Source organism: Aureitalea sp. L0-47, from assembly GCF_026126405.1.
Classification (GTDB): Bacteria; Bacteroidota; Bacteroidia; order Flavobacteriales; family Flavobacteriaceae; genus Pukyongia.
Genome location: NZ_JAFMTQ010000011.1, coordinates 1 through 115,343 on the forward strand (window position 1 = coordinate 1; position 115,343 = coordinate 115,343).

A 115,343-nucleotide genomic window follows, 5' to 3' on the forward strand; every position below is an offset into this window, starting at 1 on the left:
CTACTTAGTTTAGTCATTTCGATATAGAATCAAGACGTTTCCGTCCCAATCCCATATACGCTGTCAATTTCAATATCTCAATGAACGTACCCCTTGCGAGGCGTCTTTTCTTAACTCAAAAAAACAGCCAACATTCAAATCAGCCGTTTTTAGCGGGTGCAAATATACAATCCCTTTTTTCATTTCACCAAAACAAAATGAAACTTTTTCGCTTCTTTTTTATTAACAATATTTAAATGCCTGAAAGCGATCTAATTAATCACATCATAAACTATTCAAAATGTGTTAGCGATAGGAGCGGCATCCTCTATAGTAAAGTAACTCACTATAGAGATACAGCGTATAGCGCGGTCCTGTCGTGAGATCCTCTACTACAGGAAACACCCTAACAATAATAAAAGAGCGAACTACTAAGATACATTAATTGCAGAAACTGGGCAAGTATTAAAACTGATTACTTATTAACAGACTTGTCGTGCCAGTGAGAGGAAAGATCAAGGTAGTTTATTTCGAAGGCTGGCTCCTGTCGTTTTAAAACATTGGCCTGGAAAGAGCGCTCCAGAATATCCTCTATCAGGTAATCTTCTTTTACTTCAAATGGCTGGTATTCTTCCTTGAGTGAGATGTCGAACATACTGGCCGTTGTATTATACCAGAAGGCCCTCCAGCCTGTTCGTAGTTCCTTTACCAGGGCAAAAGCGGTTCGACCCGTTTGCCGGTGAATGAGCTTTACCAGTATCTGCCCCTCGGTTCGTGTAAGCTTCTTAAGCTTATCGGAGAACTCCCCTTCTATGTATTTCTGAACTCGCCTGGTATATCGCTTACGGTCCCTTTTGCGCTCCAGGGTTTTCATCCTGGCATTCATAACCTGTAAGCGTTCGGACGCCAGTTTTGCAAAAGGATATACCTTGCGGGTCTTTCGCCTAAGTATCAGGTATCGCCTGCGGTCTTCTTTGGAATTGAATTCAAGCTTGTTGAGCAGTACTACTTCATCCAGATCGATATATTCCTTCGGAATGGTATCTCCTTCAATTATATAATAGAAAGTTTCTACACTATCCTTGTCAACCTGACTGATCTCTTTCAAGGTTTGAGAAAATAGTGCCTGGGAAATCAGGAGAATTCCTATGCCTAAAATTTGTCTTATTTTCATTCTTGCAAGCATGCGAATACTTCTACGCGAAAACCATTCCAAAATTACATAAATTGAAACGTCTCGCTATCTAATAAATTGCTAATTTTGGTTTTTCTGAAAATTACATTCTATGGCACGATCTATATTGAATAAAAAATCACTCGACTTCCTTGAAAAATATCTAAACAATGCCGCTCCCACCGGTTACGAATGGGACGGTCAAAAATTGTGGATGGATTACCTAAAGCCCTATGTGGACGAATTTATCACCGATACCTACGGAACAGCTGTGGGGGTTATTAATCCCAAAGCGAAATACAAGGTCGTTATAGAAGGGCATGCCGATGAGATTTCATGGTACGTTAATTATATAAGTGACAACGGACTCCTTTACGTGATCCGAAACGGGGGAAGTGATCACCAGATCGCCCCTTCCAAAGTGGTAAATATCCATACGGAAAAAGGAATCATCAAGGGGGTATTTGGCTGGCCAGCTATTCATACCCGTAGCCGGGCTAAAGAAGAACCGCCAAAACCTGAGAACATCTTTATAGACATAGGAGCAAAAGATAAAAAAGAAGTTGAAAAGATGGGTGTGCACGTGGGTTGTGTGATTACCTACCCGGACGAATTCCATACTCTGAACAAAGACAAGTTTGTATGTCGTGCCCTCGACAACCGAATGGGCGGATTTATGATCGCCGAAGTGGCTCGCCTGCTTCATCAGAACAAGAAGAAGCTCCCTTTCGGGTTGTACATCACTAACTCGGTGCAGGAAGAGATAGGGCTTCGTGGCGCACAGATGATAGCAGAGCGTATTCAACCGGATGCGGCTATCGTTACCGATGTAACGCACGACACTACTACCCCAATGATCGATAAGAAAAAACAAGGCTATGCGAAAATAGGTTCCGGACCGGTTATTGCCTACGCACCCGCTGTTCAGCAAAAATTAAGAGATCTTATTATCAAAGCAGCAGAGACCAATGATATACCATTTCAAAGAGCTGCTCTTTCCAGGGCAACGGGAACAGATACCGATGCTTTCGCTTACAGTAATATGGGTGTGGCCAGTGCATTGATCTCGCTTCCACTGCGCTATATGCATACTACCGTTGAAATGGTTCACAAAAGTGATGTGGAGAATGTAATCAAACTTATCTATGAGTCTTTACTCCAGCTAAAAAATGGGGAAACATTTAGCTATTTCGAGTAGATATTTAGCTATGATATAATTTGAAAGGCTACCCTAATGGTAGCCTTTTTTTATCTTAGCCGGCAAATAGTCCTCGTTTGTTATTCAATTCTCTTGATTTTGGAGTTTTCCTGGTCATTGTATTTACGATGTACTGGGCTATTGGCAATAAACGGCGCGTGGCTCAAAACGTACTGATCCTTATAGCGAGTTATATCTTCTACGGACTTTGGGACTGGCGTTTTCTGTCGCTTATCATAGGTAGCTCTCTGGTAGATTATATGGCCGCCCTTTACCTGCATCGATCCGATAAGAAAGGTATACGAAGATTTTGGATGGGGTTCAGCCTGTTCTGGAACCTGGGTGTGTTGTTCGTGTTCAAATACATGAACTTTTTCCTGGATAATTTTTATAGTCTATTCAACCTGGAAGTCATTCCCGGCGAATACACCATCTGGAATATCATTATACCAGTTGGACTGAGTTTCTACACTTTTCAGACACTGGGGTATACCATCGATGTATACAGAAAGAAACTGGAGCCCACCACAAACCTTTTGAATTTCCTCTGTTTCGTTAGTTTTTTCCCCCAGTTGGTAGCAGGTCCCATTGAGCGCGCAAATTTCCTGTTACCTCAGTTTATGAAACAGCGAAATTTCGATTATACCAAAGCAAAAGATGGATTGCGACAGATCCTTTGGGGGCTATTCAAAAAAATACTCGTAGCTGACAAACTGGGAATTGCAGTGTCAATGGTTTTTAATGAGCCGGAAAATTACGGGACCTCAATGATGTGGTACGCATCATTATTGTTCTTTTTCCAGCTGTATTGTGATTTTTCCGGGTATACGGATATTGCTATAGGAACGGCAAAATTATTCGGATTTAAACTAAATATCAATTTCAAGACTCCATTTCTGAGCTTTAGTGTTCGCGATTTCTGGAGGCGATGGCATATCACACTTACCAATTGGTTTATCGACTATGTATACAAACCTATTGTCTCTCGAGGAACAGAATCCAACAAACTACTTCCTGCCGTTGGTATTCTCTTCACCATGGTGTTGGTTGGTGCCTGGCACGGCGCGAACTGGACGTTCATCGTTTTCGGGCTAATTAATGGGTTGATCGTCATTGGCGAGCAGATCCCGTTATTCAAAGGAAAAATAACACTTCATAAGAAATTGAAGTCATTACCCAAACCTGTTTCACTGCTGTATTTCTATTTTATCGCCACGGTAATGTGCATGTTCTTCCGATCCGAAGATATAAGTCAGTCCTTTCTTATATTGAAACGAATGTTCACCTGGGTGCCAGGAGATTTCTCACTTTTAATTGGAGTGAAGATCATTTTCTTACTAATCATGTTAATTGCTGAAACAGCTATGCGCCATTTGGATTTTCCTTTACAAAATTTGGAACTTAAGCTTCCGAGACCTGTTCGCTGGGCAGTGTATTATTTGCTAGTATTTGGTATTATTCGATTTTATGAACCGCTTCAGGCGTTTATTTATTTTCAGTTTTAAGTATGCTTAGAAAGTTCGCAAAACATACCATCCTTTTCTTTATTCCGGTTATCATAGGCTGCGTGATATTGGAGGTTACCACTCGCAAGCTTCCCATGCGGTATACTTTTATTGCTGAACACCTTCAATCCAACAAAGATTCGATACAGGTGCTGGCATTAGGTTCTTCCCAGATGAAAGATGCACTGAATCCCGAATGGCTAGATTTCCCAACGATTAATCTAGCCTCCACCAATCAGCATCTCAATACCGACTTCAAACTGTATAAGGGTCTTAAAGACAAGCTCCCTGCTCTCACAACAGTGGTGATGGAAGTTACTTACTCTCATTTGGAGTTAAATCAGAATGACAAAGAATTCTGGAAAAACAATATATTCTTTGAATATTACAATGTAAACTGTTTTGAACGACCTACATGGTTTAAGGACCGTCTCATCTTTTTCTCCAATCCGCCTTTCTACTCCGATGCTTTATATGATGAATACCTTACAGAAAAGAACGATGCTAGTTTTAATTCCTATGGGTATAACTTAAATAATTACCAGGGGGGCTTTAAAAGCAACAATTATGATATAGAAAGAATAGAGAACCTATCGTTTAAGATTACTACAAAAGAGAATCTGAGGGTTTTCGAGTTGAACAGTAATTATTTAATAAAAATGCTAGAAGAATTTGAGAAGGACGACCTGAACGTTGTAATAGTCTCTACTCCATTTCACCCTATCTATCTCGAAAAAATGAACAAAATCATTCTCAAGCGTCGCGACAGTGTACTCAGATTTGCCAAAACAAGATTCCCTAATGTTTCCCTACTGAATTTGGAAGCAGATACAACTACCTTCAAAACCAGGGACTATATCAACCACAACCACCTTAATACGGATGGATCCAGAAAATTTACTGCTATCCTGAATGATTTTCTTCGGAAATGACCTACCCTTTTTTAAGTGTGTCGAAATAACGTTTAGCTTCCTTAATTACCTTGGGCGCCAGGATGATCGTTGCTATCATAGTAGGCAGTGCCATGATGGCGAAAAAGGTATCGATTAACTGAATCATCATATCAAGAGTAGTTGTGGCACCCAGGATAATACTGGCAATATAGATGTATTTGTAATAGGACGAATTCTTTACTCCGAAGAGGAACGACATACATTTAGTTCCGTAGTAAGAATAGGAGAAAAGCGATGAAATACTGAAAACCGCAATGCAAATTAACAGCAGATACTTCCCTATTCCCGGCATCGTCTGAGTGAATGCCGAAGCAGTTAAAGAAACCCCATTATTACTTGTTGTTTCCCATACACCAGTTACCAAAATAGCAAGTGCTGTAAGCGTACAGATCACAAGTGTATCGATAGCCGGACCCAACATAGCAACTAATCCTTCCCGAATAGGTTCATTAGTTTTGGCAGCTCCGTGCGCCATGGGAGCAGTTCCTATCCCCGCTTCATTGGAGAAGGCACCGCGCTTTATTCCTAATAATAATAATCCGCCAACCATGCCACCCAGGAATGCCTCTCCTTCGTAGAATGAGGCCGAAAAAGCATCTGTAAAAATGAGCCCAAGGTATTTAGGAACTACTTCATAGTTCATACCCAGGATCACCAGGACCATAATGAAATACAAGGCCACCATACTAGGTACTAATTTGGATGCCGTATTACTAATTCGGCTCAAACCACCCAATATTACCAATGAAGTGATTAAAACAAGCAGGATTCCCAAAGTTAAATTACTGTTCAAACCTGTATAAAATCCGGTAGGTTTCAGCACCAGGTCGTTGATAGCCTGGGTTAGTTGATTCACATTAAACACAGGCAAAGCGCCCACTAATCCTGCAACACTGAAGATGACAGCAAGAAACTTCCATTTCCTGCCTAATCCTTCCACTATAAAATACATTGGACCGCCCTGAAGTTTGCCGGCACTATCTTTTCCTCGGAACATAACCGCCAGTGAGGCCGTGAAGAACTTAGTGGACATACCGATAACGGCACTCACCCACATCCAGAAAACTGCTCCGGGTCCGCCAATGGCAATCGCAACGGCCACACCGGAAATATTTCCCATGCCAACGGTGGCCGACAAAGCTGTTGTTAACGCCTGGAAATGACTTATCTCTCCCGCGTCATTCTCATTGTCATATTTTCCTCGCAGTACTGCGATGGCATGTCCGAAATATCGAAATGGCAGAAACTTGATCCGGATGATCATGTATAAACCACCACCAATGAGTAAAATGAGCAAAGGAAGTCCCCATGCTATGGACTGCGCCTGTGAAGTCAGGCTCTCCAAATAAGCAATGATCTCGTCAAACATGCTGTGCTAATGTAAATTAAATTTTAAAATTCAATTCAAATGATTTTATTTGTAATGGAATGAACCGACTACTAACCGCATTCTTCATATTTCTAAGTTTCCAGTTGTACTGCCAGGAATTTCCTGAGGAGAAACGATCGAATTTTATATTCACGCCTGAATTTATGATTGGCTATACAACAGAGTCTAATGGATTATTCCCTGATAGAACCCTTCAGACGCAGTTACAGTTTAATTTTGGTTGGGATCATAGTTACAACCCACAGGAGTGGGCCAGAAGACTTAAGGGACCGAAGACCGGGATTTCAGTAGGATATACCGACTTCGGAAATAAGGATAGCCTGGGAGGCGCTTTTACCCTGATGCCCTTCATTGAATTCGACATATTCCGAAGTAAACGTTTACGATCACTTGTTGGAATGGGGGGCTCCTATTTCACGAAGATCTACGACGAAATTGAGAATCCACGCAATCAGGCAGTTTCTACGGATGTAGCCTGGTCGTTCAGGGCGTTTATGCATTACGACCTGTTTCAGGGGGAAAAGATCGACTGGCGTGCTGGAATTGGATACTTTCATCATTCCAACGGGCACACTCGTTTACCGAATCAGGGCTATAATTCCTTCTTAGTAAGTGTTTCCGCAGATGTTAAATCGAATGAACTCAAGGAGATTCCCCAGCTGAAAGATCCTTCTGATTTCCCAAGACGCGTAAACGATTATGTTAGCTTTTATGGGAGTTACGGGCTAAATGTATTATCACTGGCCTACAACGATAAACGAGCAGTTTATACGGTTTCAGGTGAATATGGGAAAGTACTGAACGGTATGTTCAGGGTGGGGATTGGTTTCTATTATCGTTACTACGAGCATTATTTCGATTACATCAATGACGAGGAATTCCTGGTTCGTGACGGCGAAGAGTTCGAGGAGTTTACGGATAACCCATGGTGGTATGCCTCGAATTTAGGGATTCACGCCAATGGAGAATTCACACTGAATCATATTGGTTTCAACGTACAGTTGGGGGTTAATATCCATAAACCGGCCTACGATATCGATTGGAGGATCAACCAGGGTTGGGACAATACTCCTCGTGAAATCCCACCTAATTTCATGCTGGGCGAATTTGATAGCAAGTATCGATTGAAAAAGACTCTGGCTTCGCGTATGGGCTTGAAGTACTATGTTTTCGACACCAGTAAGGAACCTGTCAACAATATTTACTTCGGATTACATATCAATGCAAATGGTGGCCAGGCCGATTTTACCGATCTAAGTATTGGGTATGTTTACAACTTCAATTACCGCGAAAGATAAAGGCCTCCCATTTCTGAAAGACCTTCGAATAAATTGCAATTATGTTTATTCAACAATCATCCTCTTAGTGTCTATTTTCTTGCCATCTACAAATAGAGAATAGAAATAAACTCCGGATGGTAAGGTACCACTACCAAAGTCGATACTGCCTTCCCCTTTGACTTCCAGCGGCAAGTTATTCAACAACTGACCCCTTGTATTACTAATTACAAGATTTGCTTTCGAATAGTTAATAGGCACATAATAACTAATCGTTGTTGTGCTGTCGAAAGGATTCGGAATATTTTGAAATAACATCGGCCTATTTGGATCGGCGATATTCTCCGGAACTCTCAACATACAAGCACAATCTTCAAGTACCTCTAGCCTTGCTATAAGATCATCTATCTGAGCTTGCTGGGCTGCATTTTCATCTATCAGAGGCTGAAGAATTGGAGACAGATCAATCTGCACGACATTACCATTTGTGATTAGTAGTGTAAGTTCATTACCATTCAAGGCAAAACCAAGAAACTGCTCATCCGTATTATCGAGGTAACCGGAAAGATCTACGGTACCTCCGTCTTCCAGAGTAAGCGTATTACCCGCCAGGGATAATTGCTGATCATCCGTTCCGGAATTATCCAGAGAAGAGAGATCTACGGCTTCAGAAGCGCCTCCTGTGATCCCAATCGTTAGAATATTGGCGGCTAGATTAGAGCCCGATATATCCTGGTTATCCGTATTATCGAGGTAGCCCGAAAGATCTACGGTAGTGGCATCATTGGTAAGGCTCAAGGTATTTCCAACCAGTGTAAGATCCTGATTATCGGTATTGTCTAGGTAGCCTGTAAGATCCACGGTATTTACACCCACACCATCACTTTCAAGAGACAATTCTAATGAGTTTCCATTCAATTGGAAGGTATCGACAAGCTGATCGTCTGTATTATCAAGATAACCGGAGAGATCCACAGTATTTACGGGAACACCATCATCTTCCAGGGAAAGTTCCAGGTCATTTCCATTTAGCTGGAATGTATCTACTGTTTGGTCATCGGTATCCACTCCAATGGCTACCCACTGCGTGCCGTCCCATGAGTACGCGAGTAAATCTTCGGTATCATAGACTATCGCACCTGCTTCAGCCACGGTTAAAGAAGCTCCAAGACTTGTTCTATCCGCATTGTTCATACGATTGAGCAACAAAGCGCGATCAGAGGCACTTAGATCGATAGATATGTTGGGATTTGATGCAGTTCCATTTATTGCGACGGTTCCGTCAGACCCTATGTCGATAGAGCTAGTGAGTGCTCCCGGACGAATTCTGAATGGAAGTCGGCCGCTCGTAGTAACATCACGGATGAAGAAATTGGTTTCATTTCCCGCAACATCCCAACGGTAGGTTCCAAATCCACCTACCTGATCGAGTCTCATAGTAGGTGTATCCTGATTGAAAACATGTAATTTTACGGCCGGGTTGGAAATTCCGATTCCAACATTACCGCCGGATTCTATGCGAAAGGCGTTAGATCCAGCACCGGCATCAACTCTGAATGCCTGATAATTTGCGTCCACGTCGTCCAGGCTAAAATAGTTAGCACCACCATTGGAAGAATCATTGAAGGTAAATCGCCAGTCATTTGAAGGAAAGCTAGCGCTGTTACTTGTATCATTAAAGTACATTCTCAGATTGTTCTCGCGTAAAATGACAGTGTCGAATCCATAGCCCTGGTTCGCTGGGGTATCAAGCCCAACTCCCAATGAGCCAACGACTTCGAGATCATCAATAATCACCTGTCTGGTTTGGTTGTCCTGATCTATCACGGGACTTTGCGCCGTTACAACACAAGATAACAGTAAAGCACCCAGTAAGGTGCATAGTAGAAGATTTTTCATAATTGGTGAATTTTGGTTATATCTTAAAGTTAGAACAATAAGACCTACCTCATCCAATAATTCGACAAAGCACCGAATACTCCGACGTAACTATGATAAATTAAAGCGTGGTATTATTTATAGAGCAGCGAGGTAGTTGAGTACATTCCTTTCGATTCGTTGCTGAATCTCAGAGACATCGGCCTTTAGAAAGGTCTCGCCGGTAATATTCTCATAGAGCTCTATATATCTTTCTGAAACCGTCTCGATATACTCATCACTCATAAACGGAACCTCCTGTCCTTCCAGTCCCTGAAAGCCATTAGAGATGAGCCACTGCCGAACAAACTCTTTGGAAAGTTGCTTTTGGGGTTCTCCTTTTTCTTGTCTTTCTGAATAGCCTTCAGCATAGAAATAACGGGAGGAATCTGGGGTATGGATCTCATCGATAAGAACGACCTTACCATCCTTCGTCTTTCCGAATTCATATTTTGTATCGACCAGGATCAGGCCTCTTTCGGCGGCGATCTCCGTACCTCGTTGGAATAGTTTTCGGGTGTAATCCTCCAACTGAACATAGTCTTCTTCAGATACAATACCTCTTGAGAGTATCTCCTCTCTTGAAATATCCTCATCGTGATCTCCTTTTTCAGCCTTGGTAGCAGGAGTTATAATAGGTGCCGGAAATTTATCATTCTCGATCATTCCTTCAGGCATAGGAACACCACATAACAAACGCTTACCGGCTTTATATTCCCTTGCGGCATGGCCACTCATGTATCCACGGATTACCATTTCCACCTTGAAAGGTTCACAGGCTACTCCTACCGCAACGTTGGGATCGGGTGTTGCCAGTAACCAGTTTGGAACCAGGTCTTCAGTATCCTTCATCATTTTAGTGGCGATTTGATTAAGGATCTGTCCTTTATAGGGTATCCCTTTGGGCATCACCACATCGAACGCACTCAATCGATCCGTAGCGATCATTACTAGAAGATCGTTCTCAAGTCGGTAAACCTCTCTTACCTTTCCTTTGTATACACTTTGCTGTCCCGGAAATTCGAAATTCGTATCCGTTATCGTATTGCTCATGAATTCCTGTTTTCTATTTCTCTGTAGGCGGAAATTATCTTTTTCACCAAACGGTGACGTATCACATCTTTGTCGTCTAGATAGACCATCCCTACTCCTTCGGTATCCTTCAGAATCAATAATGCTTCCTTCAATCCGGAAATTACCCTTCGCGGCAGATCGATCTGTCCTGGATCTCCTGTGATCATGAACTTGGCATTCTTCCCCATGCGGGTAAGAAACATTTTCATTTGTGCATGCGTTGTATTCTGCGCTTCGTCGAGAATTACAAATGCATTGTCCAGTGTTCTTCCCCTCATAAAGGCCAACGGGGCGATCTGGATAACTCCTTTTTCAATATGTGAATCGAGTTTTTCGTGAGGGATCATATCTCGCAGCGCATCGTATAATGGCTGCATGTAGGGATCAAGCTTCTCCTTAAGGTCGCCGGGAAGAAATCCCAGGTTTTCTCCGGCTTCAACTGCTGGCCTGGTTAGGATGATCCTTCTAACTTGCTTTTCTTTCAGGGCTTTCACGGCAAGAGCTACCCCCGTATAGGTTTTTCCTGTTCCCGCTGGGCCAATAGCAAACACCAGGTCATTCTTCCTGGTAAGATCAACCAGTTTCCTTTGATTGGCTGTCTGTGCCTTGATCAACTTCCCACTTACTCCATGAACGATCACATCGCCACTTCCTTCCGGAGAGGCATAATCCTCCTTGCTTTCACTTTGTAAGACGCGCTCAATAGCGTTTTCATCCAGCTTATTATACTTGCCAAAATGGTCGAGTAACATCATTAGACGGGTGTCGAACTCTTCCAGGATCTCTTCATCACCATACGCTTTAATCTTGCTACCCCTGGCCACAATCTTTAGTTTAGGAAAATATCTCTTCAGGAGGTCGATGTTAGCGTTTTGCAGTCCGAAAAAATCCCTGGGGCTAACATCGGTTAATTCGATAATAAGTTCGTTCAAAAGCGGTTTTGTTTATTAGTTTTGTACTTCGTGTAAATATAGTTTTTCTAGTCGCAAAAGTACCCTATTTTTGCGGTAGTTGTTTTAACAAAATATCAACAATTAATTACATGCCTTTAATAACCCTCACAACGGATTTCGGAGAGAAAGATCACTTTGTTGGTGGGGTAAAAGGAGCTATCTACAACGAATTGGAAGATGTGCGAATTGTTGATATAACGCATTCCATCTCTCCTTTCCATCTCACAGAGGCGGCCTATATCATACAGAATGCCTACAAAAGTTTTTCCAAGGGTAGTATTCATATTATTGGCATCGATTCGGGGCTAACGCCAGATAACAAGCATGTTGCAGTGCTTTTGGACGGACACTACTTCATTTGTGCCAACAATGGGATTATCTCTATGTTAGCTTCGGAAATTAAACCGGAGAAGATCGTTGAGATCAATATTCACGACAGGATAGAAAGTAATTTCCCCGTTCTTGATGTCTTTGTGAAAGTGGCTTGTCATATTGCACGCGGAGGAACCCTTGAGGTAATTGGCAAGAACATTTCAGAAATAAAAGAACTTACCGGTATAAAACCAGTGGTTAATCCTGAAGGGAATCTCATTATAGGAAACGTTATTTATATCGACAACTACGGAAATGTGGTGAGTAACATTACCCGAAGCCTGTTCGAAAAGATAGGAAAAGGAAGGCCTTTTAAGATACAGGCTCGGACAGCCAATTTCTCTGAAGTCTTTAATAATTATAGCGACGCTATTAATTTCGACCTGCCCCCGGAGAAACGCGAGGAGGACGGAAAGAAACTCGCCTTGTGGAATTCTGGTCAATACCTTGAACTGGCCATTTATAAGAGTAATCCTTCCACGGTGGGGAGTGCTTCTTCCCTTTTCGGACTCGAATACCGGGATACCATTACCGTTAATTTTCTTTAAAACACTTCGTAAGTATGTTCACAAGAATTGTAAAAATGGAATTCAGAAGCGACCAAGTGCCTGCATTTCTTGCTAATTTTGACCGAATAAAGAAGATGATCCGTGGTTTTGAAGGTTGTGAATTCCTCGAATTGTACAGAGACAAGCGAGATCCGGACATATTCTTTACCTACAGCAGGTGGAATGATGAAACAGATCTGGAAAAGTACCGAAAGAGTGAACTTTTCGAAGAAGTCTGGGCAACAACAAAAGCCATGTTTCGTTCTAAACCACAAGCCTGGAGCGTTGACACATTGCATAGTCTGAATTAATGATCGCCATAGTAAAGAAAGAAATACAATCTTTTTTCGGTAGCCCGGTTGGCTACCTGGTAATAGGCCTGTTCCTGGTAGTAAATGGCCTCTTCCTTTGGGTATTTCCGGGCAATTATAACATTTTTGACTCCGGTTTTGCCGACCTCGCCCCTTATTTCGAACTGGCGCCCTGGATATTGCTGTTCCTTATACCGGCCCTAACCATGCGCTCATTCAGCGATGAAAAGAAACTGGGTACCATGGAGCTGTTACTTACTAAACCACTCTCAATTCGCAGCATAGTGGTTGGAAAGTACCTGGGAACAATACTTCTCATTTGTATTGCACTATTACCAACTTTATTTTACATTTTTACTATATCCGATTTAGGCAATCCCCAGGGAAACTGGGATGTTGGGAGTACGATCGGTTCTTTTATCGGTTTGCTATTCCTTGCGGCATCATACACGGCGATAGGGATTTTCTGTTCGTCCTTAACATCTAATCAAGTAGTGGCATTCCTTAGTGGGGTGTTTCTGTGTTTTGCTTTATACTATGGATTTGAAGGTCTTGCCGAAATGAGTAACTCCTTGTTCCTTGAAAAACTGGGTATGAAATCACACTTCAACAGTGTGGCCAGAGGTGTTCTGGATACTCGTGACCTGGTCTATTTCTTTAGCATTACCGCCTTATTCCTGGGTCTAACCGTATTTAACTTCAGAAAGAACTAATGAAGTCAGGTACAAAACATACAAGGAATCTACTACTATTGCTAGCAGCCCTGGTGGTGCTAAACGTTGGAAGTTCATATGTCTACAAGCGCTTCGACCTCACGCAAGACAAGCGTTATACCCTATCGGAAGCCGCGAAGCAAACCATTGCAGAGGTGGATTCTCCATTGGTGATCGACGTTCTGCTCGAGGGTAATTTTCCTCCTGAATTCAAACGGCTTCAGCAGGAAGTAAGACAATTACTGGAAGAATTTACTGCCTATAATTCAAACCTGAAGTTCAACTTCATCGATCCTCTTGAAGATTCTGAGGATCGCCAGGCCATGCAGGCTCAAATGAAAGAATTCGGTTTGACCGCAGCCCAGGTAGAAGTTCAGGAAAGTGGTAAAGTAAGTACGGAATTGGTTTACCCCTGGGCCCTTGCGTTTTACAATGAACAAACGGTAAAGATCCCGCTACTAAAAAATCAACTTGGGAGTACTTCAGAAGAACGGATCAATAATTCCATACAGAACCTGGAATATGCCTTCGCAGATGGTTTCAGTAAACTAACAAAACCGAAAAGCAGGAAGGTGGCCGTGTTAAAAGGAAACGGAGAGCTGGATGATAGATTTATCGCAGATTTCTTCGGTACGCTGCGGGAGTATTACTTTATTGCTCCATTTACCCTGGATTCCGCAGCTGTGACTCCAAAACGCACCCTGGAACAACTCCAGGGATTCGATCTGGTAGTGGCCGCCGCTCCTACCGAGGCCTTTTCAGACAGTGAAAAATACATACTGGATCAGTATACAATGAATGGCGGAGCTTCATTATGGCTGGTGGATGCCACGGAAAACAGGGTGGACACAATTAGCGGTAATACATTTGCCTTCGGAAAAGATCTCAACCTGAACGATTTCTTCTTTAAATACGGTGTAAGGATCAACCCGAATCTGGTAAAGGATATTTACGCCGCACCCATTGTGTTGGCCAGTGGCAGCGAACGTGAGTCGCAATACAATCGTTACCCATGGTTTTACAATCCGTTGAGCAGTTCGGCGAACAACCATCCCGTAGTTACAAACATTGAGGCCGTTAAATTCGAATATGCGAGCGCCATAGACACACTGCCCAACGGTATCGACAAAACCATCTTACTTAGCACCTCCCCCATTTCGAGGATAGTTGGATTGCCTTCAGAAATAAACATCGACAAGGAAATTCCGGAAAACCTGAAAGTAATCAATGAAGGTCCTGACCCTGCCACATTTAATGCCGGAGAAGTTCCGTTGGCGGTTTTATTAGAAGGGGAATTTCCATCGGTTTTTACCAACAGGGTGAAACCATTCTCCTATTCTGAAGACAAAACCATTTCGTCACCAACGAAGATGGTTGTGATAAGCGATGGTGATGTGATCAGGAATCAGTTAGACCGTGGAAGACCTTTGGAACTTGGCTTCGACAAATGGACGCAATCGTTCTACGGAAACAAGGAATTCCTCCTGAATACGGTAAATTACCTCTTGGATGATAGCGGACTTATAAACATTCGGACCAAGGAAATTGCCATTCCATTCATGGATCCCCAGAAAACCGCCGATACCAGAACCAAATGGCAGGTTATGAATCTACTGCTACCCTTAGCATTGTTAGGCGTTTTCGGACTTTTATTCAATTATATGCGCAGGCGAAAATACGGTAGAAAAGCGTAGGGCCATTCCGCCTAAAATGTTAATAAGTTTGTTTTACCGAAAAGCGCATTTAAAATATATTTGTAGATAGGCGAAAAGCAGCCATTTACCTTTATAATTCAACCTAGAGAGACAAAATGAAATTTATTGTATCGAGTTCTTATTTATTGAAGCAACTGCAGGTTTTAGGCGGTATTATCAATAGCAACAACACCCTTCCTATATTGGATAATTTCTTATTCGATCTGGACGGTAACACTCTGAATGTTTCGGCTTCGGACCTGGAAACTACGATTTCCTCAAAACTCGATGTAGAAAGCAGTGAGAAAGGTAGTGTTTGTATCCCGGCTCGTCTGTTACTCGATACATTGAAAACCTTTCCGGAACAACCTCTTACTTTCACGGTTGAGGATAATAACACGGTTGAGATCAGCAGTAATCATGGTAAATATGCACTGGCTTACGCCAGTGGTGAAGAGTTTCCAAACCCTGTTGAGTTGAAAGACCCTTTCAGTACTACAATTCAGGGGGATATACTTGCTACTGCCATCAGTAAAACGATCTTTGCCAGTGGGAATGATGACCTGCGCCCGGTAATGAGTGGAGTGTTCTTCCAGTTCTCTACTGAAAGTCTCACTTTTGTAGCTACGGATGCTCACAAATTGGTGAAGTATTCTCGTGCCGATGTTACCGCGAATCAGACTGCGGAATTCATTATGCCTAAAAAGCCATTGAATCTTCTAAAAGGGATCCTGGCGGCCAGTGAAGAGGATGTGATTATCGAATACAACGAGAGTAACGCTAAATTCAGTTTCGATAACACAGAAATGGTCTGTCGTCTGATTGATGGTAAATACCCGAACTACGAGGCGGTTATTCCGAAGGAAAATCCCAACAGACTCACTATAGACAGAACACAATTCCTGAACTCTGTTCGACGGGTGAGTATTTTCAGTAATAAAACCACACACCAGATCCGCTTGAAATGCGCCGGTGCGGAATTAAACATCTCTGCTGAAGATATCGATTACAGCAACAAGGCGGAAGAGCGCTTAACCTGCGACTACCAGGGTGATGATATGCAGATAGGTTTTAACTCCCGTTTCCTCACGGAAATGCTGAATAACCTTACCAGTGATGATGTTTCCCTGGAAATGTCCTTACCAAACAGGGCAGGAATATTAACTCCTGTTGACGGTCTTGATGAAGGTGAAGAGATCACTATGCTGGTAATGCCGGTGATGCTGAACAACTAAAACGGATCATTCACCCGCTGTAACACCTGAGTCCAGAATGTATTGAACGAACCCTTAGGTTCACTGCACAAGTATACTTTTGTTCCAAATTCGCGGGCATTGATGTTCGAGATACTACCAATTTCTTCAATTCGAGAGAAAATTTGAGGAATGTCCTCCCCAAGTTCATCGTTGATATAGACAAAGTATTCTATGTCCGGGTTGAATTTCTCAGGAGTCCAGTAATAGAAGCTTTCATGAAAACTAACCGGTTCCGGTAGCCCGTATTTTTTACCGATGACGGCGATGGCACCGGCCTGTCCATAGTTCTCGGCATAAATTAGCGCCTTGTCCTTTTCGGGGATCCTATCATAGGCCTCGTAGGTGATCGCAGTAAGCTCTTCCCAGCCCAACATGTCGGCATAATCCTGCGGAAGGGAATGAATGGTACCATCCTCAAACCTTCTGCCTATTTCCATACCGTAGTCCTCTTCCAGGTCTTTAAAATAAGCCACCAAGCCGGCCTCGTTGTACACCGGTAGCCCCATTGGAAGCAACGGATACGTGAGGACCACTATCAGTAAGGGTACGGCTGCCCTGAGGATGGGTTTTCGAGTTATCTTTTCCATCCCCGTACAGCCGGCAGCGATCAACATAGGAAATATGCCTGCCGTGTAATAGCTCTTACCCTTCAAAAGAAATAAAATGAGTACCACCAACAAAGAACTCACTGCCAGGTAGCGATATTTAGGGTCTCTGTACAAGCGGACCATTCCAATAACGACCAGGTAAAAAACAGAGAATGTCATTAGCATTTGATCCATCAGGAACCCGGTACGGTCTACATAAACCAATTGATTGTTATTTAAAGCGGCCATATGGCCTATCACCGGGAAATTATTGGCGTATTGCCATATAAGATTGGGCAATACGATAAGCAGTGCCAGGAGCATGCCGAAATACAATGGCCTTTTCCCCAGAACATTTCGATGGGGTGAGACCAGCAGTGAAATAAGTAATGTGAAGATGAGGATGGCCACAAGATACTTGTTCATGAGCGCTATTCCGGTAACTACTCCAAGGATCAACAAGTATTTTTCTTGCTTGGTATTGACATAACGAAGGGTGAAGAAAAACAGGAGCGTCCATAAAAATATATCAATTGGGACCGGTTGGAACAAATGAAACGCCCTTAATCCTACGGGCATTATGGCAATAGCAATAGCGGTTAGAACCTGAGAATACATCCCACCCTTCAATTCACGAGCAATATTTGCCGATACTAGAACAGTTGCCCCACCAATGATAGCCGGAAATAACTTCACTGCGAACAAGGTGTTTCCCAATAAGGTTTGCATGGCTGTAGCGATCCATCCGATTAGCGGAGGGACGGTTGCATAACCGAAGTCCGGGTGATTTCCGAGAGAAAAATACAACAGTTCATCTCTGTGGTATTCCAGGTTGTTATAAACAAACAAGTGGAGTGCTATGCTAAACAGGGCAATCAGGTAAACAACGATCGTATACTGTTTTCTCATACCTAGCTGGTAATTACGATGGCTTATTTGTCAAAGTTGCTGATTTTTTTTTTTAATTCTTGATTATTGATGAATTCTTTGGTTCTTGAATCCGGTACTACGGTCCCAACAACAAAACCCCATCGGTCCAGATGGGGTTATTAATTAAACTGCAAGTAATTATGGAAACTTAATTACTTATCATCCAAAGATCGCCAGTTGTCCTTCTTAAAGACACCGCCGATAACGAGCGTGCAGAAAACCACTGCCACGCTTAATATTGCCCACCAGACCATTTACGAAAGGAATCTGATCGTTCCGAAATAGGTTGGAGGTTCACCATTTCCTGCCTTAACAGCGTTCACTATTGGGATTATAAACCCTGCAAATCCTACATAGATAAGCCCTAGAATTCCTAGTCCAAGTAATAGAATACCCGGAATACTTATGAAGGTAATGAGGATCAGTGTAAGCTGCAAATTCACGATTGCCTTACCGTGTTCATCCATGCCTACTACTTTGTCTTTTTGGGTTAACCAAAGTATTAGCGGAACAACGAGGCCACCGAAACCAGTGATATAATATAGTAGTTGCGTAAGGTGAGTAACAACCAGAAGATTGTTGTCTACACGTTTCGCGTTATGATTGATAACTTCCATTTTGATTGATTTTGATGTTGCATTTAATAAGACAGTATTTTGATTGAAACGTTACAACTATTAACTAATTCGTATTTTTGCAGCCCATGACGAATAACGATACCATAGTAGCATTAGCAACTCCTGCCGGAGCTGGGGCAATTGCCGTTATCAGGATATCCGGCCCTGAGGCGTTGACCATTGGATCATCAATGTTTCAGTCTGTTTCGGGAAAGGTACTCGGTGAGCAACCCTCACACACCGTACACCTTGGCCATGTTAAAGAAGACCAGCGCATTATTGACGAAGTGCTTGCCACAGTATTCAAGGATCCTCATAGCTACACAGGTGAAGATGTAATTGAGTTCTCCTGTCATGGAAGTAGTTACATTCAACAGGAGATCATCCAATATGCCCTCAGGAAGGGCTGTAGGATGGCACAACCTGGCGAATTTACGTTACGGGCCTTCCTGCATGGTAAAATGGATCTTAGTCAGGCAGAAGCCGTGGCAGATCTTATTTCCAGTGACAGTGAAGCTTCCCATCAATTGGCGATTCAACAGATGCGTGGTGGGTTTTCTTCGGAAATAAAACAATTACGTGAGCAGTTACTGAACTTTGCTTCGCTTATTGAGTTAGAACTGGACTTTGCCGAAGAAGACGTGGAATTTGCCAACCGGGATGACTTTCAGAAGCTGATAAGCAGAATACGAAACGTGCTGAAGCGATTGATCGATTCCTTTGCAACCGGTAATGTGCTGAAGAACGGCATCCCGGTGGCTATTGTGGGTGAACCTAATGTTGGGAAATCAACGCTGCTTAATGCCCTGCTCAACGAGGAACGAGCTATTGTAAGTGATATCGCCGGCACAACACGCGACACCATCGAAGACGAGATCACCATTGGTGGGATTGGATTCAGGTTTATCGACACTGCCGGAATACGCGATACAAGTGATGTGATCGAAGGACTGGGTATTCAGAAGACCTATGAAAAGATGGAGCAAGCTCAGGTAGTTGTATTCCTTTTGGAAGCCTCGAATTTTATCAACCAGGAAGATGCGTTGAAGGTCGAGATAAGAAAAATTCATGAAAAATATCCTCAAAAAGCTATCCTGGTCATTGCTAATAAAGCCGATCTGATCTCAGAAGGAGAAAAAGTCAAAATTCAAAACGAGCTCAATGTAATTTCGGGCGAAAGTGAGAAATCCCGGGCCCTGCTCCTTACTGCCAAGACGGGAGAAGGTGTTGAGGAATTGAAAAATTCATTACTGGACTTTGTAAACACCGGCGCACTGCGAAATAACGAGACCATCGTTACCAATTCACGACACTACGACGCGCTTATAAAGGCCCTGGAGGAAATTGACAAGGTACAACAGGGAATTGATAATAAACTAAGTGGCGATCTGTTGGCCATCGACATCCGACAAGCCCTGTATCACTTCGGGGAGATCACAGGTGAGATTTCTAATGATGAGCTGTTGGGGAATATCTTTGCTAATTTTTGTATCGGGAAGTAATGAAGCTCAATTCACTTAATACTCTTATCCTGGTTATTGCAGCTGCGATTACGATCTTTGGACTAGTAACAGGGAAATTCCTGTTCCTGTTTATCTGGCTCCCCCTCGGATTCCTATTCAGAAAAAAGAAAAGTGAGAAATAAGGTATTAACCGATACCGTTCATGGTAAGGGCAGTCGTTCCCCAGATGATTGCGGAAGAGAAGAAGATACCGATGGCGTTAGCTGTAAAGGCCTTCTTTTTTTCTATTCCGAAGAGATAAGTAGCAATACTCCCGGCATACACTCCAGTACCCGGTAGAGGAATCATCACAAAAAACAACAACCCCCAAAAGCCGTACTTCCGAATCTTGTTTCCGGAGCCATTTTTTGCCCTTCGCGCCACCCAAATAGCGGATTTTTTATACCAGGTCCATCGCAGAAAGTAATGGTTTATATTGTCCAGAAAAATCATCATGATGGGGAAAACCAATAGATTAGCCATAAAACAAGCAAAAAACACCAGGTAGATGTTCGCCCCTTGCATCATACCATAGGGAATACCGACTTTGGCTTCCCCAAGAGGGGAAACACTCCATAACATCGCTATCATTATATCTCTGAACACAGGGGCTTATTGAAGACGTGCAAATATAACGCGCATTTAGGTTAGTATGTATATATGATTTCATAAAATATTTACAAAATCAGCTATTGATATTACCGAGGAGCGAAAGTAGATCCCCTTTCTTTCGCTTGGAAACAGGTAGTGTGGTGTTAGTATCCATGATCACATATCCGCCGTCCTTGTTGATATAGCTTTCAAGGTGATTCAAATTGATGATATGAGAATGGTGTATTCGGCAAAAACCGGAAGTTTCCAGCAATTCTTCAAATTCGCGAAGAGTTTTTGCTACAGTCACCTTTTTCCCATCATTGAGATAGATGTTGGTGTAATTCCCCTCGGATTGCAGGCGGATGATACTTTCGAGTTCGTAGAGATAGATCCCTTTGGAGGTGGTATATGGTTCAGATCAACAGCGAAGCCGCTACAACTGTCAAGCGATTGATCAAAGAGTAATTTTAATTCATAATTAAACTTAATTGATCGAAAAACCCCTTCCGGATTATTGGAAGGGGTTTATTTATTTAAGTGAATATCTCCTAGAATTTGTACAAATACTGAAGCCCTGCACCGAAGGTGTCTTCGGCGAGATTACTAGTATCTGCTCCAGTGAGCAGTGTTATAACCCCGTAGGCTTCGGCATCGTAGCTCAATGAGATTACATTATACCAATAATTCAGTTTCTCCGGGAAAGGTTGGCGTAAGGTTCCAAAATTACTTGAGAAAGAAGATTTTACCATCCAGGCAAACTTTCCGAAGTAACCATTAGCCGCAAAATGATGTAATTGAACCACATCATTAATAATAGGCGTTGTTTCTTCATCTATGGTACGGTTTGCATCAAATGTAAAAAAAGGAAAACCTATTATTGTTTGCTCATAGGCCCAACCGGTTCGATATAATTTATTACTGAAATAACGATCAAACCCTGTTCCTGTGCCGCTCCCACTTTGATCTTTTGTAGTGATGAATTCATATAAAATCCTGGAAAAAATCTTCTTGTCATTAGGAGAATAACTTAAGCCCCACACACCATCAGGGAAATTCGCCAGTCGGGTTCCCGAACCATCTTCGAAGGGATGTTCGTGATAGATTGTAAAATCACCATACGTCTGGTTAAGATTGTACTCGAATAAGTAGCTGCCTATGTGGTTTCCCACCGCATTAATCTGATCACCAGGCGTATCGCCTTCATCCCCTCGCTTTGCAAAAAACACATCGATATATGTACCGAAATCGGAAGGGACTTCCCCAAAAAACTGAGAAGTTCCACCCCATTGAGCCACATGTTGAAGTTTAAACTTCAAGGTGTTATTAGTATTAATGTCCCACTTCACTGCCAGATCTTTGAAATGAACTAATACATTATCTACATAGCGATCATCGTTTAACACAAAATGAGCAATACTCCAGTCCAGGTATAATCCGTCCGCGACTCTCATCCATCCTGGTGCTTCAAGCTTCACACCGGGTAAGGGACGAGCATTTCCGGACCACAAGAAGTTTTGATTTGTAGCCGACAGACCATCCAGTTTTAATTCTTCTTTCTTCGCCCCAAGAGTTGCTTCTATCCATCGGTTGCTATAGCTGACATATAAGTTTATTCTCTGAAACTCATCCGCAACTCCATTTCGGTACACTCCACTGAGCCCTGCTCCTATCCTGTGGTTATCATTGATATTGTAGAACGACTCAACGGACGCATTGAACTGATAGTCCGACGTTGCACCAAATTGATTGTGTTGATTCGTATAGAACCAAAACGGTAAGTTCTCTTCCGAAGCAACAAAAGCACTTGCACTAACTTCACCATGGGTAACAAAACCTTGATCCTGTGCGAAAAGGGAGAGGGACAGGAAGCAGCAAAAAAGAGTAAGACGCATAAATGAACTAATTGAAAATACGTTTATGCCAGGGTTTCTTTTCCTGCCCATACACGTATCCATATTTATTTCCGTAACCGAAATTATTCTCGCTAACCCCGTTCAAGACAACTCCGATGTTCTTGAGTTTGTTTTCTCTTGACGCTTCAGTAACAAAACCAACCAGTCGTTTTTCGGTATAATCCGCTCGAACTACGTATAAGGTCATATCTGCTATAGAACTGATCAACAATGTATCAGTAACCACCATGGATGGAGCTGTGTCCACAATTACATAGTCGAATTTCGATTTGAGCTCGTTGAAGAATTGAACTGCCCGTTCCCTCATCAGTAATTCAGCTGGGTTCGGTGGTATTGCACCGGAGAGAATTATATTCAGGGAATCCAGGTTATCGCTTTTAGCTATGATCGAATCCAGGGTAACGGATTCATCGGCTATATATTCAGTAAGACCTTGGAAGGATTTATCCCTATCTGCAAGGTAGCGGTGCAATTGAGGATTCCTAATATCCGCACCCACCAGAACTACCTTTTTTCCTGTCAGTGCCAGGGTTGTGGCCAGGTTGTATGCCACAAATGTCTTTCCTTCGTTGGTAATAGATGATGTTACAAACATGGTGAAGCCCTGGTCCGTTTTCACTCCTGTATTACGTCTGTAATACTGTATGTTGGTTCGAAGTATTCTGAAGGACTCAGCAAGAATACTTCGGTCGTTAGGCCCTACGAAGTCTTGGGTGTTTTTTGAAATCTTCGGAATCTCTCCTAGTATACCTATGGATCCTAATAGTTTCTCCAGTTCTTCGCGGTTTGGAATCTTATTGTTAAAGATTGAAGTTAGGTAGATGATCGTAAATGGCAATAATAGACCCAGTACCAAAGTAATAAAATAGATCATCAGTCTGTTTGGAGATACCGGTTCCTGGCTGCTGTAACCACTGTCCACTATCTTTGCCTTAGTGGCATTCGCGGCCAACGAGATTAAGGATTCCTCACGTTGCTGTAGAAGGAAGAGGAATAATTGCTCCTTTATCGATTGCTGTCTTTCTATATCCCGGTAAATTCGTTCTTTCGCGGGAACTTCCTGAATTTTTCTGTTGAGTCTGGATTCGCCATAATTTAAATCTTTAAGTGACACCCGATAACCATTCCTACTATTCTTCAGGGATTGTAGAATTGATGCACGAAGCTGATCAATTTGGTTGTTAAGCGTTACAATTACCGGGTTCTTAGTGGTTGAAGATTTTAACAAGCGGTTTCGTTCCAACAGCAGTTGATTGTAATCGTTAACATTCACAACCACATCTTCGCTCTGTAATCCTATATTTGAAGGTAATAGTTCATTTTCATTTTCCGTTTCCATATAGTCGATCATGGTATTGATCAATTCCAGTTGAGTAGTAACACTTAGTTGCTGTTTCTCAAACTCACTGGCACTCTCTAGTATGATACCGGCTTCGGTTTGAATATCTGTAAGGCGATTGGTGCTCTTAAATTCCTCCTTGTCAAGCTCTACGGAATCGAGCTCTTTTGTAATTATATCGAGTCTCGAATCAACAAACTTAAGTGTTCTCCGAGTGATTTGATTTCGGTCATTTACCGCATCATTATTATACTCATCTATAAGTTCATTTATAAAATCTTTCCCTTTTTCGGGAATAGGTGTTGAATAGGACAGTTCAATCACATGGCTATTGAGAACTTCATTCAGTAAAGTGAGATTGTTCTGATAATGTAAAGCTAACGACTCCTCATCGGTGTATGTAACCGTTACGGTCTCCTGCTTGTATTTATTGAATATCTCAACATCTTCAAGATTGGGAAGGACAATGATACTTGCAAAGTCAAATTGAATACGATCCCCGAATTTATGTGTAGCCCGTTCTGAATCATCAGTAGAAATAACGAAAGTTTCTTCGTCCTGAATTTCGATGTTGAGCACTGGCATCGGCTTTCCTTTAAGTTCTTTTCCTGAATCAAGGAATTGAACGGTAAATGGCAGATTTCCATATAGTTCCGAAGTTTTAACATTCCCAACAGCGCGATACACTGTATTCAGTTTCAACTCTTTTATCACATTAGTTATCAAACGCTTGGATGTGAATATGGCGATCTCATCCTCTATCTTACTATTTCCATATCGAGACATGAAATTGCCGATCTCTGGAATTGCCGACAACTCAAGGAATCCACTGCTGTTCCTTTCGTCTTTGATGATCACTTTGGCCTTCACCTCATATACAGGAGTAGCGTAACGCAGGAACAGATAGCCACCGGTAAGAGTAATAAGGCAGCCTATCACGAACCAGTACCAAAGGCGTATATATACTTTTAACCCATCCTGCAGCGGATGTTCAACCGTTGTTTGATGATCGTTTGAATTCATATTAACGAGTAATGATTATCACAGCACTTAGAACAACAGTAACGAGTGATAGTAGTGCGGGTATGTCCGGGATGAATCCGGATTTCTTGACCCCTCTCAATGAGGGTTCTACATAAATCACATCATTTTGTTTCAAAAAGAAGAAAGGACTTCCGAAGAATTCCGTTCCGGTAATATCTATTTTACTTACCACTCTTTTTCCGTCTTCTTCTCGAATTACAGTAATGTTATTCCGATCACCGTCCGCAGTGAGATCACCGGCCAGTCCAAGGGCTTCAGGCAATGTTATTCTTTCGTTCTGAATGGTGTAAACACCAGGTTTACTCACTTCACCTAAAACCGTGACCTTGAAATTGAGAATACGCACATCGACAACCACATCTGTAACGTATTCGGATAATTTCGATTTCAATAATTGCTCGATCTCCGACCTGGATTTTCCTCCAACAGGAATCGATCCTAGCACTGGAAAATTTATGGTTCCTTCAGAACTCACAAGATATCCCTGGAGAGATAGGCTCTGTGAATTAACCGCATTTTCAGCTATCCTTTCTTTATTAAAGGGTGCTACGAGCAATTCATCGAACGATGATAACGAAATATGCAGAATATCATTTGGTTCGATCAAGGGTTCAAACGCTTTTTGAATTTCGCTTTGATCAAGTGCTTCAGAATCCTGAAAATAAATGATCTCTTTCTTGGTAGCGCAGGATAATAAACTACCGATCAACAGTACTAAAAACGCCCTTCTCATGTATTGGTTTAGGTTGTGTTGCATTATAAATCTTATTGACTGCACCCCTACTAATTAGCAGCTCTATGTCTTACTTTCATTTCCACTACACCTTCTTCTTTTTTACCATCCAATGCGGAAAATTCGGAATTCTCACTGATAAACTCCGGAACCAGATCTTTCAGTAGCTGGACTACCTCGTCATCTTTTCCACGTGTGGCTAGTTTGATAATATCTTTAACCCTTTTTTTCAGATCTTCAAAGCTCTCGATGGGGGTTTTCGATATCATGATCTTCGGATGATGTGTGGGCAGCGAGGTTGATGAATCATTAAGTAATTCCTCATACAACTTCTCCCCTGGCCTCAATCCGGTTATTTCGATATCGATGTCTTCATAAGGTTCCAGCCCGGATAGACGAATCATCTTTTCCGCAAGATCCAGAATTTTTACCGGTTTACCCATATCGAATACATAGATCTCTCCACCATTCCCCATAGTGCCTGCCTGAAGTACAAGCAAACAAGCTTCAGGAATGGTCATGAAATACCGTATAATATCCTTGTGCGTTACGGTTACCGGTCCCCCTTGTGAAATTTGCTTTCTAAAATGAGGAATTACCGAGCCATTGGAGCCTAGTACATTTCCGAAACGAGTTGTAATAAACTTTGTTTTAACTCCTTCCTCGTGTTGTAGCGACTGAACGTACATTTCGGCTACACGCTTCGAGGCTCCCATAACGTTGGTTGGATTAACAGCCTTATCTGTAGAAACCATAACAAATTTGTTAATCTCGTAACTGGCTGATAAAATGGCGAGATTTACAGTACCAAGTATGTTCACATAGATTGCCTCATGCGGGTTACGCTCAATAAGCGGAACGTGCTTGTATGCGGCAGCATGGTAGATCATTTCGAATTTATACTTATTGAAAAGTAAACCCATGCGGTACATATTACTAATATCCGCGAGTTCCGTAATAAAATTCAATTTCGGATAATTCTCCCTTAGATAAAGCTCTAATTCGTGCAGGGCAGATTCAGCCTGATCAAGAATAACAACCTGTTTTGGCTCGAATTCAGCCACTTGCTTAACGATCTCACTACCAATGGAACCCGCACCCCCGGTGACAAGTATAATCCTGTCATTAAGGTCATTTTTAATAAGATTGTCGTCGATTTTTATGGGACTCCTTTCCAGGAGATCCTCAATATCAAGTGGTTTTATCTGGTTCTGAATGTCCTCTTTTTTGTTCCAGGTCTCCATGTCCGGAACATTGAATATCTGGATGCTATTGTCGATGCAGTCGTTTATAATCTGGTTCTTTCGTTTACCACTCATTCCTTCACTGATAAGAAGAATTCCGTCCAGGTCCAATCCGGATATGGTCTCAGAGAAATTTCCTTTAAGTGGGATGACCGGTTTACCGAATATCTTTAGGCGCTTTGATTCTATAGATTCAGTAAGGAAACCTACTAGTATAAAAGACTTGTCCGACTCGGTTGTAAGTGCTTTCCCTAATGAAATCGTTCTGTCGTCCAATCCAACGATGGCAACGCGCTTCTTCATTTCCCCTCTGGCACTATTTCGGAGAAATTGATAACTTTCTTTAACCGCTATTCGGAACAGCAACATCACGGTAAACGATACCAGCATATACAACAATATGGAGGTGGTAAGGAAAATCCGTTCCCCCTGGATCATATCAAAAAAGAAATTAAAACCAAGTAATGTGAGACCTGTAAACAGGGCAGAAAATGCCAACTTCAGAATATCGGTGAAGGTGGAATGACGAATAATCCCTGAATAATTTTTGAACACAAAGAAGAATACAATTTGTACGGCTAAGATTATAGCCGCTTCGCCCGGTAAACTTATATAACCCTTGAAATTAATTGGTGTACCAAGGATGATCAGGTATACAAGCACCATTGAAAAGATCGCCAGAAAAATATCGATGAGCAATACGATCCAGCGAGGAAGATAACGCTGGTCAAGTATTTTCAACCCGTTATCACCACGATATAGGTTGTTTAAGATGCGATTGGGGGTCAGCACTTCATAGATTTTGAACAAATATAACTAATATCTACAGGAATTGGGACAATGCGGTCATAATCCTTTCTTTTTCAACACTATCTAGGTTCGATCCGGATGGTAGACACAACCCTCTTTGAAACAGATCTTTGGCTATATTCCCACCATAGTACGGAGCACTTTCAAACACCGGTTGCAAATGCATTGGCTTCCACAAAGGCCGTGATTCTATCTGTTTTTCATTTAGAGCCAAGCGTATTTCTTCTGAAGTGAATCCTGTAATTCCCGGATCCACAGTGATACAAGTAAGCCAGTGATTGGAAAAATGATCCCTGGAAGGTTCCGAAAATACCTTAATACCGTTCTTGTCTTGAAATAATTCAGAATAAAATGCATGCATGGATCTCCGAAGTTTGACCCGTTCATTCAACACCTCCATTTGTCCTCGACCTATTCCAGCACAAATATTACTCAAACGATAATTATAACCAATCTCCGAATGCTGATAATGAGGCGCTTCATCTCTGGCCTGAGTAGCCAGGAAGATGGCTCGATCTATGTGTTCCGGATCTTTAGATACTAACGCACCACCCCCCGAAGTTGTTATGATCTTATTTCCATTGAATGATAGTATCGCGAGATTCCCAAAGGATCCACAATTCTGTCCCTTATAGGTGCTTCCAAGTGCCTCGGCGGCGTCTTCAATGATTGGAATATCATAGGCCTTCGAGATACTTCTCAATTCGTCAACCATATAAGGCATCCCATACAGGTGAACCGCTATTATCGCTTTAGGTTTCTTTCCCTTCGCAATTCGATCTTTTATAGCAACTTCCAAATGTTCGGGGCTCATATTCCAGCTTTCTGGTTCACTGTCTATAAAAACGGGAGTGGCACCCTGGTACACGATGGGATTGGCAGATGCAGAAAAGGTCATACTTTGGCAAATCACTTCATCACCCTGTTCTACTCCTAGTAAGATTAACGCCAGGTGTAAAGCCGCTGTACCGGAGCTTAAGGCGGCTACGAGGCATCCCTCACCCAGGTAGGTTTCCAAATCACTCTCGAAACCCGTTACGTTAGGTCCCAGCGGTGCCACCCAGTTCGTGTCGAAGGCCTCCTGAACATATAATTTTTCCTTACCTCCCATATGTGGTGAGGATAGGTATATTTGTTTTAAACTCATCTGTTTAAGGGTTTTGCCGGCATACCGACGGCAGTTGTATTGGCAGGAATGGATTTAGTCACTACAGCTCCAGCTCCCAATATTACATTCTCACCAATACTAAGGTTATTGATAATTTTCACCCCGGTTCCGGCGTAGACACATTCTTCAATTTCCACCTGCCCACTTATATTCACTGCAGGCATAAAGGAACAGAAATTCTTGATAGTGACATCATGGCCAATTGTACAAGCCAAATTCAGAGTAACAAACTCTCCTAGAACTATATCACAAGTTAAGATCGTCGCATTTGAAAGTATACAACCTTTCCCCACTGAGATATTGGCCCCATTTAATGATACGTTCGGATGTTTCAATACAGGAAAATCAAATTCCCTGAGTTTATTCACCACACGTTTTTTAGTTCCAGGGTCTCCAATGGCGAGAGCAAGGGCTGCGTTGGTATAGCCTTTCCGCAACACATCAACGCCTCCCAGAACTGGACTTCCGTTTATTATGGTACCTTTCTCAACACCATCGTCTACAAATCCAATTATTCGATATATTGATTCTTCTCTGTTTATATCGTTAATAAGCTCCTTAACTTCTCTTCCAAAACCTCCGGCTCCAATAATAATAATATCCTTCATATCAATTTCCCTTAAATCTAGTCGTTGTGGCCTGCCCTTCGCTTGTTATTCCCTCTCGTTTAAAAATTTTCTTTATCGTGAGTAACAGAATCTTAAGATCTAGAAGTAACGATTGGTTTTTTACATATTCAACATCCAATGTCAATTTCTCGGCCCAGGAAATAGCATTTCTACCGCTAACCTGTGCCAGCCCTGTGATTCCGGGCCTCACAAGATGACGCTGTTTTTGCTCGTCATTGTATAAATCAAGATATTCCGGAAGTAGCGGCCTTGGCCCAACAAAACTCATATCTCCTTTTATTACATTCAACAACTGCGGTATCTCATCCAGTGATGTTGTCCGTATAAACTTACCTATACTCGTTAGCCGGTCTTTATCACTCAATAATTCCCCCTTGTCATCTGTTTTGTTATTCATTGTTCTGAACTTAACAATGGTAAATAACTTTTCCTTCTTGCCTGGTCGTATCTGAAGAAAAAAGGGACTGCCTCCCTGAAAAATGAACAATAAGATTGCAATAATTAGAAAAATGGGGGTCATGCCGCAAAACAAGAGTGTGGCGATTGTTAAATCGAAAACTGGCTTAATCAGTTTAGCGTACATGATCCAAAATTACTAAAGATTTGCTTGTTGTCGTTCATATTCAGCCAGGATAGTATTCCACATTTTCAGACGATCATACCTTTCCACGATGCGCATTCTGGCATTGTTTTTTAATTCTTCTGAAAGTTTTTTATCCTGAAGTAGTTGCTGCATACTGCGATAGATAGATTCAGCATCCTTCACAGGGACGAGTAATCCATTTACCCCGTTCTCGATTATTTCATTACAACCATTGATATTCGAAGCGATCACGGGCAATTCCATAGCTCCAGCCTGCATCACAACATTAGGAAAACCTTCCCGATAACTTGGAAATACCATGAAATCACTAAGAGCCAGATAAATACGAACATCAGCTTGATATCCAGTACACATTATAGAAGAATGCTCATTAACTGTTCTCTGAGTATTAGCCGAAACAGGATCGAGATCATTCTCAAAAGGTCCTACGAGCAGCAATTTGCAATTATCCATTTCCTTAGCAAGTAGCTCGAACGCCCTTACCAATTCATCAATCCCCTTATCCTTCACAATTCTACCAATAAAAACGAATACAGAATCATCGCTTGAGATTCCCAATTCCTCCCGCTTTGCCCAAATTTGCTCTTTGGTAAAATGCTGTGGAGAAAAATAGTCACAGTCTATACCATTACTACTTCCTTCACCCAATACTTCAAGTTTGGAAGCTGAGCAAAATCCTTCTTCGACTATAATTTCTTTTAGACCTCTAGAATTAGGCAAGACTTTGGTAGAATAAGAATAGGTTTTCTTCTCTACAACATTCAATATTTTGCGTTTGAAGCCGCTGGCCTCCATAAGCGGGAGTCCAGCTACTGTATGCAGCCTTATTGGAACTCTAGCCAATCGCGCCGCCATCATACCTACTATTCCAGCCTTGGGTGTATGAGTATGAACTATTACGGGTTTTTCCTTCTTTAGAAACCGATAGAGCCTGTATACACAATAAAGATCCTTTAATGGTGTTATTTTCCTGGTCATTGGCAAATGATAGGTTCGAACTCCCTCTTTATTTCCATATGCATTCAATTGCTGTTTACAAGACGAAACGGCAATAACATCAAAATAGTTAGACATAAATGCAAGTTGTCCTTCCAGAAGTTTCTCCAGAGAGATGGGCACCGTTGTGATTCGCACCAATTTCCGTTTCATACTTCAGAAGTTTCTTGATTTATTTTCAACGCCGAGCTTTCCACTGTTTCGGGATTACTTTGAAGTTGTTTTGTACAATAATAGAAAAACAGCAGCAACAGCCAGACTGGTAATCTTCTCATAATATCCCCTCCCATAGCGTAGGTAAGAATTGGGATACTCCCTGCCACAAGGGCCATGGTTCCAACCAGGCTTCTTGCAATATCATATCCTAATTTAAGAATTAAGAAAAGTCCAACAATGCCGCTTTGGAGGAATACCGTAAGTAGCGTTTGATGCGAATCCCAGAATTGTCCGTTTTGATAAATATGTGCTCCCGGCCCCAGGCCAATTATCGGCGACTTAAGGCTCACCTCAATGCCTTTCTGGTACAAAGAAGATCTACCCTCCTGCAGGTCTTCAGCCCTAAACAATCCCCATAACATATCATTGATGAACTCAAGATTTAAAAGTGCTATAATAATAAGTGACACAAAGATCAATACACTTACAGGCTTTCGATAAGAGGGTTTTAAACGCTTTACGGCCATTACTCCAAAGTATAGCGCCATTCCTAACAACAAGCCTGCAATAGCCTTGAATGAACCTGTCTGAAAGGTCAGAAACGAAAAAAGCAGAATTAATAAAAATGTTAGCAGCCTTATTCCGCGTCTTTTTTCGTTTTCCAATACCAGTAGTCCCACAAAAGTCATTGGTGCCAGAAACATAGCGACATGGTGTAAGTTATTTGCAAGAGGCGAGAACCGACCGTAATAATTCAGTGGCAATCCGGCGATGGAATCTGTGACTCGGTTTAGCAAAAACAGTATAAAAAAAAGTATACCGGAAAACAGGTAGACATGCTTGAGCAGGTTATAGAAGTTTAGCTTACCACTCTGATAAAGATTCTCGATAGTAACAGATGTTAGAAAAATAAAGAGGTAGGCGGTTAGATCGAAGAATATAACCTCGTTAGGTGGTGTTTTTGAAATAGGAAACAAAAAATTGTACGTCAATCCCAGGAAGGAAACGATAATAAAAATAAACCAGAATCTGGAGAACCTAAGCCCTACAGAAAGGTTACTAATATATCCCGAGGACAGACCAACTAAAAACAGCAGCATCACACCTAACTCTCCAACGCCCAAAACCCCAAGACGTAACATCGTAAATGGCGTTAGCAGTACCGAAATCAGTAATCCAATTTCAAATGTATTTAGGCTCCAGCTACGCATTAATTTGATCGCTTACACTTTTTCGGTATAATCTGGCATTTCGTCTTGCTGAAAGAATCATTCGTATCGATTTAAAATTCAGACGTTTAATGTACCAATTGATATCTCTCTTTTTTCGCCTTTCAGTTAAATAGGTTTCAAGTAGCGAAGATCGCTTTGAGATATAAGAGTGTTTATCTTCTCGTAATGCTTCTGAATACACCCGTATCTTTTCCATGATCTCTGGCGCATTGAGTTCCATTTCTTCCTCACCAGCAAATATGGGAATTACTGAATGTCTTATTAATTTATGATCATCTATCTCCAATTCAAGGATAAAAGACTCCTTATTATTCCGAGTTTGTTTTACCAGCGGTAGTTTGGACTTACTTGTGTAGACATCATCGAAACAAAAGTTTCCAAGACTATAAGCTATTAGGCTATCGTTTACCAATTCTATACCCTGTGCCACATGTGGGTGATGCCCATAAAAAATAAAAGGACTGATACCAGAGAGTTTCCTGGCAAATTCAATATGATCGTAGTTTGGGAAATTTACATGCTCCTGGCCACAGTGAACACTAAATATTGACACATACCCCCTTCTATTGTTCTCTTCTAAGAATTCAGCTGCTCGTGAATATTCTAATTCATTTATTCCGCTCTGTGATGCAGATGCAATGCCAAGTGGATTCGTTGAATAGCAACAGAAACCACCGAGTGCAATTCTCACACCAGCTTCATCAAGTACTACTTGCTTATTATCTATACCGAAAAATCGGATATTATGCTGATCGAGTAATTGCTTAGTATATTCGTAGGATTCCTCACCGTAGTCGAAAATGTGGTTGTTTGCGAGGTTTACTGCATCCACGTTGAGGTATTTCAGCAATTCTATATTCGCGGGATCCGAGCCTATATAAGCAGATTTATATCCAAATGTTTTATGGTCCTCGGTAATAAAAGGCGTCTCGAAATTCCCAATAACGAGGTCGTAGGACTTCAGTTTTTCAGAAACCTTCTCAAAATAATCGTATAGGGACGGATTGTTCGGTAAGGAAAACCTTCCGAAAAAAGCAATATCACCTAACAATGCTACCTTCATACCTTAGCTCTACAATAGTTCTTTATTAGAGAAAATTTTCCGCTTGACTCCCTTGGAATCGTATCAACTTTTTTAATTTCTATCTTCATAGCTGATCCAAATCTGTAACGCAACTCTTTAATTATCTTTTCCTCATCCGCTGCTGTGTAGATTGCAGAGTCCACTTCTAATAGTACCTCGATGTGCATTAGATCGTGTTGAATGAACTGCATCTTGATAACGCTATTCGGGTTACCTTTTATAACATCTGCCAGGTGACTGAGACTCACTTTGAAACCGGAGTCGTTATACAAGAAATCCACTTTCCTGCCATCTATTCTGGCTACCAGAGGATGTGAGTTTCCACAAGAGCAGCTACCCGAGTCAAATGTAATAATATCTCCTATGTTATACCGAATTAGCGGTGTTCCCCTTGTAAAAAAAGAGGTCACAACCATTTCGCCCTTTTCATTACGCTCAATTACTCCCGTATCCAGATTACAATGTAAGGAACCATTGATGCATTCGGTGATAAAAGGTGCTCCCTCTGCCGAAGCGTACTGATCGTAAACAGGCGAGCTGAACGCTTTCTCTATAGTATCCCGATGGTGCTGAGTAAGACTTTCCGAAGTAGTAAATATGGCTTTTGGTGTGAAGTTAATCGTTGAGCCCGTCCTGATGATATATTCTGCTAGTTCATAAATAGCCGATACGAATCCGTTAATCACATCTGGTTTATACTCATTCAGGTTTTTAATGTATGCAGGAATAGTATCTTGTGAAATATGGAACGTTGAATATAAACGTTGCCGATAAGAGTAATTGTTCCTCCAGTACCTGCCCGATTTTTTGCCGTGAATTAACGATCTACCACTAAAAGTTGCTTTCCGGGATTTGAAAGGATTTACACCAAGTCTGAATTTAAATGCGTCCAAATAGGCCATTCGGGTTTGCATATCCTCTTTAGTGAATAAAACTTTCAATGATTTACCCGTCGTTCCTCCGGTGAATGAAACCACAGCATCCTTTTCTTTTATAGTATAGATCTTGTCAAGGTTAGCACGAACCATCTCCTTATCTATCACAGGCAATTTCTTCAGATCTGAAATAGAATTTATAGTACTTAGATCAACATCCTTGTACAACTCCCCGAAAAAAGGGCTGTGGGTTACGGCATAGTCAAGGAAATCGCGCAAGGCTTCTATCTGCAGTTCTCTTTCTGTTTCTATTGAGGTATAGTCTTTGTTCAGAAAATATTCCAGTTTTTTCCTGTATACAGTCCCATATCTCTGCCGGTATATCAGATATCCATAGGTTGAGATCACAAGATCCTGTGCCCAGACTGGTAATATTTTATAGATCCTTTTAATCATCTATTATTGACTAATTCTAATCATTTACGTAGTACACCCATATTTTTCCGGTAAAAGTAAAATGTCAATATCGCCATAAGCAATGATGTACCCAGCATGATACTGATCGCACCGTAAATATCAAACAATGGAACTATGGCCAATGCTATAAGGAAAAACAGTATGCAGCTATACAGTACTATGTTCTTATAAACCACTTCCTTGCCGATCAGCATAAGGAAATTCGGTCCGTACGTAAAACGAATAAAGATAAACATTACCATCGGCGCAAGCCACATGAAATATTCCGAGATTACCATCTTATCGGACCCGTACATGAATTCGATGATGATATCTGCAAAGAAAAACGCACCTAGTGTAAGAATAGCACCCGACGCTAGCATAATTTTACTGAAGCCACCATGTTTACTGATCTTCCTTGATAAGTAGGGCAAAAAGGTGTTAGAGATCAGAAGGCCAAGAGAATTCAGGGCGTCGATCAATTTCGTTGCGGAAGTGTAGATCCCTAAGACATAATTCGAAGTGGTTATACCGAGAAGGAAGGTGGTCGTGGTCGTGTAAAGCGTAGGTGAGAATAAAGAAATGAAAGCATGGCGCCCTACTACAATGACACCTTTCATTTCAGAAATGCTGGATCGAACTAATTTTACCTTGAAAACCGAATGAATCAACCAGAAGGAGATCAGAGTACTCAACGTCATTGCGAACGCATTGAGAAGAGGAACTAACAGGTAATCTTCAGGATTTTTCACAAGAAGTAATAAGGATATCAGGAACATTACTCTTGTGGAAAGATTGATGAAGGCTATATATCTCATTTTTTCCATTCCCTGGAAGAACCAAGACGGAAATAGTGATTGCATGGCGACAAAATAAAAGGTGTATACGTGAAGCAACCAATCCTCTCTCAGACCTGGAACCAGCAATAAAATGATTACCAGCATTACCGAGCTAAGCAGGAGAAGAACCATAGCCACCGAAAAGTATTTACTGTATACCCGGGAAAGGGTATTTGCGTTTGTGCGAGATCTGGCTATGTCCCTGACAGCAGTTATGGAATAACCATAGTGGATCAAGGCTCCAAAGTACATAACAAAAGCAAGAGAAAACTGAGTAAGTCCAAAGACATCGATACCCAACGTACGTACCAAATAAGGGAGAATGAATAGAGGAATCAGTAGGTCGAATCCCTTAACAGAAACAAGTGAGATAAAGTTGGAAATCAAACGTCTGTTATCATCCTTCCTCAATTGTCCCAAAAACTTTCTAATCATTTTGCGGTTTCCTTAGTGCGCTTTGCATGGGAGTATTATCTCCCGAAAGTGATACAGAAATATAATGCTACCACGAATACCGTCCTAAATTATCATCCCCGCCGCAACTGTTTCGTGAGTAGCATCGTCGATTAGAACAAAACTACCCGTAATACGGTTATCGCGATACTCATCTATCATAAGCGGCCTTGTGGTCCTGATCTTAACCCTACATATATCGTTCATGTGTAATTCCTTATCCTCCGTCTCACGGTTATAAGTGTTGATATCGATCTTGTAAGTAACTGCCTTGATCATGGCTTTCTGTTCGTTCGAGGTATGCATGATGGTATACTTCGCCCTCGGTTTTGCCGAGTCGTTATGCAACCAACAGAGCATAGCATCGAATTCCTGCAAGGCCTCGGGTTTATTATTCGTGCGAACGATCATATCACCCCGACTCACGTCAATATCATCCTGAAGACTTATGGAAACCGACATAGGTGCATACGCTTCTTCCAGCGATCCTTCTATGGTGTCTATCGACTTAATTACCGAAGTAAACCCGGAAGGCATCACGGTAATTTTGTCACCAGGTCTGAAAATTCCGCTCGCTACTCGTCCGGCATAACCGCGATAATCGATAAATCCTTCTCGTTGCGGACGCAAAACCGTCTGAACTGGGAAACGGGCGTCTATTTTGTTAAGGTCACTACTAATGTGCATATGCTCTAAGGTGTGCAGTAACGGCGCCCCTTTATACCAATCCATTTTCTCGGATCGATTAACTACGTTATCCCCATTCAAAGCGCTGATAGGCAAAAACTGGATATCCTTGACATAGAGTTTAGAAGAAAACTCCTCGAATTGCTGTATGATGTTCTCGTACACATCTTCTTTGTATTCTACAAGATCCATCTTGTTGATACAAACAATAATATGAGGAATCTGCAATAGTGAAGCGATAAAAGCGTGACGCTTGGTTTGCTCGATTACTCCATTTCTGGCATCTACTAAAATAATGGCCGCATTTGCCGTTGAGGCCCCTGTTACCATGTTACGGGTATACTGGATATGCCCGGGAGTATCAGCAATAATAAATTTTCGTTTCGGGGTGGTAAAGTATCTGTAGGCAACGTCTATGGTGATCCCCTGCTCGCGTTCGTCTCTTAGACCATCCGTAAACAAAGCAAGATCCACGCCTTCATGTCCTTTACGTTTACTTGTGGTCTCCACGGCCTCAAGCTGATCTTCAAATATCGCCTTACTGTCGTAGAGCAATCTCCCGATTAAGGTACTTTTACCATCATCTACGCTTCCCGCGGTCGTAAATCGCAGTAATTGATTGTTATCGATCTGGGTTGATGCATTCATTATTTTATGCTGAATTTAATTCTACCGTTTGTTTGTTTTATCGCTTCGGACTAAAAATACCCTTGTCGTTTTCTGTCCTCCATGGCGGTCTCACTTCGCTTGTCGTCACTTCGATTACCGCGCTCGGTCTGCTTCATTGCTGAAACTTCTGCTACGATCTTCTCTAATGAGTCTGCATCACTTTCAATTCCACCGGTAATCGTTATATCCCCCAGGGTTCTGAAACGTATCTTTTTAGTTTCTATGGTTTCGGTCTCTTCCAATTTCAAATGTTCCGAAACCGGGATCCACGACTGCTGTCGCCAAACTACCTTTCGCTCGTGAGCGTAGTACAGGGAAGGGATACTTATGTTTTCTCTAAGGATATAATTCCACACATCCATTTCGGTCCAGTTACTTATTGGGAAGGCCCTGAAATGTTCTCCTTCAAAATGTTTCCCATTCAGGATGTTCCAAAGTTCGGGTCGTTGATTCTTCGGGTCCCATTGTCCGAAATCATCTCTATGCGAAAAGAATCGCTCTTTAGCTCTCGCCTTTTCCTCGTCTCTGCGTCCTCCACCTATGGCGCAATCTACCTTGTGTTCTTCAATTGCGTCTAGCAAGGTGGTTATCTGAAGTGCGTTCCTGGTAGCGTTTTTTCCTTTCTCCTCAGCTACACGCCCTGTATCGATGGATTTCTGAACGGATCCAACGATCAACTGCACTCCATGACTTTCGATAAGATCATCCCTGAATTTGATGGTCTCCGGGAAATTATGCCCTGTATCCACGTGCATCAATGGAAAAGGGATACGCGATGGATAAAAAGCCTTCTTCGCCAGGTGGGTAACCACAATGGAATCCTTACCTCCCGAAAACAGGATAACAGGATTTTGAAATTGCGCCCAAACCTCTCTTAAAATATAGATGGCTTCCGACTCCAATTCGTCCAGGTAATTCAAATAATACTTACTCATGCTACTTAACCAATTTGGTTTTAATATGTTTTACTATTTCTGAAACGGCCTCTTCAACCGTATATTGGGTGGTATCGATCTCGATATCCGGATGCTCAGGAGCCTCATATGGTGCGTTGATTCCTGTAAAATTCAGAATCTCCCCTGCCCTTGCCTTGGCGTATAATCCTTTCACATCCCTGCGTTCACATTCCTCCAACGGCGTATTTACAAAGATCTCAACAAAACTCTCCGCACCTACAATATTTCTTATGTTCTCTCTGTCGACTTTGTATGGTGACACAAAAGCTGCCAATACAACTAGTCCGGCGTCTACCATCAGGTTAGCAACTTCAGCGATCCGTCTGATATTTTCAGTTCGGTCTTCGGGGGAAAAGGTAAGATTATTATTGAGTCCTTTTCTCACATTATCACCATCCAGGGTATAGGTGTGTATTCCTTGATCTACCAGGTATTTCTCTACAGCGTTTGCGATCGTTGATTTTCCAGATCCCGACAAACCAGTGAACCAAAGTAAAAACGACCGATGACCCTTAAGAGCCGTGCGGTCTTCTTTGTTAATACTGAATTGATGTGGAATGATATTCTCCTGCATTATCGTTTCAATCGTTTAAGAAAATAATTACGAATACGCCCCAATGGCAGTCGCAACCATAAACGCTCGTGTAAATAATAAAGTACAAATTTAGTAAATAGCTCCGTTAGAGCTATAAAAAGAGCAATTTCATCGAATTTTTCCAGTATGGCCCCGGAAATAACAAAGGTCATGGAAGTAGCCACTACGCGCCATGAGATCGATTTATAAACCGTACTCAACTTGGTTACTACTGCTCCATCGCGGAATCGTTGCCATATTCTCTCGTGTACATAGTACACCAACAATTTCAGTAGAAACTCAACAGCTCCAATTTTAAGTGCATTCTCTAAACTGCATTGTCCGAATAAACAGGTGATAAGCAAGGCAACAAGAACGGTATCCGTGGTCGCGATAAAGCGCCAGGAAATACCTTTCAAAATGCTTCGCAAATGCGATTCCTGTTTGTACTTAACCATAGTTAGATAGTAACCAGAAAATAGGGATTCAAAAGGTTTTCCTTGTTATATCGCACAGGTTCTCCGGTAGCTTCCTGCAAAACCTTTACTCCAGCAGCTTCACAAATTGCTTGACCGGCAGCTGTATCCCATTCCATAGTAGGCGCATAACGCGGGTAAATATGAGCATTCCCTTCGGCGACAAGACAGAACTTCAACGAGCTTCCGCGAGATACTATCTCTACCGATTTGTTCTCTTCGATCTTCTCTATAAAAGAACGAGTGTCGTCATTAAGATGAGACCGACTCCCCACAACCTTCACAGGAGGGTCCATTGATTGAGCTGGCGCTAAGACCTCTGAAGCATCGATAATGGTATCAATTGCTTCTGAAGGATCTTCTATGTGTACCTTTCTGGCAGAACCTTCAAAAGAAAAATATAACATCTGTTCAACTGGTACATAAATGACTCCCAGAATAGGACTTCCATTTTCAACCAGGGCGATATTTACAGTAAACTCTCCATTCCTCTTTACAAACTCCTTGGTCCCATCCAGAGGATCGACGATCCAACATTGGGTCCAGTCTTTTCGCTCTTCAAATGAAAGTTGTTTGTTTTCTTCGCTTATAATTGGAATTCCTGTTTCAACGAGATAGTTGTTGATGACCTCATTTGCATTTTTATCCGCCACCGTTAAAGGAGAATTATCCCCTTTGATCTCGACGTCAAAATCGGTCGCATACACCTTCATTATTTCTATGCCTCCATCAATGGCTGCACGAAGGGCAGTGTGAAGATTGGTTTTCATGATTAGGGCCGTTTTTCAAGTGGACAAAGCTACAACAAATAGGGTAATATTTATCATATTTCCCTACATATTATACCTTCACAAATTCGCATTATCTTTGACTTCGTGCTATGACTAATCTCGATAAAATATACAAGTTTGTTTTACTTTCTTTGATTTCGGTAAGTGTGACCAACTGCCAGAATTCAGGAAAAATGAAAACTATTCATTCATTGCCTGGAATCATGAAAGAAATTAGTGGTTTCGAATCTGCTGAAGGAGAAACAATATTGTGGAGTATAAACGATTCCGGAAACGACCCCAAAGTATACGGCTACAATCCAACTACTAATAAGATCGACAAAACCATCCGGGTTGTTAATGCCAAGAACGAGGACTGGGAAGATTTGGCGATAGACACGGAAGGAAGTATCTACATTGGCGATTTCGGGAACAATAGTAATAAAAGAAAGAACCTGGCTATTTACAAATTGAGCTCAGAAGCAAAGAAAGGTGGAAAATACAAAGCGGAGAAGATTTCCTTTCGTTATGAGGATCAGAAAAAGTTTCCACCCAAACGATCGAAAAGAAACTACGATGTGGAAGCTTTTATTAGTTTCAACGACAGTCTTTACCTATTCACCAAGAATCGCAGTTCTAAGTTCGACGGCACAACAAAAGTATACAGGCTGCCGGACACACCGGGCGAAGCAATCGCTGAATTAATTGGAAGCTATAAAACCTGTTCAAAGAAATCAACATGTATGATAACCGCAGCTTCAATCAACAGGAGTAGGACTAAAATTGCACTTTTGAGTCATGACAAGGTATGGCTGCTTTCTGAATTCGAGGGAGATGATTTCTTCGGGGGGAAAATTGAACAAATTTCCCTTCAACATGATTCACAGAAAGAAAGCATCTCTTTTAAGAACGATTCCACCCTTTATATTGCAGATGAACGCGTGAGCATCTATGGAGGTAATATCTACGAACTAACCCTTAAATAAAAAAGCCCCTCCAGGGATGGAAGGGCCTAAAACTAACCAATATAATCCCTTTTTATGAAAAAACTTCTTACACCGTTTTAAACACTATATCAGGATTACGGGAGCAAAGTAACAACAGTTTCGAATGGTTTAAAAACTAATTGTGTTTAAGAAAATGGGTTTTCGCTCAACAACAAAATATATGGGATGAAAGTGGTCGTTCATCGATGAAAAGAATACGTTTATCATAGGCTTACTCCAAAAACAAAAGAAAACCGAAGTCCGTCATCGCTATTAAATACTCCGAATTGACCAGAGATCGTATCTATTGCATTAATAATAAATCCTCCACCCGCACTATCGTTCCATGTATTGGAATCCTCGCCGTCGATCCAGACTCGTCCTATATCATACCCCCCGAACACACTAAGTTTTAACGGTAGCAGACCTGTATTGAATTTCACCAATTTATATCGAAGATCTGTACTTAATGCCAGGGCTCTTTCTCCACTAAAACGCTCTGTTCTGAAGCCTCTTAATCCTGTGTTGGCACCTAAAACAGCCGCCTGGTAGAACTCGAATGAATCCCCAATATTGACCTGTCCCTGTGCCTGGGTGCGCAGTACCAGCTTCCTGTTCCTGGTAATCGCGTTGTAAAATTCCAGCGAGGGAATGATATAACCAAAGGTTCGATCGCTATCTTCCAGATTGGTGGTTATCCCCGTTTTCAGTTTGAAGAACATCCCTCTGGTGGGAACTACTTTCACATCGTAACCAGCATAACTATAAGTTACATCAATGGTTCCAAAATATCTGCGATCATCAAAAAACTCATTATCGGAAATTTCCTGGCTTATGAAACGGTCGTCTGTGGGCTCAACTTCAATTGCCTCCATCTGCCCTGTAATTTCAATCCGACTTCCGTAATGTCCTTCCTTAACAGCTCCTAGCCTCGCACTGCGTATGGAGGTTTTTACCCTGTTAAAGTCCATGCCTAATTCATCGTCCGGATTGCCTGTTTCATTACCGAAACCAAAAAAGTTACGAGTAAAATTTTCAGATGTAAACCTACCTCCCAAAAGTACGTTCCATTTATTAAGGATATTGGCAAACTCGCCCGTATACTGAAGGTCAAAACCCTCTGTTGCAAAGAAATACCCGCCTCTCAGACTGTGTTTTACCTGGAAAGGATCGTTCTTGAAGCCCTTTACCGCACTGGTAATGCTCAGTCCAACCAACATACCATCATCCGGATTAAATCCAATAGACGGGATAAAATTGGTCACACCGTCAACGTACTTATCATAGCGGTAGATATTGTAGCGATAATTATCCCGAAGGTTGATATTGGCACCGCCTCGTTGAACAATGGTATTCGGTTTCGATTTGTGATCGTAAACCTTGACTTTTCTCCCGTTCTCGATGGTATATTTATCATTGTTCTGACCACCAATTATTCGAAGTCGGATGGGGTTATTTGGTTTTCCGGTCACAACTATCTCATCGTCATCGTCCAATCCATAGACCCAAATCTCTTTGGTTTCAGCACTATAAATTTTTCTCTTTTTGAATGGCGGCCTTACTTCTCCATCCTTGATACGGGAAACCGCAATCTCCGTGAAATTGTCACCGCGCTCAATATGGATATGGTCATCCTTGTCCGTCGCAGTGATAATTACAAGTTTTGAAAGGTATTCATAGTACGCATCCGCTACTTCTTCTAGCTGTTCCCGCCTTGATTTCAATTTCTTTTTTATGTCTTCTGAAGTCTCATCGATCACTTCAGGAGGTAATTTATTAAAGGCAATATCGATTACTTCATCGTTTAGTTTATTACTGATGAAACGCGCCTGCTCCAACCAAACTTCTCTTCCTGAATTTTGAGTGAAGGTTCTGTCTATTTTCATCCCGGCTAAATTGATCCACCTGTGATCCTTAAAGTCTCCATTAAACTCCTGGAATTGTTTTGTACTGGGAATGATCAGTTTCATAAAGTCCAGCAAGGCCCCGTCATAATTGGAAAAAACCTGATCTCTGTCCCTGGGGATCGGACGGTAAACCCGCTCATCATCCGAAATATCGAAACGCGACCAGCGCCATTGGTCCTGGTGCCTGTCCCAGTCTCCCAGCAACATGTCGAACAGGCGAGCACGGATAAAGGCTTCTTCGTCTATTCTGTATTTTTCGTCATCGCGTAAATTTTCAAGCACATCCGAAGTGCTTTCAATCGAATCTGGTTTGCCAAAGGATTCAACATCCAGGAACCCGTCATCGGGACGTTCCTCAAGTATGTAAAGTTCGTCTCCGAATTCGTCATTGTAATCGCCTAATGCCTTGTGTTTCGGCATATAGAACAGGACGGGATTGGTATGGTAAACACCAATGGCTTCGGAAAGGTCCGGAACCACAAATCCGGCAAACGGATGACTGGAGGTATAGAAGTCTAAAACCGCTTCTTCGGTAAGTGTTTCCCTGAAGTCCTCTTCTACATAAGTATCTTTGAAAACAACGGTCTGCAGGAATTGCACGGCACTTTTCTTCACGGCTCGAAGTGCAAAATTACGGCCCTTTGGATCTACCAGCCTTAATGATCGTGTTTGGTGTCCTCCTCCCTTTCTTTCAACAGTAAAACCACCGTAAAAATCATCCAGGGTTTTAACCGGAACTTCTACTTCCGTACCATAAATATGTCTGTAATGATCCCCCCAAAACCATTCATATCTGCTAGAAACTTCGGTGCTGCTTTTCTCGTATATTGAGGCTTTTATAGTTTCGGGAAATTCATCGGGTAAGCTTGATACATCATAGTGTTTTTCAGGTGGATAGACTTCAGTAGTAAACATATGGGTTGGCTTACCACCTGCCGAATCGTAGAATGAGACCTTTGAGCTTCCGTCTTTAAATATGTCAAGCACGGCAAACCCTTGTTCACCACTTACAAATTTAGCACCATTCCCAAGATTGACAGGGGCTCTCTTGGCTCCCGCTCCTGAAACTATTTGCTTGACACCGTTGGCTTCAATATACTGCAATGTATGCTCGTGTCCCGAAGTAAAAACTACTTTATCGTTACCCGCTGCCATTGTGATTAGTCGCTGCATTAGTTCGTTATACCTGTTGTTATATCGATCCTGTGGCGATACTCCTCCTAGTGATCGCACTAGTGTCACCAGGCTTGCAAGTCCGGGAAGCGGGATTGTGTTACCCTTTGCGAAAATGTGTTTATTGAAGTTGAAATAACCACCATGAAGCCCGTAGGTAATAGCGGGATGATGCATTGCGATCACAACCGTTTTATTGTTGTTATCTTTAAGTTTGTCTTCAATTTCAAGGAAAAAGCCTTTTCGTGTTTTTATATCGCACTCATCGTTGATCGTGGGGTGTTTGTCCCAGTCGGTAATGTACCATTGCGTATCGAGAACAATTAACGCAACCTTGGGTGAGATCTCAAAGTTCTCTACCGGACAGCCGTTCTCGGGTTGGAACACTTCATTGTTCTTCAACTTATCCTCCAGGTATTCTTCCTGTCTTTTTAACCCTCCCAGTCCTTTACTATACCAATCGTGGTTACCGGGAATAAACATTGATGTACCATCGAACTCTTTAGCCAGATCGATCTGCACATCTATACGGTGTTCGGCTTCTTTCCGTTTTTTGTGCTTTTTTTTCGGTAGGCCTTTTTCGTATATGTTGTCCCCTAAAAAGATCAGATGGTCTTCGCTGGTATCGCGGTCGTCAATTAAATTTTCCAGAGCGGCAAGTGCATCGGTGGTTTTATCGGGTTCTGCACCTCCGGCGTCACCAATCAGGTAAATTCGTTTTTCAATATTAGAATCGGATGGTTTTGATGGTGCTGTGGGTTCTTCAGAAAGGTACTTTGCCTTATAGCTTCCACATCCAAAAAGAGCAAGTGTAAGTAGTAAGCTTATAATTCGATTAAATAGGCACATATTACGAATCGCGATGATTATTTTAGTATTTTGTTGAATTAAAGATAAGACCTATGAACGACATTATTCAGGCGACTGATGATTATGTATTGAATTTATTCAAGGATAAGCTTCCAACTTCCTGTCTTTATCATAATTACACTCACACCAAACGTGTATTCAAAAGTATTAATGAGATCATTGAGAACTCTGAAGTAGACGAAAAGGAAGCGCATATATTACAGCTCGCGGCCCTTTTGCACGATTCAGGATATATAACGCATACAGATGGTCACGAAGTAGAAAGTGCCCGAATAGCCCGGGAATTTTTGAAATCTCAGGATGTCGATAAGAATATAATTGAAGAAGTTGAAAAATGCATACTCTCCACAAAATTTGATATTGAGCCTAATAATCACCTTGAGGAAATGATCAGGGATGCAGATGCATCGCACTTCGGTAAAGATTATTTCCAGGAAGCCAGTGAGTTTTTACGCCAGGAATTAATTGCCCAGGATATAAAGAATTACAGTCCGAAAGAATGGCGGAACGAAAATATCAGGGTGCTAATTGAAGATCATCAATTCTACACCGAATACGCCATGAAGAACTGGCAACCCGTTAAGGAGCAAAATCTTGCCAAGCTTATAAAAACTCGAAAAAAAGAGAAAAAAAAGATCCGAAAAGAAAAAATAAAAGCCGAATTAAAAGCGAAATACAAGGATGCCAGCCCTGAAAGAGGAATTCAAACTTTCTACAGGGTTGCCTTGCGAAACCATATAAAACTTAGCGACATTGCCGATACCAAGGCGAATATACTTCTATCGGTAAACGCAATTATCATTTCCCTGGTCCTGGCCAATCTCTTGTCGAAGCTTGACACTAACCCCTTTCTTATTGTTCCATCGGCGATTTTTGTGGTCTCCAGCACTATTAGTATGATATTGGCGGTAATCGCAACTCGCCCAAATGTAACCCGCGGTGAATTCACCGAGGAGGATGTAAAGAATAAAACGGTTAACCTTACTTTCTTCGGAAATTTTCATAAAATGGAACTATCGCAATACCAATGGGCGATAGAAGAATTGCTTAAGGACAGGGATTACGTCTATTCATCACTTACCAAGGACCTCTATTTCCTCGGTAAAGTGCTGGATAGAAAATATCGCATCCTGAGATGGACTTATACGATCTTCGTTATTGGGATTATTGTTTCGATCATCGCGTTTGCAGTATCATTCGGCCTCTCGGAACAACCTGTTTCGGTGGATACCCTGGTGAACTAAGACTTGATTTGTTCCATCAGATCCTCATACGTATAATACTCTTTCTTGCTATCTTTTGTTCGTTTTGAATAAAGGACATTCACACGGATCGCCTTGAGACCAGTTACACCCTGGAGATCTTCCAATTCAAATATCTCAACATCCGAGTCCAGCAATTTCTTGTGCTGAAGGAAACTTATGTATTTTAAGTATTCCTTTTCATCTTCACGTTGAGAGTAGATAATGGTAATTTTTCCCGGTTGAGTTATTCGTTCGTCAGTTCCTTTAATATTGGCTTTATCTACACGTTTTTTAACTACCTCATAGCGGGCATTGTATGTTCCGTCAACATCAAATCGTTTCTCATCCATTCGGAATCTCAGCGATAAAGAGGTATTGAAAACCAGTATCATTGAAGAAACATCCAGTTTTACGGGTAAGTGCTCCTTAAGTTGATAAAAGTTATTCTCCATCTCGCACATTACCTGTAGTTGCCACAATCGAAGGTTGTACAGGTAAATTTTGTTGAAACTGTCCCTCTTAGTGATCGATTCTCCAATATAGAGGTTGTGCTCTACCCCGTCGGTCTTGAATCGCTCGTAATAATGAGGATACATTTTCTGTGCTTCTTTCTGTTTGACATCAAGAACTCGCGCCATATTCTTATTTACGAGCGTCACAGAATCATCGTATTCCTTTCGGTGCTTATAAATAAATCCTTTGGAGTCGTCTACTTCTTCGTAATACTCCTGAATTAACGCCGACAAAGCCTCGTTTTTCTTTGCCAAATGATCGTACAGAGGAACAATCTCATCTTTGAGAAAGCTCAATACACGACGTTCTGTATCAACTTCGAAGTGGGTTTTGATCTCCTCCTCAAATTTTTCAATTCTATAATTCAACTGCTCGTATATAGGCAGCGATTCCAGCTTCCAGATTTTCTTAATTATTTTCTGAACATGCTGTAACTGGAGTATAAGATCATGTTGTGTCGCGTAGTTCCTGGCCAGAGATGATCCCTTAATATCGATTTGCCCGAAAAGAGGGTACACATCATTAAATACGATCTCCCTGAAAGATGAAGGATTATCTTTTTTGTACTTAGACCGGATAACTCTTTCCGCTTCTTTTCGGAACTTCCAATGAACCGAAGGGTGAATCGAGGTACATTCATTTTGAATCAAAAGTTCAATCTCATTGGTCTCGCGTTCTACAGACTGCTTAACGGAATCTACCAGGTAAGGTAAAATATCATGTAGCTTGTTGGCATTGATGGAATTCAATTCCTGGGCGTTTGGCGAAACGATCTCCATTACACCCAATAATTTACCCTGACTCACCAGTGGAGCAATGATTGCGCTGCCTATCTCCTGTTCGTGCAGGGTTCGGTACAAAACATTCTTTGGATAGAGCTTATGAAACTTAGGAACGTCGGAAATCGAATAAATCTCATTCTTCTCAAATAGTTTCTCATAAGAATTCGAACAGAGTGACTCCTTACATCGCTCGCTTACCTTCCCGTTGAGAATATAGCTCATTGCATTTTCATGCATCGACGGACTTTGAAAAACAGCTTCATCCTGGTTATACATGGCGTAACCGAGTTCGAGGGACGGTAACCCAAAGATCGAACGAACGATATTCCTGAAATCAGCCTTTAGGCTATCATCCTCCTTTGAATCGATGCCAATTAGATTCTCTTTAAAACTAGACAAAGAAACGTCCATGGTAGCATCGAACATATTGGCTATTACAAAACCTTTGAACACCCAGCTATTTGGTGGGAACTTCTCCTTCCATAGCTCAATATTTTCAAAATTATCTATGAGTTCGGCTACATCTTCAGGTGTAATGTCGATAGCCTTGTCAGTTTTCTCAATATCAATATAATCGCCGTTATACAAAACCTTATAGTGACGCATCACGCCATTCGTGTCCGGGATATCGTAATAGAATGGCCTTCGGAAATCAACTTTATAACCGTAGTAGGCATTTAAAATAATGGAACATCCCATAATGTAGGCCTCGTTTTCATCGAAATTGTTCAGTTGGACTTCGAAGTCGTCACCTGCATGAGCCATGATATTCTTGAATCGCTCCGATGATCTGAAGATCACAAAACGATAAGGGATGGAAGCAATTTTTATTTCGTTGGATCCCAGTATATCTGCAAAGAAATCTTCCAAAACCATATCCACTTGCTTTTGGTACTTCGTAAGTGCCTCTTCAGAATCAAAACCTTCCGATAAGACCGGAAAATCTTTTGCTAGTTTGAGAATGTCCTCTGCCCTTGCCCGCTGAAGGGTACTCATAGAATCCAGTCTGCTTCGATACGATTCAAAGAGCTTTCGAAAACTTACTTCAATCTTGAGTGGAAATTGAGGTGTGGTAGTTTTATCTTTCATTATCAGTTAATTACAGTTCAAAGTTAAACAAATTCAATTTTGTCTCGCCTTTCAGTACAACAATTAACAATTATTTGAGTACTCAATTTTTGTAGCGAAAAAAATACGGCTATTTTTGTAGCCAAACTTTCATATATGAGACGATTATTTGCCCTAATCATTACAGTTTTATTTGTTTCCTGTGCTACAGACTCCGATTCTTATAAAATTGATGGCACTGCGGAAGGTATGGCCGATGGTACTCAGATCTTTGTGTACAACCTTGAAGATAACAATCAACCGGTGGCCGTAGATACTCTTACCATACAACAAGGAAAATTTAGTGCTGAATATCCGAAGACGGACAAATTGATGCTCGGATACCTTTCTTTTCAAAATCCGCAAGGATCTGTGGTCTTCTTTCCCGAGAATGAGGACTTAAAAGTAACAGTATACAAAGACAGTATACAAGCTAGCTATGTGAGCGGAAGTCGGCAAAACGACATGTACCGCCAGTATGGAGCCAAAATAAGGGAGATCAATGGGCAAAAGAGATCGCTCGGACAACAATTTCAGCAGGCCCGAAGGGAACAGGATAATTTACTTGCCGTACAGATCCAGCAACAGAATGCCCAGCTTGTGCAGCAAGAAACTGATTTCAAGCTGAATTTCATTCAGGAGAATTCCAATTCTATCTTCTCATTGATGGTAGCAACTGAAATGCTTAAAAGAAAGGAAATATCTTCGGCCCAGGCATCTGATTTCGCCGATGCACTTCCACCAAAGACAGCAACCTCTAAGCTTGCTGCTGAACTGAAAGCTACGATAGAAAACATGAAAAAGGCGGACATCGGTGGAACCGCTCCGGATTTCTCTGCTCCTGATCCTTCAGGAGAAATGCTTTCGCTGAAAGAAACCTTGGGTAAATACACGATTATCGACTTCTGGGCATCATGGTGCAAGCCATGTCGTATCGAAAACCCTAATGTAGTGCGTGTATATGAAAAGTACCATGATAAAGGACTTAACATAATTAGTGTATCCTTGGACAGAGCTGGTCAGAAAGATCGCTGGCTAAAGGCAATTGAGGATGATAATATGGATTGGTTCCACGTATCTAACCTGAAGTTCTGGCAGGACCCCATTGCTCAAATGTACAATGTGAAGTCAATTCCGGCTACCTTCCTGCTGGATGAGAATGGCAAGATCATCGCAAAGAACCTTCGAGGTCCGGCACTGGAATCTAAGATCGCTTCCCTGCTAGGGCCTTAACTACTGCAATTCGAAACTTATATAGATCATCACCCGGATTTCCATTTCACCGGGTGCCATGGTTTGTTCACCTCCGGCTGAGGCATCCATAGCCATTGCCCCACGATAAAGAGGGGTTGGTGGTGAATAACTCACGTTTTCTCTTATCGATACCGCCTTACCTACCTTTTGGTCAAGAACGCCAGCGTATTCTTCGGCCTTCATTTTAGCATGAGCTACTGCCTTTTTTCGCGCTTCCGCCTCTAACGAGGCCCTTTGGGAGGATGAAAAGGAAATTCCATCGATTCGGTTAATACCACTGGTAAGCAATCCATCCATAATAGATTCATACCTTCCAAGATCGCTAAGCTTTACGGATATGGCCTGGTTTGCTGAAAAATTATAAGATTTGCTATTGTAATCGTAATTCTTGCTAAGCCTTATGTATTCCGTCTTTATGTACTTTTCCTCTATCTTTTCCTTCTTCAGAAACGAAAGTACCTCGTTCACAATTCGGTCGTTTTCTCTTTTTAATTCCCTGGCGTCATTCCCGGTATTTTCAACCCGGAGGTTGATGGTTACTTCGTCCGGTACCACCCGTACAATTCCTTCGCCGGAAACATCCACGGTGGGCTGAATACTATTTTGAGACATAAGTGTTGTAGATAAGATTAAAATGAATATTGATAGTGTTGTTTTCATGAATTGGGTTGTTTCAGATTTTTCCAAGTTTGTGCAATACAAACAGTAGAACTATTGGTATTGCTAATATCGCCACGATCCATAAACTGGTTTCCAGCAGCGAAGGTGCGAAGGCGATTGTAAGCACATATCCGGCGATCGCTCCGCCAAAATGTGCGTCGTGACCTATATTACCTAATCTTGATCGCATACCGTAAATTGAATACAACAAATATGCCAGACCAAATACCCAGGCTGGGAATTGAACAGGAATAAAAAAGAAGCCTAAACGCATATCCGGGTAGAACAAAATAGCAGAATACAATATCCCCATGACCGCTCCACTGGCACCAACCGCGCTATAGTGAAACTCGTTCTTGTGAAAATAAAAGGACAAAAGATTACCGACCAGTAAACTGGCGAGATAGATCAAAACGAACTTGGTCACACCTACAGAACCTATCACCACATTGGCAAAGAAGTATAGCGTAAGCATGTTGAAAAGCAAGTGGGAATAGTCTACATGTAGAAACCCGGAAGAGAACATCCGGATCTGTTCTCCCCTCCTTATGCCCGCAATGTTGAATTTATACTTCTCGAAAAAAGAAAAATCGCTAAATCCTTTAAGAGATATCAGAACGTTTACCGCAATAATGGCAATAGTTGCGGGATGTATGTTTTGCATATTGACTAATGAAATCGATTCGTACTTACAATGCAATAAATTTAGTTAGTTTTGCGCTAAATATACCTATGCATCAACTGGTTTATCTGTTAGTATACCCAATTCTTTGGTTCACATCGCTGCTACCAATGCGACTGTTGTATATAAAATCGGATATTCTGGCTTTTATTGTCTATCGCATTGTAGGTTATCGAAAAAAGGTGGTGCTGGACAACCTGCAACTGGTATTCCCGGAGAAATCAGAACAAGAACGAAAGAAGATCGCAAGGAAGTTCTACACACATTTATGCGATATTATCTTCGAAACCATAAAGTATCTCACTATTTCTGAAAAAGAAGCTAGGAAACGCTTCAAGTATATTAACCTGGATCTTATTGAAGATTTATATGCAAAAAACAGAAGCGTATTATTGCTCTGCGGACATTATTCCAGCTGGGAATGGAGTGGTATTTTGAAAAACCAGATACAGTACAAAGGACTTGGGGTATACAAGAGATTACAGAACAAAGCAGCAGACAGGCTCATCCGAAAGATTCGCGGACGCTTTGATGCCGAGATCGTTTCCAATCGAAAGATCTACGGAAAACTGTATCGCTTGTCCAAAGAAAACGTTCTAACCTTAACTTTAGTCCTGGCCGATCAGACTCCGAAACCCGGTGCATTCAAACACAGGGATACCTTTATGGGTATCGATGTTCCTGTTTTTACCGGTTCCGAAGAAATTGCTAAAAAACTGGACTTTGCTTCGGTTTACCTAAAAGTAGTGAAGGTGAAAAGAGGATTTTACGAAGCATCTTTTGTACTCTTAGCTGAAGATCCAACCAAATATCCTGATTATACCATCACGCGTGCGTTCCTGGATGAGATCGAAAAACAGATACATTCCGCTCCGGAAAATTATCTATGGTCTCACAAACGATGGAAACTTCGAAATTAGAGGTCGAACCAATCGGTGCTTAAGGGAGAATAAGGCTTTTTTGCTTCATCCTTATGTGTAAACCTTCCTTCGTGAAATTCGTAGTCCTTCGCCCATTCCACACAATTTTTAGCTAATTCGATCAAGCTATCACAAACGTACTTGATCTCCTCGTTTGAAGTTGTAGGGTGTATAGAAAACCGCACCCAGCCCGGCTTCATTAGCAAGTTGCCTTGCGTCATAGTGTAGATGATCTTGTCTGATTCGTCATGATCGATACCCAGCAAATAATGACCGTAGGTTCCGGCACAGCTGCACCCTCCCCTGGTTTGAATACCGTAGCGGTCGTTCAACATTTTAACGATCAGATCGTGATGCATCTCACCAATAAGGATTGAGATCACCCCTAATCGTTCTCGGTGCTCCCCGGCAAGTATGGTAATATTAGAAGCTTCCGATAATCTGGTAAACACATAATCCAAAAGCTCCTCTTCGCGCTTAAGGATATTCTCAACGCCCATTTTTTCCTTTAAACGAATTGCTAAAGACGTTTTTATTACTTGTAAAAATCCGGGAGTACCTCCATCTTCCCGTTCTTCAATATTCTCTATGTATTTGTGCGTTCCCCAGGGCGTGGTCCAGTCTACCGTACCTCCTCCGGGACAATCAGGAACCAGGTTGTTGTAAAGTTTCTTGTTGAAGATCAATACTCCGCTGGAACCCGGCCCGCCTAGAAATTTATGCGGAGACAAGAATATGGCATCAAGCGATTCCTTTGGATCTTCAGGATGCATGTCGATATCGATATAGGGTGCCGAACAGGCAAAATCCACAAAGCACAAACCGTTGTGTTCATGCATCATTTTCGCTACCTGGTGATAAGGCGTTTTTATTCCCGTCACATTGGAACAGCTGGTGACGGAAGCGATCTTTATTTCCCTTGATTTGTATTTCTCAAGCAGCACTTCCAGGTTTTCCATGCAAAACAAGCCAGTCTCGTTACACGGAATCACTTCAACCGTAGCGATGGTCTCCAGCCATGAGGTCTGATTACTATGATGCTCCATGTGGGACACGAACACCACCGGACGGTCTTCTTCTTTAATGGTAAGTTGATCCTTAACCTGCTCTGGTATCTTGAGGCCCAGGATTCGTTGAAATTTATTTACGGCCCCGGTCATGCCCGTCCCGGTTGTAATAAGAATATCATCCTCCCCTGCATTCACATGCTTTTTTATTATATCCCTTGCATGGTGGTAGGCATGTGTCATCGTAGTACCGGTAACTGCAGTTTCAGTATGGGTATTGGCTACATAAGGCCCGAAGGTATACAACAACTTATCTTCAATAGGCTTGTACAACCTGCCGCTGGCGGTCCAGTCGGTATATACAATCTTCTTTGTGCCGTAAGGTGATTCAAAAGTTTGATCTAATCCCAGGATATTACTTCGGAAGGGTGCAAAGTACGCCTCCAGTTCTGAAGATATTATTTCCTTTTCTTTAAGCATTTCGGTCTGATTGCTATAAATGTAACAAATCTTATCGATTCGCCACTTCCTGTATTTCGGCTATAAAGGTATCGGCTATGGTATCGGCGATCTCCTGTGACTGGGCCTCACAGTAGATCCTGATAATAGGTTCGGTATTGGATTTACGGAGATGCACCCAGTATTCAGGGAAGTCGATCTTCACCCCATCTATAGTATTGATCTCTTCGGAAGCGTATCGTGATTCCATTTCAGACAAAATCGCATCAACATCCAGTTCCGGAGTCAATTGAATCTTCTTCTTACTACTGAAATAAGCCGGATATGTCTTCCGAAGTTCACTTACCGTGCAATTTAATTCTGCCAGGTGACTAAGGAACAAAGCGATCCCTACAAGGCTGTCACGGCCGTAATGCAGATCGGGATAGATCACCCCTCCATTGCCTTCACCTCCAATCACAGCATTGGTGTCCTTCATCATTCGAACTACATTTACTTCTCCAACCGCACTAGCTGTGTAGGTGCCTCCGTGTTTATTTGTAATATCTCTTAAAGCACGAGATGAAGACATATTTGAAACTGTATTGCCGGGAGTCCTGCTAAGGACATAGTCCGCAACTGCAACTAGTGTATATTCCTCACCGAACATCTCGCCTTTTTCATCGATAAATGCCAGTCGATCTACATCTGGATCCACTACAATGCCGAAGTCGGCGTTCTCGTCTAGCACCTTCTCCATAAGATCTCCGAGGTGTTCTTTTAGCGGTTCCGGGTTGTGAGGAAAATGACCTGTTGGTTCACAATACAACTTAACCGGATGCACCCCTAGTCGCTCCAGTAATAATGGAACAGCGATTCCTCCTGTTGAATTCACTCCGTCAACAACCACCCGAAAATTCGCTTTTTTAATAGCTTCGGTGTTTACTAGAGGTAATGCAATTATTTCGTCGATATGAATATCGATATAGGCTTCATTCTTTGTGATTCTTCCTAAATCATCAACTTCAGCAAAAACAACCTCTCCTGAAGATGCCAGGTCAAGGATCTCTTGACCCGCTTCAGCATTGAGGAATTCGCCGTTCATATCGAGCAATTTAAGTGCGTTCCACTGTTTCGGATTATGACTGGCAGTTAGAATTATCCCGCCATCCGCATGTTCCAGTGGTACAGCTACCTCAACCGTTGGTGTAGTCGATAAACCAAGGTCAATAACATGAATTCCAAGACCAACAAGAGTGTTCATAACCAGTTCCTGGATCATCGCCCCTGAGATACGGGCATCACGTCCCACTACCACCCGGTAATTCTCTTTATTTCGTTGTTTCTTTATATAGGTTCCGTAGGCCGCCGCAAAGGCTACGGCATCGATCGGTGTAAGGTTTTCTCCTTGCTTACCGCCTATGGTTCCTCGTATTCCCGATATGGATTTGATTAGGGTCATCCTTTTGAAAATTTGTCACAAAGATACTTTTTATACCGTATAATCGTCTTAGGTTTTTGTAAATTGTCGGAATGAATTTCCTGGCCCATATATACCTTTCGGGAGATGATGAAGGGATCATATTAGGCAACTTCATGGCCGATAGCATAAAAGGCAAGAAGTACCTGAAATATCCACCCGATATTCAGAAGGGTATTCTGCTACACAGAGCTATCGATAGCTATACGGATGCCCATCCGTTGGTTCGTCAAAGCGCCAGGCGACTTCGTGAAAACTATCGCCACTACAGCGGTGTCATTGTGGACATTCTTTACGATCATTTCCTGGCAAAGAACTGGAATTTCTACCACGAGCAGCCCTTGACCGATTTTGTGGATGACTTCTACTGCCTTTTGCGGGACAATTTTGAATTGTTGCCTATTCGGGTAAAGCGTATGATGCCATATATGATCGCCGACAATTGGCTTGTGAGCTATGCTAGCATCAAAGGAATTAGTAAGATTCTTTCGCAAATGAATGTCCGCACCCAAAATAAGTCAAGAATGAACTTCGCCGTAGTGGAACTCGAAGAATATTACGATGAATTTGAAGAAGAATTCACTAACTTTTTTGCAGATCTTATCGCCTATTCCCAAAACAAACTGAAAGAACTATGAAGCGGTTACTGCTCTTACTCTTTATACTCACCCTGATAAGCTGTAAAACCGAAACCGAAAAACCACGGCAGGAGTTGCCGGTTCAGGGTTTGGTTGTTGAAAATGCGATGGTAGTATCGGCACGGGAAGAGGCTTCACGTATCGGTATTGAGATCATGCAAAAAGGAGGTAATGCGTACGACGCTTCGGTGGCTGTCCAACTTGCCCTTGCTGTGAGCTATCCGTACGCAGGAAACCTGGGAGGTGGCGGATTCATGGTGTATAGAACTCAGTACGGTGAACTGGGAAGTTTTGATTTCAGGGAGAAAGCGCCATTAGCAGCAACACGTGATATGTATCTGGACGAGAACGGTGTTTTTCTGAAGGATCTCAGTAAGAAAGGAGGCCTTGCGGTGGGCGTTCCAGGGACTATTTCAGGACTATTTGCCATTCAGGACAAGCTGGGTATCTTGCCTATGGAGGAAATACTTCAACCTGTTATCGACCTTGCCAATAATGGCTTCGTGGTTACGAAAAAACAGGCAGAACGCTTTGAAAAGTACAAAGAAGAATTTGAAGCAGTTACTGGAGAACCCTTCCTGTTTACGGGTGATATTAAAGAAGGTGATATTCTAACCAATCCGGCACTGGGAAATACACTGAGCAGAATTTCGGAACACGGGATTTATGAATTCTACAAGGGAAAAACAGCCGAGATATTAGTAGATTATATTCAGAAAAAAGGTGGGATAGTAACCATGGAAGACATGGCCATTTACGAAACCAAATGGCGGGAGCCCCTCGTTTTCAAGTATAAAGACCTGGATGTGATTTCGATGCCCCCTCCTTCAAGTGGTGGCGTTTGTCTGGGACAAAGTCTGAAAATGCTCGAACGGTTTCCACTAAAAGAATTCGGACACAATTCAGTGAAAGCTATCCAGGTGATCACCGAAGCAGAACGCAGGGCTTACGCGGACCGAAGCTACTACCTGGGTGATCCGGATTTCGTTGAAATACCCATAGATTCTTTACTTTCTGAAGGGCATCTGACCCAGCGAATGGAAGATTTTTCTTTCGATGCCGCTACCCCTTCAGAAAAAATAAAAACAGCTATCATCCATACCTACGAAAGTGATGAAACCACGCATTTCTCGATCGTAGATCAATTTGGGAATGCAGCTTCGCTTACCACCACCTTAAATTCAGCTTTCGGTTCAAAATTGTACGTAAAGGAACTCGGTTTTTTTCTGAACAACGAAATGGACGATTTTAGCGCTAAACCCGGGGAACCTAATATCTACGGGCTTACGGGTGGAGAAGCAAACGCCATTGAACCCCAGAAACGAATGCTTAGCTCTATGACCCCTACCATCGTGGAAAAGGACGGGGAACTTTGGATGGTTGTTGGAACCCCCGGGGGTGCGACCATCATTACTTCTGTACTACAGGCCATTCTGAATGTATACGAGTACGATATGCACATGCAGCAGGCAGTGAACGTGCCGCGCTTTCATCATCAATGGTTACCGGATGCCATCCGATATGAGAAAGGTAGGTTTCCGAAAGAGTTAATTCAGCAATTGGAGGCACTGGGATACCCGGAAAACACAGACGTTGACCCTATCATTGGAAAAATTGACGCAATCCTGATACTCCCCGATGGTTCTATGGAGGGAGGAGCAGATCCACGAGGGGATGATAAGGCCATTGGCTATTAATGATTTGTAAGAAAAATCTTTCCGTTAATCGATTATACGAGCATCTTATCGAATTGTAGGTAAATTACTACATCTTGCCGATTAATTAGCTATTTTTGATATAGTTATTAACGTTACTAATTAACATCGCAAACTTCACGGAGTGGCGCGTATTTACTGCGTTTCACCCCACTAAATTATAGCGTTCTGCCCCCGCTATACCGCCCCATTGCGATTCTTATGTATGAGAAAGCGATCTTTCTTTCGGGATTTGTATGCGGTTATTCCTCTTATTTTTAGCGGCCTGCTTTGTATTGCCTTAATTTTCCTGTTACAACAGAAGGTGATAGCGACCCCTGCATTTGTACAAACGCTCACCGATTTCTCAACGATCTTTATTAGTATTAGCGGTTTCCTTTCAGCAATTCTCATGGTGTATTTGGCCTGGTCTTCGGTGTCACTGAAGTCCACCAAAGAGCTGGTTATCGACAAACTGGCCCAGGTGACAGAACAGATGCACTATTTCAGAAACATCATCGACATACTTTACCGATCCAAAATGTGGCTTCCCGGACTTAGGGAATACATAGACGATGAGTTTGAAGGACTTAATTTCTTCGAGGTAAAGGAATTTTACAAAGGGAAGTCGAAACTGGCTATCGAATTCCTGCAGGAAAATCATAACTACCAGGATACTGAAAATCTATACCTTGAGATGAAGTCTCTGCTAATGACGAGTCCCAAAGACAAGAAGATCCCCGAGAACATTGCCTACCCAAAGGTATACGAACAGGGTATGGTTCAGAAATGGCTGGAGCACAAATGCGGTTCCGGATTGTGGTATTACTTCGGATATAAATACGGCGTTTTCAAAGAAGCTTTAGACTACAATGCTGTATTCGAACGTCACCAGGAAAAGGTGATGACCCTTGCAAATTCTATCGATAGCGAGTACTTTGAAGATTCTTCCTTCAACGAAGTGTTCTTCTCTAAACTGGGTGAATACATGACCAAAGAGGTAATCCCTAAACTCTTCCAGTTCCAGGATAAATCGAGCAGAAATGTCCCTGGTATGATGCGCTATCTCTACATTATCTTTCTGCTATTGGTCTTATTCGGACTCCTATTACCAATCCTCGTACTACTCTTCGAACTGCCGGTGATCGCTCTTATTGGAAGCTACGCCCTCGTTATCAGCACCATTTTCTTTATCGCTACCACTTTCTACCAGTTTATTTTTAGGGATACGAATAGTTAATTCCTGATTTTAACTATTTATTGATTCCCTTGATTCTTCTGATTTCCGTTCTATTTAAGTACTTTTGCAAATTATGGTAAAAACGGACGATTTTATTGAAGTTTTAGGCGCCAGAGTCCATAATTTGAAGGACATCGATGTTCGAATTCCACGCGATAACCTGGTGGTTATCACCGGTCTTTCCGGCAGCGGTAAATCGTCCCTGGCCTTCGATACCATCTATGCCGAAGGGCAACGACGTTATATTGAAACCTTTTCCGCCTACGCTCGCCAGTTCCTCGGTAACCTGGAGCGCCCGGATGTAGATAAAATTGACGGCCTCTCCCCTGTTATCGCAATAGAACAAAAAACTACCAGTCGTAGTCCGCGATCCACAGTAGGTACCATCACCGAGATCTACGATTTCCTGCGTCTCTTTTTTGCACGTGCCAGCGACGCATACAGCTTTAACACCGGCGAGAAAATGGTGAGTTATAGCGATGAACAGATCAAACAGCTTATCATCAAGGAATTTGATGGAAAGAAAGTAAGTGTCTTAGCGCCCGTTGTCCGCTCAAGGAAAGGACACTATCGCGAATTGTTCGAACAGATCGCCAAGCAGGGATTCCTGAAAGTACGGGTAGACGGCGAAGTACTGGATATCGTGAAAGGAATGCGTATCGACCGTTACAAAACACATGATATCGAGATCGTGATCGACCGACTCAAGATCACTGAAGCAAGTGACAAGGACAAACGACTCACAGAAACCATACTAACGGCCATGTACCATGGCGACGATGTACTGATGGTATTGGACAATGAAACGGAGGAAGTGCGTTACTTCAGTAGATCGCTGATGTGCCCAACCTCCGGTATCTCCTACCCTAACCCGGAACCTAACAACTTCTCGTTCAATTCCCCAAAAGGGATGTGTCCCACCTGTAAAGGCCTTGGAGAACTGCACAAAGTGAACATGGACAAGATCGTTCCGGACCCAAGCCTGTCCATCAAACAAGGCGCCCTGGCACCTCATGGACCTCAGAAAAGCAATTGGGTGTTTAAACAACTGCAACTCATAGCGGAGCGCTTCGATTTTAAACTTAGTGATCCCTTCGATTCCATCCCCAAAGATGCTAAGGACATGATCTTTAACGGAGGAAACGAGAAATTTGAAGTAGCATCCAAAACACTGGGCATCACACGCAGCTACAAGATCGATTTCGAAGGTGTGGCTACCTTTCTTCAGAATACCTTCGAAGCCAACGAATCCAAATCGCTGCGACGATGGGCAAAAGAATATATGGACAAGATCCCTTGTCCGGATTGTGAAGGCAGCCGACTTCGGAAAGAGTCGCTTTACTTCAAAGTGAATGGCAAGAACATTGCGGAGCTGGCGCACATGGATGTGGTAGAGCTAGCGGAATGGTTCGAGGACCTCGAAGATCACCTCAGCGAAACACAATTAAAGATCGCTTCAGAAATAATAAAAGAAGTTCGTAACAGATTACAATTCCTTGTGGATGTGGGTCTTACATACCTTGCCTTAGACAGAAGCTCTAAGTCGCTTTCAGGAGGGGAGGCGCAGCGAATCCGTCTCGCAACACAGATAGGATCGCAGCTTGTAGGAGTGCTTTATATCCTGGACGAACCCAGCATAGGGCTTCACCAGAGGGACAATCACAAACTTATTCAATCACTGATCTCCCTCAAAGAAATTGGGAATTCTGTGATCGTGGTGGAACACGACAAAGACATGATCGAGCATGCCGATTATGTGATCGATATCGGACCGGCAGCAGGACTGCACGGAGGAGAAATTGTTTCGGAAGGCACACCAGAGGAAATTCAAAAACACGATACCCTTACATCTGCATATCTCAATGGTAGCAAGGCGATTCAAATTCCAAAGGAAAGAAGAAAAGGAAACGGGAAAAAACTAAAGCTCGATGGAGCCACAGGTAATAACTTAAAAGATGTGTCCATAAGTCTGCCACTAGGCACCATGATAGGCGTAACAGGAGTCTCTGGCTCGGGAAAATCCACTTTGATAAACGAAACGCTGTATCCAATCCTCAACGCACATTTCTTTAATGGGGTTAAGAAACCCTTACCGTTCAAGAAGATCAGTGGCTTGAAGCACATCGACAAGGTGATCGACATCAACCAGTCTCCGATTGGTCGTACACCGCGATCCAATCCGGCTACCTATACCGGGGTGTTTTCCGAGATACGATCCTTATTTGCTAAATTACCCGAAGCACAAATTCGAGGTTACAAGCCAGGTCGTTTCAGTTTTAATGTGGCCGGTGGACGATGCGAGACCTGTAAAGGAGGCGGACTAAAGGTGATCGAGATGAATTTCCTTCCCGATGTGTACGTTGAATGTGAAACCTGCCAGGGAAAACGCTTCAACAGGGAGACGTTGGAAATCCGATATAAGGGCCATTCGATCTACGACGTACTGGAAATGACTATTGAGGTAGCTTGTGACTTCTTCGAGCATATTCCGAAGATATACAGAAAACTAAAGACCATCAAAGATGTAGGCCTGGGCTATATTACCCTTGGGCAACAGTCTACCACGCTTTCGGGAGGAGAAGCCCAGCGTATCAAATTGGCTGCCGAACTTTCCAAGAGAGATACCGGAAACACCTTCTATATCCTCGACGAGCCAACTACAGGTCTCCATTTTGAAGATATTCGTGTGTTGTTGCTGGTGCTGAACAAACTGGTAAACAAGGGAAATACCGTACTCATAATTGAGCACAACCTGGACGTTATAAAAACGGTGGATCATATCATCGATATAGGTCCCGAAGGAGGAAAAAAAGGTGGTGCCATTATGGCCGTTGGAAGCCCGGAAAAGATCGTAAAAGACAAAAAAGGCCACACGGCGCATTTCCTTAAAAAAGAACTAAATTAGATGCATATTTGCAGTCATGAGAAGTGAAAGTAAACATAAGAATTGGAATGAAGTTAAAACGAATGATTCCTGGGCGATCTTCAAGATCATGGGTGAATTCGTAAACGGGTATGAAAAACTGAGTAGAATAGGACCCTGTGTATCCATATTTGGATCTGCGAGAACCAAACCCGATCACAAATACTACAAGTTGGCCGAAAGCATCGCCAAGAAGATCACCGAACACGGGTACGGGATCATTACAGGTGGAGGCCCGGGTATCATGGAAGCCGGTAACCGTGGGGCGCACCTTGCGGGTGGAACTTCGGCGGGACTAAATATCGACCTACCTTTCGAGCAGCACGATAACCCATATATCGACAGTGATAAGAGTATTGATTTCGACTATTTCTTTGTTCGGAAAGTGATGTTTGTGAAATATTCACAGGGATTCGTGGTAATGCCCGGTGGTTTTGGAACCCTGGATGAGTTCTTCGAGGCCTTTACGCTTATTCAAACCCATAAGATCGAACGTTTCCCCCTGATCCTTGTAGGGACTGAATTCTGGACAGGCCTAATGGATTGGATCCGGCAAACCGTTCTGCTGGAAAACGGCAATATCAGCCCTGAAGATCTGGACCTGGTGCACATAGTTGATACGGAAGATGAGGTGCTGAACATACTGAACGAATTCTACAACAAGTACAATCTCAGTCCGAACTTCTAATTTTCCAACCTTCCATGATGATACTGTTTCCCTTCTGTTTGCGTATACTTGTAAGCAAATGGGGCATTGAATTTGTGGTTATTGAAAAAAAGATTGTTATAAAGTGGGGTTTTCCCTCCTCTCATTGTTTCATATAAAACTGGTATAGCTTCGTGAAGCTAAGGTCACTCGTACATATTATTGTTATGGTTTGCTTCGGAATTGTTTCTGCTGAAGCTCAGCATGCGATATCCATTGAGACTGAGTTGATCCCAGGCGAAAAAAAGCTTAATAATTCCCAGGAAGTAGTGTATGTAAATACTTCAGATCAAATTCTTTCTGAAATCTACTTCTTTGACTGGGCCAATAGTTTCGCCTCAAAATCAACCCCCCTCGCGGTTCGATTCGGTGAAAACTTCAACGATTCCTTTCATTTCGAAAAAGAAGAAGAACGCGGTAAAACGGAAATATTCAGTATTACAAATTCGAGCAACGAAACCCTCGAATGGGATCGGGGCTCCGAGATCGATATTCTGAAGGTTACCCTGGACCGTCACATCGCTCCGGGAGAATCATATACTATCAAATTTCTCTATTCGGTAACACTTCCCTACGATAAGTTCACACGCTACGGAAAAACGCGCGAAGGTAATTTCAATTTACGTTATTGGTTCCTCTCCCCTGCCGAATTCAACGGTGAATGGCAGGTGTACAGCAATAAAAACACGGAAGACCTCTACCTGGCTCCTTCCGATTTCAGGATCAAGGTAACGACACCTTCAGCCTTCAAACTCACTACGGACATGAATGTCCTTACCGAAGGTATTACCGGTAGCAAAAGGATCTCTTATTTACAGGGGAGTAAGAGGATGCGAGCGGAACTATTCCTCGAGAAAAGGCTTAATTACGAAACCATAGTCACGGACAAACTGGAGGTGGTCACCGACATGAAGGACAGGAAGGTGAGTCCCGCCATGCGGGCACTTACCGTGGACCGTATCACACATTTTCTCGACGAGAAATTGGGTCCCTACCCATTTCCAAAACTGGTGGTTAGTGAAGTGGAATACAGGAACAATCCTGTCTACGGCTTAAACCAACTGCCGGATTTCATCAGTCCTTTTCCGGATGGTTTCGAATACGATATGGAGTTGCTGAAAACGGCCACCGCCAATTACCTCGAGAATACTATTGTGTTGCACCCCAGGAAGGATTACTGGCTGTATGGAGCACTTCAGATCTACCTGATGATGGAGTATGTGGATACTTACTATCCCAATATGAAACTCATTGGGACCTTGAGTAATTTTTGGATCATTAACTGGTCGCATGCATCCGACCTGGAATTCAACGACCAGTACCCGCTGCTCTACCTGAACATGGCCAGAAATAATTTACATCAGCCACTCAACACACCAAAGGACTCTCTTACCAAATTCAACAAGAATATCGCAAACGCATATTATGGTGGAGACGGGCTTCATTACTTATCGGATTACCTGGGGAAAGAACCGCTGCAAAAAGCGATATCGGAATTTTACAAAAACACTGTTCATCAAAAATCCACTTCAGATAATTTCAGGGAGGAACTGAAAAAACAAACGGATCTTCCGGTAGATTGGTTCTTCGACAGCTACGTGAATAAGCGAACAACTATTGATTTTAAAATAACAAAGGTTGAAAAGCGAGGTGATTCACTGGATGTTACGGTAAGAAATCGACGTGAAAACAACATGCCTGTGTCGCTCTACGGTGTGAACAAGGATAAAACAATATTCAAAAAGTGGCTACCTCCTATTAAAGACACCGTGGTTGTTCGCGTTCCGGCAGCCGATGTTCGAAAGCTTGAATTGAATAAAGAGGCTAATATACCGGAGTACAACCGGAGAAATAATACGAAGAACCTAAAGGGACTAATCAACCGACCAATTCAATTCCGGCTGTTCCAGGACGTGGAGGATCCTAAATACAACCAGCTGTTCTTTATGCCAGTTTTCGAGTACAATTTATACGACGGCCTTACTGTGGGACCGAAATTGTACAATAAGACAGTACTACCAAAAGGTATACATTACAAGGTAGAGCCACAATATGGTTTTGGATCGAATACGCTGGTAGGGAACGGATCGATAAGCTACACCCAACTATACAACGGTAAACTCTACGCAATGCGTTTCGGATTAAGTGGGAGTTATTTCTCTTATGACACCGGCTTATTCTACCGTCGTTTTACTCCATACATGACGCTTGCTTTCAGGCAAAAGGATCTTCGAAAAAATGAAAAGCAATATATCAACCTAAGGAATATTAATGTTTCTAGGGATTTCAACCCCAACGATCCCGACCAGGAACCGAATTACAGCGTACTGAACCTCCAATACGTATTCTCCAATCCGAACCTCATTCATTACTTCAGAAGTGTAATCGATTATCAGATCTCAAAGGATTTTTCGAAACTTGCCGCCTCGTTCGAGTATCGCAAGCTCTTCAAAAACAACCGTCAGCTAAATTTAAGGTTTTACGCAGGTACCTTCCTGTACAACAACTCTCCGAAGGACGATAATTTTTATAGTTTCGCTTTGGATCGCCCTACGGATTATCTTTTCGATTACAATTACTACGGAAGAAGTGAGGATACAGGACTATTTAGTCAGCAGATCATCATCGCGGAAGGAGGTTTTAAGTCGAAATTAGAACCTGCGTTTGCCAATAGCTGGATCGTGACAGCCAATGCAAGCACAAATATCTGGAAATGGATCTATGCGTATGGAGATGTTGGTCTAGTGCACAACCGCGGAATTGGTGGTGGTACGGAGCCTGTTTTTGACACAGGGGTTCGATTAAGTTTGGTCGCCGATTACTTCGAGCTTTTCTTTCCTCTTTATTCCAATCTTGGATGGGAACCCGGCCTGGGGAATTACGACCAACGAATCAGGTTTATTGTAACTTTAAGTCCGAAAACCCTTCTCAGTCTCTTTACACGTGAATGGTATTAATTTATTCTGAATGAGCTTCTTAAACGACTGGCGCATAATAATTCTACTCTGTCTAACTTTAGGCCTAGCCCCCTTTTCTCCTGAACCGCATCTGTGGGGAAAACTGAAATGGATAGCTGGTGGAGCAGTGGGAATGAAGCCAATGGACTGGTTCGATACACTATTCCATTCCTTGCCATTCTTATTGTTGATACGCTTAATTATTGTGAAGTTTTCAAAAAAGTAAATTTATTCGGTGAATTTGTTGATGAATTCGCAACTTATTAGCATTTATCCCCATTGTGAGTTTCGATGCTTTTTACTACTTTTGCCTTGATCAATTTTCGATAAATGCAAACAAATCCTGACACAGATAAGAATCTTTCTTTTGATGATTTCAAAGCTGAAATCCTCAACGACTACAGGATTGCGGTAACGAGCAGGGAGTGCAGTTTACTGGGACGACGCGAGGTATTAACCGGGAAAGCGAAGTTTGGGATTTTCGGAGATGGAAAAGAAGTACCTCAATTGGCCTGGGCCAAGGCCTTCAAAAATGGAGACTGGCGAAGCGGATATTACAGGGACCAGACTTTCATGATGGCTATCGGAAAATTGACTATCGAGCAGTTTTTTGCCGGTTTGTATGCCCATACGGAGATCCAAGCAGACCCTATGAGTGCCGGGAGGCAAATGGGCGGTCACTTTTCCACTCACAGCCTGAACGAGGACGGGAGCTGGAAAGATCTAACTACTCAAAAGAACAGTAGTCCGGATATCTCACCTACTGCCGGGCAAATGCCTAGATTGCTTGGATTGGCACAGGCCTCAAAGTTATTTAGGAACGATCCTGGATTGAAACATCTATCTAACTTCTCTATAAACGGGAATGAAGTAGCCTGGGGAACTATAGGTAACGCAAGTACAAGTGAGGGTCTTTTCTGGGAGACAATTAACGCTGCCGGAGTACTGCAGGTACCGATGGTGATGAGTGTATGGGATGACGAATACGGAATTTCTGTGCATGCAAGGCATCAGACAACCAAAGAAAATATTTCAGAGATACTCTCAGGATTCCAAAGAACCGAAACTGAAAACGGCTATGAGATCATTCGGGTGAAAGGATGGGATTATCCGGAGTTGATTGAAACCTATAAAAAGGCCGGAGCCATTGCTCGAGAAGAACATGTGCCGGTCCTTATCCATGTTCAGGAACTCACACAACCACAGGGGCATTCTACCAGTGGTTCTCATGAAAGGTACAAAGGCAAAGAGCGTCTCGAATGGGAACGCGAATTTGACTGTAATACCAAAATGAGGGAATGGATGATAGCCAGTAACATTGCTACAACGGAAGAGTTGGAAGCAATGGAAAAAGCTATAAAAAAGGAAGTGCGAGATGGTAAGAAGGCTGCGTGGCAGGCATTTATCATGCCGCAACAGAAAGAGCAGCAGGAGGCATTAACCCTCATTTCTAACCTTGCGGAGAATTCTCCTAACCGCATTTTTATAGAAAAGATTAAGAAAGAACTTGAAGCCGAGAAAGAACCTCTGCGAAGGGACATTATGGCTACGGCGCGAAAAGTATTGCGTTATGCCGTTTCTGAAAACACTCCTGAAAAGCGTCAGTTGCAGGATTGGATCAATAACTATTTCGATATTATTCAACCGAAGTACAGTGCTCATTTGTACTCTGAAGCACAGAACAATGCAACCAATATTGCGGAAGTACCTCCCTCCTACGATGACAATGCTTCCGAAGTGGATGGACGTGTAGTACTTAGGGACAATTTCGATCATATCTTCAGTCATATCCCGGAGACACTTGTGTTTGGAGAAGACAGTGGAGAGATCGGTGATGTGAACCAGGGGCTTGAAGGATTACAGGAGAAGCACGGAGAGCTACGGGTTTCAGACACCGGGATCAGAGAGGCTACTATACTTGGACAGGGTATTGGATTAGCTATGCGTGGGTTAAGGCCTATCGCTGAAATCCAGTACCTGGACTATGTGATGTATTGCCTGCAGATCATGAGTGACGACCTTGCCACGGTTCGCTATCGTACCATGGGCAAACAGAAAGCACCGTTGATCGTTCGTACGAGGGGTCACAGACTCGAAGGAATTTGGCACAGTGGCTCACAAATGGCTGGTTTGATCCATCTCTTGCGAGGCATGTATGTACTGGTCCCCAGAAACATGACCAAAGCGGCAGGATTTTACAATACTTTACTTGAAAGTGACGAACCGGCTATTATTATTGAATGTTTAAATGGTTACCGCCTGAAAGAGAAAATGCCGAACAATCTCGGCGAATTCCGAACCCCGATCGGTGTGGTGGAAACACTTAAAGAAGGAACCGACATTACCCTGGTTTCCTACGGAAGTACACTGCGGGTAGTGGAAGAAGCTGCACGGGACCTTCAGCAGGTAGGAATCGATGCAGAGATAATTGATGTACAATCCCTGCTACCCCTGGACCTCAACCACGACATGGTGGAAAGTGTGAAGAAGACCAACAGGTTACTGGTAGTAGACGAAGATGTTCCCGGAGGTGCTTCGGCCTATATACTTAATCAAATTCTTGACGAACAGGAAGGATATCAGTACCTGGATAGCAAACCACAAGCACTTACAGGAAAGCCACATAGGCCCGCTTATGGCACTGACGGAGATTACTTCTCTAAACCTTCGGCAGAAGATGTTTTCGAAAAAGTATACGCCATTATGAACGAGGTAAACCCATCTTCATTTCCGGCGTTAAGATAATCCCAATTCCCACTTAACAGAATCATAAATAGTTATTATTCAATAACTTAATTCTTTATTTTTAAGTAATCTAAATAAAACAGGATTACTATGAAAAGAATTATACTTATTAACCTGTTTCTAACCCTACTCACGATCCCTCTGGCTCATTCACAAATGGGTCGGTTTCACAAATTTTCATTAAACGACAATGAGGTTCCTTCCCAGGTAATTGAAAGTCAGAACAAACATTTCCCAAACGGATTTGTAACGAATTGGTTCCGATACTCAAACTTACCTGAGGGTAATAGTACCGGAAGCTATTACATATCGAATTTTCAGTTTGAAGGTTCCAATAGTTTCAAAGCGTACTATACTGATGAAGGAAGGCTTGTTTCACACGTGAAATTCCTTCCCAAGTTTGCGCTACCCGAACAACTGGTAGAGAACGTAGGCAGCACTTATCTCAATACCAGGATTAAATCGGGAGATTTGATCAAGCTCTACGATTATAACATGGAAGTGTACCGCTTGCGGATTAATATCGAAGGACTTTTACAGTATGTATATTTCGACAAGTACGCCAGGATGCTGGAAGGTGGAAATCTACCTTTCGAAGTAATGACGCTTAATTAAAGTTTTAAAATAATTTTGATTTAATGGAATTTGTTCGATATTTACAGAGTAAACAAGACACAAAATCAAGTTAATGTTCGGTTTCAATCTAAATAATAACAATAATAACGGTATACCGTAACAAAAGCTTGTCGCGATATATAGCCCGTCAGGTTTTTGCACCTGACGGGTTTTTTTATTTGAAATAGTAAACTTTAATTCAAGTGATAGAACAACCCGCCTTCGCTAAAGCTTCGGCGGATCAACCAATTTAATAAGACCTAAAAAATAAAATTATGTGTGGAATTGTATGTGCCTTCGAACTCAAGCAACCGTCCGAACAGTTGCGCCCTCAATTATTAGCCATGGCGAAAAGAATTCGCCACCGTGGACCTGACTGGAGTGGGATCTTCAGCGACGATAAAGCCATCCTGGCTCATGAGCGTCTCGCCATTGTTGATCCTACTTCGGGAAAGCAACCGCTCTATTCAGAAGATAAAAAACTAATCCTCGCCGCTAACGGTGAGATATATAATCACAGGGAATTAAGGCAACCCTATGAAGGCAATTACAATTTCCAGACACATTCCGACTGTGAGGTGATACTCGCACTCTATAAAGACAAAGGTCCTTCATTTATTGACCAGATGAATGGTATTTTCGGGTTTGCATTGTACGATGTGGAAAATGATGCTTACTTCATCGCCCGCGATCACATGGGAATCATCCCTCTTTACATGGGTTGGGACAGGCATGGAACTTTTTATGTTGCTTCTGAATTGAAAGCACTGGAAGGTGTTTGCACGAAGATCGAACTCTTTCCTCCCGGTCATTATCTGTATAGCAAGGAAGGTGAGATCAAAAAATGGTACAGCCGTGATTGGATGGACTATGAAAACGTAAAAGACAACGAAACCTCCATCGAAGAGTTGAGAGATGCGCTGGACGCCGCGGTTCACAGACAATTGATGAGTGATGTACCCTATGCCGTTTTACTTTCGGGTGGCCTTGATTCGTCCGTTACCTCTGCCCTTGCGGTGAAATATGCTGGAATGCGCGTTGAAGAAGACGACAAAGCCAAGGCCTGGTGGCCTCGTTTGCACTCCTTCGCTATCGGGCTGGAAGGTTCGCCGGACCTCGCAGCAGCGCGAAAAGTTGCCGATTACCTGGATACAGTGCATCACGAGATCGTATTTACCATACAGGAAGGCATCGATGCCATTCGAGATGTGATCTACCACCTGGAGACCTACGACATTACAACGGTTCGCGCTTCTACACCCATGTATCTAATGGCGAGAGCGATCAAGGCTATGGGAATCAAGATGGTACTGAGTGGTGAAGGAAGTGATGAGATCTTTGGTGGCTATTTGTATTTCCACAAAGCGCCCAGCCCGGAAGAATTCCACAAAGAAACTGTCAGGAAACTGGATAAACTTCATCAATACGACTGCTTGCGAGCTAACAAGGCACTTGCCGCCTGGGGTATTGAGGGACGTGTACCTTTCCTAGACAAAGAGTTCATGGATGTGGCTATGCGACTCAACCCAAAAGATAAAATGATCACCGAAGAACGCATGGAAAAGTGGATCCTTAGAAAAGCTTTTGAGGATATGCTTCCCGAAAGCGTGGCATGGCGCCAAAAGGAACAGTTCAGTGACGGTGTGGGATATAGTTGGATCGATACCTTAAAAGAAATGGTAGACGAAAAGGTAACGGATGAGCAAATGGCGAACGCTCATTTCCGTTTCCCAATTCAGCCGCCAACCAGCAAAGAAGAGTTCTTCTACCGCTCCATATTTGAAGACCATTTCCCGAGTGATGCCGCTGCGTTGAGTGTGCCTTCGGTGCCTTCGGTGGCCTGCAGCAGCCCGGTAGCCCTGGAATGGGATGAGAGCTTCAAGAATATGAACGATCCGAGCGGACGTGCCGTTGCGAAGGTCCACGAAGAGGCCTACGAAAAATAGAGGCTAAAATGGTTGTCAGGCTTATCCGGTAATGTGATACCCTCCGTCAACGTGCCGGATCTCACCGGTTATGCGAACATCCGGCCTGAACAAGTGTACAACTTCAGTTGCCAGATCTTGCGGATGGGCATTACCCAATGGACTCATGCGATCTGAGATGTCGACGTCAGACTGGTTGAGTGTTGCCGTACCGGCCTTGCTACCCATATAAGTGGAAAATCGTATTGCATTGACCCTGGTGCCGTTCTTTCGACCAAGTTCATCGGCTAATTCTACGGATATTCGTTCGAGGGCAGCTTTCGCAATACTCATATTCCTATAGGGGTGGAAGGTCACTTTTGAGGCAGCTATATAGCTTATTGAACAGATCGAGCTTCCCGGTTGGAGTACATTGTATTTTAAAAGGTAATGTGCGATTCTGATAAGAGAATATGCAGATACGTCCATCGTATCGCAAAATTCGTCTCTTGTAACTTCGAGAAGAGGTTTGACTTCCTTTTTTCTAATGGTCTTATCCATCGCTATGGCGTGGAGGAATCCGTGTAGCCGAATTCCGTCCTTTTCATAATTACGCGCAAGGTCCTCCATGTTTTCTTCAAGAGTCACATCAAGAATGTCAACCCGGGTAGTATCTCCTAATTCTGTTTTTATCGAAGCTTTAAAGTCTTCAAAGTTAGTGTTCAGGAATGCCTTTGCCCTATCAGACAAATTCGAGTGAAAAGCACTTACACCCAGACCTGTGCAAACCACTTTGCCTCCCTGTTTTATTATTTCTTTTGCCACGTACATGGCTAACGAACGATTATCGGCGATTCCGGTAATCAGAAATGTTTTGTTTTGAAGCATAGTATGATGATTAATTTACCACTTATATAATGCTGAACCCCATGTCCAACCTGCTCCTACCGCAGCGAATAATACGAGGTCACCTTTGTTAAACTCATCATTTCGATGGTTTTCATCAAGTAGTATCGGAATGGTTCCACCGGATGTATTAGCGTATCGATCCATATTGGTCTTCACCTTTTCGAAAGGCATTCCGATCTTCTGCGCAACCGCCTTTAGAATTCCTATACTCGGCTGGTGTGGTAAAAGGAATTTAATATCACCAATACTATAGTTGTTCTTCGCGAGGATCTTTTTAATTGATTTCGGGACAACATTTACCGCGGTCTTAAATACCTCCTTCCCATTCATTTGAAAAAAGTGTTGATTCGATCGCAAAGTATCATCAGATGCAGGTTTTTCAGAACCACCCGCGGGTATTGTAAAATGATCCTTACCCGTTCCATCCGTATGAAGCAGAAAATCTACAAAGCCCTTATCCTCATCCGTTTCCGATAAAACAAGTGCTCCCGCTCCATCGCCGAAGAAAACAGAGTCCCTTCTGCTCCAGTCTGTAATCTTAGAAAAAGTGTCGGCTCCAATGATGAGTACGTTCTTGTACATACCTGATTTGATAAATTGAACCCCGGTAGATATTGAAAAAAGGGCACCGGAACAAACGGCCGAAAGATCGAAAGCCACAGCATTGGTCGCTTTTAATTTTTCCTGAACAAAACAGGCACAAGAAGGTGCAGGACGATCGGGCGTGGCGGTAGCCACAATAATTAAATCAATATCCGATGGTTTCAGATTTGCATTCTTCAGTGCTTTCTTTGCTGCCATATAGGCCAGGTCACTGGTTGTCTCTCCATTTGCAATACGCCTTTCCTTGATACCAAGAGTATTGTAAATCCATTCATGGGATGAACCAACCGATTCAAAGAACTCATTCTTAACTACGTTCTTGGGTGTATAGGACCCTGTACCTTTTATAAAAGCATTTTTCATAGTGAAATAATTAAGCTCTAAATGTGCAGATTTTATTGAAAGTGAAGAACATAATTTTCAATAAGTTGACTGAAATTAGCGAGTTGCGAAAAATTATGGGTCTTAATTATCAGATTGATAATATTGGACATATTAGAGGTATCGAAATTGAGAGATTCTTATTAAAAATTCTATGTATTCATCAATTTCAACCCAAAAATCAGATACATTTTGTCAATAATTTCTGTTAAAACGGAAGATAAACACATAAAATGAGTGAAACTGATTAAAAAAGCGACACGATGGGTAAGGATAAAATACATCAGAACACCAGCTTGTCAAGAATTATTATCTGCTTTACAATTCTTTTTCGTCACTGGATTTTTCACTGCGGTTCTTTATTGAAACCGACAAAGCCGATGCTACAATTCCTGCAGGAACTGTCACTATTCCGAGTCCAATGATCAGAATACAGAAAGTAAAGATCTTTCCCCCCATTGTAACCGGGTAGATATCTCCGTATCCAACGGTTGTAAGAGTTGCAATAGACCACCATAAGCTATGAAAGACGGAGGCAAATTTTTCCGGTTGTGCATCATGTTCGAAATAGTAGATGCCGAAAGCCGATAAGAATAACAGGATGAGTGTGATGATTATAAATAAAATGATTTCTTCCCTTGCGGCCAAAGCTGCGTTTCGGAAGTGCATCATAGCCGTGTTGTAACGTGCAAGCTTCAGGATTCGGAAAACACGGAAGATCCTGAAGATACGAACCGATCGTAGATCGACCCCAAAACTTAGATAGAATGGTAAAATGGCCAGCAGGTCGATAATCCCGTAGAAACTGAACACGTAACCCAGCGGTTTCTTTGCAAAAATCAGCCGCAGTATATATTCAATAGTAAAGATCACAACACAAACCACTTCGAAATACCACAGGTATTGCCTTGTTTGAGTATCCAGGTCAGGCAGGGTTTCAATGGAATAGGCAATTAAAGACAGGATAATAAGAACCTGTATGAAAATATCGAAGCGTCTACCGTTCCTACTATCAATATTGGTAATGGTTTGGCGAAGGTTCATTTGGCTGGCGTTTTAAGAATATAAACTTGGATCTTTTTAAGAGTGGAAGCAGAAACTTTCTACGGTAACCACTTCTTCTCGAAATTTGGTTTTCGCTTTTCCAGGAAGGCATCACGACCTTCTTTAGCCTCGTCGGTCATATAAGCGAGTCGTGTGGCTTCGCCTGCAAATACCTGTTGTCCAACCATTCCATCATCGGTTAGATTCATAGCGAATTTCAACATTTTGATTGAAATGGGTGATTTCGCCAAGATCTCCTGTGCCCATTCGAAGGCAGTGGCTTCCAGTTCATTATGAGGCACTACAGCATTTACCATTCCCATTTCAAATGCTTCCTGGGCACTGTAGTTCCTTCCGAGGAAGAATATTTCTCTTGCCTTCTTCTGCCCTACCATTTTTGCCAGGTAGGCACTTCCGTAGCCGCCATCGAAACTGGTTACGTCGGCATCGGTTTGTTTAAAGATGGCGTGTTCTTTACTCGCCAAGGTCATATCGCACACCACGTGTAAACTATGTCCGCCACCCACAGCCCAGCCTGGAACAACGGCTATAACTGCCTTCGGCATGAAGCGAATCAGTCTTTGTACTTCCAATATGTTCAATCGGTGGTACCCATCCTGACCTACATACCCCTGATGACCTCTCGCACTTTGGTCTCCACCACTGCAAAAGCTGTAAACACCGTCCTTAGGAGAAGGACCTTCGGCCGATAATAAAACTACACCTATACCAGTATCTTCTTGTGCGTCGTTAAAAGCGTCCAGCAATTCCGAAGTAGTATGCGGTCGGAATGCATTTCTTACTTCGGGGCGATTGAAAGCGATCCGTGCTACTCCATCGCATTTTTTATAGGTGATATCCGTATATTCCTTGGCCGTTTTCCAGTTCGGTGTGCTCATATTTTTTATTTTTATCAAAGATAAAACTAATTCTTTTCAAATCTCGTTCACAATAGAGACCTCAACCTTTCAGAAATAAAAACTCAGACATGAAAATCCTATACTTTTTTCTAGCAATATTAATTTCAACAACATTAGCTGCTCAGGATCCTTATAGCTTCAGCACAGTGATCGACCTCGAGACTACTCCGGTTATCAGTCAGGGTAATACTGGAACCTGCTGGAGTTTTTCCAGTACCTCCTTCCTGGAATCGGAGATCATCCGCTTAACAGGTAAGCAAGTCGACTTATCAGAAATGTATACGGTACGAAATACCTATCCAAAAAAAGCCGAAAATTTTGTGATGCGACAGGGAAAGGCCCAATTCAGCGAAGGTGGACTCGCGCATGATGTGATGAATTCGGTACGGGATTACGGACTGGTTCCACAATCTGTCTATTCAGGGTTGTTCGAAGGGCAAGCAAGTCACAATCACGCCGAACTTGCTGCCATTCTCCGCAGCATGGTAGAGACTTATGTTGACAATCCCGGAAGAAAACTCAGTAAGAAATGGGACGATGCTATCGAAGCTGTCCTGGACGTGTACATGGGTGAAAATCCTTCAACATTTAACTACGAAGGCAAGCAATACACGCCAATGTCTTTCCTTGAAATGACAAAGATCGAACCCAATGATTATGTCACTATCACTTCCTTTACTCATGCTCCCTTCTATTCTGAATTCATTCTGAATATTCCTGACAACTGGAGCTATGGCCGTATGTATAATGTACCGCTTGACGAAATTATTGAAAGCATCGATAATGCTCTTCAGAATGGTTTCACCGTTGAATTGGATTGTGATGTGAGCGAGCGGACCTTCTCCTCTAAGGATGGAGTTGCTATCGTTCCGAAGGACCCTGAAAATACACTGAAAGCCCTAAGACACCTCTATCCCGAGATGAACATTAGCCAGGAGTATCGACAGGATGAGTTTGAGAATTTCACTACAACAGACGACCACCTCATGCATATTACAGGAATCTTGCGCGATCAGAATGGAACGAAATACTACAAGGTAAAGAACAGCTGGGGAACGGATGAACGAAGAAATGCCAACGGAGGCTATGTATATTTCAGTGAGTCCTATATGCGACTAAAAGCCATCAGTATCATGATTCACAAGGATGCTGTACCAAGGGCAACAGCCAAAAAGTTAAATTTCTAAAAAATAAGTATCGCTTCGGAATCATTTTTGATAGTTTTGAAATCGTGATGAAAGCAATTGTCTACATTCTATTGATCTTCCCTCTATGGTTGATGGGTCAGAGCGACTTCGATACTCGTTATTATACGATCAGTGAAGAGTCCCTTCCCTCGGTTGAGGAATTATCAATCGTGAACTTCGATCTGCCGCTGTCTCAAAAGAAAACCGATTTCAAAAGTTACTTCAATATCAAAGTTGATAACTACCGTTCGAACGTAGACATGGTGGGGGCCATCGAAGACCAAATGCAACCTTCACCATCCTTTGTTGATGTTGGTGAAATTCAGTCGGACTTTTACGGTTCTGGTGCCACTCCAAATTACCGCTCCGATGGAAAGACACGTGTAAAGAATACCGTATACCGTGAGATGAGAGGACTTACACTACTCGACCCATGCCCTCCATTCGGGGTTTGTGCACGCTGCGCTCCGTTTCGCGTTGGCAGAGGTTTTTAGACTTCCTTCTACTTATATCTCCAGCTGGAAAGGTCTGCACCTGGAGGTGCTGACTCCAGAATTCGTTTCATGATCTTAGGCAGGTACATGCTGTTGTATTGGAGTCTGGATAAATGATTAGGTAAATCCGGGTTCCCGTTCCAGCAATGTTCATCTCCGTCACCATATGTAACTTCCCCATCGTAATACGGATCCGTGGTGCTTTCCAGGAAATCTTCCATGAGATAGACCGCATTGTTGAGATAATAGTTGTCCATATCTCCACAGTAAATATGGATCTTTCCTCTCAGCTTCTCTCCCACCTTATCCCAGTCGCGCTCAAGTATGTATCGCAGATCGTAATTCTCCTTCCAGTAATTCGCCACGTCATGATCTATGTCGCCTGAATATTTATCCCAGATTCGTTGTGGATAACCGTCCTCTCCCTGAGGTGAGTAGGTTGCTTCCCAAATATCAAATTGCTGACCCGATCTTGATTTATCACCCAGAACAAGCTCCAGGTGATTGTAATCCTTTATCGTAGTACTGATCTGACCCAGGTTATTCCGCCGCCCCGGAACTTCGATCTTTCGGTGTTCACTTTCATAGTAGTAGGCGTTCTTGTCTTCATAGATATTCGTTAGGCAATACGCACGGAAATCGATCGGGTCCGGACAAGCCGCAAAACAGCCGTTATATTCATCAGGATATTTTACCTGTACAGCCAGGGATTCCCATCCACCCGTAGATCCACCGTAAAGGAATCGTGACCAACCTTCTCCTATACCCCTGAACTTCTCCTCAATAAAAGGAATGAGCTCGTAGGTAATGGCATCACCATAAGGACCTTGCGATGCTGAATTCACCGCGTAGCTATCGTCGTAATAAGGTGTTGGATGTTGGATTTCAATAATAATAAACCGTGGAAACTCTTCACTGATCCATCGTTGATAGAAATTATACGCTTCCTGTTGCTGAATGATATTATACCCTTCAACACCAAATCGCTCCGAATATACCGGCTCGGTATTTGGATCGGGAGGCGTAGTGCGCCAATCGCCGAAGTCGGACGGAAAATGTCCGTGAAAAATCATTAATGGATATTTGGCTTCAGGATGTTCTTCGAATCCCTTCGGAAGTAAAACATGAGCGCCAAGGTACATATCTCTTCCCCAGAATTCGGATAGTTTTTCCGACCTCATCTTGACGTGCTTAACCCATTCGGTATCTTCCGGTTCTTCGATTGGTGGTATCACCTGGTCTATGGTAACGGACAGGTTGGACACCCCTTCCCTAAGATCTAATTCAACCGGGATATTGTAGATATTTCCGGGGGATCGATTCCATTGCTGCCCCTCTCCATTGTCCATCGGTAGTTTTACAGTATGTCCTGTTGATAATTCGAAGGTTTCATAGACGTGCAACAAGGCCTGCACCTGATAGGCTCCATCGGGCACATCCCCAAGGCTTTCGAATGGATAGCCGAAATCTTCAGCTGTAAAACTTACCACCTCACCGGGTGTCATCCCTTCTACAGTCTTTCCAAAGATGAGTTGCGTATTTAAACCACTATTGATCTGAAACCTGGGTTCTGCGTCTTCATTCGAAGAAAGCATAAGGAGTAGTCTGCCATCAACCTCATTCATGTCGAGGCTTTCAGATAATTTCACTGAAATGGTCACCGAATCAGATCCGGAGGAATTACAACTAATTATTAAAGCAGCGGTGAGAAGAAGTAGGATGAATCTTTTCATGAGAAGAGTGTTGGTTTCTCATAAAAATACGAATTCTTAAATGATCCGTATTCCGTCTTCTTCAATTGAGATAAGTTTCTTTTTGTACAAGCTGCCTATGGCCTTTTTGAAACTCTTTTTACTGATACCCAGTTCATCCTTTATCAATTCGGGGTCCGATTTATCATGTAACGGCATGAAACCGCCGGCTGCCTCTAACTCTTCCATCACATATTGTGCATTCGGCTCGATACTTTTATATCCGGGTGATTGGAGAACCACATCCACTTTATTGTCATGACGAACCTTTTTCACATAGGCTTTCAATCGATCTCCACTGCGGATGTCTTCAAAAATATCTTCTAAATAGATAAGCCCATTATGGATTCCGTTGATGATCACATTTGCCCCTTTTTCCGTTAGATGGGTTACCAGGATATCTATTTCGTCAAATTTTTTAACGGTCAGTTCGGTATTGTCGAGATAGCGTTTTGTTTTACTTGATCCAGTAAGCCTATTGGTCTTATCATCCAGGTACATGTACACTATATACCAATTGCCAACTTTCATGGGCCTCGCCTGTTCTTTAAAGGGAACGAAAAGCTGTTTTTCAAGTCCCCATTCCATAAAGGCCCCGAACTTATTTACGTCACTACAACGCAAATAAGCAAACTGGTTTAACTGAATCTCCGGTTCGAGTGTAGTTGCGACCGGGCGTTCCTCGTGATCGAGATAAACAAAGGCATCAATGGAGTCACCAACTTCAAACGATTCGGGTTTGTATTTATGAGGCAACAACACTTCATCACCTTCATCATTCCCGAGATAAAGTCCGGGCTCTGTTTCCCTGAGGATAGTAAGTTGTTGGAATTGGCCAAGTTGTAACATGGCTGCAAAGTTAGTTATTTAAGAACTCAAACGACACTTGTATTTTGGAATATATTGCTTAATTTCACGCGAATGAATCTGACCAATCCCCACAACCTCGCAGCATCGGCTCCACTTAATCATGTGCTGGAAACAGACCTTATTACCGTTTATTATTACGATAATATAGTTGTTGCTGAAGCCCGGGAAGGGGTTACGCTTTCATATAAAACCGGCTTTTCTATATTGGTAAAAGGCTTACGCCATATAAACATGAAGTCATTTGTTTATATTTCAAACAGGATCAATTCCTATGCCCTCAACCCAAATGATTATGTCTATTTAGAGAAAATTCCCACACTAAAGGGTATCGGAATTGTCGCACCTACCGAAATTGGCAAGAACAACGCAGAATTAGAACTTAAGTTCTTCAATAAGCCTATGGAGATCTTCGATTCAGTACCCGATGCATTTCATTGGGGAAAGGAAATTTTACATTCTCAAAAAGGCTAAATTCGTTCACTTTTCAGGAAATATCTTTAAACTAAACTTCTTGAGCTTTTGTAGCTCATCGAATTGTTTTTGTATTTCATCGAAAATTACGGCTTGTCACCCTCATACGTTTTGCGAGTATGAAGTATTTTCCTACTTTCATAGAAATTAACAAAAAAAGCCCCCGCTTATGTTATCAATTCTCCCCAAGAGTGAGCCTGTTATAGTTACTCCTTTATCTCAATCACCACGAAAGATTCTCGATACGGAATTAGGTAAAATTTTTATCTATGATAACCTGGTGATCATGGAAGGTAAATCAGAAGTTGTAATGACAATTAAAACGGGAATGTCTATTCTCTTAGATGTTGTGAAGGCGGTTGGCTTGAGACCCGTAGTTTACATCTCCAACAGGGTAAATTCTTATGCGGTAGACCCAAATGACTATAAGTATCTTGAAATGATACCACATCTAAAGGGGATCGCCATAGTGTCGCATAATGACTATGGGTACCGAACAGCGAAGTTAGAAGAGAAATTCTTTCGTAAACCCTTTAAAGTTTTTAAGGATCTGGAGCAAGCAAAGCAATGGGCAGATTATGTGGTAAAGGGCCGGATTATCGTATAAAGTCGAAATATCCCATTAGAATCTCATCGTTAATCTCTGCCGGTGTAAATATCTCCAGCACTTTTGGCTTATCAGATTCAGCAAAGAAATCAAGCAAACACTTCTCTATTCCCTCATTGTCATGTGCTGATGCGTACGACAAATTATACATCTCACATAAATTTTTCGCATTCAAATGATGAGTTGTTTCGAAAAATCTTTCAAAATGCACCGCTTCTTTGGCTCTCGGCAAGATTCGGAATATCCCACCTCCCGAATTGTTGACAATAATGATCCTAAAATCCTTTGGGATGTACTGATTCCACAAAGCATTACTATCGTAAAAGAAACTTAGATCACCGGTAACAAAAACCGTTTTGAGCGGCGAACCTACTGAAGCTCCAATGGCCGTACTAGTACTGCCATCGATACCACTTGTGCCGCGGTTACAATACACCTTGACGGAGGGATCTGTTTCAAACAATTGAGAATATCGAATTGCAGCACTATTTGCTATCTGCAGCATATAATTTTCCGGAATTCTTTTAAATACAGTCTCATAGGTGGTGAAGTCGGAATAAGGAATCTCTTTAAGGTAGTCTTCATGTTTCGCCAGCCTGTGCTCTTTCACCTTAAGCCATTTATCCCGATAACCATTTGCCGGTGGATTTACTTCGGAAAGTAGACTTTCAAAGAAAGGTCCTGGACGCATTTCAATATGCTCCGTAAGTGAAAAATAGGTGTCGTATGCTTTTTTCGGGTCTACATGCCAGTGATGTTCCGGATTGTATTTGCGAAGAAAGGCCTTTATCCGTTTTGAGATCACCATTCCTCCTATAGTTATGAGTACTTCAGGTTGCAATTCACTGAAACCTTGGTCATCCAGGGAAAAGATCAACTGGTCTATGGCCGGGAAGTATGATGAGTGATGAGTATTGGAGGTTGTTTCCGTAAAAACGATTAGTTCAGGATCTGCTGCCAGCTGGTCTATAACCCCTTGAGGCAAGGTCTCCGGCGACATAACTCCCATTATGATCATTTTACGTCCTGCACCTTCCCAAATACTCCGAAGCGAATCAAAATCAGGAAGTACATCTTCACTAATTCGGGCAGGCACATGCTGCGGCCGAACATCTAAATCTGCAACTTTTTCATACAGTGGTTCGTTAAATGGTGCGTTGATGTGCACCGGCCCTCGGAGCTCAATTGCTGTGTTAAGTGCTATATTGATCTCTGTCTCATTTTTGATCTGCGCATCCTCTCTGTCCTTACAATTGGCGCTGTAGAGAATATGCCCCTCAAAAACGTTTTCCTGTTTAATGGTCTGCCCATCCCCTACTTCTACAAGCTGTTCAGGTCGGTCTGCGCTTATCACAACAAGGGGAACATCGCTGTAATAGGCCTCGGCAACAGCCGGGTAGTAGTTGAGTAAGGCTGAACCTGAGGTACAAACTATTGCTACCGGCTTTTTCAGTTGCTGCGCAAGGCCCAGCGCAAAGAAGGCGGCACATCTCTCATCAACTATGCTGTAAGTTTTAAAACCGGGATGTTCTGTGAATCCAATGGTAAGCGGAGCGTTCCGGGAACCCGGAGAAATAACCACATGATCGATCTCTTTAGCGAGGCACAGCTGGGTGATCGTCTGTGATAGGCGCTTGCTGGAATAATTCATCGTCGCAAAGGTACGAATGGCTGGGTAGATTTTAAAGAAACTGTGAAAGTAGTTTCAACATGGTTTGCTGCTTGTTGCAGGTCTCTTCCCATTCGGCTGTGGGATCAGAATCCCGTGTAATTCCTCCTCCGGCGTAAATAGTGGCAATGTTATCCCGAATTCGCATGCATCTTAAATTCACATAGAGGTCGGTTTGCCCTTCTAAAATAGCTGTCGGACCAAAAAATCCCGTATAATATTCACGGTTGTAGCCTTCCTTTTTCAAAACGAAGTCCAATGCTTCCTCTTTCGGAGATCCACATACGGCAGGTGTAGGATGCAGAGTAGTCGCCAGGTCCCACCAGCTGTAGCCTGATCTTAGTTCTCCTTCGATATCGGTTCTGAGATGTTCCAGACTTCCGGCCCGAGAGCTGCGTACTTCTGAAATATCTATTGTTTCGGAAAATGATTCCAGGTCGTGGGCGATCGCATCAGTCACTACTTGCTGTTCGTGGTATTCCTTGGCGGTCCAATCGTATTGTTCTTTTAAATTTGCCGAACGGGTACCCGCCAGCGACATTGTCTTGTATTGGTTGTTAGATACTGTAAGCAGCACTTCGGGAGTGGCGCCAACCCACAATCCGCTTTTGGGGTGAAACCATGCATAACGAAATGCATTTACGTTTTTTGTAAAAAGTTGTAGAAGTAGTTCGAGCAAATCGAAATTAGTGAACGACACATTCTGCTTTCGGCTCACCACTACTTTTTCAAGTTCGGAGGAATTGATATGATCTATAGCCTGTTCAACCAGTCTTATGTGGAATTCTTTCTGCCTGGAATTTAACTTGATCTCATCAAAATCTTCCTCCATCTCTGATTTCTCAGTGCCCGTAGTAAGCATATCGCATTGCTCCAAAGGAAGGAACAGGGTTTTCAATTCCGAAGAAAATGGGGCAAAAATAAATCCTCTAGCTCCTGGCTTATACTCATGTCTTCTATTATTTCTCTGAAATATTCCCGATAGTTCTAACGATCCCGGAGAGGCATAAACCACGAATGGGCATTGCCTGGCGTAATTCTTTAGTATAGCTTCTCTGAAGACCTGCTGCATCCGTTATTTCTTATTCAGCGTGATAGTGGTAAGTTTAACCATGGAGATCAATTCGTCATTTTCGTTTACAATGGGGATCGACCATAATTGGGTGGTCCTGCCTTTATGAAGAATCCTGGCCTTCGCATATACATACCCCTCTCTGATTCCCTTAACGTGGTTAGCGGAAATCTCGATACCGCGTACCGCCACTTCTTTCCCATTCAGGAATATTAATGCCGCCGCGCTACCCACACTTTCCGCCAGGGCTACTGAGGCACCCCCGTGTAGCACTCCATCTGGCTGATGCACTCGTGAGCTAACAGGCATTCGAGCCACAACACCCTCATCGGACACATCGATGTATTCGATTTCCAATGTTTCCATAAGCGTATTTTTACATATCGCGTTTAAGGCTTGCAGCATTTCTTCCTTGGACTTGTTCATACTATTGATTTACATTTGCAAAAATACAAAACGAACAACAGAATGGCACTGGAAAAAAGGGTTTCGTACCAGGCATCAAAAACCTATAGCACACTTAATGATTTCACTAAGGAGACCAGGAACGTTTGGCTTGTATTTCACGGAATGGGATATCTAAGCAAATACTTTCTTCGATATTTTAAAAGTCTGAACCCTGCGGAAAATTATATCATCGCACCCCAGGCGCCGTCTAAATACTACATGGGTCCCGAATTCAAACATGTTGGTGCCTCCTGGTTAACCCGCGAAGATACCCAAGCGGAAACCAGGAATGTCCTGACATACGTCGATGAGGTGTGGAAAACAGAGTGTAGAGACCAAGAATTCAACTTCATCATCCTGGGGTACTCTCAAGGCGTATCCATTGCAACCCGATGGATGGCGAGCAGAAAGATTCAATGTGATCATCTCGTTTTACATTCGGGAGGAATTCCCAGGGAATTAAGGTCGTCCGACTTCGATTATCTATCCGTCGAAACCCCTGTTACGTATATCTACGGTGACAATGATGAATACATCGATGAAGCCAGGAAGACTGAACAATCCCTGTTAGGAGGACAGTTGTTCGGAGACCGACTCAATATCGAAGTCTTCGATGGAATTCATGAGGTTAACACGGATTTCTTATTGAAATTGTCAGAAACCTTATAAAAAATTGTGCATTTCGTCGAATAATTTTGCTCGTTACCGTGTTTATCGTTTTATTTACGCAATTATTGTAAGTATATTCTGATAAACATTATGAAAAACGTCATTTCTTTCCTGGGTATGATACTACTGATATCAGCGGTTCATGCACAGGTTGCCCCAGCAGAAAGACAAGCCCTTCTTGACTTTTACCAATCTACAAACGGAGATCAATGGATTCACTCCTGGGATATCGAAAAACCTGTTGCCGAGTGGCAAGGTGTTACCGTTGAAGACAATACGGTTACCGGTATCCGACTACTGTTCAACAACGTAAATGGAACACTGCCGGAATCTATTGGCAACTTGAAAAACCTCCGTATACTAGAGCTTTCGTTCAATAAATTGTCCGGAGAACTCCCGGAATCACTTGGTAATCTTACCAATCTTGAATTGCTTGCCTTCAACAGTAATATTCTGCACGGTGAGATTCCTGCATCAGTTGGGAATCTGAAAAAATTAAAACAACTGCATTTGAGCAGCAACTTCTTGACGGGACAGTTACCCGGATCGATGATATATTTGAAAAATTTAGAGGTTTTCAACGTATTTGACAATAAACTTTCCGGGGAACTTCCGTCAGGGTTATCCCAGATCAATACCTTGAAAGAAGTTGTAATAGCAGAGAATGATTTTACAAATGCGCAGCAATTCTCATTTGTTGTTATGTCAAACACAGCGCAACTCAATTTTAATGAGAACGGTGTTGTACCAGCTGCTAAATCTGTGATCGCTATTGAAACAAGCGACGACAACTAAAAAATTATAAGTCAGTATTTTAAGTGTAGCGGCCCAATCGGGTCGCTTTTTTTATCTTTTATTTTAGCCTATATTTAGGTGTACTTAAACCACACCTATGAAGACACTACTACAATTTTTCTCAATTTTATTTATTTGCTCAGGGACTTTTGCACAGATAACCTTTACACCCGCAATTATTGATAACGCTCAGCCCACTGCGAATGCCGCTAATACGGTTACTACAGGCGATTTTGATGGGGACGGTGATATCGATCTGGTAGGAGGAGCGTTTCAGTCGGATTATTTTTCCATCTATTTTAATGACGGTAGCGGTAATTTTCTTCGGAATACAATAGACAATGGAGCCACAGCTGATGGCGCCAGGTTCGCGACCACTTTCGATCTGGATGAAGATGGCGACCTGGACATCCTGGCTACTTCTTCCGTAGCGAACGCATACCTCTGGTACGAAAATGATGGTACGGGTTTATTTATAACAAATGTAATAGATAGTTCCCCTCTTTCTGATGAGGCCTATACCATTGATGCTGCCGACTTCGACGATGATGGAGACATGGATATAGTGGGTGGAGCTAATAATGGAGACGCACTCGCAATCTTTGCGAACGACGGAAATGAGAACTTCACGCTATTTGCCGAATTGAGTGTAGGTGACAACCGTACGAACGGTGTTCGTGTTGCCAAAGTGAGTGACCTGGACGAAGACGGTGACCCGGATATCGTAGTGGCTGCCTTTGTGGGAGATACTTACTCATGGTATGAAAATGATGGCTCGGGAATCTTCACACCTCATACCATAGACGACACCCCTGATGCCGACGGGGCTACCGCACTCGATATTGGTGATCTGGATGGTGATGGAGACCTCGACATTGCAGCCGGAAGTAATAATGCGAATCAGTACCTGTGGTATGAAAATGACGGCAGCGAGAATTTTACTGCGAACATCATAGACAATACCTCCTCTTACTCAATTGGTCCGCGCGGACTATCGCTGGTCGATCTTGAACAGGATGGAGATCTGGACATTTTAGCAGCAGCCATAACATCGGATGCCTTTGCATGGTATGAAAATGACGGAAATGGCAACTTCACCGGTGCTATTATTAGTATTGATCAAACCTACAGTAATGGTGCATTCGCCATAACTTCTGCCGATATGGATGGTGATCTTGTGGACGACATTGTTGTGGCCGCGAATATCAGCGATGCATTTTCCTGGTTTAAAACTGAAGGAGTTATTATCCTGGGGAACAACGCAAACGCACTTGAAGGCCTTGCCTTCTATCCGAATCCGGTATCTGAAATTTTACGTGTTGTAATTCCTACCTCACTGGAAGTAACAAAAATTTCAGTCTATGACAATTCTGGTAAATTACTTTGGAATCGGAACGGGAATTCAAACAGCGAAGCTCAGATCGATATGTCGGTCTTCGCTACGGGCATGTACCTGATACAGATTGAAGGTTCCGAAGGAAATATTTCAAAAAAAGTCATTAAACAATAATTTTTCTATTGTTTTACCACTGAATTTCAGCTTGGAAGGATAAAAATCCTTCGAGCCATCACTACTCTAACGTTGTAGTAGGTTTTGGGGTCAAAAAGTCCCTAACTAGGCGATGTTTCCTATATTTACGTCGTAAAAAATCAATTGAAAATGTATAGCCAATCAAGGGTTGTTATCGAGAATATAAATCCACTGATCAACTGTGGAGAGTTTCCCCTTAAAAGCGTTGTTGGAGAGACTGTTCCGGTCTCAGCAGATGTACTTGGTGATGGCCATGATATAATAGCCGCCTGTCTCTGTTTTAAGCATGAAAAAGAACGCAAATGGAAGGAAGTTCGAATGTATCACACTGAGAATGATAACTGGTCTGCCTCCTTCCCGGTGGACAAACAGGGATTCTACGAATACAAACTACAGGGATGGGTGGATCACGCCCTGAACTGGCAACACGGAATTGGCAGGAAATTAGATGATGGCCAGGACGTAAACAGCGAACTGCTTGAAGGCGCCCAACTTCTCGAAGAGATCATTCCTATGGCTACAAAGGAAGAAGTCAACTTCCTGAATGACTGCATCACTTCCTTCAGGTCTACCGGGGCCTACGATAAAGCTGTGGAAATAGCCAGGTCTGAAGAGCTCTATAATATCCTTGTTAAGTATCCCGTAAAATCATTGCTGAATGAAACTGCTGTATTCAAGGTCTACGTGGACCGACTGAAGGCACGCTTTAGTACCTGGTATGAGTTCTTCCCCAGGTCCGCTTCCGAAGAAAAAGGAAAGCACGGAACATTTAAAGATTGCCTGAAACTACTCCCAAGAGTAGCCGAGATGGGATTCGACACCCTCTACTTCCCTCCCATTCACCCAATAGGAGAAGTGAATAGAAAAGGAAAGAACAATACCACCGAAGCAAAAGAAGGCGATGTGGGATCTACCTGGGGTATAGGTTCAAAGCACGGCGGACACAAAGACATTCATCCTGAACTGGGTTCGGTAAAAGACTTCAAAGAAGTTGTAAAAGCTGCGGAGAAGCTTGGGATTGAAGTGGCCATGGATTTCGCCTTACAGGCAGCGCCGGATCATCCCTGGGTAAAAGAACATCCGGAATGGTTCAAATGGCGGCCGGACGGAACCGTACAATATGCCGAGAACCCTCCGAAAAAATACCAGGATATCCTTCCTATTTATTTCGAAAGTGAAGACTGGAAGAGCTTATGGCAGGAAATGCTGGATACAGCACTTTACTGGGTGGAGGAATGTGGCATCAAGGTTTTCCGGGTGGACAACCCGCACACCAAACCTTTCTATTTCTGGGGTTGGCTCATAGGTGAGTTAAAGAAAAAACATCCGGATGTTCTGTTTCTTTCTGAAGCATTCACCAAGCCCAAAGTAATGCATCAACTTGCGAAGCAAGGGTTTACACAGTCGTACACCTACTACACCTGGAGAAACTCCAAGCATGAGCTTATTGAATACATGGAGGAACTCACCAAGACGGATCAACGGTATTTTTTCCGGCCCAATTTCTGGCCCAACACCCCTGATATAAACCCCTGGTCGCTTCAGGGTGGTAATGAAGCCATTCATTTGTCGCGTTATTTCATGGCTGCTACACTTAGTTCCAATACAGGAATTTACGGCCCGGTTTTCGAACAAATGGTGAGTGCGGCCTTACCGGGACGTGAAGAATACCTGGATTCTGAAAAATTCCAGCTACGGCATTGGGACTGGAATGCTAAGAATAAATTGACTACTTTGATATCGAAGATCAATCACATCCGAAAAGCACAGCCTTCACTTCAGCAAACAAACAACATAGAATTCCTTTCAGTGGAGAACGAACAGTTACTGGCCTATTATAAATACAGTGACGACCGTGAAGACGAAACACTAATGATCGTAAACCTGGATCCATACTACACACAGAATGGCTGGGTTCAGTTACCGCTTCATTCGCTGGGAATTCACGAAGGACAGAATGTGAGTGTCACAGACCTCATCACGGGAAGTAGTTATAATTGGGACAAGGAATGGAACTTTGTGGAATTGCACCCCGCATTGCCTTTCCACTTGTTTAAAATCAAAAAATAATGGCTAAGCTGGAATCGTCCAAAACCAAGAAAAGACCGAATTTCGACCTCCCCTGGGAAGCCTTGATGGACAATGAGGATTTTGTATCCATGTTTCTTTCTGAAGTACTCGAAGAATACATTCAGAAGCAAAGATGGTACGGAGGGAAATCCAGTAAGCTGAAATACATCGAACTCACCGAATACTTTCGTATACAGCGAAACGAGGAGATGTACTACGGCCTTATCCTCGAAGTGAATTTCAAAGAGGCTTTTTATCAGCATTACTTCATCCCTATCGCCTTTGTAACAGACGATGAGTACGCGCAGGACGACCGTATATTGCCCATTAGCATCCAGGGCCAGGAAGGCTATATCATTGACGCTATAAACCTTGATGCCTTCAGGAAAGTGGTTTTCGAACGAATCCTGAATGCCAGGCCCAACGATACCACAAGAGTACAATACCATAAAGGTGAGCGCTTAACCGAAACCGAATTCAAATCCTCCCGTAATATGGGCATGGAACAGAGTAACACCTCGGTTATCATCAACGATACATGCGTGATCAAGTTCTTCCGTAGAATCTATGCCAATAAGAACCCGGATTTTGAGATGTCGCAGTTCCTTTCAGACAAAAAAGGTTTCGAAAATACACCGGCCTATCTTGGAAGTTTGAATATCATCGACACAGACAACTCTGTAATCACCATTGCCCTAATGCAGGAAATGGTTGAAAACAAAGGAGATGCCTGGGAGTATATGCTGGATAAACTAGATAAAGTTTTCCATAACCTGAGCGAAAAAGGAATTGACATCGACAGGCTCCCTTCCACAGAAATGTTTAATAGACTTCCACTCAAGGACGTACCGCATGAGATCATCGATTGGGCCGGACTGGATATCTTTCTGAAAATGCAGAAACTGGCGCAGCGTACCGCTGAAATGCATATCACACTGGGATCGGAATTTGAAGATAACAATTTCACTCCACAGCATTTTAATATGGATTATGAGGTTTGGTTGAAAAACCGACTACTTTACCAATTCCAGAACCGACTTAACACGGTGGAGAACAATATGCACAAACTGAAGGGTGATACGCTGAAACTCGCCAAGCAGTTCCTGGAGCAAAAGAACGAGATCCGGAAGCGTTTCCTGGCTTACGACTGGACCAAATTGAAGGGTGAACGAATTCGCGTTCACGGTGATTATCACCTTGGACAGGTATTGGTGACAAAGGGCGATTTCTATATTCTCGATTTTGAAGGAGAACCGGAAAGTACTATTCGCGACCGGGTAGTAAAACAACCTCCGCTAAAGGACGTGGCAGGAATGTTCCGCTCCTTTCACTACGCAGTTTACGCCACGATTTTCAACAACAAAGATTCTTATCCGTTCGCAATAGAACAATTATATAAAGCAGGAGAATGTCTTTACAGGTATTTCATAGGTGTGTTCCTGGAGACATACACCAACCTCATACAGGATGCAAACCTCAACATAGGATACAACCAGGAACGAGTTTTTATGCTGAAGTACTCCATGCTGGAAAAAGCAGTATACGAACTGGGTTATGAAATGAATGCACGTCCGTTATGGGCGATCATCCCTTTAGAAGGGATCAATTCAATAATGAATGAAGACTAAAATATATGAATAAGGTTATTTCCCACAGTTTTTTCACTGAATTCGATATTGACCTTTTCAAGGGTGGAAAACACTTTCGGCTCTATGAAAAATTGGGTGCGCATCTCACAGAAGTAGATGGACAAAAAGGTGTCTATTTCGCCGTGTGGGCACCATCGGCTAAAGCCGTTTCAGTGATTGGAGATTTCAATTACTGGATCGAAGGAGAACACCCTCTTAATGTTCGCTGGGATGGTTCAGGTATCTGGGAAGGCTTTATTCCAGGAGTTCAGAAAGGTTCTAAATACAAATACAAGATACATTCCAATCACGGAGATATCAAAACAGAAAAAGCCGACCCCTTTGCGGCACGCTGTGAACATCCTCCAAACACCGCCTCCATTGTCTGGGATACCAGCTACAACTGGAAAGACGACAAATGGATGAAGAAGCGGAAGAATATCAACCGACTCGACAAACCCTTCTCTGTGTACGAAATACATTTGGGAAGCTGGATGTTCAACACTGCTGAGAACAGGCCGCTTACATACCTGGAATTGGCTAAAGAACTTACCGCTTATCTCAAGAAGATGAATTTCACCCATGTGGAATTCATGCCGGTGATGGAATACCCTTACGATCCGTCCTGGGGGTATCAGTTAACGGGTTATTACGCTCCTACATCAAGGTTTGGTAAGCCCGAGGACTTCATGTTCCTGGTGGACGAACTACACAAAAACGACATAGGTGTGATCCTGGATTGGGTTCCCTCCCACTTTCCGGAGGACGCCCACGGACTTGGTTTCTTTGATGGAACTCATCTTTATGAGCACCCGGACATGCGAAGAGGTTATCACCCGGATTGGAAAAGCTTGATCTTCAATTATGGAAGAAACGAAGTGCGGGCTTTCCTTATCAGCAACGCTATCTTCTGGCTGGACCGCTATCACGCGGACGGCCTACGAGTAGACGCTGTGGCGAGTATGCTTTACCTGGACTATTCACGTGAAGACGGTGAATGGGAACCAAATCAGTTTGGCGGCAGGGAGAACCTGGAGGCAATATCATTTTTCAAGGAATTGAATGAAGAGGTGTACGGAAGCTTCGAAGGTGTGCAAACCATAGCCGAAGAATCTACCTCCTTCCCTATGGTTTCAAAACCAACCTATCTGGGTGGATTAGGATTTGGAATGAAATGGATGATGGGCTGGATGCACGACACCCTGGAGTACTTCAAAAAAGAACCTATATATCGTAAGCACCACCAGAACGATATCACCTTTAGTATGACCTATGCATTTACGGAGAATTTTATGCTTGCGTTGAGTCATGACGAAGTGGTTTACGGAAAACAATCCATTCTCGGTAGAATGCCCGGGGATGAATGGCAGCGGTTTGGCAACCTGAGGCTACTGTACAGCTATATGTTTACACATCCCGGAAGCAAATTGTTGTTTATGGGAGGTGAATTCGGTCAGCACGAAGAGTGGGACTTCCAGCAAAGCCTGGACTGGCACTTGCTTGAGCACGACAATCACAAGGGAATTCAGTCGTTGGTGGCCGCTCTCAATGATTTATACCGAAAAGAACCTGCTCTTCATCAAAAACAATTCACCGGTGTAGGATTTGAATGGATCGATTATAACGATGCTGAAAATTCAGTGTTGGCGTATATCCGAAAAGGTGATAAACCAAAAGACGACCTTATCATTGTTGCGAATATGACCCCGGTGCCACGAGAGAATTATCGAATTGGGTTACCGGCAAGCGGAAAATACAGGCTTGTATTCAATAGCGACGATCCCGAATTCGGTGGAAGTGGTTATAAGATCGCCAAACAATATACTTCCGAAAAGGAAGAATGGCAACACCGGATGCAATCTGTGGTGCTAAATCTACCTCCATTGTCAGTAATTGCCCTTAAAAGGGTACAATCCACTAAAAAAAGTTAATGAAAACGTTTTCGATTGTTGATTACTTTTCCGAAAAGGAAACGAATTGATATGAAACATATCGAATCTTTTAATTTCATTTGTAAGTCACAATTTCATCTAGGCGTATGATTACGAATACCGAACTGGAACAAAAAGGAAATCAGTTTCCGTCCCAAATAAAAAGCTTTGTAAAAAAGAAAGATAAATTCCTTATCACTACCGAAAACGAGGTGCTCCTGCAGATCACTGTTGTTCGCGATAGTGTACTGCGTTTCAGATATGCTCCCAACGGTAGTTTTCCAAAGGATTTCTCCTATGCGATCTCCGAAAAAGCAGCGACAGGGTATAATCATCTGGAATATTCAGAAGAAAAGAACAAATACGTAATCAGAACCTCCAAACTTGAGCTTCATATAGACAAAGCCAACTTGCGAAAGTCGATCTACGACATTAACGGTAAGTTAATCAACCAGGACGAGGTTGGGTTTCACTGGGAATACAGCTACGAACACGGTAGTGATATCGTAAAGATGAGCAAGACCGAACCTAAGATGGAGTGTTATTATGGTTTGGGTGACAAACCCACTCATTTCAACCTTAAAGGGAAACGCGTTCAAAACTGGGTAACGGATCAGTATGCCTTCGGAAAGGACCAGGACCCTTTGTACAAGGCAATTCCTTTCTACATAGGACTACACAGCGATGTGAGCTACGGGATCTTTTTCGACAATACCTTCCGTAGCTTTTTTGATTTTGGGCATGAACGAAGAAACACCACCAGCTTCTGGGCACAGGGAGGAGAGATGAATTATTATTTCTTTTACGGTCCAGAAATGCGAGATGTGGTAACAAGTTACACCGATCTTACAGGTAAGCCCGAACTCCCACCACTATGGGCCCTGGGATATCACCAAAGCAAATGGAGCTATTATCCAGAAGAAAACGTAAGGGAGGTAGCAAAGAAGTTCAGGGAGTTACAGATACCCTGTGACGCCATCTATCTGGATATCGATTATATGGAAGGGTTCCGATGCTTTACCTGGAATAAAGAGTATTTCCCCAACCCAAAAGGCATGGTAGACGACTTGATGGAAGATGGTTTTAACACTGTGGCCATTATCGATCCGGGAATTAAGATCGACAAAGACTACGATATTTACAGGGAGGCACTGGAAAACGATTATTTCTGCAAACGTGCGGACGGTCCGTTAATGCGTGGTAAAGTATGGCCTGGTGAGTGTAATTTCCCCGACTTCACCAACCCGGAAGTACGAGAATGGTGGAGCGGTTTGTATAAGGAACTCATTGAGGACATTGGTGTAAGAGGTGTGTGGAACGATATGAACGAACCCGCAGTGATGGAGGTTCCAACAAAGACGTTCCCACTGGATGTACGCCACAATTTCGATGGGCATCATTGTAGTCATAGCAAGGCACACAACATCTACGGAATGCAGATGGCAAGGGCGACCTATCACGGGGTAAAACAATTTACTTACCCTAAGCGACCTTTTATTATTACCCGTTCGGCTTATTCCGGTACTCAGCGATACAGTTCGTCATGGACAGGAGATAACGTTGCCAGTTGGGAACATTTGTGGATCGCGAATCAGCAGGTGCAACGCATGGCGATCTCCGGGATGTCTTTTACTGGTACGGACATCGGTGGTTTCGCCGAACAGCCTACAGGCGAATTGTTCATTCGCTGGATACAGATGGGAATCTTCCATCCGTTTTGCCGTGTACACTCTTCAGGAGACCACGGAGACCAGGAACCCTGGTCATTCGATGAGAATGTCACTAACATCTTCAGAAAGTTCATTGAGATCCGTTATAAACTGCTCCCTTACATCTATACGGCCTTCAGGCAATACGTTCAGGAGGGTATTCCTATGGTGCAGCCTTTGGTTTATTTCGACCAGGAGGATCATCAAAATTACTATCGAACCGATGAGTTCATGTTTGGATCTCAGTTACTAATTTGTCCTATACTCGAAGCCAATTCCAAAGGCAGACGAATGTATGTTCCCCGCGGAAAATGGTATAATTACTGGACGTATGAAGTAGTTGACGGCGGAAAGGAAATCTGGGTGGACGCCGATATCGATACCATCCCGGTCTTTGTGAAAGAAGGAGCCATTATTCCTAAGTTTCCGGTACAGCAATATGTAGGCGAAAAAGAATTCGACGAGATCGAACTGGAAGTGTATTTTAAAGAAGGGAAGGAAAAATCGGTGCTTTATGAAGATGCCCACGACGGCTACGACTACAAGAAGGGTCGATTCAGCTACAGAACCTTCAAACTTACAGGGCATAAGAATGAGTTGATCATTCAGCAACACAAAGAGGGTAAATACATGACGCCCTATACCAAGTTCAAATTAGACCTAAAAAGACTTCCTTTTGAAATAGGCTCCATCCAGGTGGATAACCAGGAAACGGGACTTACTGAATTGAAGGTGAACGGTAATACTTCACTGGTGGTGGATAAGAATTTTACCGAATTGCACCTTATTGGCAAATAGCGTATTCATGAGATAATTAGAATGCGGACTCGAAAGGGGCCGCATTTTTTTTGAATTACGTAGCTTTATAGGCATTAAAAACCAACCTATGAAGATCTTCCGATTTCTATTTGTATTACTGCTAATTACTAATCTTTCTGTTTCCGCCCAGGATAATGAGGGTGAAAAACCCAAAACCGCCGACCAGGAATTCAACAATCTCAAATGGCGAAACATTGGCCCCTTCCGGGGTGGCCGAAGCGTAACTTCCACCGGGGTGGTTAAACAACCCGGGGTTTGGTATATGGGAAGCACCGGCGGTGGTGTTTTCAAAAGTACCGACGATGGAATCAGCTGGAAGAATGTCTCCGATGGCTTTTTCAACACCGGAACAGTAGGTGCCATAGCAGTTTCAGAATCCGATCCCAACATTGTGATCGTTGGTATGGGTGAGCATGCCGCCCGAGGAGTTATGACATCCATGGGTGACGGAGTCTACAAATCGGATGACGCGGGTAAAACCTGGAAACACATAGGACTGGATTACACACGACATATTTCCGACGTCATCATTCATCCTACAAATCCCGACATTATCTATGTGGCAGCGCAAGGTGCGCAGTACGGACCCTCAGAAGACCGCGGGGTATATCGTTCTATGGACGGTGGGAATAACTGGGAAAAGGTTTTATATGTCGATGAAAATACGGGAGCCTCTTCCCTATCCATGGATATGCACAATCCTAGAATATTATATGCCGCCATGTGGCAGCACAGACGCTATCCGTGGACGATGGAAAGTGGTGGGGAATCTTCAGGTCTGCACAAATCCACCGACGGAGGAACTACCTGGGAGCCCATGAATGCTGGTATTCCTGAATCCTTCGGAAAGGCGGGTATCTCGGTTTCCCGTGCGAATCCCGAAAGAGTGTATGCCGTGATAGAGGCCGAAGGTGAGAAAGGCGGTGTTTACAGAAGTGACAACGCCGGTAAAGTATGGAAGCAGATCAATAAGAATCGAGTGAATATTGCCCGCTCCTGGTACTATATGGAGATCTTCGCCGATCCGCAAAACGAAAACATTGTATACGTGCTCAATGCACCAGTTATGAAGTCGATCGATGGAGGAAAGTCCTTCTCCGCTGTTTCCACTCCGCATGGGGACAACCATCACTTATGGATCCACCCGGAAAACAACCAGGTGATGATCAATTCCAACGATGGTGGCGCGAATGTTTCCAACAATGGCGGACGTTCCTGGAGTACACAGCGAAATCAGCCCACGGCCCAGTTCTACCGTGTAACCACCGATAATTTATTCCCCTACAATGTGTATGGTGGTCAGCAGGATAATTCGGCTATTGCCATCGCGAGCAGAACAAGAGGTGGCGGTATTGGTTGGAAAGACTGGTATTCGGTTGCGGGTTGTGAAAGCGCCTTCCTGGCTTTCGATCCGGATAACCCCGTAGAAGTTTATGGAGGCTGTTACCAGGGTATTATCGATCGCTGGGTAAAGGAAACCGCTACAAGTAAACCGATCAATGAATATCCCGAGCTCGGTCTTAGCAAAGCACCGGAGGACGCCAAATATCGTTTTAACTGGAATGCTCCTATCATTAGCTCGCCTCATGATAGAAATACTATCTATCATGCGGGAAACCGTGTATTCAAGACTACAGACGGAGGATTATCATGGTCTCCTGTGAGTCCGGATTTAACGCGAAACGAAAAAGACAAGCATGGACCCGGAGGCGGTCCATACACCAATGAAGCCGCGGGAGGTGAGAATTACAACACCATAATGTCTTTTGTGGAATCCCAGCACGAGAAAGGCAGCATGTATGTAGGTACAGACGATGGGCTGGTTCATTTCACAAGAGATGGAGGGGCGAACTGGACGAACATCACACCAAAAAACCTGGGAGAGGGAATCATTAACAGTATTGAAATATCTCCTCACGACCCTGCAACAGCTTATATAGCCGTGATGCGATACAAGTCCATGGATATGAAGCCATATATCTACAAAACCAGCAATTATGGGCAATCATGGACAAAGATCACTGATGGTATTGAAGGTGAGCACACTTTTGTAAGAGTGGTAAGAGAAGACCATAAACGCAAAGGATTACTGTATGCCGGAACAGAAACCGGCCTGTATATTTCCTGGAACGACGGTGCGAAATGGGAACCATTCCAATTGAACTTGCCCGTAGTACCTATCAACGATCTAACCATTCGTCATAATGACCTGGTTGCAGCTACTGCAGGCCGATCTTTCTGGATACTCGACGACCTGGGAGCCATTCAGAACAGGGATAAAAAAGAGGATGCACTTATCATTTTCAAGCCGAAAGACACCTACCTCTATTTCGGAGGAATGAGTAATAATCCTACTATTGGTAAGAACCCTCCTTCTGGTGTGATCTTCGATTACTATATCAAAGAAGCGGTAGACAGCATTCCAGTGACCCTGGAAGTACTTCAGAATGGAAAAGTGATACGCAACTTCAGCAGTGAAAAGGAAAAGGATTTCAAGACCTGGCCAGGTGGGCCGGCAAAACCTGCCGTACTGCCCGCAAAGCGGGGGTTCAATAGGTTTTTCTGGAATTTCAGAAGAGATGACCTACCTGCGGTTTCCAAAGTATTTGTCTTTGGAAACCTGGGCGGTTCTCATGTTGGACCAGGGACTTACACTTTCAGGATGAAGCAGGGTGATGCTATTTCAGAAACAACATTCAGCATAAAACCGGATCCGAATATTGGAGCTACAGCGGCCGATTTCAACGAGCAGCAACAAATTCTCACGGAAATTGAGGCCATAGTAACAGACATGCACGAATCTGTGAATCAAATGCGCTCGGTGAAGTCGCAGTTAAAATCACACAAGAAATTATTGAAAGACAACGAGAAGGCCGAAGCCCTTGTTGAGCTGGGTGATTCACTAAGTAAACGAATCACTTCCTGGGAAGAGAACATTATTCAGGCTAAGCAAAAGACCTTCCAGGATGTAATTAATTTCAATAATAAACTAAATGCGGAGTTATTATTTCTGAAAGGTTTTATAGAAGGACCTATGCCAAAAGTGACGCAGGGATCGAGACAGCGATTCAACGACCTTAAAAACGACTGGACGACCTACGAAAAGGAAAGAGACGCCATTATCGATGAAGAAATGGCCGATTACAACCGAAAGTATAAGGCGCTGGAACTTCCTGCCATAATTATGAAAGAAGAATAACTAGAGACCGGCTATCTATCGTTCCTTCTTAATTTCCGCTGTATCTTGTTAATGGCAGACTCAATAGACTTCTCGGGCTCTATCAGGTTGTAGGGCCCCCAGAAATCGGGGTCTTTGAAGCCAGATACCTCATCGCTCATAATGACTGTGGGTTTCAACCTTTCCCTGTTTCGAAGTCGGGCTTTGGTGGTGTTCACTTCCCAGTCGGTTACGGCCATTTCACTGCTCAGGGTATACACGGAATTAAACAACTTTCCTCGTTTTTTAACCTTAAACGACAGGTCAACATTGCCATAGCCATAGTACCATTTACCATCCTTTTCACGATAGTCCACGCGATACGACGCTCGCAATGGTGTGACATCTATATCCCTGGGCTTCTTTTTTACGAACATCTTATTTGCCTGCCCCTTCATATCGGTAAGGTTCAAACTGTAAATAGCACTGCTTAGGGCCAGGCTTTCCGAATCGATAAAGAGACTGCCGTAGTACCTCGGCACATCGATCTCTTCTTTTTGTTTGAAATTGACTACATAAACAGGTTTGTCATTCACCGTAGATGGAGCCCCAAAACTAAAATCATATTCATCTATCATGATGGGTGTGAAAATGTATTCCGGGTATTTCATGATATCCAGGTATAGCGTAGAATAAGGTCCTCCCTGGAGTTTTAACGCTACGGTATCCAACCTGCGGTAATCGGTGCTTTTCCGCGCCTTATGTAGGCCTATATTGTCTTTTTGAGCCGAAGTATACGGTTGTTTATACACGTTTACCACCGCTTCGGTCAGGGATACATTTCGGTTTCGTTTCTTTATAGTTTCCCGATAGAAAGCTGTCATCACGGCGGCTTGTTTCATATTGTTCTCTTTCTTCTTATCAAATACCGCCCTTACCAAGGCCTTGGCGCTCTTAAAGGTAGAAATATTGATTTGCGATAATTCGGTAACAACCGGAATGAGTTGTATTCTATTTTTTTCTGAAGTGAGCTGGCTTAGAGGAATCCGCTTGGTTTCGTAACCCAGTAATGAGAATACCATTGCATCGATACCGCGATCGTTCGGCACCTTGATTGTAAAAGCACCTTCATCGTTGCTAATACTTCCGAGGTTGGTCTTAGAAAGTTTAATGCTTACGGACACCAGGGGATCGTTCGTTTCGCCGTCAACCACAGTGCCGCTGTATTCGGTGAAGTCCAGTACCTGGGTAATTCCACTGGTTGGTATCATTATATGCAAAACCACGAGAAGTACAGTTGCGAGGGTAATTCGGATTGTCTTCATAGCATTCGGATTTATCCACAGACACTAAGTTGAAATCTGTGGCATCATTGACTTCTAAATTTACGAAAATTAGCAGTTACTATTTGCTTTTCTTAGGTTAATTCAGAATAAAAAAGCGGCAGATCCCTTCTTCATATTTGCAACTTACCCACCGAACCCCTACCTTTTTAAAAACATCAAAAAGGGTATTATGAAAAAGCTACGTAAAGAAGATATCAACCAGGAGGTTTTCGACCTCTACGACGACTACGCTCATAATAAGCTAGGGCGAAGACAATTCATCGAAAAATTGTCGATATATGCGATCGGTGGTTTAACGGTTCCAACACTGCTGAGCTTTATAATGCCTGATTACCTTAATTCTATTTTGGTACCTGCCGATGATCCCAGGCTCTATTCAGATTATATCACCTATCCTTCACCCAAGGGAGGTGGCGATATTAAGGGGTTGCTCTCATATCCCAATGATGCCGAAACACAACTTCCCGGGATCATCGTGGTTCATGAGAACAGAGGTCTGAATCCATATATCGAAGACGTAGGTCGAAGAGCTGCTGTGGAGGGATTCATAAGCCTGGCACCGGATGCGCTTTCACCTTTAGGCGGTTATCCGGGGAACGATGATGATGGGAGAACTATGCAGCGGCAGCGGGATAAGAACGAGATGCTGGAAGACTTCATTGCAGCTTTCAACTTTCTTAAATCTCATGAGAAATGTAACGGCTATATAGGTGTTGTGGGCTTCTGTTTCGGAGGTTGGATCTCGAATATGATGGCGGTGAAATTACCAGATTTGAAAGCAGCCGTTCCTTACTACGGCAGACAACCTTCTGCTGAAGAAACCAGCTCTATAAAAGCACCATTGCTTATTCATTATGCCGAATTGGATAAACGTGTCAATGAAGGTTGGGCTAATTATGAGACAGCGCTTAAAAACAATGGAATTGATTACCAGGTTCACTTTTACCCAGGAGTTAACCATGGATTTCATAACAACTCCACGCCGCGTTTCGATGAAGCCGCTGCGGCATTGTCATGGGAACGCACTATATCATTTTTTAAAGACAAACTGAAATAGTGGTTGACCCATGAATATTAGAATTCTTTCTCTAGCGGTGCTCTTGAGTTTAACCAGTTGTAATAATGACACTTCCATGCCAATATCCATAGATCTCCAGGGCCATCGCGGTTGCCGCGGACTCATGCCTGAAAATACCATTCCGGGTTTCCTTAAAACCCTCGACATTGGGGTAACTACCCTGGAAATGGACCTGGTTATTTCAGCAGATAAACAGGTCGTGGTCTCCCATGAACCTTTTTTCTCTCATGAGATCAGTACAGCGCCAAATGGAGAAGTTATTTCTGAAGAGAACAAGCGAAGCTACAATATGTACCAGATGACCTACGACAGCATTGCAACTTTTGATGTAGGACTGAAACCTCATTCTCGCTTTCCGAAGCAAAAAAAGATGGAGGCAGTGAAACCTCTTTTCTTAGACGTGGTGAAGGAGGTTGAACACTATGTTATTCAGAATGAAATCTCCAAGCCATTTTACAATATTGAGATCAAACGAAATCCAAAATACGACAACATCTATCATCCCAACGGACAAGAATTTGCCGAATTAGTGGTGAGCGCAGTAGCTATGAGTGGAGTAAAAGAACGTGTTGTGATCCAATCTTTTGATCCGGAATCACTACAGATAGTTCGAAAAATAGACCCCGAAATACCTCTGGTTCTGTTGATTGAAAATAAACTAACTCCTGAAAAGAACCTGAAGAAACTGGGATTTACTCCGGCGATCTACAGTCCGGCACACGTCCTGGTAGATGCATCCCTGGTAGAATTCTGTAAGTTGAATAGTATGGAATTGATCCCGTGGACGGTTAACGACAAGGATGAGATGAAGCGATTGATCGACCTTGGGGTTGATGGCATCATTACAGATTACCCGGATATTCTTAATAAGATGTTGGACAATTTAAGCGCCACACGGAAATAGTTATTACCTGCGTCTACGTCTTGATCTGTTGCCGTTCTTAGAGTTTTTAGGGGATGAATTTCCATCATCTCGGGAATTTCTCCGGCCTCGCTGATTTTGAGCTTTATTCGCGAGTTTTTTATCGTTTACTTCCTGAAGTGTTTCAGTTACTTCAAATCCCGGAATTACCTTACTCTCTAATGTTCTTCCCAATAATTTTTCAATTCCCTTTTGGTAATCGAATTCATCTACACTCACAATGGAGATTGCTTCACCCCCGGCTCCTGCCCTTCCGGTTCTTCCAATTCTATGAACATAATCCTCAGGTATATTAGGAAGTTCATAATTGATAACATGAGGAAGTAAAGGAATATCAAGTCCGCGAGCCGCTATATCTGTAGCTACCAAAACCCGGACCGTACCCTTCTTAAAACCTTCCAAAGCCATAGTTCTGGCTCCCTGACTTTTATTTCCGTGAATTGCTTTAGAATGAATTCCAGCCTTACCTAATTTCTGACTCAATCGATTGGCTCCATGCTTGGTACGCGTGAAAACAAGTACCTGTTCCCACCCTCCATCAGTGATCAATTTCGTGACCAGTTTGGTTTTCTTTGACTTGTCGGTTCGATAAACGATCTGATCCACCGTTTCGGCTGTAGTATTCTCCGGGGTAGCTTTTACCATAACCGGGTTTTTCAGGAATTTTCCGGCGAGTTTTTTGATCTCTTTCGAAAAAGTTGCGGAAAATAACAGGTTTTGCCGTTTTACCGGTAACTGGGCAAGTATCTTTTCAATATCCCGTAAAAAACCCATGTCCAGCATACGATCTGCCTCATCCAAAACTAAAACCTCAACATGAGATAATGAAAATACTTTCTGGTTGTGAAGATCCAATAGTCGGCCAGGGGTTGCAACCAGTATGTCCACGCCTTGCTTTAAGGTGCGGATCTGAGGATTGGCATTAACGCCTCCAAATACTACAGTAGTACGAAGGTCTGTAAATTGTCCGTATTGTTTAAAATCATCTGTCACCTGGGCAGCAAGTTCTCGCGTGGGTGTCAATATCAATGATCGAACCCGGCGCCGCTGCATTGGACTTTCCGAAGATAATTTCTGAAGTATAGGTAATGCAAAACCAGCAGTCTTGCCCGTTCCTGTCTGTGCCGAAGCAAGAAGGTCCCGTCCTGATAAAATTTGTGGTATCGCCTTCACCTGAATAGGGGTTGGCTCCGTGTATCCTTTTTTGCTAATAGCTTTTAGCAGGGCAGCGGATAACCCGATTGAATTAAATGACATATAGTATTTTGTGAAAAGACAAAAATCTATTAATGCCATTTCTTTATTAGCTGCAAAGGTACGCTATTTAATTCCATGGCAGCATATCCGGATAGGTAAATCCGTACCCACTTAATTTTAAGTATCTTTCATTCATAGAATAGTAATTAAATGAAATATTTTTTCGCTCTTTGCCTGTCCTTATTTATACTTAATTGCCAGGAGAAACCAACCGAAGCACCCTCAGAGGACGGTAATACCTGGGGCTTTCCCTATTTTGAAAAAGTAGGTGAAGTAAACGAGGTATGTTTTGTGGAAGGTCTGGTAAACTACAAAGGAAAATACTTCCTCTACTATGGTACAGCAGATTCGAAGATCGCAGTGGCAGTGTACGATCCCGGCAGGGAATGAATTACCAATTGAGGCTGTAACGTTCGCAAATAAAACGTACTTAACAGGTAAACAATTAACCTTAGATGAACTATAGACATTACTTTTTCGGTATCATACTGGGTGTTTCAATTGGTGTTTCCCTGGGTGTGGCATTAGACAACATTGGGATTGGAATCGCCATAGGAATGGGTGTAGGTGTGGCCCTCGGAATGGCCTTTGGAACGGTCAATAAGAAGAAAGAAGAAGAAGACGAGGATGAATAAGGCGAATACCAAGCGAATTTCTTTTAGTACTTTTATAGGACTTCCTCTTGGAAGTTCATGAGAAGTATATGGCCAACCAACCTCAGCAAAAGATCTATTACCACATTGTGATCCTGGTGATGGTGATCTTCTTCGCGATCTCTTTTATCACTAATATTCTGAATTCCATCATCATCGATGTGAAGCAGAGTTTCGATCTCAGCCTGAGCCTGGCCGGGCTCCTCCCCTTCTCTTTTTTCATTGCATACGGGGTGATGTCCATCCCTGCAGGATTCCTTTCAGAAAAATACAGCGACAGGACGTTGCTTTCGGTTGCCTTCGGAATTATCATCCTGGCATGTGCTGTGTTCACGATCTTCCCCGGCTATATTGTTTTCAGTCTTAGTTTGTTCTTCCTGGGTTGCAGCATGGCCGTGTTGCAGGTGATCATCAACCCAATGCTACGTGCGGCGGGTGGTGAAGGACATTTTGCCTTTAATTCAGTGCTGGCGCAATTGGTTTTCGGACTGGCATCCTTCGCGAGTCCCTACTTGTACATGTACCTGGTAAATTCCGAAGAAAACAAAGACGTACTTGCCGAAATGCTGCGAGGACTTGTCCCTGCCGAACTACCCTGGGTATCCCTTTATATTGTCTTTGCCATCCTTGGACTTGTATTATTCCTCATTGTAAGAGCCACGCGCTATCCCGAATACACCAAGAAAGAAAGTGAACGTTCCGGTGATCGATCCTCCTATATGAGTTTGCTGAAGAACAAATGGACCCTTCTGTATTTCCTGGGGATTTTTTGCTATGTGGGAACTGAACAAGGCATAGGGAACTGGATCTCGGGGTTTCTTCAGGAATATCATTCCCTGGACCCTCAAACCATTGGGGCCAATACGGTTTCTAAATTTTGGGCAATGCTCACAGTGGGATGTTTGCTCGGATTATTTTTACTGAAAGTATTCGATAGTCGAAAGATATTGATCGGATCGGGAATTGCCACTATCGCCTGTTTGATCCTGGCGGTAACTTCCTCATCAGAAATCGCACTGCTTGCATTTCCTGCCCTGGGCTTCCTGATATCGGTAATGTGGTCCATCATTTTTTCGCTTGGCCTCAATTCGGTTAAGGAGCAGCATGGTTCGCTTTCGGGGATTCTTTGTACCGGGATAGCCGGAGGTGCGGTCATGCCCTTATTGGTTGGCTTCCTCGGAGATATGATCAATCTGAAAATTGGAATACTATTCCTTATCGTCCCTTTACTATTCATCGTTTCCATTGGCTTCTGGGCAAAACCTTTGGTAAATAATACTACCTTTAAACTGCAAAAGAAATCGGAAACATGAATGCAGAATATATAGGAGTAGATCTTGGCGGAACCACTTTCAATGCAGGCCTTGTTCACAGCGGAATGTTATTAGAAGAGACAAGCAGGAAAATTGTTAGTAATGCATCTTCAGAAACCATTCTAACTGTTTTAACCGATGCTATTGAAGAAATTCTCACTGAGGATGTGAAAGGTATTGGCGTTGGGGTTCCCGGGATCGTTGACCCTCAAAACGGTATGATCTACAATATTCAGAATATACCGGCCTGGCAAGAAGTACCGCTGCAACAGATTTTACAGGAAGAATTCAAGGTTCCGGTAGTATTGAACAACGATGCCAACTGTTTTGCACTTGGTGAGAAGCAATTTGGTAAGGGAAAGGAGTTCAGCGATTTCATCGGACTGAGCATAGGTACCGGACTGGGTATGGGAGTTATCATCAATAATTCATTGTACAGCGGTGTGCTATGTGGCGCTGGGGAGATAGGAATGTTACCCTATAAAGAGGGTTTAGTTGAAGAATATACAGGCAGTTTCTTCTTTATCAGAGAATATGGAATTTCGGCCAAAGAAATGCACAAAGAAGCCCTGAATGGTGATCGCAAAGCGATTCGGGCCTTTGAGGAATTCGGGACTCACCTTGGAGAAGCTATCAAAATGATCCTCTTTATGTATGCCCCCCAGGCAATCATAATGGGTGGCTCCATTGCTAAAGCACAGCAATTTTTTGAGAGTTCCATGCATGAATCTATTCGGAAATTTGCCTATCCGAAGCAAATTGAACAATTGAAGATACTAACTTCTTCCCATCCGAACCTACCGATACTAGGGGCTTCAGCCTTGTGCCTGTAAGGTGATTCCTTCACTTGGGAAATCTCTGCCGAGGCAAAGCAAATTTTTTGTATCTTTCTGAATACTAACCAATTATAATCCATTATGAAAGCATTACACTCATGGGTTGTACTGTGTGCTATTTTCCTTTCCTTTCCTTTATTCGCACAGTCTCCGGCTACTTTAGCTGAACTACTCGAACGCAAGAATCAAACCACACACAAATGTGTTACCGCTGTATTCTCTCCAGAGGAGATTGATCTTCTAAGAGCCCATTATGGGCGAAGGACAGACGTGCCTGTTACCCAAATGCGTGTTGGAGGATCGGATATCTTCGGAATTGAGAATTCTAGTGAGACCTATGGAAAATTCAATAAAGGTAATCCTGCGGCCTTTACTCCTATTGCAAACTCCCCTATCACAAATCCGAATTTCGAAGGAGCTGGCGCTGTAAACGGAAATGGTTCCAAGGCCTACGTGGTAGATAACGACAATAATATTTATTCACTAAACCTTATCTCTGGGATTTACACCCTGCTTGGAGCCCTTACGGGAATTCCACCTGGTGAAAGTATCACTGGCCTTGAATTCGACCCCACAGATGGATTGCTCTATGCGTTGTCGACGAATGCTGTTGTTACTACCTTGTTACTCATAAATTTGGTAACCATCGCGGCCACGGTAGTTGGGATAACGGGTATGACACTTGGAATTGCCCTGGCTATAACAGTTACAGGAGCGCTATTTGCCCTGGACATTGATAATGACAGTATATGGAGCATCAACAAACTAACTGGTCTGGCCGTGCTGATCGGAGCAATTGGTTTCGATGCGAATTTCGGACAGGGAATGGCCTTGAGTTATGTAGCCGGAGTGATACTTTTAGCCGCTTTTAATAATACCGTTTTCGATTCGGAACTAAGAATTGTCAACACCGTTACGGGGCTCACGACACTGATTGGGATAATTTATGTTGTAGCTACATCTCAATTTGCGTGGATAGGAAACCCAGACCCTGACCTCTCTGTGGCTGATAATCTCAAACGTTTGTTCAATTTATATCCTAATCCTGCCGGGGATTCGGTCTATATACAGGCTGATGAACGTATAGAAAGCATTTCGATATTTGATATGTTTGGACGAAGGGTAATGTACCAGCCGGTGGATGCACTTACTTCCGAACTGGATATTTCCTACTTAAGCAGTGGACAGTACGTGTGTTCCGCGGTAGTTAATGGTAAATCCGGGATTTACAAGATCGTAAAGCAGTAATTTTTTTCATATACTTCTTTTAGGAGGTAGCCTTTTAGGAGGTTGCCTCTTTTTCATTTCTGAAGAACGGACCTTTGCATGACAGTCGGTTAACTTTTTTTACTATCTTTAAGAGACAACTACACTAAACCAATAATGACAATATGAGTTCATCCGAATATTACTTTGAATTGTCCGCCAATGGAGAGCAAACCTCTTTTGAAATGGTGGACGGAGTCTCAACGGAGCCCGCGTTAAAGCATGCATTACTACCTGGGGACCATCCCTTCAAATACCGACTCCCTTCCCTGCCTAAGTCGGATCGCATCATACTAAAAAAAGGAAAAGCCCAACCAGGCTCCAGGATTATGGAGTGGTTTGGAAGACCAAATGAGGATAATGTGGCTCCGGAAAAATCCCGTGTGATTCTTTGTTTAAAGGATTCCAGCGGTAAGCCCTTGATGGAATGGACGCTTCACAATGCCTATCCTATGAGTCATCATACACAAAAAGTAGATAGTAAGCTTCCCTCTACGGTGATCGATGATCTTGAGGTGGGCTATTCTTTCTACACATTTTCGAAACGATAATTCAACTAAAACAACTAATCATGAGAAGTATTCTTAAGCGAATAAAGCCAGCTTTCGGCTTTGTTCTTATTTCAATCGTATTTATATCCTGCACCCAGGGTCCCACTGATGTTACAGAGGAAATTCGCAAAGCGAACGAAGAATTTATCGCAGCATTTAATGCGAATGACGCCGCAAGATTAACGGCTGTTTATACTTCCGATGCAACCATTCATCCTCCAAATAGTGAGTCTATTTCCGGAAGCGAAGGCATAGAAGCCTATTGGAAAGCAGGTTTTGAAATGGGTATAAATAGTGGTGTTCTTACAACTATCAAAGCCACTGGTTACGGTGATACAGCTGTTGAAGAGGGTACATTCGTGATCAATGCAGTAGACGGTTCCACAATCGACAAAGGCAAATATATTGTCATTTGGAAAAAAGTGGACGGTGTCTGGAAATACGATAAGGATATCTGGAATAGTAGTCAACCTCTACCGGAACCCGAAATGGAGCAGATGGCGGAAGAGTCGGCTTCTGAAGAAGCTGCAGAGTAAGCAGGAAACACATACTCCCGAGCATCTAAGTCGGTATAAAGACAAAGGTCAACGTTGTTATTGCCAACTTTTGGGCTTTCAAATTGCTGCAAAATGCTGCAATTAGTCATATGCTGTTATTGCCCCGTTTCAGGATTCCTGAATGCGTGACCGTTGAAAACCCGAAGTTTTATTAGTATCTTCCACAGCAAAATTTGCTAAAGCCCATATTATGCGATCTATCTTTACCTTACTCCTTTCATTAGTATCAATTTCCACATTTGCACAGCTAAGCTTCATGCACCCGGCTCCGGATGCGCCCATTGCCAACAGGGGTGTAGTTACTCCTATTACAGCTGGCATTGCCTACCAGGGCTATGACGAATCTCAGGCCTATTTTGGTGAAGGTGAATACGAGATATTCCTTGACAATGTTGACGGAATTCTGGACCAGCCCATCATAGTACTGGATGGTTTTGATCCCGGGGATGGCAGGGATATAGCAGGCTTGTATAACAGCCTTAGTTTTGGCGGAGAAAATATGGCTGATATACTGCGAGATGAGGGATATGATATAGTAATTCTGAATGCGCCACAATACAGCACCGGAGGAAAGAATATAGACGGAGGAGCCGATTATATTCAGCGCAACGCCATGGTGTTGGTTGAACTGATCAATGAAATGAACGATCAGAAAGTAGGTGATGCCGAATTGGTAGTTCTTGGCCCAAGTATGGGAGGTTTAATTGCCAGGTACGCTCTGTCTTATATGGAACAAAACAGCCTGGATACTGAAACACGACTTTATATCTCCTTCGATTCGCCGCATCGTGGAGCAAATATTCCGATAAGCCTGCAATACCTAATTAACTATTTAGCTCGAGAGTTCGGCAATGCCGAAGCACTTGCCATCGTTGAGAGCGTACTGAATTCTCCTGCAGCCAAAGAAATGCTGTACGACCATTATTTGAGTCATTTACAAGCCGGTTCCGACTTCCTCCAGGACCCGAACAAACTATTACCCGACGGTGCCCCTAACTTCAGAGACGCCTTTCAATCGGAGTTGGATGCCCTTGGGTTTCCGCAAAATGTGAGGAATGTGGCAATGGTGAATGGGAGTTCGCAAGGCACGACTACCGGGAATCCAGGTATGCTTGTGGTGGATACCACACTGGAGCTAAGTCCGGGTGTAACCGCAGATATAGTGCTCCGTTTCACCCCGGAAGCCGGTTTAACGAATAATGTAACCAGTATGGACAGCTTCCTTATAGGAATTCCGCTAAACAGCTATGCAGCAGATGCTGAGGGCTTTTCGTTTACTGATGGTGTTGATGCCTCTCCAGGAGGTACATCCGTAATTTCTGCCGCACTGGGTGGTGGTGGAGCTACCAACCCTGTGATCGTGGCGTTTATTGACGCATTGAACCAGGATGAATTTTCCTTCATCCCGGTGATCAGCGCTTTGGCGATCGACAATGAAGATGATTGGTTTGAAGCTCCGGACATAGGAGGAATTCACTCCTCCCCTTTTGCGAATACGTTTATCCCATTGGTAAATGAATCTCACGTGGAAGTAACTGCTGCCAGTGCCCAGTTTGCATTGGACGAAATACGCGACGGTTCACTGGGTGTTTCCGAAGTAAACCGCGGTGAGAGATACAGGTTGATGCAGAATCCCGTTGGAAGTGAGATCGTAGTTCAACTAAATAGTTCGGGCGCTTTTGGTAATGTTGAAATGAGCATCTATTCTTTGTCCGGCCAGCAGCTTTTTTCTGAAACTTATCAGAACCCTTCAGGACAAATTCGTATTCCCCAGCAAATGGCCAGTGGGATCTATTTAATGGAGATAAAAGATGAGTTTGGAGCGATCCCATTCAAAATTATCGTTGATTAAAGAACATTCCTTCAGGGTTTATATCGTACTTTTTCTCCTATGACCAGAATTAAGCTTGCAAAACTTCACGGTCGACCCGAGATTTTCCACTCCATACAGGGCGAGGGTAAGAACATGGGGCAACCCAGCGTCTTCATCCGTACTTCCCTTTGCAATTTACATTGTATCTGGTGTGATACCGATTATACCTGGAACTGGGAGAATACACGTTTCAAGCATAATAATGATTCCAGGCTGGGATACAAGAAGTTCAAAATGGAGGAAATGATCCACGAAGCCACCCCGCAGGAGATCGTAGGGATCGTTGAAAAAACCCATTGCAGGAATATCGTTCTCACAGGTGGTGAACCCATGATGCAGCAAAAGGAACTAACAGAACTCATGGCAATGTTCCACAAGAATTCAGGCGATTATTACTTTGAAGTAGAGACCAACGGAACCCTGATACCAGAAGATCCTTTCGACTCCCTGATACACCAGTACAATGTCTCCCCTAAGCTCAGCAATTCCAATAATTCGCGGAAACTGAGAGAGAAACCGGCCGCGCTTTCCTTCTTTGCCCGATCTGCAAAGTCGAATTTCAAATTTGTTATCTCGGAAGAAAAAGACCTCGAGGAGGTGCTGGAAATAATCAAACGATATAACATCTCTCCGGAAACTGTCTATCTCATGCCGGAAGGAATCAATCCTGAACAATTAAAACAGCGGCAAGTGTGGTTGCTGGAGGTATGTAAAAAATATAATTTTAAGTACACGGACCGACTTCACATTCGGATATTTGGTGATAAAAGAGGCGTGTAGACCTGGCGTTGGAGCGGTGACAGCATACAGATATTCAAACTTTAAAATAAATACGACAACTGCCTTATACCTTGTCCATCTTTAAATTGTTAATTTTGATTAAACTTCAGAAATCATGAAAATAAAGATCTCCTCAATCCTTATCCTTGCCATTCTCTCTTTCTCAGTAAAGGCTCAAAGTGGTAAAGAACATATACAATCTGCCAAGAAAGCGTTTACTATCTATAAAATTGATAACAGCAATGCGGCCAAATTTGTTGAAGCAACAGACAATATAGACGCAGCAATAAATGATAGTGAAACTACCAATGAAGCTGCTGTATGGCTACTTCGTGGAGATATCTACAACGAGATCGCTAATCAGAAAGTTATAATTCGTCAGCTTGGTTTCGGAGATGCATCAAAACTTCCAAAACGGCAATACCCTGCTCTCACGGCCCTTGAGGCGTATGTGAAGGCGAAGAAACTAGCACAGAAAAAATACGAGACCAAGGAAGCTGTGAATGGAATACGCACCGTACAGAATAACATTAGTACAACCGGGGTAATGGCTTTCGAGGATGGTGATTATCAGGGCGCTTATCTATTGTTAAGCTCTGTATTGGAAGCGCACACCCTATTGAAAAATGCGGGAGCTGATAGTGCCCTGGATACGGAAGATGAATATAATAATCAAGTATTTATTTCCGGCCTTGCTGCACTTAACGCCAGGATGAATAGCGAAGCGAAAATGCATTTAGAGGAGTTGTATCGAAAGAAATATGAAAAACCTAGCATCTATGAAGCACTTTATAGTATTGCCTCCGCTGATCAAAATACAGATATCAATGATGCCTATAAATACATCGAGGAAGGCAGAAAGTTGTTCCCGGATGATGTGAGCCTACTCTTCGCCGAGATAAATCATTTCCTTAAAACCAACCAGCTGGATGAACTGGTAGCAAAGCTTAAGTCGGCTATTGAAAAAGAACCGGAGAATGTTTCTTTGTACGTCACCCTGGGAAATGTATATGATGGTTTATATCAACAGGAGGCGCAAGGTGGCGACCCTGACATGCAGAACTTATACTTCAGCAACGCACTGGATTATTATAAACAGGGTATTGCGAAAGATCCGGAAAATGCCATGGCCACCTACAGTATCGGCGCTCTTTATTTCAACAAGGCCGCTATGGAATCGAAAGTTTTAATGGTATTAGCTGATGATTTCTCTTCGGAAGGCGTAAAAAAATATGAAAAGAAAGAAGCGGAGATCATGGCACTTTTTGATAAAGCTATGCCTTATTTTCAGCGAGCAGAACATCTTAATCCGAACGACATAAGCACCCTTATGGCTTTAAAAGAGATTTACGCAAGGAAAGAGGATTTTGCGAAAATGAAGATATTTAACGACAGACTGCAGGTGGTTCAGCAAGGCGGAACCAACAGCACTCCCTATTTCAGTAATTAGCCTGGTTAGATAGTCAAGCAATTACCCCTTTTCAATATGATATTAAAAAAATCACTACCTTCACTATTGTAAAAACTCTCAATATGGTCCTCAAAATGAGGTTGAAACGGGATTCGTCAAAGTAACCTGAATGAAGTTGATTGTTAGGGCAAGACCGATGATTCGAATGGCAGAGGCCATGGAGAAAATTTGATTAGTACAATCGGAACTTAAGTCTAATTTAAAATAAACTACCATTATGAGTACAATTACCAGAGTATTTGCTGTAATGTTCATCCTATGTATGACATTCACGGCACAAGCCCAGATAGAGCTGGGTGTTATAGGGGGTTTCAACGGAACTTCAGTTGATTTTGATCCCGGAAATAAATTAAATACAAATACAAGGCTGGACTTTGGTGGAGGTGCTGTAGCTAACTTCCCAATAGAAGGTACTTTCAGTATTCATGCCCAAGCCATGTACCTGAGAAAAGGTACTAATTACAGAAAAGAAGGCGTCCCCGGTGAGATCGAGGCGGTCATTGGCGCTATTGAGGTGCCGGTCTTCGCACGATTTACATTCGATGCCGGAAATGTACATCCGTATATCATGGCGGGACCTAGTGTAGCTTTCAATATGAGTGCAGATCAAACTGCCGACTTTATCGCTTCTGCCGATGAGGACATTAGCGATGATCTTAAGTCGATCGACGTATCCTGGGGTGCTGGTCTTGGACTCGCTTTTCCTGTTGGGGACGGAGGCACTAAGATCTTTCTTCAAGGAACTTTCCTTCAAGGTGTAACAGACCTGAAGGAGGACGACTCCGACTTCGATGATTCTATCTACACTAGAGGTGTTCAGCTAATGGCTGGTGTTACTTTCCCACTAGGTGGCGGAGGTGGTGGCGATATGGATGATATGGGCGATGAAGAATAAAACCACACTCACATAATTTATAGGCCTCACCATTTGGTGGGGCTTTTTTGATTGTAAAGTTAGAATGTTGGTATAACTACGTTATTAGTATCGCTGCGCTCTTGGAATTTTAGATTTCCAGAAAACTCACTTCTGACTTTAGACTTTCAACTTTTGACACCAAACACCGGACATCGGACATCGGACACCGGACAATATGTTGATTCGTTGATTTGTTTAGTCTGTGCTTCCGACTTCGGACTTTAAACGTTGGTATATTGGTATCACTAAGTTATTGGTAACGCTTCGCTCTTGGAATTTTAGATTGTTAAAATCATGACAGTGGACAAAATGCTGATTTGTGGATTTGTGGATTTGAAAAGTCCGGCATCCGACTTCTCACTACTAACTACTAACTACTAACTACTAACTACTAACTACTAACTACTAACTTCTAACTTCTAACTTCTAACACCGTACATCTATCAAACAAAAAAGCTCAGCTATCGCTTCAGAAACAAACAATTACAAGGTGTAAACAAACCTGAAGGTCACGAACCTTGGCTGTATAAAGGTTTCAGAAGAAAACACAGAGATATTATTAGCACTGTTCCTAACCTGGGAATCAATATTCAGAATATTGGTGGCCTGAAGTTCATACTCCCATTTCGCATCCCGGTTCTTGCGGTAAGAAAGCGTAGCATCCCAATTCTGAAACGACTGTGATTCCCCGTTCCCAAGATCCTGGTTGGTATACGTATAATTACTTCTGAAGGTGACTTTCTTCCAGATATAGGCGTCGAATTCAATGGAAGGTGCATTGGTGATAAAAGTCGTCTTTCGATCCCCCTGGTTGTTATCAGTAACACTGTATCGATAACGAACATTGATATTCGGTGCTACCCTGAAATTGGTACGGATCCCAGGCGTATACGTCTGGGTAAAGCCTTCGTTCAGCGACTGATTACCCTGTATGAACTGGTTGATCTTGCTATAATTGAAACTAGCATTCAAGCTTGTACGCACCTTTCCGAAGGTCTTTTGAATACGACCGAATACACTTACGTTCTCATCGGCAAAATTCGAGTTAAAAAAGGTACTTGTTCGAATTACACTCTCGAAATTTGTAAGGCTTCGTATCTGGTCTATATTACTCGTATAAGCCGCCCTGGCAAACACATTGGTATAGTTAAACAGGTTGAAACTACTGTAAAAGAGACTTAGATTGTGCGATAAGGCATTTTGAAGATCGGGTTCCCCAAACTGTATGCTGTTGTAGTTGTTAAGCACGAGTCCCTGTGCAAGGCGCGTAACATCCGTAAACTGATTCCTCATCTCGTACCTGAACGTGAGCTGCTCACTTTTCTTAAACTGAATACGTGTTTCGAAGTCGGGCAGCACACGGAAGAAATTATCCTCGAATTCCTCCCCGAACTGGATATTCCGGTTTCCATAGGCGTGTACCGAAAACCCCGGCGTTATCGTGAATTTTCCAAACTTAGCGCGATAATGCGCTCCCAGGTACACATCACTGAAATTATATTCGGTGTCATTGATCGCCAGTCCGTTGTTAATGATGGGGGTAGGATCAAAAATAGATCCGTTTTCCAGGTACTGGAAGATGTTCGAATTGAATTGCTGTCTGCTCAAAATGGTCCCCAGGGTAAAATTCAGGTTACTTCGCGCATTCAACACGTAGTAGTGATCCAGCTTGGCATCTAGTTGGTTGGACTTGATCCGTCGATTCTGACCAAGATCGTAGTTCTGTAAGGTTGTATTTAGACCCAATGCTTCCGCCGTGGTATCGAAGGCGTCCTCACCGTCAGGATCGTTCACCAGGAGTGCATTGTAAAAAGGATCTTCGTCCTTGATAAGGTGTGTTGCCTCAAAGGCGAAGATGTTCTTTTCATTCAGGGTGTAGTAATAATTCAGGTTTTGATTTATACTGAAAGGAGTCACCTCATCCACCTGATCCGTATTCCCGATCACGGAAGAGAACAGGCTCTGAACCTGTGAATCTTTCGAGATTCTACCCAGAACATCGTAATCTAACTGATTACTTAGGTTAGGTTGAAAGGACAGGCTGAGTTTCACCAAACCCTGGTCCGATCGTTCCCTACTTCGCTGATCGGTGGCCTCATCAGGGATTCCAAGGCTGGCGTCGGTATATTGAACAAGACTGGTTTCCCTGGAAAGGACACGGCTGCTGTTGAAGATGGCAAAACCGCTTAGGTCCAGGTTTTGTTTAGGTGAATAACTGAAATTGGCCGTAGCCAGTTGATTTTCTATCTCGAGGGCATTCCCCTGACTGGTTAAGAAATTCAGACTATTGTCACCCAGATTTATGTTCGTTCCACTGCTCCTGCTGGGTGCCCTGAAGCCTCCACCAAGATTTCGTATATCCCGTCGGTTAAGGGCCACTTCCCCCGTATTGTTTAAGTCACCAATGAAGTTGATGCTGTACTTCGGACTATAATAAAACAGCTTCGGTTGAAGCAAATACAATTCATCGTCTGGTGATGCACCGGCTCCTGCCGTCACATTTCCAAACCAGAAATTTTCCTTCCCCTCTTTTAACTTGATATTGAGAGCTACGTTGTCCTGGTTGTTCCTAACGCCGCTTAGCTGGCCTACTTCAGAATAATTCCGAAGAACCTGCACCTTATCCACCGCGTTGGATGGGATGTTCTCTGTGGCTAATTTGGTATCGCCGTCGAAAAAATCCTTGCCGTTTACCATCAATTTATTAACGACCTTCCCCTCTACTTCCACCTGACCATCCTCGTTGATCTCAACTCCCGGAAGATTCTCGAGTACATCACCAAGCTTACGTTCGGTCCCGGTATTAAATGAATCCGCATTGTAAACCAAGGTGTCTCCACGTACACTCACCGGCATCTCATATACGATCTCTACCTCGTCCAGGGTATTGTCTGCAAACAGCGTGTAGTCCCTGGTAATATCCGTTTCTTCGGTGGAAAGTGTTTCCTGGATGTTCTTCAAACCTATATAGCTTACCTGCATATTATAGGTTTCATTGGCTTTAAGTTTTAGGGTATACTCTCCCCTGGGATTCGTAATAGCATAGGATTCAAGGCTATTTGTAGCCTTATTCATTGCAACAACATTCGCCAAT

At 42.8% G+C, this 115,343-nt stretch carries 94 protein-coding genes (1 of these 94 running past the window's edge); 50 read left to right on the top strand and 44 right to left on the bottom strand.

What is annotated here, in order from left to right:
• Nucleotides 1-454 precede the first annotated feature (454 nt).
• Nucleotides 455-1,153, bottom strand: a complete 699-nt coding sequence (locus tag J1N09_RS10970) for a DUF4294 domain-containing protein (protein WP_265200247.1) — start codon at nt 1,151-1,153, stop codon at nt 455-457.
• 112 nt (nt 1,154-1,265) lie between these two features.
• Between J1N09_RS10970 and J1N09_RS10975 the strand changes: the two genes are divergently transcribed.
• The 3 genes from J1N09_RS10975 to J1N09_RS10985 all read left to right on the top strand — a co-directional run bounded on the left by J1N09_RS10975 (nt 1,266) and on the right by J1N09_RS10985 (nt 4,788).
• Complete coding sequence (locus J1N09_RS10975; protein ID WP_265200248.1) at nt 1,266-2,351, top strand: M42 family metallopeptidase; 1,086 nt, start codon at nt 1,266-1,268, stop codon at nt 2,349-2,351.
• 77 nt (nt 2,352-2,428) lie between these two features.
• Complete coding sequence (locus J1N09_RS10980) at nt 2,429-3,856, top strand: MBOAT family O-acyltransferase (RefSeq protein ID WP_265200250.1); 1,428 nt, start codon at nt 2,429-2,431, stop codon at nt 3,854-3,856.
• Nucleotides 3,857-3,858: 2 nt separating this feature from the next.
• Nucleotides 3,859-4,788 (top strand): hypothetical protein, encoded by a 930-nt coding sequence (locus J1N09_RS10985; protein ID WP_265200251.1) that lies wholly within the window; start codon nt 3,859-3,861, stop codon nt 4,786-4,788.
• 1 nt (nt 4,789) lies between these two features.
• Here J1N09_RS10985 and J1N09_RS10990 read toward each other — a convergent pair whose 3' ends face one another.
• A complete protein-coding gene (locus J1N09_RS10990) occupies nt 4,790-6,178 on the bottom strand; it encodes an alanine/glycine:cation symporter family protein (protein WP_265200252.1) in 1,389 nt (462 codons plus the stop codon).
• A 59-nt stretch (nt 6,179-6,237) separates the two neighbouring features.
• Between J1N09_RS10990 and J1N09_RS10995 the strand changes: the two genes are divergently transcribed.
• Entirely contained in the window at nt 6,238-7,497 is a 1,260-nt protein-coding gene (locus J1N09_RS10995; protein WP_265200253.1) for an acyloxyacyl hydrolase, read from the top strand.
• A gap of 45 nt (nt 7,498-7,542) precedes the next feature.
• Here the strand turns inward: J1N09_RS10995 and J1N09_RS11000 are convergent, their stop codons facing one another.
• The 3 genes from J1N09_RS11000 to J1N09_RS11010 all read right to left on the bottom strand — a co-directional run bounded on the left by J1N09_RS11000 (nt 7,543) and on the right by J1N09_RS11010 (nt 11,399).
• A complete protein-coding gene (locus J1N09_RS11000; RefSeq protein ID WP_265200254.1) occupies nt 7,543-9,375 on the bottom strand; it encodes a T9SS type A sorting domain-containing protein in 1,833 nt (610 codons plus the stop codon).
• A gap of 117 nt (nt 9,376-9,492) precedes the next feature.
• Nucleotides 9,493-10,446, bottom strand: a complete 954-nt coding sequence (locus J1N09_RS11005; protein ID WP_265200255.1) for a phosphoribosylaminoimidazolesuccinocarboxamide synthase — start codon at nt 10,444-10,446, stop codon at nt 9,493-9,495.
• Nucleotides 10,443-11,399: a PhoH family protein gene (locus tag J1N09_RS11010; protein ID WP_265200256.1), complete on the bottom strand. Its 957-nt coding sequence runs from the start codon at nt 11,397-11,399 to the stop codon at nt 10,443-10,445. Before J1N09_RS11010 ends, J1N09_RS11005 begins: the two co-directional genes overlap by 4 nt.
• A 110-nt stretch (nt 11,400-11,509) precedes the next feature.
• Here J1N09_RS11010 and J1N09_RS11015 point away from each other — a divergent pair, with 110 nt between their 5' ends.
• From J1N09_RS11015 to dnaN, 5 genes are all read left to right on the top strand, one after another.
• Nucleotides 11,510-12,340: an S-adenosyl-l-methionine hydroxide adenosyltransferase family protein gene (locus tag J1N09_RS11015; protein WP_265200257.1), complete on the top strand. Its 831-nt coding sequence runs from the start codon at nt 11,510-11,512 to the stop codon at nt 12,338-12,340.
• A gap of 14 nt (nt 12,341-12,354) precedes the next feature.
• Entirely contained in the window at nt 12,355-12,651 is a 297-nt protein-coding gene (locus J1N09_RS11020) for a putative quinol monooxygenase (RefSeq protein ID WP_265200259.1), read from the top strand.
• A complete protein-coding gene (gldF, locus tag J1N09_RS11025) occupies nt 12,651-13,364 on the top strand; it encodes a gliding motility-associated ABC transporter permease subunit GldF (protein ID WP_265200260.1) in 714 nt (237 codons plus the stop codon). The genes J1N09_RS11020 and gldF overlap by 1 nt, the downstream gene beginning before the upstream one ends.
• Nucleotides 13,364-15,058 carry a gliding motility-associated ABC transporter substrate-binding protein GldG gene (gene gldG / locus J1N09_RS11030; protein WP_265200261.1) on the top strand — a complete coding sequence of 565 codons (1,695 nt, stop codon included), beginning with the start codon at nt 13,364-13,366 and terminating at the stop codon, nt 15,056-15,058. The genes gldF and gldG overlap by 1 nt, the downstream gene beginning before the upstream one ends.
• Before the next feature lie 116 nt (nt 15,059-15,174).
• On the top strand, nt 15,175-16,293 hold the full coding sequence (gene dnaN, locus J1N09_RS11035) for a DNA polymerase III subunit beta (protein ID WP_265200262.1): 1,119 nt from the start codon (nt 15,175-15,177) through the stop codon (nt 16,291-16,293).
• Here dnaN and J1N09_RS11040 read toward each other — a convergent pair.
• Nucleotides 16,290-17,810, bottom strand: a complete 1,521-nt coding sequence (locus tag J1N09_RS11040) for a glycosyltransferase family 39 protein (protein ID WP_265200263.1) — start codon at nt 17,808-17,810, stop codon at nt 16,290-16,292. The genes dnaN and J1N09_RS11040 overlap by 4 nt on opposite strands.
• Nucleotides 17,811-18,085: 275 nt before the next feature.
• Nucleotides 18,086-18,448, bottom strand: a complete 363-nt coding sequence (locus tag J1N09_RS11045) for a DUF4870 domain-containing protein (protein WP_265200265.1) — start codon at nt 18,446-18,448, stop codon at nt 18,086-18,088.
• An 86-nt stretch (nt 18,449-18,534) separates the two neighbouring features.
• On the opposite strand from J1N09_RS11045, the gene mnmE reads away from it, so the two are divergent.
• A complete protein-coding gene (mnmE, locus tag J1N09_RS11050; protein ID WP_265200266.1) occupies nt 18,535-19,950 on the top strand; it encodes a tRNA uridine-5-carboxymethylaminomethyl(34) synthesis GTPase MnmE in 1,416 nt (471 codons plus the stop codon).
• On the top strand, nt 19,950-20,093 hold the full coding sequence (locus J1N09_RS11055; RefSeq protein ID WP_265200268.1) for a hypothetical protein: 144 nt from the start codon (nt 19,950-19,952) through the stop codon (nt 20,091-20,093). The genes mnmE and J1N09_RS11055 overlap by 1 nt, the downstream gene beginning before the upstream one ends.
• Before the next feature lie 4 nt (nt 20,094-20,097).
• On the opposite strand, the gene J1N09_RS11060 is transcribed toward J1N09_RS11055, so the two are convergent.
• The 19 genes from J1N09_RS11060 to cysQ all read right to left on the bottom strand — a co-directional run bounded on the left by J1N09_RS11060 (nt 20,098) and on the right by cysQ (nt 40,251).
• Entirely contained in the window at nt 20,098-20,532 is a 435-nt protein-coding gene (locus J1N09_RS11060; RefSeq protein WP_414826848.1) for a COG2426 family protein, read from the bottom strand.
• A gap of 103 nt (nt 20,533-20,635) precedes the next feature.
• Complete coding sequence (locus J1N09_RS11065; RefSeq protein ID WP_265200351.1) at nt 20,636-20,935, bottom strand: LytR/AlgR family response regulator transcription factor; 300 nt, start codon at nt 20,933-20,935, stop codon at nt 20,636-20,638.
• 157 nt (nt 20,936-21,092) lie between these two features.
• Nucleotides 21,093-22,436, bottom strand: a complete 1,344-nt coding sequence (locus J1N09_RS11070; RefSeq protein WP_265200270.1) for a capsule assembly Wzi family protein — start codon at nt 22,434-22,436, stop codon at nt 21,093-21,095.
• Nucleotides 22,437-22,443: 7 nt separating this feature from the next.
• Nucleotides 22,444-24,819 carry a GumC family protein gene (locus J1N09_RS11075; protein ID WP_265200271.1) on the bottom strand — a complete coding sequence of 792 codons (2,376 nt, stop codon included), beginning with the start codon at nt 24,817-24,819 and terminating at the stop codon, nt 22,444-22,446.
• Nucleotide 24,820: 1 nt separating this feature from the next.
• Nucleotides 24,821-25,597 (bottom strand): polysaccharide biosynthesis/export family protein, encoded by a 777-nt coding sequence (locus J1N09_RS11080; protein ID WP_265200272.1) that lies wholly within the window; start codon nt 25,595-25,597, stop codon nt 24,821-24,823.
• 26 nt (nt 25,598-25,623) lie between these two features.
• On the bottom strand, nt 25,624-27,609 hold the full coding sequence (locus J1N09_RS11085) for a nucleoside-diphosphate sugar epimerase/dehydratase (RefSeq protein ID WP_265200273.1): 1,986 nt from the start codon (nt 27,607-27,609) through the stop codon (nt 25,624-25,626).
• 31 nt (nt 27,610-27,640) lie between these two features.
• Nucleotides 27,641-28,774: a DegT/DnrJ/EryC1/StrS family aminotransferase gene (locus J1N09_RS11090; RefSeq protein WP_265200274.1), complete on the bottom strand. Its 1,134-nt coding sequence runs from the start codon at nt 28,772-28,774 to the stop codon at nt 27,641-27,643.
• Nucleotides 28,771-29,403: a NeuD/PglB/VioB family sugar acetyltransferase gene (locus tag J1N09_RS11095; protein WP_265200275.1), complete on the bottom strand. Its 633-nt coding sequence runs from the start codon at nt 29,401-29,403 to the stop codon at nt 28,771-28,773. Before J1N09_RS11095 ends, J1N09_RS11090 begins: the two co-directional genes overlap by 4 nt.
• Nucleotide 29,404: 1 nt before the next feature.
• Nucleotides 29,405-30,007: a sugar transferase gene (locus J1N09_RS11100; RefSeq protein WP_265200276.1), complete on the bottom strand. Its 603-nt coding sequence runs from the start codon at nt 30,005-30,007 to the stop codon at nt 29,405-29,407.
• A 12-nt stretch (nt 30,008-30,019) separates the two neighbouring features.
• Nucleotides 30,020-31,177 (bottom strand): glycosyltransferase family 4 protein, encoded by a 1,158-nt coding sequence (locus tag J1N09_RS11105; protein WP_265200277.1) that lies wholly within the window; start codon nt 31,175-31,177, stop codon nt 30,020-30,022.
• Nucleotides 31,174-32,391: an O-antigen ligase family protein gene (locus J1N09_RS11110; protein ID WP_265200278.1), complete on the bottom strand. Its 1,218-nt coding sequence runs from the start codon at nt 32,389-32,391 to the stop codon at nt 31,174-31,176. The genes J1N09_RS11105 and J1N09_RS11110 overlap by 4 nt, the downstream gene beginning before the upstream one ends.
• Nucleotides 32,384-33,475: a CapA family protein gene (locus J1N09_RS11115; protein WP_265200279.1), complete on the bottom strand. Its 1,092-nt coding sequence runs from the start codon at nt 33,473-33,475 to the stop codon at nt 32,384-32,386. Before J1N09_RS11115 ends, J1N09_RS11110 begins: the two co-directional genes overlap by 8 nt.
• Nucleotides 33,472-34,827, bottom strand: a complete 1,356-nt coding sequence (locus tag J1N09_RS11120) for a phenylacetate--CoA ligase family protein (protein ID WP_265200280.1) — start codon at nt 34,825-34,827, stop codon at nt 33,472-33,474. The genes J1N09_RS11115 and J1N09_RS11120 overlap by 4 nt, the downstream gene beginning before the upstream one ends.
• 20 nt (nt 34,828-34,847) lie before the next feature.
• The gene (locus tag J1N09_RS11125; protein ID WP_265200281.1) at nt 34,848-36,101 is read right to left on the bottom strand and encodes an oligosaccharide flippase family protein; all 1,254 of its coding nucleotides are present in this window, start codon (nt 36,099-36,101) and stop codon (nt 34,848-34,850) included.
• Between the two features lie 84 nt (nt 36,102-36,185).
• Nucleotides 36,186-37,454 carry a sulfate adenylyltransferase subunit 1 gene (locus J1N09_RS11130; protein ID WP_265200282.1) on the bottom strand — a complete coding sequence of 423 codons (1,269 nt, stop codon included), beginning with the start codon at nt 37,452-37,454 and terminating at the stop codon, nt 36,186-36,188.
• A 50-nt stretch (nt 37,455-37,504) separates the two neighbouring features.
• The gene (cysD, locus tag J1N09_RS11135) at nt 37,505-38,410 is read right to left on the bottom strand and encodes a sulfate adenylyltransferase subunit CysD (protein WP_265200283.1); all 906 of its coding nucleotides are present in this window, start codon (nt 38,408-38,410) and stop codon (nt 37,505-37,507) included.
• Nucleotide 38,411: 1 nt separating this feature from the next.
• Nucleotides 38,412-39,005: an adenylyl-sulfate kinase gene (gene cysC / locus J1N09_RS11140; RefSeq protein ID WP_265200284.1), complete on the bottom strand. Its 594-nt coding sequence runs from the start codon at nt 39,003-39,005 to the stop codon at nt 38,412-38,414.
• Complete coding sequence (locus J1N09_RS11145) at nt 39,005-39,463, bottom strand: DUF2061 domain-containing protein (protein ID WP_265200285.1); 459 nt, start codon at nt 39,461-39,463, stop codon at nt 39,005-39,007. Before J1N09_RS11145 ends, cysC begins: the two co-directional genes overlap by 1 nt.
• Before the next feature lie 2 nt (nt 39,464-39,465).
• Complete coding sequence (gene cysQ, locus J1N09_RS11150) at nt 39,466-40,251, bottom strand: 3'(2'),5'-bisphosphate nucleotidase CysQ (protein WP_265200286.1); 786 nt, start codon at nt 40,249-40,251, stop codon at nt 39,466-39,468.
• A gap of 194 nt (nt 40,252-40,445) precedes the next feature.
• Between cysQ and J1N09_RS11155 the strand changes: the two genes are divergently transcribed.
• Nucleotides 40,446-41,237 (top strand): hypothetical protein, encoded by a 792-nt coding sequence (locus J1N09_RS11155; protein WP_265200287.1) that lies wholly within the window; start codon nt 40,446-40,448, stop codon nt 41,235-41,237.
• Nucleotides 41,238-41,461: 224 nt separating this feature from the next.
• On the opposite strand, the gene J1N09_RS11160 is transcribed toward J1N09_RS11155, so the two are convergent.
• Nucleotides 41,462-45,166, bottom strand: a complete 3,705-nt coding sequence (locus J1N09_RS11160; RefSeq protein ID WP_265200288.1) for a metallophosphoesterase — start codon at nt 45,164-45,166, stop codon at nt 41,462-41,464.
• Between the two features lie 53 nt (nt 45,167-45,219).
• On the opposite strand from J1N09_RS11160, the gene J1N09_RS11165 reads away from it, so the two are divergent.
• Complete coding sequence (locus J1N09_RS11165; RefSeq protein ID WP_265200289.1) at nt 45,220-46,431, top strand: Pycsar system effector family protein; 1,212 nt, start codon at nt 45,220-45,222, stop codon at nt 46,429-46,431.
• Here J1N09_RS11165 and J1N09_RS11170 read toward each other — a convergent pair.
• Nucleotides 46,428-48,815 carry a GAF domain-containing protein gene (locus tag J1N09_RS11170; RefSeq protein ID WP_265200290.1) on the bottom strand — a complete coding sequence of 796 codons (2,388 nt, stop codon included), beginning with the start codon at nt 48,813-48,815 and terminating at the stop codon, nt 46,428-46,430. The two genes, J1N09_RS11165 and J1N09_RS11170, sit on opposite strands and share 4 nt — an antisense overlap.
• A gap of 135 nt (nt 48,816-48,950) precedes the next feature.
• On the opposite strand from J1N09_RS11170, the gene J1N09_RS11175 reads away from it, so the two are divergent.
• On the top strand, nt 48,951-50,066 hold the full coding sequence (locus J1N09_RS11175; RefSeq protein WP_265200291.1) for a TlpA disulfide reductase family protein: 1,116 nt from the start codon (nt 48,951-48,953) through the stop codon (nt 50,064-50,066).
• On the opposite strand, the gene J1N09_RS11180 is transcribed toward J1N09_RS11175, so the two are convergent.
• Both J1N09_RS11180 and J1N09_RS11185 read right to left on the bottom strand, forming a co-directional pair.
• Complete coding sequence (locus J1N09_RS11180; protein ID WP_265200292.1) at nt 50,067-50,747, bottom strand: SIMPL domain-containing protein; 681 nt, start codon at nt 50,745-50,747, stop codon at nt 50,067-50,069.
• A gap of 13 nt (nt 50,748-50,760) precedes the next feature.
• Nucleotides 50,761-51,411 carry a rhomboid family intramembrane serine protease gene (locus J1N09_RS11185; protein ID WP_265200293.1) on the bottom strand — a complete coding sequence of 217 codons (651 nt, stop codon included), beginning with the start codon at nt 51,409-51,411 and terminating at the stop codon, nt 50,761-50,763.
• 68 nt (nt 51,412-51,479) lie between these two features.
• Here J1N09_RS11185 and J1N09_RS11190 point away from each other — a divergent pair, with 68 nt between their 5' ends.
• Nucleotides 51,480-52,349 (top strand): lysophospholipid acyltransferase family protein, encoded by an 870-nt coding sequence (locus J1N09_RS11190; protein WP_265200294.1) that lies wholly within the window; start codon nt 51,480-51,482, stop codon nt 52,347-52,349.
• On the opposite strand, the gene J1N09_RS11195 is transcribed toward J1N09_RS11190, so the two are convergent.
• On the bottom strand, nt 52,346-53,836 hold the full coding sequence (locus J1N09_RS11195) for an aminotransferase class V-fold PLP-dependent enzyme (RefSeq protein ID WP_265200295.1): 1,491 nt from the start codon (nt 53,834-53,836) through the stop codon (nt 52,346-52,348). The genes J1N09_RS11190 and J1N09_RS11195 overlap by 4 nt on opposite strands.
• Before the next feature lie 31 nt (nt 53,837-53,867).
• Nucleotides 53,868-55,256, bottom strand: coding sequence for a phosphoglucosamine mutase (gene glmM / locus J1N09_RS11200; protein ID WP_265200296.1), 1,389 nt, complete (start codon nt 55,254-55,256; stop codon nt 53,868-53,870).
• A 71-nt stretch (nt 55,257-55,327) separates the two neighbouring features.
• Here glmM and J1N09_RS11205 point away from each other — a divergent pair, with 71 nt between their 5' ends.
• From J1N09_RS11205 to asnB, 10 genes are all read left to right on the top strand, one after another.
• Nucleotides 55,328-55,912, top strand: a complete 585-nt coding sequence (locus J1N09_RS11205; RefSeq protein WP_265200297.1) for an ACP phosphodiesterase — start codon at nt 55,328-55,330, stop codon at nt 55,910-55,912.
• Nucleotides 55,909-57,609: a gamma-glutamyltransferase gene (gene ggt / locus J1N09_RS11210; RefSeq protein ID WP_265200298.1), complete on the top strand. Its 1,701-nt coding sequence runs from the start codon at nt 55,909-55,911 to the stop codon at nt 57,607-57,609. Before J1N09_RS11205 ends, ggt begins: the two co-directional genes overlap by 4 nt.
• Before the next feature lie 223 nt (nt 57,610-57,832).
• Complete coding sequence (locus J1N09_RS11215; protein WP_265200300.1) at nt 57,833-58,846, top strand: hypothetical protein; 1,014 nt, start codon at nt 57,833-57,835, stop codon at nt 58,844-58,846.
• A gap of 73 nt (nt 58,847-58,919) precedes the next feature.
• Entirely contained in the window at nt 58,920-61,751 is a 2,832-nt protein-coding gene (uvrA, locus tag J1N09_RS11220) for an excinuclease ABC subunit UvrA (protein WP_265200301.1), read from the top strand.
• Nucleotides 61,752-61,767: 16 nt separating this feature from the next.
• Nucleotides 61,768-62,457: a TIGR00730 family Rossman fold protein gene (locus J1N09_RS11225; protein ID WP_265200302.1), complete on the top strand. Its 690-nt coding sequence runs from the start codon at nt 61,768-61,770 to the stop codon at nt 62,455-62,457.
• A gap of 152 nt (nt 62,458-62,609) precedes the next feature.
• Nucleotides 62,610-65,432, top strand: coding sequence for a metalloprotease (locus J1N09_RS11230; protein ID WP_265200303.1), 2,823 nt, complete (start codon nt 62,610-62,612; stop codon nt 65,430-65,432).
• A 93-nt stretch (nt 65,433-65,525) separates the two neighbouring features.
• Nucleotides 65,526-65,699 (top strand): hypothetical protein, encoded by a 174-nt coding sequence (locus tag J1N09_RS15510; protein WP_321160810.1) that lies wholly within the window; start codon nt 65,526-65,528, stop codon nt 65,697-65,699.
• Between the two features lie 63 nt (nt 65,700-65,762).
• The gene (locus tag J1N09_RS11240) at nt 65,763-68,177 is read left to right on the top strand and encodes a thiamine pyrophosphate-dependent enzyme (protein WP_265200306.1); all 2,415 of its coding nucleotides are present in this window, start codon (nt 65,763-65,765) and stop codon (nt 68,175-68,177) included.
• A gap of 90 nt (nt 68,178-68,267) precedes the next feature.
• Nucleotides 68,268-68,792, top strand: a complete 525-nt coding sequence (locus J1N09_RS11245) for a hypothetical protein (RefSeq protein ID WP_265200307.1) — start codon at nt 68,268-68,270, stop codon at nt 68,790-68,792.
• A gap of 275 nt (nt 68,793-69,067) precedes the next feature.
• Nucleotides 69,068-70,738 (top strand): asparagine synthase B, encoded by a 1,671-nt coding sequence (gene asnB, locus J1N09_RS11250; RefSeq protein ID WP_265200308.1) that lies wholly within the window; start codon nt 69,068-69,070, stop codon nt 70,736-70,738.
• 21 nt (nt 70,739-70,759) lie between these two features.
• Here asnB and J1N09_RS11255 read toward each other — a convergent pair whose 3' ends face one another.
• The 4 genes from J1N09_RS11255 to J1N09_RS11270 form a co-directional block, all read right to left on the bottom strand.
• Entirely contained in the window at nt 70,760-71,584 is an 825-nt protein-coding gene (locus J1N09_RS11255; protein WP_265200309.1) for an SDR family oxidoreductase, read from the bottom strand.
• A 15-nt stretch (nt 71,585-71,599) separates the two neighbouring features.
• Entirely contained in the window at nt 71,600-72,571 is a 972-nt protein-coding gene (locus J1N09_RS11260) for a 3-oxoacyl-ACP synthase III family protein (protein WP_265200310.1), read from the bottom strand.
• A 336-nt stretch (nt 72,572-72,907) separates the two neighbouring features.
• Nucleotides 72,908-73,633: an ion transporter gene (locus tag J1N09_RS11265; RefSeq protein WP_265200312.1), complete on the bottom strand. Its 726-nt coding sequence runs from the start codon at nt 73,631-73,633 to the stop codon at nt 72,908-72,910.
• Nucleotides 73,634-73,692: 59 nt separating this feature from the next.
• A complete protein-coding gene (locus J1N09_RS11270; protein WP_265200313.1) occupies nt 73,693-74,532 on the bottom strand; it encodes a 1,4-dihydroxy-2-naphthoyl-CoA synthase in 840 nt (279 codons plus the stop codon).
• 89 nt (nt 74,533-74,621) lie between these two features.
• Here J1N09_RS11270 and J1N09_RS11275 point away from each other — a divergent pair, with 89 nt between their 5' ends.
• Together J1N09_RS11275 and J1N09_RS11280 are read left to right on the top strand one after the other, a co-directional pair.
• Nucleotides 74,622-75,740 (top strand): aminopeptidase C, encoded by a 1,119-nt coding sequence (locus J1N09_RS11275; RefSeq protein WP_265200314.1) that lies wholly within the window; start codon nt 74,622-74,624, stop codon nt 75,738-75,740.
• 44 nt (nt 75,741-75,784) lie between these two features.
• On the top strand, nt 75,785-76,234 hold the full coding sequence (locus tag J1N09_RS11280; protein WP_265200315.1) for a hypothetical protein: 450 nt from the start codon (nt 75,785-75,787) through the stop codon (nt 76,232-76,234).
• An 8-nt stretch (nt 76,235-76,242) separates the two neighbouring features.
• On the opposite strand, the gene J1N09_RS11285 is transcribed toward J1N09_RS11280, so the two are convergent.
• A complete protein-coding gene (locus J1N09_RS11285; protein WP_265200316.1) occupies nt 76,243-77,967 on the bottom strand; it encodes an alpha/beta hydrolase-fold protein in 1,725 nt (574 codons plus the stop codon).
• 36 nt (nt 77,968-78,003) lie between these two features.
• Nucleotides 78,004-78,834 (bottom strand): S1 RNA-binding domain-containing protein, encoded by an 831-nt coding sequence (locus J1N09_RS11290; protein ID WP_265200317.1) that lies wholly within the window; start codon nt 78,832-78,834, stop codon nt 78,004-78,006.
• A gap of 72 nt (nt 78,835-78,906) precedes the next feature.
• Between J1N09_RS11290 and J1N09_RS11295 the strand changes: the two genes are divergently transcribed.
• Entirely contained in the window at nt 78,907-79,326 is a 420-nt protein-coding gene (locus tag J1N09_RS11295; RefSeq protein WP_265200318.1) for a hypothetical protein, read from the top strand.
• A 169-nt stretch (nt 79,327-79,495) separates the two neighbouring features.
• Entirely contained in the window at nt 79,496-79,933 is a 438-nt protein-coding gene (locus tag J1N09_RS11300; RefSeq protein ID WP_265200319.1) for a hypothetical protein, read from the top strand.
• Here J1N09_RS11300 and menD read toward each other — a convergent pair.
• From menD to J1N09_RS11315, 3 genes are read right to left on the bottom strand one after another with little or no spacing between them, the layout of a single operon-like run.
• Nucleotides 79,923-81,584, bottom strand: coding sequence for a 2-succinyl-5-enolpyruvyl-6-hydroxy-3-cyclohexene-1-carboxylic-acid synthase (menD, locus tag J1N09_RS11305; RefSeq protein WP_265200320.1), 1,662 nt, complete (start codon nt 81,582-81,584; stop codon nt 79,923-79,925). The genes J1N09_RS11300 and menD overlap by 11 nt on opposite strands.
• A 31-nt stretch (nt 81,585-81,615) precedes the next feature.
• Nucleotides 81,616-82,674 carry an isochorismate synthase gene (locus J1N09_RS11310; RefSeq protein ID WP_265200321.1) on the bottom strand — a complete coding sequence of 353 codons (1,059 nt, stop codon included), beginning with the start codon at nt 82,672-82,674 and terminating at the stop codon, nt 81,616-81,618.
• Between the two features lie 3 nt (nt 82,675-82,677).
• A complete protein-coding gene (locus J1N09_RS11315; protein WP_265200322.1) occupies nt 82,678-83,100 on the bottom strand; it encodes a PaaI family thioesterase in 423 nt (140 codons plus the stop codon).
• 42 nt (nt 83,101-83,142) lie between these two features.
• Here J1N09_RS11315 and J1N09_RS11320 point away from each other — a divergent pair, with 42 nt between their 5' ends.
• The 8 genes from J1N09_RS11320 (at nt 83,143) to J1N09_RS11355 (ending at nt 97,472) form a co-directional block, all read left to right on the top strand.
• Entirely contained in the window at nt 83,143-83,790 is a 648-nt protein-coding gene (locus J1N09_RS11320; RefSeq protein ID WP_265200323.1) for an alpha/beta hydrolase, read from the top strand.
• Between the two features lie 90 nt (nt 83,791-83,880).
• Nucleotides 83,881-84,585: a Two component regulator three Y domain protein gene (locus J1N09_RS11325; protein ID WP_265200325.1), complete on the top strand. Its 705-nt coding sequence runs from the start codon at nt 83,881-83,883 to the stop codon at nt 84,583-84,585.
• 97 nt (nt 84,586-84,682) lie between these two features.
• Nucleotides 84,683-86,095: a T9SS type A sorting domain-containing protein gene (locus J1N09_RS11330; protein ID WP_265200326.1), complete on the top strand. Its 1,413-nt coding sequence runs from the start codon at nt 84,683-84,685 to the stop codon at nt 86,093-86,095.
• 150 nt (nt 86,096-86,245) lie between these two features.
• On the top strand, nt 86,246-88,186 hold the full coding sequence (locus tag J1N09_RS11335; RefSeq protein WP_265200327.1) for an alpha-1,4-glucan--maltose-1-phosphate maltosyltransferase: 1,941 nt from the start codon (nt 86,246-86,248) through the stop codon (nt 88,184-88,186).
• On the top strand, nt 88,186-89,814 hold the full coding sequence (locus J1N09_RS11340; protein WP_265200328.1) for a maltokinase N-terminal cap-like domain-containing protein: 1,629 nt from the start codon (nt 88,186-88,188) through the stop codon (nt 89,812-89,814). The genes J1N09_RS11335 and J1N09_RS11340 overlap by 1 nt, the downstream gene beginning before the upstream one ends.
• Nucleotides 89,815-89,819: 5 nt before the next feature.
• On the top strand, nt 89,820-91,745 hold the full coding sequence (gene glgB, locus J1N09_RS11345; RefSeq protein ID WP_265200329.1) for a 1,4-alpha-glucan branching protein GlgB: 1,926 nt from the start codon (nt 89,820-89,822) through the stop codon (nt 91,743-91,745).
• Between the two features lie 107 nt (nt 91,746-91,852).
• Nucleotides 91,853-94,252, top strand: a complete 2,400-nt coding sequence (locus tag J1N09_RS11350; protein WP_265200330.1) for a glycoside hydrolase family 31 protein — start codon at nt 91,853-91,855, stop codon at nt 94,250-94,252.
• An 88-nt stretch (nt 94,253-94,340) separates the two neighbouring features.
• A complete protein-coding gene (locus J1N09_RS11355; RefSeq protein WP_265200331.1) occupies nt 94,341-97,472 on the top strand; it encodes a VPS10 domain-containing protein in 3,132 nt (1,043 codons plus the stop codon).
• Nucleotides 97,473-97,483: 11 nt separating this feature from the next.
• Here J1N09_RS11355 and J1N09_RS11360 read toward each other — a convergent pair whose 3' ends face one another.
• On the bottom strand, nt 97,484-98,755 hold the full coding sequence (locus J1N09_RS11360; protein ID WP_265200332.1) for a carboxypeptidase-like regulatory domain-containing protein: 1,272 nt from the start codon (nt 98,753-98,755) through the stop codon (nt 97,484-97,486).
• A 190-nt stretch (nt 98,756-98,945) separates the two neighbouring features.
• On the opposite strand from J1N09_RS11360, the gene J1N09_RS11365 reads away from it, so the two are divergent.
• Both J1N09_RS11365 and J1N09_RS11370 read left to right on the top strand, forming a co-directional pair.
• Entirely contained in the window at nt 98,946-99,833 is an 888-nt protein-coding gene (locus tag J1N09_RS11365; RefSeq protein WP_265200333.1) for a dienelactone hydrolase family protein, read from the top strand.
• A gap of 10 nt (nt 99,834-99,843) precedes the next feature.
• Nucleotides 99,844-100,758: a glycerophosphodiester phosphodiesterase gene (locus J1N09_RS11370; protein ID WP_265200335.1), complete on the top strand. Its 915-nt coding sequence runs from the start codon at nt 99,844-99,846 to the stop codon at nt 100,756-100,758.
• A gap of 3 nt (nt 100,759-100,761) precedes the next feature.
• On the opposite strand, the gene J1N09_RS11375 is transcribed toward J1N09_RS11370, so the two are convergent.
• Nucleotides 100,762-102,033 carry a DEAD/DEAH box helicase gene (locus tag J1N09_RS11375; RefSeq protein WP_265200336.1) on the bottom strand — a complete coding sequence of 424 codons (1,272 nt, stop codon included), beginning with the start codon at nt 102,031-102,033 and terminating at the stop codon, nt 100,762-100,764.
• Between the two features lie 150 nt (nt 102,034-102,183).
• Here J1N09_RS11375 and J1N09_RS11380 point away from each other — a divergent pair, with 150 nt between their 5' ends.
• The 11 genes from J1N09_RS11380 (at nt 102,184) to J1N09_RS11430 (ending at nt 112,228) form a co-directional block, all read left to right on the top strand.
• Nucleotides 102,184-102,423 carry a hypothetical protein gene (locus J1N09_RS11380; RefSeq protein ID WP_265200337.1) on the top strand — a complete coding sequence of 80 codons (240 nt, stop codon included), beginning with the start codon at nt 102,184-102,186 and terminating at the stop codon, nt 102,421-102,423.
• A 65-nt stretch (nt 102,424-102,488) separates the two neighbouring features.
• Nucleotides 102,489-102,668 carry a hypothetical protein gene (locus J1N09_RS11385; RefSeq protein ID WP_265200338.1) on the top strand — a complete coding sequence of 60 codons (180 nt, stop codon included), beginning with the start codon at nt 102,489-102,491 and terminating at the stop codon, nt 102,666-102,668.
• Nucleotides 102,669-102,736: 68 nt separating this feature from the next.
• On the top strand, nt 102,737-103,999 hold the full coding sequence (locus tag J1N09_RS11390) for an MFS transporter (RefSeq protein WP_265200339.1): 1,263 nt from the start codon (nt 102,737-102,739) through the stop codon (nt 103,997-103,999).
• Nucleotides 103,996-104,832 (top strand): ROK family protein, encoded by an 837-nt coding sequence (locus J1N09_RS11395; protein ID WP_265200340.1) that lies wholly within the window; start codon nt 103,996-103,998, stop codon nt 104,830-104,832. The genes J1N09_RS11390 and J1N09_RS11395 overlap by 4 nt, the downstream gene beginning before the upstream one ends.
• 84 nt (nt 104,833-104,916) lie before the next feature.
• A complete protein-coding gene (locus J1N09_RS11400) occupies nt 104,917-106,083 on the top strand; it encodes a T9SS type A sorting domain-containing protein (RefSeq protein WP_265200341.1) in 1,167 nt (388 codons plus the stop codon).
• 143 nt (nt 106,084-106,226) lie between these two features.
• Nucleotides 106,227-106,652: a phage tail protein gene (locus J1N09_RS11405; RefSeq protein WP_265200342.1), complete on the top strand. Its 426-nt coding sequence runs from the start codon at nt 106,227-106,229 to the stop codon at nt 106,650-106,652.
• A gap of 20 nt (nt 106,653-106,672) precedes the next feature.
• Complete coding sequence (locus tag J1N09_RS11410) at nt 106,673-107,188, top strand: YybH family protein (protein ID WP_265200343.1); 516 nt, start codon at nt 106,673-106,675, stop codon at nt 107,186-107,188.
• 211 nt (nt 107,189-107,399) lie between these two features.
• Nucleotides 107,400-109,061, top strand: coding sequence for a T9SS type A sorting domain-containing protein (locus J1N09_RS11415; protein ID WP_265200344.1), 1,662 nt, complete (start codon nt 107,400-107,402; stop codon nt 109,059-109,061).
• A gap of 39 nt (nt 109,062-109,100) precedes the next feature.
• Nucleotides 109,101-109,862, top strand: coding sequence for a 7-carboxy-7-deazaguanine synthase QueE (locus tag J1N09_RS11420; RefSeq protein WP_265200345.1), 762 nt, complete (start codon nt 109,101-109,103; stop codon nt 109,860-109,862).
• A 115-nt stretch (nt 109,863-109,977) separates the two neighbouring features.
• Entirely contained in the window at nt 109,978-111,312 is a 1,335-nt protein-coding gene (locus J1N09_RS11425; RefSeq protein WP_265200346.1) for a hypothetical protein, read from the top strand.
• A 238-nt stretch (nt 111,313-111,550) separates the two neighbouring features.
• Nucleotides 111,551-112,228, top strand: a complete 678-nt coding sequence (locus J1N09_RS11430) for a porin family protein (protein ID WP_265200347.1) — start codon at nt 111,551-111,553, stop codon at nt 112,226-112,228.
• Nucleotides 112,229-112,732: 504 nt separating this feature from the next.
• Here the strand turns inward: J1N09_RS11430 and J1N09_RS11435 are convergent.
• Nucleotides 112,733-115,343, bottom strand: the 3' portion of a protein-coding gene (locus J1N09_RS11435) for a TonB-dependent receptor (RefSeq protein ID WP_265200348.1). The gene runs 104 nt beyond the window's last position; only the last 2,611 of its 2,715 coding nucleotides appear in the window; the start codon falls outside the window, past its right edge; the stop codon is at nt 112,733-112,735.

Coding starts and splice junctions, on each gene's coding strand:
- J1N09_RS10970 (WP_265200247.1), bottom strand. CDS start 1,153: ATGAAAATAAGACAAATTTTAGGCATAGGAATTCTCCTGATTTCCCAG.
- J1N09_RS10975 (WP_265200248.1), top strand. CDS start 1,266: ATGGCACGATCTATATTGAATAAAAAATCACTCGACTTCCTTGAAAAA.
- J1N09_RS10985 (WP_265200251.1), top strand. CDS start 3,859: ATGCTTAGAAAGTTCGCAAAACATACCATCCTTTTCTTTATTCCGGTT.
- J1N09_RS10990 (WP_265200252.1), bottom strand. CDS start 6,178: ATGTTTGACGAGATCATTGCTTATTTGGAGAGCCTGACTTCACAGGCG.
- J1N09_RS10995 (WP_265200253.1), top strand. CDS start 6,238: ATGAACCGACTACTAACCGCATTCTTCATATTTCTAAGTTTCCAGTTG.
- J1N09_RS11000 (WP_265200254.1), bottom strand. CDS start 9,375: ATGAAAAATCTTCTACTATGCACCTTACTGGGTGCTTTACTGTTATCT.
- J1N09_RS11005 (WP_265200255.1), bottom strand. CDS start 10,446: ATGAGCAATACGATAACGGATACGAATTTCGAATTTCCGGGACAGCAA.
- J1N09_RS11015 (WP_265200257.1), top strand. CDS start 11,510: ATGCCTTTAATAACCCTCACAACGGATTTCGGAGAGAAAGATCACTTT.
- J1N09_RS11020 (WP_265200259.1), top strand. CDS start 12,355: ATGTTCACAAGAATTGTAAAAATGGAATTCAGAAGCGACCAAGTGCCT.
- gldF (WP_265200260.1), top strand. CDS start 12,651: ATGATCGCCATAGTAAAGAAAGAAATACAATCTTTTTTCGGTAGCCCG.
- gldG (WP_265200261.1), top strand. CDS start 13,364: ATGAAGTCAGGTACAAAACATACAAGGAATCTACTACTATTGCTAGCA.
- dnaN (WP_265200262.1), top strand. CDS start 15,175: ATGAAATTTATTGTATCGAGTTCTTATTTATTGAAGCAACTGCAGGTT.
- J1N09_RS11040 (WP_265200263.1), bottom strand. CDS start 17,810: ATGAGAAAACAGTATACGATCGTTGTTTACCTGATTGCCCTGTTTAGC.
- J1N09_RS11045 (WP_265200265.1), bottom strand. CDS start 18,448: ATGGAAGTTATCAATCATAACGCGAAACGTGTAGACAACAATCTTCTG.
- mnmE (WP_265200266.1), top strand. CDS start 18,535: ATGACGAATAACGATACCATAGTAGCATTAGCAACTCCTGCCGGAGCT.
- J1N09_RS11055 (WP_265200268.1), top strand. CDS start 19,950: ATGAAGCTCAATTCACTTAATACTCTTATCCTGGTTATTGCAGCTGCG.
- J1N09_RS11060 (WP_414826848.1), bottom strand. CDS start 20,532: ATGTTATGGAGTGTTTCCCCTCTTGGGGAAGCCAAAGTCGGTATTCCC.
- J1N09_RS11070 (WP_265200270.1), bottom strand. CDS start 22,436: ATGCGTCTTACTCTTTTTTGCTGCTTCCTGTCCCTCTCCCTTTTCGCA.
- J1N09_RS11075 (WP_265200271.1), bottom strand. CDS start 24,819: ATGAATTCAAACGATCATCAAACAACGGTTGAACATCCGCTGCAGGAT.
- J1N09_RS11080 (WP_265200272.1), bottom strand. CDS start 25,597: ATGCAACACAACCTAAACCAATACATGAGAAGGGCGTTTTTAGTACTG.
- J1N09_RS11090 (WP_265200274.1), bottom strand. CDS start 28,774: ATGAGTTTAAAACAAATATACCTATCCTCACCACATATGGGAGGTAAG.
- J1N09_RS11095 (WP_265200275.1), bottom strand. CDS start 29,403: ATGAAGGATATTATTATTATTGGAGCCGGAGGTTTTGGAAGAGAAGTT.
- J1N09_RS11100 (WP_265200276.1), bottom strand. CDS start 30,007: ATGTACGCTAAACTGATTAAGCCAGTTTTCGATTTAACAATCGCCACA.
- J1N09_RS11105 (WP_265200277.1), bottom strand. CDS start 31,177: ATGAAACGGAAATTGGTGCGAATCACAACGGTGCCCATCTCTCTGGAG.
- J1N09_RS11110 (WP_265200278.1), bottom strand. CDS start 32,391: ATGCGTAGCTGGAGCCTAAATACATTTGAAATTGGATTACTGATTTCG.
- J1N09_RS11115 (WP_265200279.1), bottom strand. CDS start 33,475: ATGAAGGTAGCATTGTTAGGTGATATTGCTTTTTTCGGAAGGTTTTCC.
- J1N09_RS11120 (WP_265200280.1), bottom strand. CDS start 34,827: ATGATTAAAAGGATCTATAAAATATTACCAGTCTGGGCACAGGATCTT.
- J1N09_RS11125 (WP_265200281.1), bottom strand. CDS start 36,101: ATGATTAGAAAGTTTTTGGGACAATTGAGGAAGGATGATAACAGACGT.
- J1N09_RS11130 (WP_265200282.1), bottom strand. CDS start 37,454: ATGAATGCATCAACCCAGATCGATAACAATCAATTACTGCGATTTACG.
- cysD (WP_265200283.1), bottom strand. CDS start 38,410: ATGAGTAAGTATTATTTGAATTACCTGGACGAATTGGAGTCGGAAGCC.
- cysC (WP_265200284.1), bottom strand. CDS start 39,005: ATGCAGGAGAATATCATTCCACATCAATTCAGTATTAACAAAGAAGAC.
- J1N09_RS11145 (WP_265200285.1), bottom strand. CDS start 39,463: ATGGTTAAGTACAAACAGGAATCGCATTTGCGAAGCATTTTGAAAGGT.
- cysQ (WP_265200286.1), bottom strand. CDS start 40,251: ATGAAAACCAATCTTCACACTGCCCTTCGTGCAGCCATTGATGGAGGC.
- J1N09_RS11155 (WP_265200287.1), top strand. CDS start 40,446: ATGAAAACTATTCATTCATTGCCTGGAATCATGAAAGAAATTAGTGGT.
- J1N09_RS11160 (WP_265200288.1), bottom strand. CDS start 45,166: ATGTGCCTATTTAATCGAATTATAAGCTTACTACTTACACTTGCTCTT.
- J1N09_RS11165 (WP_265200289.1), top strand. CDS start 45,220: ATGAACGACATTATTCAGGCGACTGATGATTATGTATTGAATTTATTC.
- J1N09_RS11170 (WP_265200290.1), bottom strand. CDS start 48,815: ATGAAAGATAAAACTACCACACCTCAATTTCCACTCAAGATTGAAGTA.
- J1N09_RS11175 (WP_265200291.1), top strand. CDS start 48,951: ATGAGACGATTATTTGCCCTAATCATTACAGTTTTATTTGTTTCCTGT.
- J1N09_RS11180 (WP_265200292.1), bottom strand. CDS start 50,747: ATGAAAACAACACTATCAATATTCATTTTAATCTTATCTACAACACTT.
- J1N09_RS11185 (WP_265200293.1), bottom strand. CDS start 51,411: ATGCAAAACATACATCCCGCAACTATTGCCATTATTGCGGTAAACGTT.
- J1N09_RS11190 (WP_265200294.1), top strand. CDS start 51,480: ATGCATCAACTGGTTTATCTGTTAGTATACCCAATTCTTTGGTTCACA.
- J1N09_RS11195 (WP_265200295.1), bottom strand. CDS start 53,836: ATGCTTAAAGAAAAGGAAATAATATCTTCAGAACTGGAGGCGTACTTT.
- glmM (WP_265200296.1), bottom strand. CDS start 55,256: ATGACCCTAATCAAATCCATATCGGGAATACGAGGAACCATAGGCGGT.
- J1N09_RS11205 (WP_265200297.1), top strand. CDS start 55,328: ATGAATTTCCTGGCCCATATATACCTTTCGGGAGATGATGAAGGGATC.
- ggt (WP_265200298.1), top strand. CDS start 55,909: ATGAAGCGGTTACTGCTCTTACTCTTTATACTCACCCTGATAAGCTGT.
- J1N09_RS11215 (WP_265200300.1), top strand. CDS start 57,833: ATGAGAAAGCGATCTTTCTTTCGGGATTTGTATGCGGTTATTCCTCTT.
- uvrA (WP_265200301.1), top strand. CDS start 58,920: ATGGTAAAAACGGACGATTTTATTGAAGTTTTAGGCGCCAGAGTCCAT.
- J1N09_RS11225 (WP_265200302.1), top strand. CDS start 61,768: ATGAGAAGTGAAAGTAAACATAAGAATTGGAATGAAGTTAAAACGAAT.
- J1N09_RS11240 (WP_265200306.1), top strand. CDS start 65,763: ATGCAAACAAATCCTGACACAGATAAGAATCTTTCTTTTGATGATTTC.
- J1N09_RS11245 (WP_265200307.1), top strand. CDS start 68,268: ATGAAAAGAATTATACTTATTAACCTGTTTCTAACCCTACTCACGATC.
- asnB (WP_265200308.1), top strand. CDS start 69,068: ATGTGTGGAATTGTATGTGCCTTCGAACTCAAGCAACCGTCCGAACAG.
- J1N09_RS11255 (WP_265200309.1), bottom strand. CDS start 71,584: ATGCTTCAAAACAAAACATTTCTGATTACCGGAATCGCCGATAATCGT.
- J1N09_RS11260 (WP_265200310.1), bottom strand. CDS start 72,571: ATGAAAAATGCTTTTATAAAAGGTACAGGGTCCTATACACCCAAGAAC.
- J1N09_RS11265 (WP_265200312.1), bottom strand. CDS start 73,633: ATGAACCTTCGCCAAACCATTACCAATATTGATAGTAGGAACGGTAGA.
- J1N09_RS11270 (WP_265200313.1), bottom strand. CDS start 74,532: ATGAGCACACCGAACTGGAAAACGGCCAAGGAATATACGGATATCACC.
- J1N09_RS11275 (WP_265200314.1), top strand. CDS start 74,622: ATGAAAATCCTATACTTTTTTCTAGCAATATTAATTTCAACAACATTA.
- J1N09_RS11285 (WP_265200316.1), bottom strand. CDS start 77,967: ATGAAAAGATTCATCCTACTTCTTCTCACCGCTGCTTTAATAATTAGT.
- J1N09_RS11290 (WP_265200317.1), bottom strand. CDS start 78,834: ATGTTACAACTTGGCCAATTCCAACAACTTACTATCCTCAGGGAAACA.
- J1N09_RS11295 (WP_265200318.1), top strand. CDS start 78,907: ATGAATCTGACCAATCCCCACAACCTCGCAGCATCGGCTCCACTTAAT.
- J1N09_RS11300 (WP_265200319.1), top strand. CDS start 79,496: ATGTTATCAATTCTCCCCAAGAGTGAGCCTGTTATAGTTACTCCTTTA.
- menD (WP_265200320.1), bottom strand. CDS start 81,584: ATGAATTATTCCAGCAAGCGCCTATCACAGACGATCACCCAGCTGTGC.
- J1N09_RS11310 (WP_265200321.1), bottom strand. CDS start 82,674: ATGCAGCAGGTCTTCAGAGAAGCTATACTAAAGAATTACGCCAGGCAA.
- J1N09_RS11315 (WP_265200322.1), bottom strand. CDS start 83,100: ATGAACAAGTCCAAGGAAGAAATGCTGCAAGCCTTAAACGCGATATGT.
- J1N09_RS11320 (WP_265200323.1), top strand. CDS start 83,143: ATGGCACTGGAAAAAAGGGTTTCGTACCAGGCATCAAAAACCTATAGC.
- J1N09_RS11325 (WP_265200325.1), top strand. CDS start 83,881: ATGAAAAACGTCATTTCTTTCCTGGGTATGATACTACTGATATCAGCG.
- J1N09_RS11330 (WP_265200326.1), top strand. CDS start 84,683: ATGAAGACACTACTACAATTTTTCTCAATTTTATTTATTTGCTCAGGG.
- J1N09_RS11335 (WP_265200327.1), top strand. CDS start 86,246: ATGTATAGCCAATCAAGGGTTGTTATCGAGAATATAAATCCACTGATC.
- J1N09_RS11340 (WP_265200328.1), top strand. CDS start 88,186: ATGGCTAAGCTGGAATCGTCCAAAACCAAGAAAAGACCGAATTTCGAC.
- glgB (WP_265200329.1), top strand. CDS start 89,820: ATGAATAAGGTTATTTCCCACAGTTTTTTCACTGAATTCGATATTGAC.
- J1N09_RS11350 (WP_265200330.1), top strand. CDS start 91,853: ATGATTACGAATACCGAACTGGAACAAAAAGGAAATCAGTTTCCGTCC.
- J1N09_RS11355 (WP_265200331.1), top strand. CDS start 94,341: ATGAAGATCTTCCGATTTCTATTTGTATTACTGCTAATTACTAATCTT.
- J1N09_RS11360 (WP_265200332.1), bottom strand. CDS start 98,755: ATGAAGACAATCCGAATTACCCTCGCAACTGTACTTCTCGTGGTTTTG.
- J1N09_RS11365 (WP_265200333.1), top strand. CDS start 98,946: ATGAAAAAGCTACGTAAAGAAGATATCAACCAGGAGGTTTTCGACCTC.
- J1N09_RS11370 (WP_265200335.1), top strand. CDS start 99,844: ATGAATATTAGAATTCTTTCTCTAGCGGTGCTCTTGAGTTTAACCAGT.
- J1N09_RS11375 (WP_265200336.1), bottom strand. CDS start 102,033: ATGTCATTTAATTCAATCGGGTTATCCGCTGCCCTGCTAAAAGCTATT.
- J1N09_RS11380 (WP_265200337.1), top strand. CDS start 102,184: ATGAAATATTTTTTCGCTCTTTGCCTGTCCTTATTTATACTTAATTGC.
- J1N09_RS11385 (WP_265200338.1), top strand. CDS start 102,489: ATGAACTATAGACATTACTTTTTCGGTATCATACTGGGTGTTTCAATT.
- J1N09_RS11390 (WP_265200339.1), top strand. CDS start 102,737: ATGGCCAACCAACCTCAGCAAAAGATCTATTACCACATTGTGATCCTG.
- J1N09_RS11395 (WP_265200340.1), top strand. CDS start 103,996: ATGAATGCAGAATATATAGGAGTAGATCTTGGCGGAACCACTTTCAAT.
- J1N09_RS11400 (WP_265200341.1), top strand. CDS start 104,917: ATGAAAGCATTACACTCATGGGTTGTACTGTGTGCTATTTTCCTTTCC.
- J1N09_RS11405 (WP_265200342.1), top strand. CDS start 106,227: ATGAGTTCATCCGAATATTACTTTGAATTGTCCGCCAATGGAGAGCAA.
- J1N09_RS11410 (WP_265200343.1), top strand. CDS start 106,673: ATGAGAAGTATTCTTAAGCGAATAAAGCCAGCTTTCGGCTTTGTTCTT.
- J1N09_RS11415 (WP_265200344.1), top strand. CDS start 107,400: ATGCGATCTATCTTTACCTTACTCCTTTCATTAGTATCAATTTCCACA.
- J1N09_RS11420 (WP_265200345.1), top strand. CDS start 109,101: ATGACCAGAATTAAGCTTGCAAAACTTCACGGTCGACCCGAGATTTTC.
- J1N09_RS11425 (WP_265200346.1), top strand. CDS start 109,978: ATGAAAATAAAGATCTCCTCAATCCTTATCCTTGCCATTCTCTCTTTC.
- J1N09_RS11430 (WP_265200347.1), top strand. CDS start 111,551: ATGAGTACAATTACCAGAGTATTTGCTGTAATGTTCATCCTATGTATG.